Annotated in this window: 114 protein-coding genes, 3 tRNA genes and 2 riboswitches (2 of these 119 only partly in view); of the genes, 63 read left to right on the forward strand and 54 right to left on the reverse strand. The window is 70.8% G+C overall.

The window, feature by feature from the left end:
* From MWM45_RS01120 to MWM45_RS01130, 3 genes are all read left to right on the forward strand, one after another.
* A protein-coding gene (locus MWM45_RS01120) for a TerC family protein (protein ID WP_247827764.1) crosses the window boundary here: on the forward strand, window positions 1-742 show its 3' portion. The gene continues 341 nt to the left of window position 1, outside the view; the window shows 742 of its 1,083 coding nt (coding positions 342-1,083); its start codon lies off the left edge, out of view; the stop codon is at window positions 740-742.
* Between the two features lie 204 nt (window positions 743-946).
* Entirely contained in the window at window positions 947-1,777 is an 831-nt protein-coding gene (locus MWM45_RS01125) for an oxidoreductase (protein WP_247827765.1), read from the forward strand.
* A 68-nt stretch (window positions 1,778-1,845) separates the two neighbouring features.
* On the forward strand, window positions 1,846-2,730 hold the full coding sequence (locus MWM45_RS01130) for an NAD-dependent epimerase/dehydratase family protein (RefSeq protein WP_247827766.1): 885 nt from the start codon (window positions 1,846-1,848) through the stop codon (window positions 2,728-2,730).
* 20 nt (window positions 2,731-2,750) lie between these two features.
* Here MWM45_RS01130 and MWM45_RS01135 read toward each other — a convergent pair whose 3' ends face one another.
* From MWM45_RS01135 to MWM45_RS01145, 3 genes are all read right to left on the reverse strand, one after another.
* A complete protein-coding gene (locus MWM45_RS01135; protein ID WP_247827767.1) occupies window positions 2,751-3,962 on the reverse strand; it encodes a cation:proton antiporter domain-containing protein in 1,212 nt (403 codons plus the stop codon).
* Between the two features lie 63 nt (window positions 3,963-4,025).
* Window positions 4,026-5,183, reverse strand: coding sequence for a glutamate--cysteine ligase (locus MWM45_RS01140; RefSeq protein ID WP_247827768.1), 1,158 nt, complete (start codon window positions 5,181-5,183; stop codon window positions 4,026-4,028).
* Window positions 5,184-5,199: 16 nt separating this feature from the next.
* A complete protein-coding gene (locus tag MWM45_RS01145; RefSeq protein WP_247827769.1) occupies window positions 5,200-5,622 on the reverse strand; it encodes a hypothetical protein in 423 nt (140 codons plus the stop codon).
* Between the two features lie 133 nt (window positions 5,623-5,755).
* Between MWM45_RS01145 and MWM45_RS17630 the strand changes: the two genes are divergently transcribed.
* Complete coding sequence (locus MWM45_RS17630; protein ID WP_269076568.1) at window positions 5,756-5,887, forward strand: hypothetical protein; 132 nt, start codon at window positions 5,756-5,758, stop codon at window positions 5,885-5,887.
* Window positions 5,884-6,552: a GAP family protein gene (locus tag MWM45_RS01150; RefSeq protein ID WP_247827770.1), complete on the forward strand. Its 669-nt coding sequence runs from the start codon at window positions 5,884-5,886 to the stop codon at window positions 6,550-6,552. Before MWM45_RS17630 ends, MWM45_RS01150 begins: the two co-directional genes overlap by 4 nt.
* 22 nt (window positions 6,553-6,574) lie before the next feature.
* On the opposite strand, the gene MWM45_RS01155 is transcribed toward MWM45_RS01150, so the two are convergent.
* Complete coding sequence (locus MWM45_RS01155) at window positions 6,575-7,843, reverse strand: LssY C-terminal domain-containing protein (RefSeq protein ID WP_247827771.1); 1,269 nt, start codon at window positions 7,841-7,843, stop codon at window positions 6,575-6,577.
* Between the two features lie 168 nt (window positions 7,844-8,011).
* Between MWM45_RS01155 and MWM45_RS01160 the strand changes: the two genes are divergently transcribed.
* On the forward strand, window positions 8,012-8,812 hold the full coding sequence (locus tag MWM45_RS01160) for a CPBP family intramembrane glutamic endopeptidase (RefSeq protein ID WP_247827772.1): 801 nt from the start codon (window positions 8,012-8,014) through the stop codon (window positions 8,810-8,812).
* Between the two features lie 25 nt (window positions 8,813-8,837).
* On the opposite strand, the gene MWM45_RS01165 is transcribed toward MWM45_RS01160, so the two are convergent.
* The gene (locus MWM45_RS01165; RefSeq protein WP_247827773.1) at window positions 8,838-9,302 is read right to left on the reverse strand and encodes a GyrI-like domain-containing protein; all 465 of its coding nucleotides are present in this window, start codon (window positions 9,300-9,302) and stop codon (window positions 8,838-8,840) included.
* Between the two features lie 56 nt (window positions 9,303-9,358).
* Window positions 9,359-10,921, reverse strand: coding sequence for a chitinase (locus MWM45_RS01170; RefSeq protein ID WP_247827774.1), 1,563 nt, complete (start codon window positions 10,919-10,921; stop codon window positions 9,359-9,361).
* A 197-nt stretch (window positions 10,922-11,118) separates the two neighbouring features.
* Between MWM45_RS01170 and MWM45_RS01175 the strand changes: the two genes are divergently transcribed.
* Window positions 11,119-13,554: a glycosyltransferase family 2 protein gene (locus MWM45_RS01175; RefSeq protein WP_247827775.1), complete on the forward strand. Its 2,436-nt coding sequence runs from the start codon at window positions 11,119-11,121 to the stop codon at window positions 13,552-13,554.
* 34 nt (window positions 13,555-13,588) lie between these two features.
* Here the strand turns inward: MWM45_RS01175 and MWM45_RS01180 are convergent, their stop codons facing one another.
* From MWM45_RS01180 to MWM45_RS01190, 3 genes are all read right to left on the reverse strand, one after another.
* Window positions 13,589-13,840: a hypothetical protein gene (locus MWM45_RS01180; protein ID WP_247827776.1), complete on the reverse strand. Its 252-nt coding sequence runs from the start codon at window positions 13,838-13,840 to the stop codon at window positions 13,589-13,591.
* Between the two features lie 162 nt (window positions 13,841-14,002).
* Window positions 14,003-14,305, reverse strand: coding sequence for a hypothetical protein (locus tag MWM45_RS01185; protein WP_043443015.1), 303 nt, complete (start codon window positions 14,303-14,305; stop codon window positions 14,003-14,005).
* A 105-nt stretch (window positions 14,306-14,410) separates the two neighbouring features.
* On the reverse strand, window positions 14,411-15,874 hold the full coding sequence (locus MWM45_RS01190) for a protein adenylyltransferase SelO (RefSeq protein WP_247827777.1): 1,464 nt from the start codon (window positions 15,872-15,874) through the stop codon (window positions 14,411-14,413).
* Between the two features lie 185 nt (window positions 15,875-16,059).
* Here MWM45_RS01190 and MWM45_RS01195 point away from each other — a divergent pair, with 185 nt between their 5' ends.
* Window positions 16,060-16,224 (forward strand): hypothetical protein, encoded by a 165-nt coding sequence (locus MWM45_RS01195; RefSeq protein WP_247827778.1) that lies wholly within the window; start codon window positions 16,060-16,062, stop codon window positions 16,222-16,224.
* 52 nt (window positions 16,225-16,276) lie between these two features.
* Here MWM45_RS01195 and MWM45_RS01200 read toward each other — a convergent pair whose 3' ends face one another.
* The gene (locus MWM45_RS01200; protein WP_247827779.1) at window positions 16,277-16,441 is read right to left on the reverse strand and encodes a hypothetical protein; all 165 of its coding nucleotides are present in this window, start codon (window positions 16,439-16,441) and stop codon (window positions 16,277-16,279) included.
* A 71-nt stretch (window positions 16,442-16,512) separates the two neighbouring features.
* Window positions 16,513-17,358 carry a metal-dependent hydrolase gene (locus MWM45_RS01205; RefSeq protein ID WP_247827780.1) on the reverse strand — a complete coding sequence of 282 codons (846 nt, stop codon included), beginning with the start codon at window positions 17,356-17,358 and terminating at the stop codon, window positions 16,513-16,515.
* 143 nt (window positions 17,359-17,501) lie between these two features.
* On the opposite strand from MWM45_RS01205, the gene MWM45_RS01210 reads away from it, so the two are divergent.
* The 5 genes from MWM45_RS01210 to MWM45_RS01230 all read left to right on the forward strand — a co-directional run bounded on the left by MWM45_RS01210 (window position 17,502) and on the right by MWM45_RS01230 (window position 23,458).
* Window positions 17,502-18,506 carry an MsnO8 family LLM class oxidoreductase gene (locus MWM45_RS01210; protein ID WP_247827781.1) on the forward strand — a complete coding sequence of 335 codons (1,005 nt, stop codon included), beginning with the start codon at window positions 17,502-17,504 and terminating at the stop codon, window positions 18,504-18,506.
* A 110-nt stretch (window positions 18,507-18,616) separates the two neighbouring features.
* Window positions 18,617-19,573: a PRC and DUF2382 domain-containing protein gene (locus MWM45_RS01215; protein WP_247827782.1), complete on the forward strand. Its 957-nt coding sequence runs from the start codon at window positions 18,617-18,619 to the stop codon at window positions 19,571-19,573.
* 87 nt (window positions 19,574-19,660) lie between these two features.
* Complete coding sequence (locus MWM45_RS01220; protein WP_247827783.1) at window positions 19,661-20,098, forward strand: hypothetical protein; 438 nt, start codon at window positions 19,661-19,663, stop codon at window positions 20,096-20,098.
* 74 nt (window positions 20,099-20,172) lie between these two features.
* A complete protein-coding gene (locus tag MWM45_RS01225) occupies window positions 20,173-21,309 on the forward strand; it encodes an aminotransferase class V-fold PLP-dependent enzyme (RefSeq protein WP_247827784.1) in 1,137 nt (378 codons plus the stop codon).
* Window positions 21,310-21,628: 319 nt separating this feature from the next.
* The gene (locus MWM45_RS01230) at window positions 21,629-23,458 is read left to right on the forward strand and encodes an immune inhibitor A domain-containing protein (protein WP_247827785.1); all 1,830 of its coding nucleotides are present in this window, start codon (window positions 21,629-21,631) and stop codon (window positions 23,456-23,458) included.
* A 143-nt stretch (window positions 23,459-23,601) separates the two neighbouring features.
* On the opposite strand, the gene MWM45_RS01235 is transcribed toward MWM45_RS01230, so the two are convergent.
* Together MWM45_RS01235 and MWM45_RS01240 are read right to left on the reverse strand one after the other, a co-directional pair.
* Window positions 23,602-24,351, reverse strand: a complete 750-nt coding sequence (locus MWM45_RS01235) for a hypothetical protein (protein WP_247827786.1) — start codon at window positions 24,349-24,351, stop codon at window positions 23,602-23,604.
* Window positions 24,352-24,491: 140 nt separating this feature from the next.
* Window positions 24,492-24,956, reverse strand: a complete 465-nt coding sequence (locus MWM45_RS01240; RefSeq protein ID WP_247827787.1) for a GtrA family protein — start codon at window positions 24,954-24,956, stop codon at window positions 24,492-24,494.
* A gap of 167 nt (window positions 24,957-25,123) precedes the next feature.
* On the opposite strand from MWM45_RS01240, the gene MWM45_RS01245 reads away from it, so the two are divergent.
* A complete protein-coding gene (locus tag MWM45_RS01245; RefSeq protein ID WP_247827788.1) occupies window positions 25,124-26,137 on the forward strand; it encodes a zinc-binding dehydrogenase in 1,014 nt (337 codons plus the stop codon).
* A gap of 24 nt (window positions 26,138-26,161) precedes the next feature.
* On the opposite strand, the gene MWM45_RS01250 is transcribed toward MWM45_RS01245, so the two are convergent.
* The 4 genes from MWM45_RS01250 to MWM45_RS01265 all read right to left on the reverse strand — a co-directional run bounded on the left by MWM45_RS01250 (window position 26,162) and on the right by MWM45_RS01265 (window position 29,009).
* Window positions 26,162-26,686: a flavin reductase family protein gene (locus tag MWM45_RS01250; protein ID WP_247827789.1), complete on the reverse strand. Its 525-nt coding sequence runs from the start codon at window positions 26,684-26,686 to the stop codon at window positions 26,162-26,164.
* Between the two features lie 34 nt (window positions 26,687-26,720).
* Entirely contained in the window at window positions 26,721-27,173 is a 453-nt protein-coding gene (soxR, locus tag MWM45_RS01255; RefSeq protein WP_247827790.1) for a redox-sensitive transcriptional activator SoxR, read from the reverse strand.
* Complete coding sequence (locus MWM45_RS01260) at window positions 27,170-28,024, reverse strand: alpha/beta fold hydrolase (RefSeq protein WP_247827791.1); 855 nt, start codon at window positions 28,022-28,024, stop codon at window positions 27,170-27,172. Before MWM45_RS01260 ends, soxR begins: the two co-directional genes overlap by 4 nt.
* Before the next feature lie 127 nt (window positions 28,025-28,151).
* Window positions 28,152-29,009, reverse strand: coding sequence for an SDR family oxidoreductase (locus MWM45_RS01265; RefSeq protein WP_247827792.1), 858 nt, complete (start codon window positions 29,007-29,009; stop codon window positions 28,152-28,154).
* A gap of 163 nt (window positions 29,010-29,172) precedes the next feature.
* Between MWM45_RS01265 and MWM45_RS01270 the strand changes: the two genes are divergently transcribed.
* Together MWM45_RS01270 and MWM45_RS01275 are read left to right on the forward strand one after the other, a co-directional pair.
* Window positions 29,173-30,261, forward strand: a complete 1,089-nt coding sequence (locus MWM45_RS01270; protein ID WP_247827793.1) for a Gfo/Idh/MocA family protein — start codon at window positions 29,173-29,175, stop codon at window positions 30,259-30,261.
* Window positions 30,261-31,013 (forward strand): ThuA domain-containing protein, encoded by a 753-nt coding sequence (locus tag MWM45_RS01275; RefSeq protein WP_247827794.1) that lies wholly within the window; start codon window positions 30,261-30,263, stop codon window positions 31,011-31,013. The genes MWM45_RS01270 and MWM45_RS01275 overlap by 1 nt, the downstream gene beginning before the upstream one ends.
* 10 nt (window positions 31,014-31,023) lie before the next feature.
* On the opposite strand, the gene MWM45_RS01280 is transcribed toward MWM45_RS01275, so the two are convergent.
* Together MWM45_RS01280 and MWM45_RS01285 are read right to left on the reverse strand one after the other, a co-directional pair.
* Window positions 31,024-31,719 carry a nucleoside/nucleotide kinase family protein gene (locus MWM45_RS01280; RefSeq protein ID WP_247827795.1) on the reverse strand — a complete coding sequence of 232 codons (696 nt, stop codon included), beginning with the start codon at window positions 31,717-31,719 and terminating at the stop codon, window positions 31,024-31,026.
* A 31-nt stretch (window positions 31,720-31,750) separates the two neighbouring features.
* Window positions 31,751-32,497 (reverse strand): hypothetical protein, encoded by a 747-nt coding sequence (locus MWM45_RS01285; protein ID WP_247827796.1) that lies wholly within the window; start codon window positions 32,495-32,497, stop codon window positions 31,751-31,753.
* Between the two features lie 200 nt (window positions 32,498-32,697).
* Here MWM45_RS01285 and MWM45_RS01290 point away from each other — a divergent pair, with 200 nt between their 5' ends.
* Window positions 32,698-33,012, forward strand: a complete 315-nt coding sequence (locus MWM45_RS01290) for an MmcQ/YjbR family DNA-binding protein (RefSeq protein WP_247827797.1) — start codon at window positions 32,698-32,700, stop codon at window positions 33,010-33,012.
* Between the two features lie 31 nt (window positions 33,013-33,043).
* Here MWM45_RS01290 and MWM45_RS01295 read toward each other — a convergent pair whose 3' ends face one another.
* The 4 genes from MWM45_RS01295 to MWM45_RS01310 form a co-directional block, all read right to left on the reverse strand.
* Window positions 33,044-34,033, reverse strand: coding sequence for an acyl-CoA thioesterase (locus tag MWM45_RS01295; RefSeq protein ID WP_247827798.1), 990 nt, complete (start codon window positions 34,031-34,033; stop codon window positions 33,044-33,046).
* 54 nt (window positions 34,034-34,087) lie between these two features.
* On the reverse strand, window positions 34,088-35,131 hold the full coding sequence (locus MWM45_RS01300) for an alcohol dehydrogenase catalytic domain-containing protein (RefSeq protein WP_247827799.1): 1,044 nt from the start codon (window positions 35,129-35,131) through the stop codon (window positions 34,088-34,090).
* 101 nt (window positions 35,132-35,232) lie between these two features.
* A complete protein-coding gene (locus tag MWM45_RS01305) occupies window positions 35,233-36,456 on the reverse strand; it encodes an MFS transporter (protein ID WP_197060607.1) in 1,224 nt (407 codons plus the stop codon).
* Window positions 36,457-36,623: 167 nt separating this feature from the next.
* Complete coding sequence (locus MWM45_RS01310; protein ID WP_247827800.1) at window positions 36,624-36,899, reverse strand: hypothetical protein; 276 nt, start codon at window positions 36,897-36,899, stop codon at window positions 36,624-36,626.
* Between the two features lie 329 nt (window positions 36,900-37,228).
* Here MWM45_RS01310 and MWM45_RS01315 point away from each other — a divergent pair, with 329 nt between their 5' ends.
* From MWM45_RS01315 to MWM45_RS01325, 3 genes are read left to right on the forward strand one after another with little or no spacing between them, the layout of a single operon-like run.
* Window positions 37,229-37,570 (forward strand): thiamine-binding protein, encoded by a 342-nt coding sequence (locus tag MWM45_RS01315; RefSeq protein WP_247827801.1) that lies wholly within the window; start codon window positions 37,229-37,231, stop codon window positions 37,568-37,570.
* 52 nt (window positions 37,571-37,622) lie between these two features.
* Complete coding sequence (locus MWM45_RS01320; RefSeq protein ID WP_247827802.1) at window positions 37,623-38,159, forward strand: GNAT family N-acetyltransferase; 537 nt, start codon at window positions 37,623-37,625, stop codon at window positions 38,157-38,159.
* Between the two features lie 14 nt (window positions 38,160-38,173).
* On the forward strand, window positions 38,174-38,986 hold the full coding sequence (locus MWM45_RS01325) for a spermidine synthase (protein WP_247827803.1): 813 nt from the start codon (window positions 38,174-38,176) through the stop codon (window positions 38,984-38,986).
* A gap of 32 nt (window positions 38,987-39,018) precedes the next feature.
* On the opposite strand, the gene MWM45_RS01330 is transcribed toward MWM45_RS01325, so the two are convergent.
* On the reverse strand, window positions 39,019-39,909 hold the full coding sequence (locus MWM45_RS01330) for a LysR family transcriptional regulator (protein WP_247827804.1): 891 nt from the start codon (window positions 39,907-39,909) through the stop codon (window positions 39,019-39,021).
* A 132-nt stretch (window positions 39,910-40,041) separates the two neighbouring features.
* Here MWM45_RS01330 and MWM45_RS01335 point away from each other — a divergent pair, with 132 nt between their 5' ends.
* Window positions 40,042-41,448, forward strand: coding sequence for an MFS transporter (locus tag MWM45_RS01335; RefSeq protein WP_272496056.1), 1,407 nt, complete (start codon window positions 40,042-40,044; stop codon window positions 41,446-41,448).
* Window positions 41,445-42,230 (forward strand): 3-hydroxybutyrate dehydrogenase, encoded by a 786-nt coding sequence (locus tag MWM45_RS01340; RefSeq protein WP_247827805.1) that lies wholly within the window; start codon window positions 41,445-41,447, stop codon window positions 42,228-42,230. Before MWM45_RS01335 ends, MWM45_RS01340 begins: the two co-directional genes overlap by 4 nt.
* A 184-nt stretch (window positions 42,231-42,414) precedes the next feature.
* Here MWM45_RS01340 and MWM45_RS01345 read toward each other — a convergent pair whose 3' ends face one another.
* Window positions 42,415-43,866 carry an NCS2 family permease gene (locus MWM45_RS01345; protein WP_247827806.1) on the reverse strand — a complete coding sequence of 484 codons (1,452 nt, stop codon included), beginning with the start codon at window positions 43,864-43,866 and terminating at the stop codon, window positions 42,415-42,417.
* Between the two features lie 134 nt (window positions 43,867-44,000).
* Here MWM45_RS01345 and MWM45_RS01350 point away from each other — a divergent pair, with 134 nt between their 5' ends.
* Window positions 44,001-44,618 carry a copper resistance CopC family protein gene (locus tag MWM45_RS01350; RefSeq protein WP_247827807.1) on the forward strand — a complete coding sequence of 206 codons (618 nt, stop codon included), beginning with the start codon at window positions 44,001-44,003 and terminating at the stop codon, window positions 44,616-44,618.
* Window positions 44,619-44,672: 54 nt separating this feature from the next.
* On the opposite strand, the gene MWM45_RS01355 is transcribed toward MWM45_RS01350, so the two are convergent.
* Window positions 44,673-45,317, reverse strand: coding sequence for an FAD-dependent monooxygenase (locus tag MWM45_RS01355; RefSeq protein ID WP_247827808.1), 645 nt, complete (start codon window positions 45,315-45,317; stop codon window positions 44,673-44,675).
* 255 nt (window positions 45,318-45,572) lie between these two features.
* Here MWM45_RS01355 and MWM45_RS01360 point away from each other — a divergent pair, with 255 nt between their 5' ends.
* Window positions 45,573-46,592, forward strand: a complete 1,020-nt coding sequence (locus MWM45_RS01360) for a universal stress protein (RefSeq protein ID WP_247827809.1) — start codon at window positions 45,573-45,575, stop codon at window positions 46,590-46,592.
* Window positions 46,593-46,625: 33 nt separating this feature from the next.
* On the opposite strand, the gene MWM45_RS01365 is transcribed toward MWM45_RS01360, so the two are convergent.
* Window positions 46,626-46,997, reverse strand: a complete 372-nt coding sequence (locus MWM45_RS01365) for a metallopeptidase family protein (RefSeq protein ID WP_331375167.1) — start codon at window positions 46,995-46,997, stop codon at window positions 46,626-46,628.
* Window positions 46,998-47,143: 146 nt separating this feature from the next.
* Here MWM45_RS01365 and MWM45_RS01370 point away from each other — a divergent pair.
* From MWM45_RS01370 to MWM45_RS01430, 13 genes are all read left to right on the forward strand, one after another.
* Window positions 47,144-47,216 (forward strand) — tRNA-Glu (locus tag MWM45_RS01370).
* Window positions 47,217-47,316: 100 nt separating this feature from the next.
* Window positions 47,317-47,390, forward strand: a tRNA-Asp gene (locus MWM45_RS01375).
* A 71-nt stretch (window positions 47,391-47,461) separates the two neighbouring features.
* Window positions 47,462-47,534 (forward strand) — tRNA-Phe (locus tag MWM45_RS01380).
* 235 nt (window positions 47,535-47,769) lie between these two features.
* The gene (locus MWM45_RS01385) at window positions 47,770-48,237 is read left to right on the forward strand and encodes a hypothetical protein (RefSeq protein WP_247827810.1); all 468 of its coding nucleotides are present in this window, start codon (window positions 47,770-47,772) and stop codon (window positions 48,235-48,237) included.
* A 61-nt stretch (window positions 48,238-48,298) separates the two neighbouring features.
* A complete protein-coding gene (locus MWM45_RS01390) occupies window positions 48,299-48,757 on the forward strand; it encodes an Asp23/Gls24 family envelope stress response protein (RefSeq protein WP_247827811.1) in 459 nt (152 codons plus the stop codon).
* A gap of 7 nt (window positions 48,758-48,764) precedes the next feature.
* The gene (locus tag MWM45_RS01395) at window positions 48,765-48,956 is read left to right on the forward strand and encodes a DUF2273 domain-containing protein (protein ID WP_043443064.1); all 192 of its coding nucleotides are present in this window, start codon (window positions 48,765-48,767) and stop codon (window positions 48,954-48,956) included.
* A gap of 35 nt (window positions 48,957-48,991) precedes the next feature.
* A complete protein-coding gene (locus tag MWM45_RS01400; protein ID WP_418909780.1) occupies window positions 48,992-49,381 on the forward strand; it encodes a hypothetical protein in 390 nt (129 codons plus the stop codon).
* Window positions 49,378-49,980, forward strand: a complete 603-nt coding sequence (locus MWM45_RS01405) for a DUF6286 domain-containing protein (protein WP_247827812.1) — start codon at window positions 49,378-49,380, stop codon at window positions 49,978-49,980. Before MWM45_RS01400 ends, MWM45_RS01405 begins: the two co-directional genes overlap by 4 nt.
* A complete protein-coding gene (locus MWM45_RS01410; protein WP_247827813.1) occupies window positions 49,977-50,612 on the forward strand; it encodes a hypothetical protein in 636 nt (211 codons plus the stop codon). Before MWM45_RS01405 ends, MWM45_RS01410 begins: the two co-directional genes overlap by 4 nt.
* 180 nt (window positions 50,613-50,792) lie before the next feature.
* Entirely contained in the window at window positions 50,793-52,145 is a 1,353-nt protein-coding gene (locus tag MWM45_RS01415; RefSeq protein WP_247827814.1) for an ABC transporter substrate-binding protein, read from the forward strand.
* 201 nt (window positions 52,146-52,346) lie between these two features.
* Window positions 52,347-53,237 carry a carbohydrate ABC transporter permease gene (locus tag MWM45_RS01420; RefSeq protein ID WP_418909781.1) on the forward strand — a complete coding sequence of 297 codons (891 nt, stop codon included), beginning with the start codon at window positions 52,347-52,349 and terminating at the stop codon, window positions 53,235-53,237.
* Complete coding sequence (locus MWM45_RS01425) at window positions 53,234-54,196, forward strand: carbohydrate ABC transporter permease (RefSeq protein ID WP_247827816.1); 963 nt, start codon at window positions 53,234-53,236, stop codon at window positions 54,194-54,196. The genes MWM45_RS01420 and MWM45_RS01425 overlap by 4 nt, the downstream gene beginning before the upstream one ends.
* Window positions 54,197-54,199: 3 nt before the next feature.
* Window positions 54,200-55,210: a LacI family DNA-binding transcriptional regulator gene (locus MWM45_RS01430; RefSeq protein ID WP_247827817.1), complete on the forward strand. Its 1,011-nt coding sequence runs from the start codon at window positions 54,200-54,202 to the stop codon at window positions 55,208-55,210.
* Window positions 55,211-55,300: 90 nt separating this feature from the next.
* Here MWM45_RS01430 and MWM45_RS01435 read toward each other — a convergent pair whose 3' ends face one another.
* From MWM45_RS01435 to MWM45_RS01480, 10 genes are all read right to left on the reverse strand, one after another.
* On the reverse strand, window positions 55,301-56,140 hold the full coding sequence (locus tag MWM45_RS01435) for a DUF8083 family protein (RefSeq protein WP_247829295.1): 840 nt from the start codon (window positions 56,138-56,140) through the stop codon (window positions 55,301-55,303).
* A 5-nt stretch (window positions 56,141-56,145) separates the two neighbouring features.
* Window positions 56,146-56,955 (reverse strand): exodeoxyribonuclease III, encoded by an 810-nt coding sequence (locus MWM45_RS01440; RefSeq protein WP_247827818.1) that lies wholly within the window; start codon window positions 56,953-56,955, stop codon window positions 56,146-56,148.
* A 26-nt stretch (window positions 56,956-56,981) separates the two neighbouring features.
* Window positions 56,982-57,806: an ammonia-dependent NAD(+) synthetase gene (nadE, locus tag MWM45_RS01445; protein WP_247827819.1), complete on the reverse strand. Its 825-nt coding sequence runs from the start codon at window positions 57,804-57,806 to the stop codon at window positions 56,982-56,984.
* Window positions 57,807-57,920: 114 nt separating this feature from the next.
* A complete protein-coding gene (locus tag MWM45_RS01450) occupies window positions 57,921-58,919 on the reverse strand; it encodes a sugar phosphate isomerase/epimerase family protein (protein ID WP_043443081.1) in 999 nt (332 codons plus the stop codon).
* 25 nt (window positions 58,920-58,944) lie between these two features.
* Window positions 58,945-60,123 carry a Gfo/Idh/MocA family protein gene (locus MWM45_RS01455; RefSeq protein WP_247827820.1) on the reverse strand — a complete coding sequence of 393 codons (1,179 nt, stop codon included), beginning with the start codon at window positions 60,121-60,123 and terminating at the stop codon, window positions 58,945-58,947.
* On the reverse strand, window positions 60,120-61,028 hold the full coding sequence (locus MWM45_RS01460; protein WP_247827821.1) for a sugar phosphate isomerase/epimerase family protein: 909 nt from the start codon (window positions 61,026-61,028) through the stop codon (window positions 60,120-60,122). The genes MWM45_RS01455 and MWM45_RS01460 overlap by 4 nt, the downstream gene beginning before the upstream one ends.
* Window positions 61,029-61,066: 38 nt before the next feature.
* Window positions 61,067-62,302 carry a substrate-binding domain-containing protein gene (locus tag MWM45_RS01465; RefSeq protein ID WP_247829296.1) on the reverse strand — a complete coding sequence of 412 codons (1,236 nt, stop codon included), beginning with the start codon at window positions 62,300-62,302 and terminating at the stop codon, window positions 61,067-61,069.
* Window positions 62,302-63,396, reverse strand: coding sequence for an ABC transporter permease (locus tag MWM45_RS01470; RefSeq protein WP_247827822.1), 1,095 nt, complete (start codon window positions 63,394-63,396; stop codon window positions 62,302-62,304). Before MWM45_RS01470 ends, MWM45_RS01465 begins: the two co-directional genes overlap by 1 nt.
* A complete protein-coding gene (locus MWM45_RS01475; protein ID WP_247827823.1) occupies window positions 63,393-64,463 on the reverse strand; it encodes an ABC transporter permease in 1,071 nt (356 codons plus the stop codon). Before MWM45_RS01475 ends, MWM45_RS01470 begins: the two co-directional genes overlap by 4 nt.
* Window positions 64,460-65,977, reverse strand: coding sequence for a sugar ABC transporter ATP-binding protein (locus tag MWM45_RS01480; RefSeq protein WP_247827824.1), 1,518 nt, complete (start codon window positions 65,975-65,977; stop codon window positions 64,460-64,462). Before MWM45_RS01480 ends, MWM45_RS01475 begins: the two co-directional genes overlap by 4 nt.
* Window positions 65,978-66,098: 121 nt before the next feature.
* On the opposite strand from MWM45_RS01480, the gene MWM45_RS01485 reads away from it, so the two are divergent.
* A complete protein-coding gene (locus MWM45_RS01485; RefSeq protein ID WP_418909782.1) occupies window positions 66,099-67,301 on the forward strand; it encodes an ROK family transcriptional regulator in 1,203 nt (400 codons plus the stop codon).
* 205 nt (window positions 67,302-67,506) lie between these two features.
* Here MWM45_RS01485 and MWM45_RS01490 read toward each other — a convergent pair whose 3' ends face one another.
* Complete coding sequence (locus tag MWM45_RS01490; RefSeq protein ID WP_247827825.1) at window positions 67,507-68,334, reverse strand: DUF559 domain-containing protein; 828 nt, start codon at window positions 68,332-68,334, stop codon at window positions 67,507-67,509.
* A 303-nt stretch (window positions 68,335-68,637) separates the two neighbouring features.
* On the opposite strand from MWM45_RS01490, the gene pyrE reads away from it, so the two are divergent.
* Together pyrE and MWM45_RS01500 are read left to right on the forward strand one after the other, a co-directional pair.
* On the forward strand, window positions 68,638-69,210 hold the full coding sequence (gene pyrE, locus MWM45_RS01495) for an orotate phosphoribosyltransferase (protein WP_247827826.1): 573 nt from the start codon (window positions 68,638-68,640) through the stop codon (window positions 69,208-69,210).
* 32 nt (window positions 69,211-69,242) lie between these two features.
* On the forward strand, window positions 69,243-70,244 hold the full coding sequence (locus tag MWM45_RS01500; RefSeq protein WP_247827827.1) for a thioesterase domain-containing protein: 1,002 nt from the start codon (window positions 69,243-69,245) through the stop codon (window positions 70,242-70,244).
* Between the two features lie 7 nt (window positions 70,245-70,251).
* On the opposite strand, the gene MWM45_RS01505 is transcribed toward MWM45_RS01500, so the two are convergent.
* Complete coding sequence (locus MWM45_RS01505) at window positions 70,252-71,031, reverse strand: HAD-IIA family hydrolase (protein ID WP_043443097.1); 780 nt, start codon at window positions 71,029-71,031, stop codon at window positions 70,252-70,254.
* An 88-nt stretch (window positions 71,032-71,119) separates the two neighbouring features.
* Here MWM45_RS01505 and MWM45_RS01510 point away from each other — a divergent pair, with 88 nt between their 5' ends.
* The 5 genes from MWM45_RS01510 to MWM45_RS01530 all read left to right on the forward strand — a co-directional run bounded on the left by MWM45_RS01510 (window position 71,120) and on the right by MWM45_RS01530 (window position 74,778).
* Window positions 71,120-71,788 (forward strand): TrmH family RNA methyltransferase, encoded by a 669-nt coding sequence (locus tag MWM45_RS01510; protein ID WP_418909783.1) that lies wholly within the window; start codon window positions 71,120-71,122, stop codon window positions 71,786-71,788.
* 105 nt (window positions 71,789-71,893) lie between these two features.
* Window positions 71,894-72,913 carry a class II fructose-bisphosphate aldolase gene (fbaA, locus tag MWM45_RS01515; RefSeq protein WP_247827828.1) on the forward strand — a complete coding sequence of 340 codons (1,020 nt, stop codon included), beginning with the start codon at window positions 71,894-71,896 and terminating at the stop codon, window positions 72,911-72,913.
* Window positions 72,914-72,917: 4 nt separating this feature from the next.
* Window positions 72,918-73,337: a DUF3151 domain-containing protein gene (locus tag MWM45_RS01520; RefSeq protein WP_247827829.1), complete on the forward strand. Its 420-nt coding sequence runs from the start codon at window positions 72,918-72,920 to the stop codon at window positions 73,335-73,337.
* Window positions 73,338-73,531: 194 nt separating this feature from the next.
* Window positions 73,532-73,741: a helix-turn-helix domain-containing protein gene (locus tag MWM45_RS01525; RefSeq protein ID WP_418909715.1), complete on the forward strand. Its 210-nt coding sequence runs from the start codon at window positions 73,532-73,534 to the stop codon at window positions 73,739-73,741.
* A 167-nt stretch (window positions 73,742-73,908) separates the two neighbouring features.
* Entirely contained in the window at window positions 73,909-74,778 is an 870-nt protein-coding gene (locus MWM45_RS01530; RefSeq protein ID WP_247827830.1) for an oxygenase MpaB family protein, read from the forward strand.
* A 146-nt stretch (window positions 74,779-74,924) separates the two neighbouring features.
* Here MWM45_RS01530 and MWM45_RS01535 read toward each other — a convergent pair whose 3' ends face one another.
* Window positions 74,925-75,527: a hypothetical protein gene (locus MWM45_RS01535; protein ID WP_247827831.1), complete on the reverse strand. Its 603-nt coding sequence runs from the start codon at window positions 75,525-75,527 to the stop codon at window positions 74,925-74,927.
* 241 nt (window positions 75,528-75,768) lie between these two features.
* Here MWM45_RS01535 and MWM45_RS01540 point away from each other — a divergent pair, with 241 nt between their 5' ends.
* Window positions 75,769-77,055: an adenylosuccinate synthase gene (locus MWM45_RS01540; protein ID WP_247827832.1), complete on the forward strand. Its 1,287-nt coding sequence runs from the start codon at window positions 75,769-75,771 to the stop codon at window positions 77,053-77,055.
* A 73-nt stretch (window positions 77,056-77,128) separates the two neighbouring features.
* On the opposite strand, the gene MWM45_RS01545 is transcribed toward MWM45_RS01540, so the two are convergent.
* Both MWM45_RS01545 and MWM45_RS01550 read right to left on the reverse strand, forming a co-directional pair.
* Window positions 77,129-77,902: a SurA N-terminal domain-containing protein gene (locus MWM45_RS01545; RefSeq protein WP_247827833.1), complete on the reverse strand. Its 774-nt coding sequence runs from the start codon at window positions 77,900-77,902 to the stop codon at window positions 77,129-77,131.
* Window positions 77,903-78,005: 103 nt separating this feature from the next.
* Entirely contained in the window at window positions 78,006-78,500 is a 495-nt protein-coding gene (locus tag MWM45_RS01550) for a DUF427 domain-containing protein (RefSeq protein ID WP_247827834.1), read from the reverse strand.
* A 91-nt stretch (window positions 78,501-78,591) separates the two neighbouring features.
* On the opposite strand from MWM45_RS01550, the gene MWM45_RS01555 reads away from it, so the two are divergent.
* From MWM45_RS01555 to MWM45_RS01600, 10 genes are all read left to right on the forward strand, one after another.
* Window positions 78,592-79,398, forward strand: a complete 807-nt coding sequence (locus tag MWM45_RS01555; protein ID WP_247827835.1) for a carbon-nitrogen hydrolase family protein — start codon at window positions 78,592-78,594, stop codon at window positions 79,396-79,398.
* Between the two features lie 76 nt (window positions 79,399-79,474).
* Window positions 79,475-80,479 carry a LacI family DNA-binding transcriptional regulator gene (locus MWM45_RS01560; protein ID WP_418909784.1) on the forward strand — a complete coding sequence of 335 codons (1,005 nt, stop codon included), beginning with the start codon at window positions 79,475-79,477 and terminating at the stop codon, window positions 80,477-80,479.
* A 162-nt stretch (window positions 80,480-80,641) separates the two neighbouring features.
* On the forward strand, window positions 80,642-82,363 hold the full coding sequence (araB, locus tag MWM45_RS01565; RefSeq protein ID WP_247827837.1) for a ribulokinase: 1,722 nt from the start codon (window positions 80,642-80,644) through the stop codon (window positions 82,361-82,363).
* Entirely contained in the window at window positions 82,360-83,073 is a 714-nt protein-coding gene (locus MWM45_RS01570; protein ID WP_247827838.1) for an L-ribulose-5-phosphate 4-epimerase, read from the forward strand. The genes araB and MWM45_RS01570 overlap by 4 nt, the downstream gene beginning before the upstream one ends.
* Window positions 83,070-84,584, forward strand: a complete 1,515-nt coding sequence (gene araA / locus MWM45_RS01575) for an L-arabinose isomerase (RefSeq protein WP_247827839.1) — start codon at window positions 83,070-83,072, stop codon at window positions 84,582-84,584. The genes MWM45_RS01570 and araA overlap by 4 nt, the downstream gene beginning before the upstream one ends.
* Window positions 84,585-84,642: 58 nt before the next feature.
* Window positions 84,643-85,761, forward strand: coding sequence for a multiple monosaccharide ABC transporter substrate-binding protein (gene chvE / locus MWM45_RS01580; protein ID WP_247827840.1), 1,119 nt, complete (start codon window positions 84,643-84,645; stop codon window positions 85,759-85,761).
* A 111-nt stretch (window positions 85,762-85,872) separates the two neighbouring features.
* Complete coding sequence (gene mmsA, locus MWM45_RS01585; RefSeq protein ID WP_247827841.1) at window positions 85,873-87,402, forward strand: multiple monosaccharide ABC transporter ATP-binding protein; 1,530 nt, start codon at window positions 85,873-85,875, stop codon at window positions 87,400-87,402.
* 4 nt (window positions 87,403-87,406) lie between these two features.
* The gene (gene mmsB / locus MWM45_RS01590; RefSeq protein WP_247827842.1) at window positions 87,407-88,642 is read left to right on the forward strand and encodes a multiple monosaccharide ABC transporter permease; all 1,236 of its coding nucleotides are present in this window, start codon (window positions 87,407-87,409) and stop codon (window positions 88,640-88,642) included.
* A gap of 213 nt (window positions 88,643-88,855) precedes the next feature.
* Window positions 88,856-89,404 carry an RNA polymerase sigma factor gene (locus MWM45_RS01595; RefSeq protein WP_247827843.1) on the forward strand — a complete coding sequence of 183 codons (549 nt, stop codon included), beginning with the start codon at window positions 88,856-88,858 and terminating at the stop codon, window positions 89,402-89,404.
* On the forward strand, window positions 89,401-90,702 hold the full coding sequence (locus MWM45_RS01600; protein ID WP_247827844.1) for a hypothetical protein: 1,302 nt from the start codon (window positions 89,401-89,403) through the stop codon (window positions 90,700-90,702). Before MWM45_RS01595 ends, MWM45_RS01600 begins: the two co-directional genes overlap by 4 nt.
* Here the strand turns inward: MWM45_RS01600 and MWM45_RS01605 are convergent.
* Complete coding sequence (locus MWM45_RS01605) at window positions 90,699-91,211, reverse strand: CoA-binding protein (RefSeq protein ID WP_247827845.1); 513 nt, start codon at window positions 91,209-91,211, stop codon at window positions 90,699-90,701. The two genes, MWM45_RS01600 and MWM45_RS01605, sit on opposite strands and share 4 nt — an antisense overlap.
* A complete protein-coding gene (locus MWM45_RS01610; RefSeq protein ID WP_247827846.1) occupies window positions 91,208-92,587 on the reverse strand; it encodes an O-acetylhomoserine aminocarboxypropyltransferase/cysteine synthase family protein in 1,380 nt (459 codons plus the stop codon). Before MWM45_RS01610 ends, MWM45_RS01605 begins: the two co-directional genes overlap by 4 nt.
* Before the next feature lie 91 nt (window positions 92,588-92,678).
* Window positions 92,679-92,783, reverse strand: a riboswitch (SAM riboswitch).
* A gap of 84 nt (window positions 92,784-92,867) precedes the next feature.
* Here MWM45_RS01610 and MWM45_RS01615 point away from each other — a divergent pair.
* Together MWM45_RS01615 and MWM45_RS01620 are read left to right on the forward strand one after the other, a co-directional pair.
* Window positions 92,868-93,098: a hypothetical protein gene (locus MWM45_RS01615; protein WP_247827847.1), complete on the forward strand. Its 231-nt coding sequence runs from the start codon at window positions 92,868-92,870 to the stop codon at window positions 93,096-93,098.
* A 120-nt stretch (window positions 93,099-93,218) separates the two neighbouring features.
* Window positions 93,219-93,399: riboswitch (cyclic di-AMP (ydaO/yuaA leader) on the forward strand.
* 5 nt (window positions 93,400-93,404) lie between these two features.
* Entirely contained in the window at window positions 93,405-94,298 is an 894-nt protein-coding gene (locus tag MWM45_RS01620; protein WP_247827848.1) for a C40 family peptidase, read from the forward strand.
* Between the two features lie 91 nt (window positions 94,299-94,389).
* Here MWM45_RS01620 and acs read toward each other — a convergent pair whose 3' ends face one another.
* From acs to MWM45_RS01640, 4 genes are all read right to left on the reverse strand, one after another.
* Window positions 94,390-96,336 carry an acetate--CoA ligase gene (gene acs / locus MWM45_RS01625; protein ID WP_247827849.1) on the reverse strand — a complete coding sequence of 649 codons (1,947 nt, stop codon included), beginning with the start codon at window positions 96,334-96,336 and terminating at the stop codon, window positions 94,390-94,392.
* On the reverse strand, window positions 96,327-97,187 hold the full coding sequence (locus MWM45_RS01630) for an ABC transporter permease (RefSeq protein WP_247827850.1): 861 nt from the start codon (window positions 97,185-97,187) through the stop codon (window positions 96,327-96,329). The genes acs and MWM45_RS01630 overlap by 10 nt, the downstream gene beginning before the upstream one ends.
* Window positions 97,184-98,221, reverse strand: coding sequence for an aliphatic sulfonate ABC transporter substrate-binding protein (locus MWM45_RS01635; RefSeq protein WP_247827851.1), 1,038 nt, complete (start codon window positions 98,219-98,221; stop codon window positions 97,184-97,186). Before MWM45_RS01635 ends, MWM45_RS01630 begins: the two co-directional genes overlap by 4 nt.
* 90 nt (window positions 98,222-98,311) lie before the next feature.
* A complete protein-coding gene (locus MWM45_RS01640) occupies window positions 98,312-99,127 on the reverse strand; it encodes an ABC transporter ATP-binding protein (RefSeq protein ID WP_247827852.1) in 816 nt (271 codons plus the stop codon).
* Between the two features lie 256 nt (window positions 99,128-99,383).
* On the opposite strand from MWM45_RS01640, the gene MWM45_RS01645 reads away from it, so the two are divergent.
* On the forward strand, window positions 99,384-99,800 hold the full coding sequence (locus tag MWM45_RS01645; protein WP_247827853.1) for a CoA-binding protein: 417 nt from the start codon (window positions 99,384-99,386) through the stop codon (window positions 99,798-99,800).
* 3 nt (window positions 99,801-99,803) lie between these two features.
* Here MWM45_RS01645 and MWM45_RS01650 read toward each other — a convergent pair whose 3' ends face one another.
* Window positions 99,804-100,646, reverse strand: coding sequence for a DUF1206 domain-containing protein (locus tag MWM45_RS01650; protein ID WP_247827854.1), 843 nt, complete (start codon window positions 100,644-100,646; stop codon window positions 99,804-99,806).
* A 210-nt stretch (window positions 100,647-100,856) separates the two neighbouring features.
* Between MWM45_RS01650 and MWM45_RS01655 the strand changes: the two genes are divergently transcribed.
* Window positions 100,857-101,420 carry a DUF1990 family protein gene (locus tag MWM45_RS01655; protein ID WP_247827855.1) on the forward strand — a complete coding sequence of 188 codons (564 nt, stop codon included), beginning with the start codon at window positions 100,857-100,859 and terminating at the stop codon, window positions 101,418-101,420.
* A 128-nt stretch (window positions 101,421-101,548) separates the two neighbouring features.
* The gene (locus MWM45_RS01660; protein WP_247827856.1) at window positions 101,549-102,955 is read left to right on the forward strand and encodes an acetamidase/formamidase family protein; all 1,407 of its coding nucleotides are present in this window, start codon (window positions 101,549-101,551) and stop codon (window positions 102,953-102,955) included.
* Window positions 102,956-103,044: 89 nt separating this feature from the next.
* Here MWM45_RS01660 and purL read toward each other — a convergent pair whose 3' ends face one another.
* From purL to purS, 3 genes are read right to left on the reverse strand one after another with little or no spacing between them, the layout of a single operon-like run.
* Entirely contained in the window at window positions 103,045-105,333 is a 2,289-nt protein-coding gene (gene purL / locus MWM45_RS01665) for a phosphoribosylformylglycinamidine synthase subunit PurL (protein ID WP_247827857.1), read from the reverse strand.
* Window positions 105,334-106,101 (reverse strand): phosphoribosylformylglycinamidine synthase subunit PurQ, encoded by a 768-nt coding sequence (purQ, locus tag MWM45_RS01670; RefSeq protein WP_247829101.1) that lies wholly within the window; start codon window positions 106,099-106,101, stop codon window positions 105,334-105,336.
* Between the two features lie 26 nt (window positions 106,102-106,127).
* On the reverse strand, window positions 106,128-106,388 hold the full coding sequence (gene purS, locus MWM45_RS01675) for a phosphoribosylformylglycinamidine synthase subunit PurS (protein ID WP_104122380.1): 261 nt from the start codon (window positions 106,386-106,388) through the stop codon (window positions 106,128-106,130).
* A 182-nt stretch (window positions 106,389-106,570) separates the two neighbouring features.
* Here purS and MWM45_RS01680 point away from each other — a divergent pair, with 182 nt between their 5' ends.
* Window positions 106,571-107,065: a hypothetical protein gene (locus MWM45_RS01680; protein ID WP_247827858.1), complete on the forward strand. Its 495-nt coding sequence runs from the start codon at window positions 106,571-106,573 to the stop codon at window positions 107,063-107,065.
* Between the two features lie 43 nt (window positions 107,066-107,108).
* Here the strand turns inward: MWM45_RS01680 and MWM45_RS01685 are convergent, their stop codons facing one another.
* Together MWM45_RS01685 and MWM45_RS01690 are read right to left on the reverse strand one after the other, a co-directional pair.
* A complete protein-coding gene (locus tag MWM45_RS01685) occupies window positions 107,109-107,750 on the reverse strand; it encodes an SSI family serine proteinase inhibitor (protein ID WP_247827859.1) in 642 nt (213 codons plus the stop codon).
* Between the two features lie 84 nt (window positions 107,751-107,834).
* Window positions 107,835-108,719: a 3-methyladenine DNA glycosylase gene (locus tag MWM45_RS01690; RefSeq protein WP_247827860.1), complete on the reverse strand. Its 885-nt coding sequence runs from the start codon at window positions 108,717-108,719 to the stop codon at window positions 107,835-107,837.
* 219 nt (window positions 108,720-108,938) lie between these two features.
* Here MWM45_RS01690 and MWM45_RS01695 point away from each other — a divergent pair, with 219 nt between their 5' ends.
* On the forward strand, window positions 108,939-111,043 hold the 5' portion of the coding sequence (locus MWM45_RS01695) for a S8 family peptidase (RefSeq protein WP_247827861.1). It continues 1,033 nt past the right edge of the window; 2,105 of the gene's 3,138 nt are visible here — the first part of the coding sequence; it begins with the start codon at window positions 108,939-108,941; the stop codon falls past the right edge of the window.

Consider the following 111,043-nt stretch of genomic DNA (forward strand, 5'->3'; position numbering starts at 1 on the left):
CCGCGGCGGGTTCATCGCCATCGGCGCGAGCCTGATCGAGAACTTCTCCTGGATCTTCTACATCTTCGGTGCCCTGCTGCTCTTCCTGGCCTACAAGCAGGCGTTCGGCAGCCACGACTCCAACCCGGCCGACGGCAAGTTCATGCAGCTGGTCCGCCGCGTCCTGCCGGTCACCGACGAGTACCACGGGGACAAGCTCACCGTGAAGAAGGGCGGCAAGCGCTTCGTCACCCCCATGCTGCTCACCATCATCGCGATCGGCTTCGTGGACCTCATCTTCGCCGTCGACTCCATCCCCGCGATCTACGGCCTGACCAACGAGGCGTACATCGTCTTCACGGCCAACGCCTTCGCCCTGATGGGCCTGCGCCAGCTGTTCTTCCTCATCGGCGGACTGCTCGAACGCCTGGTCTACCTCGCCCAGGGGCTCGCCGTCATCCTCGCGTTCATCGGCGTGAAGCTCGTCTTCCACGCCCTGCACGTCAACGAGCTGTCCTTCATCAACGGCGGGCAGCCGCTCCTCTGGGTCCCCGAGATCCCCATCTGGTTCTCGCTGCTGTTCATCGGCGCCACCATCACCGTCGCCACCATCGCGAGCCTGCTCAAGACCCGGGGCGACGACGCCAGGAACGACCGCGAGACGGTGCGGGACGAGCCGGTGATCGCCGCCGACCCGGAGGATCGCACCGACGGTCCGCCGGTGGACGAGACCACGGGCTCGACGCGCGGCGCCGCCAAGTAGCAACAGTTCGACGGCCACCGGTACCCCATCTGCGGGGGTGCCGGTGGCCGTCGGCGTATCCGGCCCGGACGGTACCGCAGTTCGGCACGGCGCGGTCCTCCCCGCCCCTCCGGCGCGTATTCCGTCATGGTTTGGACGGAACCACGGACTCTGGCGTTGACTGGTACGTACCCGGTGGAGCGCCGGCGCCCTCAAGGAGACACCATGACCACCTGGCTGATCACCGGCTGCTCGACCGGACTCGGTCGCGCCCTCGCAGAGGCCACGCTGCAGCGCGGCGACAACGTGGTGGCCACCGCCCGCGATGCCTCGACGGTCGAGGATCTCGCAGCGAAGTACCCCGACGCGGCGCTCGCCCTCTCCCTCGATGTGACGGACCCCGGCCAGGTGCAGACGGCGGTACAGCGTGCCACCGAGACGTTCGGCGGGATCGACGTGCTGGTCAACAACGCCGGCTACGGATACCGCGCCGCCGTGGAGGAGGGGGATGACGGCGACGTGCGCACCCTGTTCGACACGCACTTCTTCGGCACGGTGGACATGACCAAGGCCGTCCTTCCCCAGATGCGTTCCCGCCGCTCGGGCACCATCGTGAACCTGTCCTCGATCGGCGCGAGGATCACCCCGGCCGGGTCCGGCTACTACGCGGCCGTTAAAGCCGCGATCGAAGGACTCACCGGGTCACTGCGCAAGGAGCTGCAACCCCTGGGTATCACGGCGATGGTCGTGGAACCCGGTGGATTCAGGACGGACTTCTCCGGCCGATCCCTCCGGCAGTCCGCGGAAGCCATCGACGACTACGCCGACACCGCGGGCAGGCGCCGCAAGGAGAACGACACCAGCCACGGGACGCAGCCCGGGGACCCTGCCAAGGCCGCAGCGGCCATCATCACCGCGGTGGATTCCACCGACGCACCCGAAGTGCTCATCCTCGGGGCCGACGCGACCACCGCCCACGCCGACGTCCTCCGGGCGCAGCTCGCCTCGCTCGAGACCTGGCGGCACGTCAGTGAGAGCACCGGGGTGGACGACTAGCTGCACCAGTCCGCCCCCTGCCTTCCGGCCGACACACCGATCGACCCGCATCAACCCGAGGAGACACCATGAAGGTCCTGATCACCGGCGCCCATGGAAAGGTCGGTCGCGCCACGACGCAGGCGATGATCGACGCCGGACACGAGGTGCACGCCACCGACCTCACGCGGCCCGGCTTCGAACGCAAGGCCGACGACGCCCCCAGGTACACGATGGCGGATCTCACCGACGCGGGGCAGGCCTACGCCGTCGTCCACGGCGCGGATGCCGTGGTGCACATCGCCGCGATCCCCGAGCCGACCGGCAACCCGCCCCACATCGTGTTCCAGACCAACCTGATGGCCACGTTCAACGTGCTCGAAGCGGCCATCCGCTTCGGCGTCAAGCGCTTCGTCTACATCTCGAGCGAGACCGTCCCCGGGTTCTTCTTCCCCGAGCGTGACTTCCTGCCCGACTACGCCCCCGTGGACGAGGAGCACCCGATCCACCCGCAGGACCCCTACGCCCTGTCGAAGCATTTCGGCGAGCAGCTCATGGACGCCGCGGTGGCCCGGGCGGACATCCGGTGCATCTCCATCCGGCCCAGCTGGGTCCAGTTCGAGGGCAACTACGAGCACAACCTCGGGCCGCAGATCCGCGACGCCTCGGTCCTCAGCCCCAACCTCTGGAGCTACATCGACGTCTACGACCTGGCCGACGCGATCGTCCTCGCCACCGGGTCGGACCTGCCGGGGCACGAGGTCTTCTACATCGCATCCCCCGACAACGTGGGCGGCTACGACTTCGCCGAGATCCTCACGAAGTACTACGGCGACCAGATCGAACTGCGCGGACTGGACCGGACGGACGCCTCGGGCATCTCCAGCCGGAAGGCCCGGGAGCTGCTCGGGTGGGAACCCCGGCGGTCATGGCGTGACTACCTCGATGCGGACGGGAAGGCCCTCCCGAAGTAGTCCGCGATCGGCGGCGCATCCTACGGCCGGGCGGCGGGAGGGTTCGACGTCGACGCCGCCCGCCCGTACCGCGCGGCCAGCGGCGCGGCGCTGAGCCCGTGGGCCAGGACGCTGAGGAGGATGGTGACGGCGATGACCGCCACGGCGTCGTCGGCCTCGGGCCCGAGCGCCTCCAGCGCGAGCAGGGCGAACACGATGGACGCCAGGCCGCGCGGGCCGAACCAGCCCACGAACAGCACGGTGTTGCGGTCCAGGCCGGAGCCGATCAGCGACAGGGCCACGGGGACCATGCGCACCACCGTGAGGCTGAGCGCCGCGTAGACGACGGTCAGCACGGTGATGCGGTCCAGCACGATGGCGACGGTGACGGCGCCGAAGACCGACCACACGAGAATCGACACCAGGCTGCTCGTCTGCTCGAGGAACACGAGCTCGCCCTCGGCGCGGGGGCCGGCGAACCTGCCGAACGCCAGCCCTGCGCAGAAGGCCGCGACGAAGCCGTTGCCGCCCACCTCCACGGCGCCGGCGTAGGCCAGCAGGGCCAGGGCCAGGACGCCGATGCCCAGGAACTCCTCGGCGGCGCTCCCGCGCCGACGGGCGCGCCGCAGCAGCCACCCCCCTGCGCCGCCGACCGCCGCACCCGCCGCCACACCGATGAGCAGCGTGATCACCGCAGACCCGGCACCCTCGGCACCCTCCACGCCGGCGGCAGCGGCCGCTCCTGCGATGGCCAGCAGGACCACGGGGGTGGTGATGCCGTCATTCAGGCCGCTCTCCACGGTGAGCAGCCTGCGGATCCGCGACGGCACGGCCGGGTTCGTCACCACGGGAAGCCCCAGGGCGGCGTCCGTCGGGGCCAGCGCCGCAGCCACCACGAAGGCCAGCCACAGTCCCTGCTGCGGGAACAACCAGGCGGCCAGCGCCCATCCGGTCACGATCGTCAGGGGCAGCCCGACGCCCAGGAGCCGCACGAGCCGACCCACGTCCTCGCGGAGCTGCTGCACCCGCAATCGGGCAGCGTCGGAGAAGAGCACCCACACCAGGGTGACCTCTACCAGGGGAGCGAACGTCTCGGGAGTCGTGGAGCCGTCCACCAGGCCGAGCCCCGCGAGGGCCCCTCCGAGGACGAGGAACACGATCGACGGCGTCAGATCGGCCCGTTGCAGGCGCGCCGAGACCAGCGCCCACCCGAAGAGGGCCGCGGAGATGAGGACGAGGGTCACCTCGTTCATGGGGGACCTCCTGGCGCGTCGGTGCACTGCGCCCGGGACCGGGGAGGACCGCCGTCCATCAGGTCAACCGACCCCGGGGTCCACGGCGCCGGCCGTGGCGCCACCCCGGTCGAAGGAGTGGGTGACCTCCACGGCATCGGCGACCACATCCGCCAGCCGGCCGGTGCGGTGAAGGACGGCGCGTTGCCGGTCGGCGCCGGTGCCCCGCTCGAGCAGCCGGACGAGCCCGTCCATCACGGCTTCGGTGTCCCCGGCCTCGTCCAGGGCGGGCAGCACATGATTCAGCAGGGCCCCCACCACATCCCACGCCGGGGCGGGGTGCCCCGTCAGCGGATGCACCAGATCCGCCCCCAGCCCGGACAGCCTCGCCTGCCACCCGGCGAGGCGCAGGGCCGGAGCGGAGATCTTCGCCGGAGGCAGGCCGGCGCGCCAGTCCCGGGCCGCGGTCTCCACGAGGCCACGCGCCAGGGCGGCGATCAGCCCGGCGTCCTCGGCGAACAGGCACACGTCGGCAACCCGGATCTCCACCGTCGGATAGGTGTGGGACAGCCGGGCATCGAAGTAGAGCATCTTGCGGTCGAGGAGGACGCCGGTGGCCATCAGCTCCTCCTCCCGGGCACGGTAGGCGGCCACCGACCCGTACACCGGTGAGGGCCCGGCCGAGGGCCACCCCTGCCAGACCTGCGAGCGGTAGCTGGTGAAGCCGGTGTCCTGCCCGTTGATGAAGGGGGAGTTCGCGCTCAGGGCCACCAGCACCGGCAACCAGTTGCGGATGCGGTCCAGCACTCCCACGCCTTCCCGCGGGGACGTCACGAAGACGTGGATGTGCATGCCGCACGTCAGGTTCTCCCGGGCGAGGACGCCGTAGCGGTCGATGATCGTGCCGAACCGCGCCGTCGGGTGGACGTGCGGGCGCCCGGGCACCGGGGACGTGGCCAGGGCGGCGGCACGCGCCCCGACCGCGCGGGCAGCCCGGTCCGCGACGGCACGCCCGACGACGACGTCCGATACCAGCCGCACCAGCGCGCGGGGTGCGGAGGAGACCACTTCGATCATCTCCTGCTGCAGTTCGGCCTCGAGCTTCGGTCCCGCGGTATCCTCCCCGGCCTCCGCGTATTCCTCGAGCAGGGCCCAGGAGGCAGCGAGCGGCTGACCGGTGGCACCGTCGACGAGGAGGAGTTCCTCCTCCACGCCGAACGTCCGCACTCCCTCGGCGTTCACGGGGCGTCCTCCACGGTCAGCCGCAACCGAGTTCGGCGACGTACTCGTCGCGCGTGACGTCGACCTTGGCGACTTCCGCCCGCAGGACGGCGGCGCGCTCGAGCAGCGTGGCGTCGTCGGGGACCGCGTCGACCGCCGTCTGGAACTCCCCGACGGACTTGTTCAGGGCCTCCCTCTTGTCCTCGGCCACGTCCCCGCCCTCCTCCATCAGATCCTCGAAGGTCCGCTGGACGTCCTCGCGTGCCGCCTGGACCTCGTCGACGGTCGTATCCGGACTGAGGGTGGCCGTGAAATCCTTCACCGCGGTTCGGAAGGCCCCGGCGGAGGCACAGGCCTGGTCGGTGTTCTCGCTCGGCGTGGGTGAACTGCAGCCGGCCAGCAGGGCGGCGACCGCCCCACAGGTGATCAGTCCGGCCAGAACGGGTTTCGTCGTCGACATGGAGCGTTCCTTCCTTGGAGCGCGGTGGTGGTGCGGCCGTGCCGGTCGCCGGTGGTCTGGCCATTCTTGGTCGCTGCCGCCGCCCTGTCCTCACCCGGAATGGATGTTGCTCGCCCCCGGGGAGGTGTCCAGAGTGGGGAGGCAGAGTCCACCCGCGCAGGAGCGAGGCCACGCCGTGCAGCAGGAACGCGCAACACCGCCCCTCGCCGCGCTGTCGGGGGTACTGGACCTGGGCGGCCCGGGTTTCCAGATCGTCACGCCGTGATCGCCGCGCTCGGGGCTGTCCTGCCCATCGCCGTCGGCGGGATGCTCGCGTCACTGCCCGTCGTGGCGATGGCCGCGGTGCTCGGCACCATCGCCGGTCGGGACGTGCTGCGCCGTTTCACCCTCGGCTGGCTGGTCGGCATGCTCGCCGTCGGTACCCTCGGGTTGCTGCTCGTGGACGTCGTCACCTTCGCCTCGGACTCGGCGGCCTGGCTGGCAGGGCTGCGGATAGCCCTCGGCGTCGCACTCATCGTGCTCGCGGCGCGCGCCTTCCTCCGCCGGCCACGGGGCGACGCCGCCCGGGCGAGCCCGAAATGGATGACGGCGCTGGAGGGCATGGAGGCGGGCCGGGCCTTCCGGATGGCCTTCCTCCTGGGCTCGGTGAACCCGAAGAACGTCGTGATCGTCCTGTCCGGCGTCGCGACGATCGTCGCGCAGACCGGGGACGTAGGCACCCAGTTCGTGGTGCTCCTGGTGTTCGTGCTGGTGACGAGTCTCGGCGTCCTGGCGCCCCTGGCCGCCCTCACCCTCCTCGGGGACCGCGCCGCGCGTCCGCTGGAGCGCTTCGTGGGCTGGTTCGCGCACAACAGCCAGGTGGTGCTCGCGAGCGTGATCCTCCTGCTCGGCGTCGTCGTGCTCTCCGGCGGTCTCGCCGCCCTCGGCTGACGTACCCGGTGCGCCGCCGGGATCACACCCGGCGGCGCCGGTGCGCGAACTCGCGTGAGCGCTGACTCGACAGGGCGAGGATGAGGAGGATGTCGAGCGAGAGCCCCAGGAGCGTCGTCTCGAACGTCACCGGCGCGCCCGTCCCGAAATCGACCACGGCCTGGCTCGTGATGGCGGCCGCACTGAGCATCATCGCGGTGATGCGGGCCCTGTTCCCGCCGCGCAGCACGAAGCGGGCGAGGACCAGGTCGAAGAGCCCGAACGCGACGAGGACGGCGGCCACGGCGGGGATCACGCGGGCATTCGATCCCGCAGTGGCGACGGCGTCCGTTGCCCCGCCCAGGAGGGCCAGGCCGAGCGCCAGGGCGGCCAGCGCGCGCAGCCCGACGAGGACCGCGCCCACGATGGTGGGGGCCGGCGTCGTCCGCCGCTGGTCCACCGGCGGAAGGGGTGCTTCGGGATCCGGGTCCACGCCCCTGAGGTCCACGACGGGCAGGTCGCCGTCCGTCGAGATGCTGTCCCCGCCTCCGTTGCGGGAGTGGTAACCGGCGGAGAAGTCCTCGATGACCCTCACGCCGATGCCGGGGTCCGAGGCTTGAAGCGATGCCAGGACGAAATCCCGCTCCCGGTCCGTGTCCGCCTCGATCTTGTGCGTGATCTGCAGGGTGAACAGCGACAGCCCCACGGAGCGGTCGTACGTGCCCGCGGCCAGCCAGTCGACGGCGATCCCGCCCGGCAGCACCCAGCCGGGCGGGCACGGCCAGAACCGGATGTGGTGCCGTTTGCCGGGGTTGCCGTCCACCTCCTGCTGGTAGGCGAGGTCCTGCTGGCGCCCGAAGAGGAACAGCGGGCTGACGGGAGCCTGGTCGTAGCTGCGCCGCCGGAGCGTGGCGGTCACGATCCGCCGGCTGCTGCGGAGGTCGACGGCGTCGGCGAGGATCCATCCGGCGCGGTGCATCGCCGTGTGGAGCTGCTGGGCGCTACCGAGCAGGGCGACGTTGATCGGGTCGCCGAGCAGGCCGTCGCTCGTCCGCGCCCGGCCGATGAAGTAGTCGGGAAGGTAGATGCGCGTCAGGATGCGGTGCACCCGGGGGAGGACCAGATAGGCGAGGACCACCCAGAAGACGAGGCCGAACCACAGCTGCCCCCACTGCAGGGTCTCCTCGAGGAGGATGGCGGCGAACCAGACGGCGGCGAGACCGCTGAACGCGAACAGGGCACGATCGAGGATGGTGTCCCGGGCGGCGGCACCATCCTGAGCCGGCAGAACAACACCAGGCTGGGCGGTCATGCGGAGAACAGTACAGCCCTGTCCGGGACTGCAGAAGGGTGCAGGATGCGGCCGGCGCGGTCGTGCTTCCGGCCGGTCACCCGGGACGGAGGATGCCGGTCGGTTCCCGGCGGCATACGGTCCCGTTGACCGCCAGTGCACCGGCGGACCTGCTCGAAGGGGTCGATCATGCCGCAGTCCAACACATCCGCCGCCCTCGAGCGTGCTCCCCGGATCAGGCCGTCCACGGGGCCGGCCCTGCTGGTCGTGGTGGTCTACGCCGCGGTCTTCACGGTCACGGCGGCGACGTCGGGCATCCCCTACACGGAGTGGTTCGACTCCCCGGCGAACGTCTGGCGCACCGCCGTCCTGCCCCTGGCGGCCGGGACGATCGTCCTCATCGCCTTCCTGTGGTGGTCCCGCTGGGACGGCATCTTCCGGGACAGGGAACGCCTGCGGGTGCCGGTCGTGCTCTGGGTCGCCGTGGCCGCCTTCGTGATCGGCATCATCCTCCACCTCGTCTTCGTGGACTGGTCCGGGCTGGCCATCGACCTCCTGATCCCGATCCTCATCGCAGGAGCACTGGTGGGGTTCGCCGAGGAGACCCTGTTCCGCGGCATCCTCCTCCGGGGCCTGCGGGCCGACGGCCGCACCGAGGCAACGGTCGCGGTCGGTACGTCGGTGGTCTTCGGTGTGTTCCACCTGACCAACCTGGTCACCGGCTCGCCCGTGCCCGCGGTCCTGAACCAGGTGCTGCTCGCGACGATGACCGGGGCCATCCTCTACTCGTTCCGGAGGATCAGCGGGCTCCTGCTTCCGGCGATGGCCGCCCACGCACTGTGGGACATCTCCCTCTTCCTGCCCGCGGCGGACCCGACCACGGCGTCGTCGCTGATCGGTCTCGCCCTCCTGGTCGTCATCCCCGTGCTCGGCCTCATCGCCCTCGTCACGGTCGCCGGCAGGGACCGGCAGACGCCGTCCATGGCGTGAGGCAGGGCGATCGCTGCGCCGCGCGTCAGCCCTGGTGCACGGGCCAGCAGATCTCGGTCCGCCAGTTCGCGGGATCCGGCTCCACCTCCGGGTCGCTGAGATAGGTCTCCCACATCACCGGTCCCGGCGTCAGCGACGCGTCCGCGAAGTAGCGCTCCAGCTCGGAATAGGTGTCCGTCATCGTGTCGTAGGGCCCGGTGTGGGTCGCTGCGGCCACCTGCCCGGCGGGCAGCGTCCCGGGCACCACGTTCCCGGCCGGTGCGATGGCCGCAGCCACCGGGAAGCCCGCTTCGACGTCGACGACGTCGCCGGGCGGGCCGTAGTACTTCCCGAACGGCGCTCCGGTGGGGTGCACGCCCTGGGCCTGCAGCGCCGCCATCGTGTCCGCGAACGCGCGGGAGAAGAACTCGGTGAGTTCCGTCATCGGCACCTGCTCCCGGACGCCCGCCGTGAGTTGCTCGCCGTGCTCCATGATGTGGATCGTCGCCATGGAGCAACCCTTGTTCTGCCGGCGCGCACCGCCCAGTGCCGAAGGTCCCCGACCGGTCAGGACGCCGGGGGTTCCTCCAGGATCCTCAGGAGGGTTGCGTCGTCGAGCTTCTGCCAGGGTGAGGCGTCCGAGCCCTGCACGGCGGCCTCGGGGCTGTCGCTCTGGCTCCACCACTTCGCCTCGTACACGCGCCCGTCGACGAGGATCCGGTCGCCGCGCTCGTACACCTGCTTCGGGTCCCACTCCGGGTAGAGATCGGCCGGGGCGGTGACCGCAGGGACGGGCCGCTCGTCCGGCAGCACCGGACCCAGCAGCGTCCACGGGGTCTCCTCCGCCTGCAGCACCGGATCGTTCGGGAGGTCGCCCTGCGTCCAGTACTTCGCCACGTACACGTTGCCCTGCCACACCACGCGGTCATCCTCGCGGTACGTGCCGACGTCGGACCAGATGGGGTACGGGCTGGTCTCGGGGTCGTCCTCGACGAGGGCCTCCGGGGTCTCCTCGGCCACGGGCTCGTCGGCGAGCGTCGCCGCGCGGCCCTCGAAGTCCGCCCCGAGGATCGGCGCGAAGAGCAGGCCCTGCTGGTCGATCCCGCTGCAGGAATCCGAGACCACCGTGGTGTCCGCGTAGTTCTCGCTGCACGTGGCGTCGCGGTTGAGCGACCACATCGACATGCGGCCCGCGCCGCGTTCGGCGGCGAACGCGTTGAAGGCCTTGGCGTCGTCGAGCGTGAACACCTCGCCCTTGACGTCGTTCTGCCCGATCATCGGGGTCAGCCCGATCTTCCGCCACGCTGCCTGCGGGCCGATCTCGATGCCCGCCCGCTCGTAGAGGACCTGTATCTGGCGGTGCGTGGCATCCGCGGCGTTCTGCGAGGCGGTGAGCATGCTCGTGCCCTCGGGCCGGCTGCCGCCGTAGTCCATCGTCATGACGTTCACGCCGGCGAGGTCGACGCCGGCCTCCAGGAACTGCGCGACGGCGGCGGTACCGTCCGCGGTCAGGCCGGTCGGGGCGACCGGCAGGGTCAGCCACACGTTGAGCGGCGTGTCCGTGCCGGCCCGCTCGGCCTGGAGCGTGGCCATGGCCTCGGCACGGCGCTCGCCGGCGGCGACGTCCTTGAGGTTCTCCCCCTCGATGTCGAGGTCCACGGTGGTCAGCATGTAGCGGTCGATGACGGCGGAGTAGGCGTCCACCAGGTCCCCGGGATCGGTACAGGCGGTCGCGAGCTCGCTGTTCAGGAGTCCGCCGAAGGACACGATGACCTCACCGCCGTCCTGCACGAGCCGTGCCACGCGGCGGTCGAGGTCGAGGGCCGCCTCGGCTTCGTCCAGGCCGTAGTAGGTGCCCCAGGACGGGGTGCACGGATCCTCCTTCGACGCCACGATGAAGGACAGCACCGCGCTGCCGCCGGCGCCCTTCGCGGGGTCCTCGAACGCGTAGGAGGGCGTCGCCGTGACGTCGACGTAGCCGGCGAAGAAGGCGCCGGTGCCCTCGGCTGCCCTCGCGTCCTCCCACCGGTTCCAGCCCGTGAGGCCACCCGCGGACACGGCGACGACGACGGCGGACAGCAGGAGCAGGCGGAGGACGGACAGCCTCCGGCCAGGAAAGCGTGAAGACACAGGAACCCCAGATCATGGCCTCCACAGGAGGCGGGAGTGCGCACCCGGGGATGCGCGAGACGCTTGAAGCGTATGGGAAATTCCGGCCTCCGTCATTGTTTCGCCTAACGCTTACGGCGGGCGGGCCGACGGTGGAGAGTGACGCTGCATGTCGCGGGGGGACGTCATCCACCCGCCCGCCAACTGCCGAGGTAGCCATGTCCAGATCCAGCGATGCCACCGAGTCACCGGCACCTCGAGCAGGCGCCGATGCCGCGCCCGCCGGGACCGCGGGCATGACCGCCGACCCGTTCCCGGGCGCAGCCCCCGCCCCGCCTCTCGAGAAGGCATCGCCGGCCGCCGTCGCGGCCCGACGCCGGCAGTGGGGCGCGGAGCGTCGCTCGGAGCCGCTGTCCATCGTGCATCCGACGCCGTCCTCGCGGAAGATCGCCCTGGGCCGGCTCGGCATCGTGGTCACCGTGCTGGCATGGCTGACCTACATCGTCACGACGATCCTGCGACAGTTCGCCAACAATCCCGATGCCGGCTTCCGGTTCCAGGTCGAGGCGGTGTCGTACCTGATCGTCGTCACCTTCCTGACCTTCTCCGCGCTCATGTACCTGCTGGCCCGCCAGGGTGCGCTGTACCGGTTCCGCGACCACCGGCGCGTGCCGCGCGGGGAACTGGACCGCCACTTCGCCGATCACCGGGAGGGCATCACCGTCCTCGTGCCCTCCTACGCGGAGGAGCCCGCCGTCGTCCGGGCCACCCTGTGGTCCGCCGCCCTGCAGGAATTCCCCAACATCCGCGTGGTCCTGCTCCTCGACGACCCGCCGCATCCCGCCGACCCGGTGATCCGGCAGCGCCTCGAGGCCACCCGGGCGCTCACGTTCGAGATCGAGTCCGCACTCCTCGAGCCGTCCACGCGGGCGAGTGCCGCGCTGGCCGGCTTCGAGGCCTCCCTGGTGGCGCGCGGGCCGGACGCGCCGTCGTCGTACGATGACCTGCCCCCGCTCATCAGGGCGTACGAGGACGCCGCCGTATGGCTCGAGACCATGGCCGACACCGAGGCGGTGGAGGACCACGTGGACGAGTTCTTCGTGGACCTGGTGGTCATGGGCCTCGCCCGCGAGCTGCGGCTGACCGTGTACGCCCTCCGGGCCGCACTGGCGCAGGAGCAGTGCCCGGAGCCGGGCCGCCTCCGCGAGCTGTACGTGCGCCTCGTGCGGATCTTCAACACGCGGCTGGAGACCTTCGAGCGCAAGGCCTACGCCTCGCTGTCCCACGAGGCGAACAAGGCCATGAACCTCAACGCCTACATCTCCCTGATGGGTCATCGCTGGCGCAAGGAGCACGTCGCCACCGGCACGGTGCTGCGCCCGATGGCGGAGGGCGAGGACGCGGAGGACGACGACGTCCTGGACGTCCCCGATTCCACCTACCTGCTGACGCTCGACGCCGACTCCCTGCTGCTGCGCGACTACTGTGTGCGGCTCGTCCACCTGCTCGAGTCCCCGGGGAACGAGCGCATCGCCGTCACCCAGACGCCGTACTCCTCCTTCCGCGGCGCGCCGACGCGGATCGAGCGGGTGGCCGGTGCGTCGACGGACATCCAGCACATCCTGCACCAGGGCATGACCTACTACGGGGCCACGTTCTGGGTGGGCGCGAACGCCGTGATCCGGAAGCGCGCGGTCGAGGACATCGTCGAGGTCGAGAACGTGAGCGGCTTCGAGATCAAGACCTACATCCAGGACCGCACCGTCATCGAGGACACCGAGTCCAGTGTGGACCTCGGCAGCCACGGGTGGACGCTCATGAACTACCCCGAGCGCCTCAGCTACAGCGCCACGCCCCCGGATTTCGGTTCGCTCGTGGTGCAGCGGCGCCGGTGGGCCAACGGCGGGCTGCTGATCCTGCCCAAGCTGTGGAACCAGCTGCGACGGCGCCGCCACCTCCGCGAGCAGGTGCTCTTCCGGGAGGTGCTGCTGCGGGTCAACTACATGGCGTCGATCGCGTGGGCGAGCTTCGGGCTGCTGTTCCTCCTCGCCTACCCGTACGACAGCCGGCTCCTGAGCCCCGTCGTGTTCCTCGCCGCCGCGCCGTACTTCCTGGCGATGGGCAGCGACCTCCGCGACTGCGGGCACCGCTTCTCGGACATCTTCCGGATCTACGGATTCAACCTGGTGCTGCTGCCGGTCAATCTCGCCGGCGTGCTGAAGTCCATCCAGCAGGCGTTCACGGGCGAGAAGATCCCGTTCGTCCGCACCCCGAAGGTCAAGGACCGCACCGCGGCGCCCGGCCTCTACGTGGTCATCCCGTATGCGATCGTGGCCTTCTCCCTGCTGACCCTCACCCGGGACGTCCTGGAGCAGAACTGGGGCAATGCGCTGTTCGCCGGGCTGAACGCCGTCCTGGCTGCCGGCGCGATCCGCGCGTACATCGGCATCAAGAACTCGGCCGTGGACATGGGGCTCGGCGTCCTGAACTGGCTGTACGTGGCACCCCGGGTGAGGAAGGTCGAGGAGTCGAAGGTCATCGACAAGGCACCGGAGGAGGCGGACTGGGGGTCCATCCTGTATTACGGCGACCGCCGGCTCAACCGGGACCTGCGCTCGGGCAACGACCGCCGTCGTCGTGCCGGGGTGCGGTAGCGCGCTGCGGGCGCCCGGTGCGTGGACCGGGCCGTCAGGCGCCCGGCAGTGCCTGCGCGGAGCCGGCGCGTGAGAGCGTGCGCTGCTCCAGTGCGTCGAGGGCGGCCAGCGGGGACAGGTCGGCGAGGATCGCCACCGTCATCAGGGGTTCTCCGCTGATCAGGGCGTCGGCCACGGCGTCCTGGAGGTCCGTCCTCGTGTCGAGGCCGTCCTGGAACACGACGCCGGAAGAACCGGCTCCCTGGTGTCCTGCGGCCTGGACCCGGTCGAGATGTCGAGAGCTCATGCGAACCTCCTGTGCGATGGGTGGTAGGTCCAAGAGTGGTCCGCCGCCGTCGTCTACGAAAGTCCGCCCCGGTCGGACGAAAAGACGTGCGCTGCGGAGCGGGATGTGGTGTCGCCGGCCGGCGGCGTTCGCCGGGTGCCCGATCCGCGGGGCCCGCGGACCCTACGCGTCGGGATCCGGTGATCCTTCGGCGAGGAGGCGCTGGATCTGCTCGGGGGCGTCGTCGTACGTCGCCAGGATGTCCTCGAGGTCGATCATGGGCGGGAAGTCGATGACCGACTGGTGGCGGGCCAGGAAGCGCGCCGTTGCCTCGACGACCGTCACCTCGTCCGCATCCGCGGTCCCGAGGCGGCCCTGCAGGTCGGGATTCATGCGGAACAGCGATTCCACGGGCTGTCCCTCCGCCTCGGTCCGCACTCGATATTCGTTGTCGCTGACCCGGGTGATGTCGAAGGATGCACTCATGGCTGCAACGCTACGCGGTTCGGCCGGAGGCGCCCGGAGACCACTTTCCGGTGGACAAGCCGCTCCGCGTCGAGGTGCCGGGCGGCCACCGGACTCCCGTGACCGTCACGTGCCGCAGTACGTCGTGTACGCCCCGAAGTCGTCCGGCGCCCCGGCGGCGTAGCGCTCCAGGCCGGGCCGCTCCTCGAAGGGGTCGGTGAGGGCCTCGAGCAGCCGGCCCAGCGGGTCGAGGTCGCCGGCCGTCGCGGCGTCCAGCGCCTCCTCGACGAGGTGGTTCCGGGGGATGTACACGGGGTTCACGCGGTCCATCGCGTCGGCGTCGGGCGCGTGCGCGAGCCAGCGGGCGGTCCAGGCGTCGAAGGCGGCGACGTCGAGCACCCTGTCCCGCGCCGGGCGCGCGTCGCCACGGACCACGGAGCCGAGGCCACGGAAGAAGGACGTGTAGTCCACGTGGTTGTCCTGCAGGAGGGTGAGGACGTCGTTGGCCAGTGCCGACGCGACCTCGCCGTCGACGTCGTCGGGCAGTCCCAGCTTGGCCTTCATCCCGGCCAGCCAGGCGGCGCCGTACCGGGGGCGGAACGTCTCGAGTGCGGCGACGGCGAGCGGGACCGCCTGCTCGTGGTCGTCGTCGATGAGCGGGAGCAGGGTCTCGGCGAGTCGCGCGAGGTTCCACTCGGCGATGAGCGGCTGGTTGGCGTAGGCGTAGCGGCCGTCGCGGTCGATGGAGCTGTAGACCGCGGCGTAGTCGAAGACGTCCATGAAGGCGCACGGCCCGTAATCGATGCTCTCGCCGGAGATGGTCATGTTGTCCGTGTTCATGACGCCGTGGACGAATCCGGCGAGCATCCACTGCGCCACGAGCGAGGCCTGCGCGGACACGACCCCCTCGAACAGGGCCAGGTAGGGGCGCTCCGCCGCCGCGGCAGCGGGGTAGTGCCGGCTGATCGCGTGGTCGGCGAGGCGCTTCAGCAGGTCCGGGTTGCCCGTGGCTGCGGCGTACTGGAAGCTGCCCACGCGCAGGTGGCTGCTCGCCACGCGCGCCAGGACGGCGCCGGGCAGCATCGTCTCGCGGCGTACGTCGCTGCCGGTGGCGACGACGGCGAGGGAGCGCGTCGTCGGGATGCCGAGCGCCTGCATGGCCTCGCTCACGATGAACTCGCGCAGCATGGGCCCGACGGCGGCGAGACCGTCACCGCCGCGCGCGAAGGGCGTGCGCCCGGACCCCTTGAGGTGGACGTCGCGGAGCCGGCCGTCGACATCGGTGACCTCCCCCAGCAGCAGCGCGCGGCCGTCACCGAGCCCCGGGTTGAAGCTGCCGAACTGGTGGCCCGCGTAGGCCTGGGCCACCGGCGTCGCACCCTCGGGCGCCGTCGTGCCGACCAGCAGCGACAGCCCCTCGGGGGAGCGGAGGAACGCCGGGTCGAGCCCGAGCTCGGCGGCGAGCGGCTCGTTGAGGACGAGGAGGGCGGGGTGTGGGGCAGGCGCCGCCTGCCAGGCGACCGCCATCTCGGGCAGGTCCCGCGCGAAGCGCCCGTCGAAGGCCACCCTGGAATCTGTAGGCACGCTCATCCCTCCACCGTACGCCCGAGTGCCGCCGGGCTGATCGCAGGCGAGGGGGTTGCGTGAGAAGGCTTCTTCAGCCAGCCCGCCGAACCTCCCGGACGTTCTGCGATCGGGAAGGGCGAGCAGCATGGAGTAAACTAGTAAGCCACCTGATGTTCTTGGGTGCAGATGCGCAACCAAAGGAGACCATCATGGGAATCAGCAACACGCTCAAAAACGCTGCAGGCCGTTACCTCGGCAACAAGGGTACCGGCACTGCCGGCAAGCCTGCCGGTGGAGTCACCGGCAAGCGCGGCACGCCCGTGCCTGCAGGCAAGGCCGGCGGAATCCTCCGCAGCCTGCTGAACCGCCGCTAGCAGCGAGATCCGGGCCCTGGTCCTTCGGGACCAGGGCCCGGGCGTTCGGCCGTCAGGGACGCCCCTGCGACATCCTCCTCAGTTCGTCCTGCACGCGTGCCAGTTCACGTCGGCGCTGGACCTGGGGATCGTCCGGACCGGGACCCCGCTCGGGCTCCGGTGCGTGGACGTCCGCCTCCGTATCGAGGGGGTCGAAGAACAAGCCGTCGCGGTGCATGCGATCCTTTCGGGGTCAGGTCTGCCTCGACCCTAATCCGCCCATGTTTCGGGCATTTTTCGCGCCGCCGATCATCCGCCACCGGCGAGGCGTGCGGCCACCATCCCGCCGTCGTCGATCTTCAGGACCGCCCACCAGATCCCGCCGAGAGCGTAGAGCGAGACGGGCACGAGCAGGCACCACTCGCGCAGGGATCCGGCGTTGCCGAGGACGGGCACCGCGATGTTGCCGTTGGGGCGCCAGACCTGCGCGACGACGGGCATCTTCGCCAGGCTGCGCGGCCTCCTGAGCCGCAGCGGGTACACGGGGTTGCAGCCTCCGGTGGTCAGCATGTCGCCCAGGATGTGCACCACGACGCCGATGCCCACGGCGAGCGGGAACCAGAACTGCTCCTCGGGCGCGAACGCGGTGATGAACGCCCCGGCGGTGATGCCCACGGCCCACGGCGATTTCCGCATGCGGTCCGGGATGATCTTCAGGGCCTTCGCCGCGAAGGAGACCAGCAGCACCGTGAGCAGCCCCGCACCGGGATAGATGGTGCCGAAATCGACGGTCTCGACGGTCCACAGCCCGGCGACGAAAGCGACGGCGACGAACGCGGCCACCCCGAGCAGCGAGTGCGTACCGCGCCGGTGGCCGCCGGAGATCGCGCCGACGCCGGCGCAGAACAGATTGGACAGCGGCGGCAGGGAATGCGCGATCGTGGCGCTGTGATGATCGGCGTCGGGCAGGAGCGCCGCACCCGCTGTCACGAGGGCGCCCGTGACGACGCCGACGGGGCTGACGTCGAGGAGCCCCAGGCCGAGGGTGACCGATTCGGGCAGGACGGGCAGCCATCGGCCCACGTGCACCTCGATCTGGGTGGTGGCGGCGACCCAGGCGGCAGCGCCGCAGGCAGCATGGTGGGCGCCCATCATGGCGGGGAGTCCTTCCGGTCGAGACCACGCCGCGCTGCAGGGGCGGCCGGCGATGAGAACCCATCCTGACGCGTGCCACCCCCATTATCGGAAAACCGGTCCCGCACGCGGAATGACGCCGGCGGGCCGCGGGTTCCCTCCATATGCCCCTTCCCTTCGCCGGTGTCTCGATCCTCGACCGCGCCCAGTCCCGGACCGGTTCCTCCGAGGCCGAGGCCCTGCGGCACGTGATCGCGCGGGCGCAACGTGCGGAACGGCTCGGCTACCGGAGGTTCTGGGTCGCGGAGCACCACGGTGTGCCCGGCATCGCGGGGTCCGTACCCGCCGTCCTCGCGGCCGCGGTGGCATCCGCCACGACGTCGATCCGGCTCGGGACCGGCGGCATCATGCTGCCCAACCACCAGCCCCTCGTGGTCGCCGAGCAGGCGGCGACCCTGAACGCGCTGAGCGGCGGCCGGTTCGACCTGGGTATCGGCCGGTCCCTCGGCTTCACCTCCGCGGTCCGGGCCGCGCTCAGGGCGGACGGGGAGGACGCCGGCCGCTTCGAGCAGGACGTCACCGATCTCCTCGCCTTCCTCGGTGGCACCGCGCCGATCACCGCCCGCCCCACCGATGGCGGCCGGACCCCCGTCTTCGTCCTGGCCACGGGCCGGGGCGTGGACATCGCGGCACGAGCAGGCCTTGCCGTCGTGCTCGGGGGGCCGGCCCTGTTCCGGGACGCCGATCCCGCGCTCGAGCGCTACCGGGAGTCCTTCCGCCCGTCCCGGTGGTGGGACGAGCCGCACGTCACGGTGTCGCTGAACGTGGCCGTGGCAGGCACGACGGCGGCGGCCCGGCAGCTGCTCCTGCCCGAGGCCCGCGCGCTCGCCGCCTCCCGGACCACGGGGTCCTTCCCGCCCCTGGACCTCGCGGCGGCCCCGCTCACGGAGCGGCAGGAGGGGCTCGTGCGGGAGTCGCTGGCCGCGGCCGTGTACGGGACGGCGGACGAGGTGGAGCGGCAGCTCGCCGCGCTGCACGCACGCACGGGTGCCGACGAGCTGCTGGTCAGCGGTGGGGCCCACGACCTCGAGGCGCAGGCCGTCTCGGACGAGCTGCTGGCCGCTCTCGCGCGGCCCCGACTCCTGCCCGGATCGGCCGCCCTCCGCTGACTGTCCACGGCGAGCCGAGATAGTAAGCATACTTGTTATATCGGGTCGAACCACTCTATCCTGTCGTCAATGCGCCGCTCCCTGCGGGCGACACCGACGACAGGAACACCATGCTCACGATGCGCGATCTCGATCCCCTTCTCGGCCACCGCACCGCGGTCGTCACGGACCAGGGGGACAGGGTGGGGTCGATCGGCGAGGTGTACCTGAACGATGCCACCGAGACGCCGACCTGGGTGACCGTCCACACGGGCCTGTTCGGCACGAAGGAGTCCTTCGTGCCGCTCGACGGCGCCACGGTGCAGGACGACCGGCTCGTCGTCGCGTATCCGCGGGACCTCATCCGGCACGCGCCGTCGATCGAGCGTGACGGCCATCTGAGCCCTGAGGACAAGGGTGTGCTGTACGCGCACTACGGCCTGGACGGGACGACGGCGGATGACGACGCGGCGGGCGACGGAGCCGACGGTGATCCCGCCGCGGGTCAGGGCGCCGCCACCCGTGAGAGGACCGACGACGGCGGACCCTGGATGATCCGCTCGGAGGAGCGGCTCCGTGTCCGGACAGAGATGCACGAGGCTGCCCGCGTCCGGCTGCGGAAGTATGTGGTCACCGAGGAGGCACGCCAGACGGTGCCCCTGCTGAAGGAGGAACTGCTGATCGAGCGGGAGCCGATCACCGCGCGCACCGCACCCGTGGGCGAGTCGCTCTTCCAGGAGGAGGTCGTGGAACTCGTGGGCCACGAGGAGCATGCCGTGATCCTGGGCAGGGAGACCGTGCCCGTCGAGCGTGTCCGGCTGGCCAGGACCACCGTCGCGGGCAGGGCCACGGTGAGGGACGAGGTGCGGAAGGAACGCATCGTCACGAGCGTCGACGGCAAGACGACAGCCGACCCCGATGCTGATGCCGCCTTCGATGCCCGCTCCCGCCGGTCGGGCGGCCGCGCGCGCGGCAGGGCCGCCGACGCCGCAGGCCGTCGCCGGGCCGCACCGGTCGACGACGAGTCGGGCAGAATCGTCACGAACAGCCCCAACCCGTTGCTCAAGGGCAGGAACAAACGGCGCTGAGGGCAGGGGCGCAGCGGAGGTCCGGTTCCCCGTCCGACCCGTCTCCGCATGCAAGGATGAAGGAACTGGGACCACACTGGGGGAATCGTGAAGAAACTACTGACACTCGCCGCGCTGCTGCTCGCGCTCACCGCCTGCGGCTCGCAGGAGCCGTCGTCCGAGGCGGCCCAGCAGCCGTCCTCCGAGGCATCCGAAGCGGCGCAGGAACCGTCGTCCGGACCATCGCAGCCGCCGACGACCGAAGCGCCGCAGCAGCTGTCCAAGGAGGACACGTGCGCCGAACTCGAGCAGGCCATCATGATCTTCGACTCCGAGCCGTCGGACGAACAGGTCGCGGAACTCGCGCTCCAGCTCGATGACCTGGCAACGAGGGCCTCAGATCCGCTGCAGGAACCGATCGACACCCTCGCCGGCCTCATCGTCAAGGGGCAGGCAGCGGCCCAGGCGGGGGCGACCGCGGATCCGGCACTCAGGGAGCAGTTCCTGGCCAGCGGCGAGACGGTCGAGAAGGAGTGCGGCCTCTAGGCCGCCAGGACCGCCGTGCTGAGGGCCGGCGGGGTGGCGGAGCGCGTCGTGGGCCGATAGCGGAGGAAAAGAGTATGACCAGTCCTGCGCAGCACGACGACGATGCGTTCGCGTCCTACCGGGCGTCCTTCACGGAAGCGCGAGGGTTCCTGAACTTCGCGAGCTACGGGCCGCCGTCGCGCGCGGTCCGAGAGCGGGTGGCGCACCTCATGGAGCTCGCCGGCGACGGCGGTCCCCGGATCGGGGGCACCCTGTACGGGGAGGACCTCCGCGCCCGGGAATCCTTCGCGCGGCTCAGCGGCTACCCCGTCGAGAACGTCGGGCTGACCGGTAGCACCTCACTCGGCCTGTTCCAGGTGGCGTTCGGCCTGACCGGAGGCTCGGTGCTCGTGAGCGCGGGCGAATTCCCCGCCAACACCTACCCCTGGCTCCGCACCAGCGCTGCGGGCCGGGCGCGCGTCGAGCTGACCGGCGGGCCCGGCACCCGCATGACGCCCGACGTCGTCGCCCGCGCCCTGACGGCCGACACCGTCGCGGTGAGCGTCAGCGCCGTGGACTTCCGCACCGGGTACCGCGCCGACCTCGCGGGCATCCGCGCGGTGATCGGTCCGGATCGGCTGCTGGTGGTCGACGGCATCCAGGCGTTCGGTGTCGCGGACCTCGACTGGACGCCGGCCGATGTCCTGGTCGCCGGCGCGCAGAAGTGGGTCCGCGCCGGCTGGGGTGTGGCCGCGCTCGCGCTGTCGCCGCAGGGCATGGAGCGGATCGAGCCGCTGCTCACCGGCTGGACGGGCGTCACCGAGTCCGGCAGGTACGACGGCGCGGAGCATCCGCCGCTGCCAGGAGCGCGGCGCTTCTCCGTCTCGAACCTCTCGCCCTACGCGACCGGCGCGTTCGCCGAGGCCCTCGCCCTGATCGAGACGGTGGGTGTGCGGGCGATCGAGGGCGCCGTGGCCGCCCACGCCCAGGCGCTCATGGGGCAGCTCGACGCCGTCGGTGTGCCGGTCCTCTCGCCGCAGGATCCATCGGACGCCGCGGGCATCGTGGTGGCCGGCATCCCCGGGCGCGCGGCCGAGGCCCACGCGGCCCTGGCGGCCGCCGATGTCACGGCGACGCTCCACGGGGAGGACCGCATCCGCTTCTCCGTGCACGCGACCACCCGCTCCGAGGTGTCCGGCGAGGCCGCGGCGGTGCTGGCACCGTTCGTCTGAGGTCACCCGCCGCCGTTCCCGTGTTCCGGACGCCGAGAGCCTGAAATGCGGCGTGTCCCGATGCGACACGCAGACGGTGGCGTCGAAGCCGGGCGCGACGGCGCGGCCCGGGCAACAGCGCGGCACTATACGACCGCGTACCCCTTCGCACCAGAGTGCAGGACGAAGATGGTTCACAGAGTGCAACTGATCGCCGAAGTGTCCGACCCCGGTGCTACGGTCCCACCAGAACATGTGACTCAGGCAACATGTTCGTCGCTGTAGGCACCGGGTCCGTGGGTGTCCTACGGCGGCCGGGACATTTCATCTAGGAGAACCCTTGAATTCCATTACTCGTACCCGGGGGCTGCGGTGCGCGGTAGCGCTGGCCGTGACCGGCGCCGTCGTGCTTGCTCCCGTGAGCGCTCAGGCAACCACGGGCCCCTCGGCGGACGCGTCGGCCGCGCCGTCGTCCTTCACCTCCTCGCCCAGCGCCGACGGCACCGCCGAACGGCTCGACGACCGCTCGGACCCCGCAGACGCAGCGCGCCGCGATCTCAACCAGCAGGCCGTCGGCAAGGTCCTCACCGGAGAGGCGAAGGTCGAGGACCGTAACGGCTCGAAGGCCGTCAAGGTGGCCCCCGGCCAGTGGGCGCAGTACGGCCTGCAGGACAGCGACCAGATCCTGTCCTTCCTCGTCGACTTCGGCGACAAGGTCGATCCGCGGTTCCCGGCGTCCACCGCCGGTCCCGCGCACGGCGCCATCAAGGAACCGGACCGCACGGTGGACAACTCCACCTACTGGACCGACTCCTTCGACCGCCAGCACTACCTCGACATGTTCTTCAGCGAGGAGGGTGAGTCCCTCAAGAGCGTCTACGGGGAGCTGTCCAGCGGCCGGTACACGGTCGACGGCGACGTCAGCGACTGGGTGACCGTCCCCTACAACTCGGCCAGCTACGGCGAGACCGAGAGCCAGGCGGACATGACCCGCTTCGTGCAGGACACCGCGAACGCCTGGTACGACTCGCAGGTCGCGGCAGGGAAGACCCCCGCCGAGATCGACGCCTACCTCGCGACGTTCGACCAGTGGGACCGCTACGACTTCGACAAGGACGGCGACTTCAACGAGGCCGACGGCTACATCGACCACTTCCAGGCCATCCACGCCGGTGAGGGCGAGGAGGCCGGCGCGGCGTCGTCGGCCATCTGGTCCCACCGCTGGGCCGTGGGCCAGGCGGGCCGCGGGACCGCGGGCCCGTCCGCGAACCCCTTCGGCGGCATCAAGATCGGCGAATCCGACGTCTGGATCCGCGACTACACCACGGAGCCCGAGAACGGCGGCCTGGGTGTCTTCGCCCACGAGTACGCCCACGACCTCGGCCTGCCGGACCTGTATGATACCAGCGGCGGCGAGAACGGCACCGGCTTCTGGAGCCTCATGAGCTCCGGCTCGTGGCTCGGACACGGCGACGGTTCGATCGGCACCACCCCGAACCACATGGGCGCGTGGGAGAAGCTGCAGCTCGGCTGGCTCGACTACGACGTCGCCACGGCCGGCGAGAAGTCCACCCACAAGATCGGTCCCTCGTTCCACGCCACGAAGGCCCCGCAGGCCGTGGTCGTGTCCCTGCCGAAGGACGCCGCCGGCAAGAACCGCTTCTACATCGCGGAGAACCGCGTGTACGCGGGCTACGACGCCACGCTCGCCACCGGCCCGTACAACTTCGGCTGGGGCGTCACCGCGCCGGACACCGTGGAGCACTACGCCTACCAGGACGGTCTGAGCATCACCTACTGGAACACCGCCCAGAGCAACAACAACACGCGCCAGCACCCGGGCGCAGGCCTGGCCCTGCCGGTGGATGCCCACCCGAAGGCACTGACGTGGTCCGACGGCACGATCGTCCGCAACCGCATCCAGAGCTTCGACGCCACATTCGGCAAGCAGGCCACCGATGCGCTCAGCCTGCACCGCGAGACGGCGGCAGGCGTCACCACGCTCACCGCCCCGTCGCGGCCCGGTGTCGCCGTCTTCGACGACACCAACCCGAACGCCTACTACGACGCCACGAACCCGCAGGGTTCCGTCGTCGTCGCCGGCACGGGGACGAAGATCGAGGTGGTCCAGTCCAACTCGACGGGCATGCTGACCCTCCAGGTCCGCTAGCTTCGAGGGTTGACCGACAGCAGGAGCCGGGAGGTCACTCCCGGCTCCTGCTGTCCCTATGCAGGGTGCCCGCAGGCATCCACCTGAATGCGAGGCCGTACTTCAGCGGCGCCGTCGGTCCGGTGCTGGTCGGGTGATGCCGGTCAGTGCGTGCCGCGTCGCCGCCGTGGCTGGGCCACGAAGGCGATCGCGAGGGCGAGGAGCAGGGCGACGATGCTCAGGATCCCGGCGACCGTGTACCGGAGCGATGTGCCCTCGGCGGGCTGCTGGAGGGCTTCGGCCTGCTCCGCCTGATCCACCTTGTCGATCCGCACCTCGTCGACCGGGGTCGGCACCCGCGAGGGTGCCGCGCCGTTCTCGGCGGGCGCCGGTACAGGCTGCGGCGCACGTGGCACCGACCGGTCGACGACGACGGATTCGCCGACGCCGGGCTGCTGCCCCCCGTCCGGAAGGGCGGGGGCCTCGGCCGGGTCCGTCTCCTTGGGTGTCGCGCCGTCGGCGGGGGAGGCGGGCGTCGTCGGAGCGTCCGCTGCGGGAGGGGCCGGTGACATGTCCGGTGCCGGCTCGGGACTGGTCGTCGGAGTCGCGGTGGGCTCGGGAGCCGTGGTGCCGGGGGCCGTGTCGATCACGTCCTCGACGGGAGGTGTCACGTCCGCCGGAGGGTCGGTCGGGACCGCAGGTTCGCTCGGGGACTGCTCGACCGGCGGCGTGGTGGGCGGCGCGGCGGGCGTCGTGCCGGTCATGGCCGGAAGGGGCGACGCGGACGGTGCGGGGGGTGACACCTGATCGGACAGCGTAGGGGCCGGAGCAGGGGACGCGTCGGCGGCCGCAGGCCCGGACAGCAGCAGTCCGATGCTGATGGCCAGGGTGGGGAGGGTTGAGGGGGCGCGCATGGCGGGGACTTCCGAAAACGGTGGTGCATGGTGGCGGGACGGCCCGTCAGCTTTGCAAGCAGGCTGACTACATCATCAACATTACGCGGCGGGCATCGGCCATCCCACCGGAATCTTCCGCTGGACAGGTGGCATCGGACTCATTCCGGGCTCTTCCCGGGAGCCGCGGCCTCCACGCCCGACCGGCCGTCGGAGGCACGGTGCGGAGACTGGAACACCACGAAGCGGTACGCGAGGTAGCGGAACACGTTGCCGAGGAGGACGCCGATGACGTTCCCGGAGATGTTGTCCGCCAAAGGGCTCCTGAAGCCCAGGACGTAGTGCGAGACGAAGAGGCAGGCCGTCGCGATGCCGAGACCCACCAGGTTGGTCAGCCCGAAGAGGATCGCTTCCTGGCGCTTCGCCCGGCCCCCGAACCCGCGGAACGTGAAGTGCCTGCTGCCCCACCAGGAGACGCCGGTCGCCAGGGCCACGGAGGACACCTTCGACGAGATGGGGCCCATGCCCAGCCCCGAGGAGAGGATGTTGAACACCGCGATGTCCACGATGAAGGCCACGGTCCCGACGGCGGTGAATGAGCCCAGCCGCTTCCAGGCGTCGCGCACGAGCCGGTCCCCTCTGTCGATGACGGTTCATTCTAGGCTTTATGTCGCAGAGGCAACCAATGGCTCGCCGAGCCCACGGCCGGCCCGTGAGGTCAAGGTTGCCGCGGGGCCACTGGTGCGGCGCGGGGCGCTGGCTAGCATGGGGGTTCACCGTCTGGGAGGACACCATGAACGAGACCATGCTTGCCGGAAGACTCGACGTCGGCACCGGGACCTTCGAGGTCAAGGAAGTTCCCGTGCCCGTGCCGGGGCCGGGCTTCGTGCGCGTGAAGGTCCAGGCCGCCGGCGTCTGCCTGTCGGACGTCCACCTGATTCAGGGGCTGCTGAAGCCGATGCACCTCCAGGGTGACGAAGTGACCCTGGGGCACGAGGTGTCGGGCAGCGTCGACCTGACGGGCGACGGCGTCGAGGGGTGGACCACGGGCGACCGCGTCGTGCTGCAGGCCGGCTACGAGTACCGGGGAGTCACCCTCACGATGGGCGTCGATTACGACGGCGGCTGGGCCGAATACGTGGTGGTGCCGGCCGGCGTGCTGGTGCCCTTGAGCGCGGGGTTCTCCTACGAGCAGGCCGCCATCATTCCCGATGCCGTCTCCACGCCCTGGGCCTCGATCGTCTCGACGGGACGCGTCCGCCCCGCCGAAGCCGTGGGTGTGTGGGGTGTCGGCGGGCTCGGCGCCCACGGCGTCCAGCTGCTCCGCATGATCGGGGCCGCCCCCATCGTCGCGGTCGACCCGCTGCCGGAGGCCCGCGAGCGCGCGCTCGCCTTCGGCGCGGATGTTGCCCTCGATCCTCTCGCCGACGATTTCGCGGCGTCGATGGCGGCAGCGACGGCAGGGCGGGGGCTGGACGTCGCCTTCGATTTCGCGGGGGTGGACGCCGTCCGGGCACAGGCTGTCGCGTGCCTGGGACGGCAGGGCCGGCTCGTGCTGGTGGGACTGAGCGGCACCCCCATCACCATCTCCGACAGCACCGCGTTCTCCTACACCCGCAAGCAGGTCCGCGGCCACTACGGGTCGGAGGCGCACCACGTGCCCGAGCTCGTGGCGCTCACGGAGCTCGGGCGTCTGGACTTCTCGCGCTCGATCAGCGACACGCTGCCGCTGCGCGACGCCGCGACCGCCGTCGAACGCCTGGAGCGCAAGGAAGGCAACCCGATCCGGCTGGTCCTGGTGCCCTGAGGCCGAGACCCCGGGCGGGGCCCGTCAGTACAGCAGCGAGTGGTCGCCCAGCCGGTGGTAGGAGCGGTTGTGGTAGACCAGCGGTGCCCCGACCGCGCCGTCGTCGCCCTGTTCGATCGCCACGACCTCCGCCGCGAGGATCATCGACCCGCCGACGGGCAGGCGGTGCAGGATGCGACACCGCAGGGCCCACGGCGCTTCCAGCAGGAGAGGCTCGCCCGTGGGCAGCGGGCGCCAGTCCACCGCCCCGCCGAAGCGATCGGCGCCGCGTGTCGCGAAGAGCTGCGCGATACCGACCTGATCGGCGCCGAGCAGATGGACCACCAGGGTGTCCGCCGCGATGAGGGCAGCCGCCGAGGACGACGCCGTCGAGACCGAGAAGGCGAGGACGGGCGGCTCGGCGGAGACGGAGGACACGGAGGACGCCGTCAGGCCGACCGGTCCGTCCACTCCCCGGGCGGTGATGACGGCGATGCCGGCCGGGTGCGTGCGGAACGCGTCCTTGAAGAGCTCGGCCGTGGCCATCGGGTGGCCGGTGGGAATCGTCATGCCGTCAACGCTAGAACCTCAACAGAGGTTGAGGTCAAATCGGCGGGTCGGGGTCCAGGAGGGTGGACCGGATGCCCCTGGAACCGGCGGCGTCGTCGGGGTTGACGAAGCCGCAGGCGGCCAGGGACAGGCAGCCGCAGCCGATGCAGCCGTCCAGCCGGTCCCGCAGGTGCTCGAGCTGCGCGATCCGCTTGTCGATCTCCTGCTGCCACGCGGCGGAGAGCCGCTGCCAGTCCGCCTGGTCCGGGACGCCGTCGGTCGGTAGCTCGGCGAACGCGCGGGCGACGGTGGCGAGCGGGATGCCCGCACGCTGGGCGGCGCCGATGACGGCGACCCGGCGGAGGATCGAGCGATCGTACCGGCGCTGGTTGCCGGTGGTGCGGCGGCTGGTGATCAGGCCCCGGCGTTCGTAGAAGTGCAGCGCGGACACGCTCATGCCGCTGCGCGCAGCCAGCTGGCCGACGGAGAGGTCCTGGTCAGTGGTCACGGCGCCTTCCGTCGGGCGTCTGCCTCGTCGAGGTCCGCCCAGAAACCGAGAATCTGCTCGGCGACGAGTCCGGGCTGCTCGAGCGGTATGAGCGTCCGCGCACCGGGAATCGTCGCCGCCGTCGCGCGGGGTGTGCGGTCGGCGGCGCTGCGGGCATCGGCCGGGGTCCAGTCGCCGCGGTCGTCGGAGGCGAGGTAGAGGCAGGGGACGCCGATCGCGGCGAGCTCCCCGGACACGTCCCGGCGGTTGAGGATGAAGGAGCGCACTGCCAGGGCGAGGCTGCGGCGCGTCGGGCGTTCCAGGCTGTCCACCACGGTCCGGCGGATCGCGGCATCACGGGCGGATGCCTCCGTGAGGATCGCCGTGATCACGCCACTGCGCACCGGCCCCGTCGGGCCGATGATCGGCAGCAAGGGAAGCAGGAGCATGGTCTTCGCCCGGAGGGCGCCCGGGATCGGCTGTGCCGGTGCGCTGATGGCCACGAGGGAGCGGAGGAGGCGGGGGCGGGCAGCCAGCTTGTAGCCGACGTGGCCACCGAAGGCGTTACCCACCCAGTCCACGGGTTCGGTGACTCCCAGTCCGGTGAGGAGGTCCTCCGCTGCATCCGCAGCCCCGTCGATGTCGGTCGTCTGCCTGAGCGGGTCGCTGAGCCCGAGTCCCGGGCCGTCGACGAGGACGAAGCGTCGGCCCGTTCCCAGGAGGGGGACGAGGGCATCCCAGGAAGTGCCGTCGACGAACATCGACGGCCACAGCACCGCGGTGGGTCCCTGGCCGTGGATGCGCACGTGAAGAGCGCCGAGGCGCGTCGGGATCCGGGTGACCTGCTGGGGTGTCGGGATCTCTTCCATCATGTGTCCGTTCCGAGGAGGGTGCACTTCGCGGTTGCTGTCTACCACAGGAGCACGTCCCCGTACAGGAGGGCGCACTCGTTCCTCCCCGCCGCCGATCGGCAGGCGTCTTCCGGTCGGCGCTGCGCCGCTACCCGCCCAGTACCTCGCCGACGTACTCCCTCAGCGGTGTGGTCGGGCGGCCGATGATCCGCGCGAGGGTGCCATCGCTCTCCGCGAGGAGCCCGTCGGCGATGTTGGCGTCGAGCGCGGCGGCGAATCCGGCGGCATCCTCGTCGAGCCCGAAACCCTTGAGCGCCGCCACGTGCTCATCGGTGCCGACCTGATGGACGGTCACCGGGCGTCCTGCGACGGCGGACACCGTTGCGGCCAGTTCGTCCATGTCCCACGGCTCGTCACCGCCGAGTTCGAGGATCTCCCCGGCGTGCTCCCCGGACAGGAGGACGACGGCGGCGGACTCGGCGTAGTCCCGGCGCGTGGCGCTCGCGACCCTCCCGCTCCCCGTGCCCGTCAGGATCTCTCCCGTGGCCGCCGCCCGGCGGATGGTGTCGGCGTAGTTCTCGGTGTACCAGTTGTTGCGCAGCACCGTGTAGGTGAGGCCTGATCCCTCGAGGAGCCCCTCGGTCGCCTTGTGCTCCGGGGCGAGCACGAGTGCCGAGGTCGAGGCCCGGGGTGCACTCGTGTAGACGAGCTCCGCCCCCACCCTGCGCGCTGCATCGATCACGGCCTTGTGCTGCACGGAGCGCTTTCCCACCTCGTTGCCGGAGATCAGGAGCACCTTCCCGGCACCCGCGAAGGCGTCCTCGAGCGTGGCCGGGTCCGCGTAGTCGATCCTGGCGGTGCGGACGCCGTGCGCGGCGAGCCCGGCGAGGGCCTCCTCGTTGCGGCCGCCGGCGACAATGGTCGAGGGGTCGACGCCGCGTGCCAGTAACTGCTCGACGACGAGCCGGCCGAGATGGCCGGTGGCGCCGGTGATGACGATGCTCATGGAGGTCCTCCTGGTCGGGCACCGGGGCGGTGCGTCTGCAGTCGACAACCCGACGCGGGCGGAAAGACTTCCCGCCCCATGGACAGCGCCCGCAGCGAGACGGTAGGACTGCTGGAGGGGCTCGCCACGCAGCCGCCGCACCCGACAGAGAAGGACAGCTTCCTTGGACGAGCACGCAACGCACGGACGACGACGCCTGAAGGTGGGTGTGGTGGGCATCGGCTGGGCCGGCCGCCAGCACCTCGAGGCCTACGCGAACAGCGAGGACGTGGAGATCATCGGCCTGGCGGGCATGGAACCGGAGCTGCTCGCCGAACTCCGGGCCGAGTACCGGATCCCCCACGCGGTCGAGCGGTGGGAGGACCTCATCGACCTCGAAGGGCTCGACGCCGTCAGTGTCGCCGTCCCCACGTTCCTCCACGCCCCCATCGCCGTCGCGGCCCTGGAGCGCGGCCTCCACGTGCTCAGCGAGAAGCCGATCGCCCGCGACGGCGACGAGGGCCGGCTCATGGTCGACGCCGCGCGCCGGGCAGGGCGCGTGCTCGACGTCGCCTTCAACCACCGGCGCCGCGGCGACATCGCGGCCCTGAAGCGCGTGATCGACGACGGCGGGATCGGGCGCCCCTACTACGCCAAGGCCTCCTGGCTGCGCCGTTCGGGCATCCCGTCGCTGGGCAGCTGGTTCACCAACCGGGAGATGGCCGGGGGCGGCCCGCTCGCGGACATCGGCGTCCACGTGATCGACTACGCGCTGCACCTGCTCGGTGAGCCGAAGGTGCTCTCGGTCTCGGCGTCCACCTATGCGGAACTCGGCCCGCAGGGCCGCGGCGGCGGAGCGTACGGCGCGCAGACCGCCGGCTCCGCCTTCGAGGTGGAGGACCTCGCGACCGCGTTCCTCCGGCTCGAGGGCGGGGTGACGCTCCTGGTCGAGGCGGGATGGGCGGCGTACCGCCCGGCGGCGGACCTCATGGACTTCCGGATCTACGGGACCGACGGCGGCGCCGAGCTGAGCCGCGTCGGGTCGCCCGCCGACGCCGTCGAGAGCCTCCACGTGTTCAGCGAGGACGGGGACTACGAGCCGGAGGTCGGCCCCTCGGCCGGACACCAGGGTGTCATCGACGACTTCCTCGCGGCCATCCGCGCGGGCGAGACGGAATGGGGGCGGCACGACGGGTCCCTGGCGCTCACGCGGGCACGCATCATCGACGCCTGCTACGCCTCCGCGGCCCAGCACCGCGAGGTGGAGCTCTGATGGTCTTCGACAGCAAACCCACCATCGTCGTCTGGAACGAGGGCGTCCACGAGGCCCGCAACCAGCCCGCGACCATCGGCGAGATGTACCCGCGGGGCATCCACGGCGCCATCGCGGAGTCCCTTGCCGACTACTTCCCGGGCTCGGACGTCACGACGGCGACCCTTGCCGACCCCGAGCACGGCCTCACCGAGGAGATCCTCGCCGGCACCGACGTCCTGCTGTGGTGGGGGCACATCGCACACGGCGACGTCGCGGACGATGTCGTGGACCGCGTGCACCGCCATGTCCTCGCCGGGATGGGCCTGGTGGTGCTGCATTCCGGCCACTTCTCGAAGATCCTCACGCGGCTCCTCGGGACCACCTGCTCGCTGAAGTGGCGCAACGACGGCGAACGCGAGCTGGTCTGGACGGTCAAGCCCTCGCACCCGATCGCCGCGGGCATCGAGAGCCCGATCGTGATCCCCGAGCAGGAGATGTACGGCGAGCTGTTCGACATCCCCGAACCGGACGACCTCATCTTCATCAGCTCCTTCGAGGGCGGCGAGGTGTTCCGCTCCGGCGTGACCTTCTCGCGCGGCAAGGGGCGGATCTTCTACTTCAGCCCGGGCGACCAGGAGTACCCGGTCTACCACCACCCGCAGATCCAGCGCGTGCTCGCCAACGGCGTCGACTGGGTCGCGCAGCCAGGCGTCGATCGAACCCCTCCGGAGGTGGCGAATCCGGCGCGGGACTGGTTCCTCACCGACTGAGGTACGTCGGTCAGCCGACGCGCCACCCGGACAGGTCGAGGATGCGGTCGGCCCTGTCCCGGGTGGCTGCCACGCGTGCGGCGTTGGGTTCGTCCACCCGGCGCACCCAGTCCTCGGCCGCCGCGGGTGTCTTCCCGAACCGGATGTGTCGCGCGACGAGGCGCTGCCGACGCAGCCCGGGCTCGACGTCGACGAACCAGACCTGGTCGAGGTGGCTCCTGGCATCCCGCCAACCCGGCGCGTCGAGCAGCAGGTAGTTGCCCTCGGTGATGAGCAGGCAGGACGCCGGCGCCACCGGCAGGGCATTGGCGAGCGGCTGTTCGAGTCCGCGCTCGAACGCCGGCGCGTAGACGGTGTGGTCGGGATCGCCCGCCAGACGAGCCAGCAGGGCGGCATAGCCGTGGGCGTCGAAGGTCTCGGGAGCGCCCTTGCGGTCCAGCAGGCCGAGGCCGATCAGGGCCTGGTCCGCCAGATGGAACCCGTCCAGGGGGACCAGGGCATGGTGCTCGGGGTCGAGCCCGGCGAGGGCCTCGGCGATGGTGGACTTCCCCGCACCGGGGGCCCCGCGATCCCGAGCAGGGTCCTCCGGCCGGGGACGGGGCCGGGCAGAAGTGCCTCCAGCTCGCCGATCGTGCTGACACTCGTCATCGCCGCGGATCCTCCTCCTGCGCCGGCCGCTCGGCCGGCGCGTCCCCGCGTCCATCATGCCGCCCCTGTGCCCCGCCCGGGCAGTACCGCTAGCCGGCGGGGCGCAGGGACGTGAGCATCGTCCTGATCTGCTGGTACTCCTCCGTCTCCATGTAGGCCTGCGGCGTGTCGATGTGCATCGGTTTGCCGGGGTAGATCTCGTACGGGTCGTAGACGCCGCCGAACGCAGCCCCGGAGGGCGGCCACGTGAAGAAATGGGCGATGGGGCAGGCTGTCGTCCCCTCCGGGAGGGGCCCGGACGTGATGCCGTAGGCCAGGGTCGACGCCGCCACGGGGTCGGTCACCGCGGGGTCCGTACGGCCTTCGAAGACGAACATCGGGATCCCCGAGGCCTGGGTCAGGGCCGGCAGCGGCTCGGAATCCAGGAGCGAGTACGGAACCTTCGCCGGACACACGGCCCCGGTGACCAGGTCCGTCCGCAGGGACGCGAGCCGCCGGCCGGCGTCATCCTCGACGGCGACGGCCACGCCCTCCGGCGGGGCCGGGGTGGAGACGACGACGGTCCAGTCCCCGGGGTGGTCGAAGGACAGGCCTCCGTCCGGGGTCGTGTAGGTGGCCCATCCAGGGTCGGCGTCGGGCGGGGCGGTGGACGGGGATCCGGACGGCGGGTCCGTGGACGCTGGAGTGGCGGCGGATGGGGTTCCGGGCGCCGAGGGGGCGTCCTGGGTCCCCGCGGTGTCGGCATCGGCGCCGGCCTCGGGAGGGGCACAGGAGGAGAGGAGGAGAGCGAGGCACACTGCCCCGGAGGACAGCAGCGCGGCGGCTGGACGACCCATGGTTACTCCTTCGTAGCGCGGGTGGATCGCTCCATGATGGTGCTGTCCGGGCGCCCGGTCAGCACCCTGCCCGGATCGTTATCAAGGCTGCGGGATCGTTGCCGATCCGTGTGCGTTTCGTGATGCGGCGCCGGCAGGATCCACGAGACCGTGCCGCAGAAGCACTGGACCGGCCGCGCGGCCGGTGCCATGGTTGGTCCATGGTCAGCGAAGACGATGTGCGTTCTGCCTGCCTTGCCCTGCCCGGGACCTCGGAGCGGCTGAGCTGGAGCCGGCCCGCCTGGTTCGCCCGGACCCTTTTCGCGCGCATGTGGGACGACACGGTCCTGACGGTCAAGACCGAGGAACGGGACGCGCTGCTGGCCTCCCAGCCGGGCGCCTTCTTCGTCCATCCGCACCATGAGCAGTACGAGTCGCTCGTGCTCGTGCGGCTCGGCCGCATCGACCTCGAGGAACTGACCGAGCTCGTCGACGAGTCCTACCGGATCGCCAACAGCACCGCCTCCAGGCGCTAGGGCGGGTGTCCTCCCGGACGGAGGGGCGCCGTCAGCCGGCCTGCTGCCGCAGGTGCGTCGGCAGGACACTGCCCGGGGCGCGGCTGCGGATCAGCAACAGGTTCCGGGCGTGGTCGTGGAGCCGCCGGTCCTCCTCGGACCTCGGCACCCAGGGCGGCACCGGCAGCGCGGTGCCCTCGTCGTCGCGCGCCACCATGACCGTGAGGCACGTGGTGGTGAGCTCCATGTCGCGGGACCTCGGGCTTCCGGAGCGGACGTGTACCGCGATGTGCATGCCCTTGGTGCCCGTGTAGACGAGCCGCGCCTCCACCTCGACGACGTCGCCGATGTGCAGGGGCTTCAGGAACCGGACACCGCCGGAGAACACGGCCACGGTGTCCCGCCCGCAGTACCGCGTGGAGCAGACGTAGGCGGCCTCGTCGATCCAGTCCATCACCGTGCCGCCGTGCACCTTCCCGCCCCAGTTGACGTCGGTGGGCGCCGCGAGGAACCGGAGGACCGTCCGCTCCGCCGTGCTGCCGTCGGTATATTCCTGGCGGCGCATCTCTTCGACGATCTCCTTGCGGACCTCGATGCGCGCGATCGCGTGGTCGCTCTCCAGACGCTCGGCCTCCGTCCGCGGTTCGAAGGGCGGCACCGGGACGGGCCTGCCCTCCGGCCCGACCGCCACGAAGATGACGAGGCACTCACTGCGCTTCCCGCCGCCGTCCCCGGTCACGGATCCGGAGGAGACCCGCGTGCGGATGTGCATGGAGGACGTACCGGTGTGGACGATCGTGGCCTCCACCTCCACGAGGTCGCCGACCAGCACGGGGTCGGCGAAGTGGATGTTCCCCACATAGGCGGTCACGCAGTAGGTCTTCGCCCACCCGACGGCGGCGGCGTAGGCGGCCTTGTCCACCCACTCCAGTACGGTGCCGGCGTCCACCGAGCCGCTGTGCCCGAGGTCGGTGGGGGAGGCGAGAAAGCGGAGGGTGACCGAATTCGACGGCGGGTCGGCGGGATGGGGCGTGGGTTCCATGCCCCAGTATCCCCATGCGCGGAGCGCCGCGGGTAGAGCGGGCACTCCGGCGCGTCACACCCCGAGGTCGACGACGGTCACCCCGCCCGTGGAGGTGTCGTCGGCCATCGCGACCAGGGCGTCGGGGACGTCGTCGAGGGCGATCCTGCGTTCGATGAGATCCTGTGGGCGCAGCCGGTCGGCGGCCACGAGGTCCAGCAGGCCCGGGTAGTCGTGGGCCGGCATGCCATGGCTGCCGAGGACGGCGAGCTCCTTCCCGATCACGGCACCCATCGGGATCACGGGGTCCGCGGGGAACAGTCCGACCTGCACGTGGCGGCCCCTCGGGCGCAGCGACAGGATGCCCACCGCGGCGGTCTCCTCGCGGCCGAGGGCGTCGACGGACACGTCCACGCCCGAGGGCGCGGCGTCCCGGACGGCGTCGAGGACGGCGGCCCGGGAGAGCCCTGCCGAATGGACGGCGCCCACGGCGCCGAAGCGGGTGGCGCGCGCCAGGGCGTTCCCGTCGATGTCCACGCCGATCACGCGCGCACCCAGCGCCACGCCGATCATGACGGCGCTCAGACCCACGCCGCCGCAACCGACCACGAGGAGGGTCTCGCCGGCGGCCAGGCGCGCCTGGTGCACGAGGCCGCGGTACGACGTCGCGAAGCGGCAGCCGAGGAGGGCGGCGGCGCCGGCGTCGAGGGAATCGCGGACGGCGACGAGGTTCGTGTCGGCGTCGTGCAGGGCCACGAGGTCCGCGAAGGAGCCCCAGTGCGTGAAGCCCGGCTGCGTCTGGTCGCGGCACACCTGGCCGTTGCCGGAGACGCATTCGGGGCAGCGCCCGCAGGCGCACACGAACGGCGTCGTGACGCGCTCGCCGACCGAGAAGCGCCGGACGTCCCCGCCCACCGCCGCGATGGTGCCCACGAGTTCGTGGCCCGGCACGTGCGGGAGGCTGATGCCGTCGTCGTGCCCCAGCCAGCCGTGCACGTCGCTGCGGCACAGGCCGGTGGCCTCGACGCGGACGACGACGCCGCGCGGCGACGGAAGGGGTTCGGGGACGTCCCGGAGGACGGGACGGGCGGAGAACTCATCGAAGCAGACGGCACGCATCGCACCATTCTGCCCCGCACCGGTGCTGCCCGCGCAGCCGGCGCGGGCCCGGTGCGCCATGCCGGCCCCGACGGGCGTGGCGGCGCGACGGACCCGCGGGGTCAGTCCGCGCGCAGCCGGTGCCGTTCCCGGCGGTCCTTGACGGTGTCCGTCGCAAGGCTCAGGGCCAGGCCCACCGCGACGATCACGATCATCGTGAAGGGGAGGACGTCGAGGCCGACGCCGTCCAGCAGGAGCCCGCCGAGAAGGGCGCCACCGCCGATGCCGATGTTGAACGCCGTCGTCTGCAGGGCGGCCGAGAGGTCGCGCGTGCGGAAGGACGCGGTGCGCAGCATGCGGGTCTGCAGCAGCGCGGGGATCCCACCGAACGCGGCACCCCACACGATGACGCCGATGAGCACCACCACGGTGTTGGAGGTCGCGAGGGCGAGGGTGAGGACGGCGGCCATGACCATCAGGACGACCCCGACGAACGCCTTCCGGGGGAAGCGGTCCGCGGCGTAGCCGGCGCCGATGAGGCCGATGATGCCCGCGCCGCCGTAGAGGAACAGGACGAGGGCCACCGATCCGGGCTCGAAGGCCGAGACGTCGGTCAGCCAGGCCGCGATGTAGGTGTAGAAGGTGTTCTGGCCGGTCAGCAGGATCAGGATGACCGTGCACAGCAGGATGACGGCGCGGAAACTCGGGTCGCGGCGCAGCGGGACGCGCTCCTCGCCCGCCTTCCGCTCCACGTGGTGGTTGACGGGCGGCAGGAACTTCACGATCACCAGGGCGAGCAGGGCCACGACCACGCCGATGATGGCGAAGGCCGCCCGCCAGCCGAGCGCGTTCCCGATCGCGGTGCCCACCGGGACGCCGAGGACGAACGCGGCCGTGCCGCCGCCCGCGGTGATGGCAACCGCCTTGCCGAGCTGGTGCGCCGGGACGAGGTGCGCGGAGTAGGCGGCGACCACGGCCCAGAACAGGCCGTGCGCCAGACCGCCGAGGATGCGCGCGGCCACGAGCACGCCGTAGGTGGGGGCGATCGCCGCGAGCACGTTCGCGACCGCGATCACCAGCAGGACGACGACGATCAGGGACTTGCGGGAGAACCGCTGCGTCACGGCGGCCAGGGGCGTGGTGGCGACGACGACCGTCCCGGCGAAGATGGTCACGAGATAGCCCGCGGTCGAGATCCCGACGTCGAGGTCCCGGGCCATGGCCGGCAGGAGGCCGGTGGGCAGGAACTCGCTCGTGACGGAGACGAAGATCGCCCCGGCGAGGGACAGCAGCCCGATGTAGGGGAACGGCGCGGTGGTGGACACCTTCGCGGAGGAAACAGACAAGGGGTACCAATCGTGTGATTTCCGGCGGTCATTGCCCGGGTGCACCGTTGAAGACCGGGAGGCATGCAGAGATCGGGCCCCATGCGTGGCGCGACTCCTGCGGCAACGCCGGCGCCACGCGGAGCATTCCCGGAACGGCCCTCCGTGCCGTCAGGCCGACGTGCGGCCTAGTGACCGCCGTTGGCGCTGACGGCGCCGCCGCCGTCCTCGTCGTCCTCGTCGTGCTGGGGGACCAGGCTGAGTGCGGGGCCGGCGTCGCGACCGTCGAGCTCGTCCGCGATCTCGTCCTTGCGAGCCGCCGTCTCGGGGTCGACCTCGCCCTCCGTCGCGAACTCGTGGTCGACCTCCCGGTGGACCTTGCTGTTGAGGACTTCGACATCCTCGTTCTTCAGCCCGCCGAGGTCCTCGGGGAACGGCTCGTCGGGGGAGATCCTGCTCTTCATGGCCATCCAATCTGCCCGCCGTGGACTGGACGGCGACCGTCCGAATCTTAAGGTCTGGCAGGGGGTGGCAACAAGCAGGCGGCTTAGCGACCGCCCGGGCGAGCCAGTACGGACAACGCCCTGCGCCGGGCCGCCGTGATCGGCTGTGCCCCCACGATCCGCCTCGTCGAGGGCGTGAACCGCTGGTACCTCGCCACGGGCAGGACCATCTTCCAGGGCCGGCGCACGCCGGCGCTGTTTCGATGCTCACGGGCCTCGGCATGAACGAGTTGCTCCGCGCGATCAGCGGGGCCTGACCCCCGGGGACCGCGGCGTGCCAGACTGGGACCATGCTCGTAGCCTTCAGCGTCGCCCCGTCCGGAACCTCCGAGTTCTCCCGCGAGAACCCCGACGGGTCGGTGCACGATGCCGTCGCCGCCGCGGTCGCCGTCGTGCGTGAATCGGGCCTGCCGAACTCCACCGACTCGATGTTCACCACCATCGAGGGCGAGTGGGACGAGGTCATGGCCGTGATCAAGCACGCCGCCGAGGCGGCGGGGCGCTACGGGAGCCGCGTGTCCCTCGTGCTCAAGGCGGACATCCGCCCCGGCCGGACGGGAGAGCTGACCGGCAAGGTGGAGCGGCTCGAGGCGGCGCTCGCCGAACAGGAACAGTTCGAGGGCCACTCCTAGCTCGGCCGCACCGGGGCGCCGTCCGGTAGCCCCGGGCCACTAAGCTGACACGGTGACACAGCCCCTGCTGACGCTGCCCTACGTGATCCGGCAAGCCGGCCCCGACGACGCCGAGGCGTACGTCAGCACCCACGTCGCCGGCCTGCACGAGACGTACGAGCACATCATGCCCCCGGAGTACCACGCGTACTACGACGCCGAACTGCCCGCCCTGATCGGACGACGCCGGGAGGCCTTCGAGGAGGCGGCGCGGACGCCCGGCGGTGCGCGGAGCTGGCTGGCGTTCGACGACGACGGCGACCCGGTGGCCATCGCGACCTCCGGCCCGGGGCGCGACGAGGACCGCCCCGACTTCGAGCTGCACCATATCTACACGCTGCGGTCCACGCACGGCTCGGGCCTCGGGCAGCGACTCCTCGACACGGCCATCGGCACCCGGGCCGCGTATCTCTGGATCCTGGACGGCAACCCGCGGGCCGAGCGCTTCTACGTCCGCAACGGCTTCGCACCCGACGGCACGTCCATGCTCTGCGGACCCACCTGGCACCACCGGCCCATGTTCCGCATGCACCGCCCCGACCACGAGTGAGAAGGCCTTCGACCATGGCGAAACCGGCAGGGCCGCGCCCCGAGATCGGCGAGTTCCCGATCGACACCGGGACGTGCGAGCTCGAGCCCGATCCGTACAGCCCGAACGGCTGGGTGCTGCGCGTCAACGGCGTCCCGAGCTCGCACATCGACCTGGACGATCCGCTGCACCTGGACTTCGAGTACATGCACTGGATCGCCTCGCTCGTCGACTCCCGGTGGGCGGCGCAGGACCGTCTGCGGGTGCTGCATCTCGGGGGAGGGGCGTGCTCGATGGCGCGCCGCTTCGCCGCGAGCCATCCCCAGGCCCGGCAGGTCGTCGTCGAGCTCGACGGGCGGCTCGCGGAGCTCGTCCGGACGTGGTTCGACCTGCCGCGCGCACCCCTGGTGCGGATCCGGGTCGGGGAGGCCCGCGCCGTGACGGAATCCCTCAGCGAGGACAGCCGGGATCTCGTCATCCGGGACGTCTTCGCGGGGGCTGTCACGCCGGCGCCACTGACGACGTCGGAGTTCACCCGCGCGGCCAAGCGCGTGCTCGCGGCCGACGGCGTGTACCTCGTCAACTGCGGCGACAGCCCCAACCTGGCGATGGCCCGGCGCGAGGCCGCGACGATCGCCGCAGAATTCAGGCACACCGCCATCATCGCCGACCCGGCGATGCTCAAGGGCAGGCGCTACGGCAACGTGATCATCGCCGGCAGCGACGCCCCCCTGGCCGAGGACCCCGGACTGGCCCGTGAACTGCTCGGCGGGGGAGTGCCCGCGCACCTCTGGCAGGACGCCCGCGTGAGGACCTTCGCCGCGAACGCGCAGCTCCTCACGGACTGAGCGCGGGCACGACGACGACCGCGCCCGCGCCGTCAGCCGCGGCCCAGGAGCTGCGGCTCCATGGCCGCGGTCGCGTGCCTCAGGGCGTCGACGACGGCGGCGATCGCCGGCTGGCGCAGCGCGTCCGCCCGCACCACGAGCCAGTAGTCGAGCTCCTCCGCGACGTCGTCGGGGAGCAGCCGCACGAGGTCGGAGTGACGGTCGGCCATGAAGCAGGGCAGCAGGCCGAGCCCCGCGCCGGCCCGGGTGGCCTCCACGTGGACGAAGACGTTGGTCGAACTCAGGGCGTCGCGCATGGTGGGCAGGAGCCGCCGGGGTGCGTCGAGGCTGTCCACCTGCAGCATCGCGTCGATGAAATACACGAGCTGATGGTCCGCGGCCTCCTCGAGCGTGGCCGGCGCGCCGTGCGCTCCGAGGTACTCCCTGGACGCATACAGCCCGAGGACGTAGGTGCCCAGCCGTTCCGCCTCCGCGCGGTGTACCTGCGGTTCGCCGACCACCACCTCGAAGTCGAGGCCCGTCCGGGTCTGCGAGGCGCGGCGCGTCGCGGTGACGATCTCGATGCGCAGCAGGGGGTTGGCGGCCCGGAGCCGGGCGAAGGCGGGAGCGGCGATGAACGCGCTGAACCCGTCCGTGGCACTCATCCGCACCACGCCCGAGAGCGCACCGTCGTCATCGCCCAGCCGGGCGACGGCCTCGGCCACGGCGGCTGCCGCGTCCGCCGCGCGACGGCCCAGGTCGGTCAGTTCCCATCCGCCGCTGCCGCGCGAGAGCACCCGCCCGCCGAGCGCCTTCTCCAGGGCCGCGATCCGCCGGGACACCGTGGTGTGGTTCAGTCCCAGCGACTCACCGGCCGTGGTGAAGCGCCCGCTCTGGGCGACGGCCAGCAACACCACGAGATCCTGGGCATTGGGGTCGGACATATCTGCAGTATTGCAGAGCTGCGGTGCCGATCTGGTCATTGGCTGCCCGGAAAGCCGCAGGGATACTCGAGATGAACCAGCCAGGGCCCGATGCGGGCCCGCACCCGTGTCAGCGTCGACAAAGGAGATCCCATGAGCGTCAATCAGCGCTCCAGTACCCCGAACAACCAGCAAGACGACGGAACATCCGGCGAGACATCAGGCCTCAAGCGGATCGTCGGAGCCGCCATGGTGGGGACGGTGGTCGAGTGGTATGAGTTCTTCCTCTACGCCACGGCGGCGAGCCTGGTCTTCGGGACCTTCTTCTTCCCCAACGCCGGCTCCGAGCTCGACGGCATCATCGCGGCCTTCCTCACGTACGCCGTCGGCTTCGTGGCGCGGCCGCTCGGAGGGATCGTCTTCGGCCAGATCGGCGACAAGCTCGGACGCAAGCACACGCTCCAGGTCACCATCATCCTCGTCGGTGTCGCCACCTTCCTCATGGGGTGCCTCCCCGGGTTCAACACGATCGGCTACTGGGCTCCGGCGCTGCTGGTGATCCTGCGCTTCATCCAGGGCTTCGCCGTCGGCGGGGAGTGGGGCGGCGCCGTGCTCCTCGTCGCCGAGCACAGCCCCAACCGGTCCCGCGGGTTCTGGTCCAGCTGGCCGCAGGCAGCCGTCCCGGTGGGCAACCTCCTCGCGACGCTCGTCCTGCTGGGCATGAGCTGGATCCTGCCGCAGGACGAGTTCCTCAGCTGGGGCTGGCGCGTGGCCTTCTGGGCCTCCGCGATCATCGTGGTGATCGGCTACTACATCCGCACGCACGTCAGCGAGGCGCCGATCTTCCTCGAGGCTCGCGAGAAGATCGAATCCGAGAAGGCGGTCAGCTACGGCGTCCTCGAAGTGGTCAAGCGGTACCCCAAGGGGGTCCTCGGGGCCATGGGGCTGCGGTTCGCCGAGAACATCCTCTACTACATCATCGTCAGCTTCACGATCGTCTACCTCAAGACCGTGCACCAGTACGACACCTCGCAGCTCCTCCTGGCCCTCCTGATCGCACACGTCGTCCACTTCCTCGTCATCCCGCAGGTGGGCAGGCTCTCGGACGCCTTCGGCCGCAAGCCGGTCTACCTCGTCGGGGTGGTCCTCGGTGCCACGTGGGCGTTCTTCGCCTTCCCGATGTTCGACACCCTGAACCCCTTCCTGATCATCCTGGCGGTCACGATCGGCCTCGTCTTCCACGCCTTCATGTACGCCGGCCAGCCGGCCATCATGTCGGAGATGTTCCCCACGCGCATGCGCTACTCCGGCGTCTCCCTGGGCTACCAGGTGACCTCGATCCTCGCGGGGTCCCTCGCGCCGATCATCGCGACGGCCCTCCTGCAGGAATACGGCAGCTGGGTTCCCGTGGCCATCTATCTCGTGATCGCCTGCGGGATCACCCTCGTCGCGGTCCTGACCCTGAAGGAGACCCGCGGCGCCTCCCTGCGCGAGGTCGACGCCGAGGATGCGCGCCGCCACGGACTGGACGAGCAGCCCACAGGACAGGCCAAGCCATGAGCACGACGGCGGCCCAGCCGGCTCCGGCCCTGACGGCGGGTCCCCTGTCCGGCCGACGGGCACTGGTCACGGGCGGTGCGAGCGGCATCGGCGCGGCCTGCGCGCGGGTGCTCGCCGGACGCGGGGCGCACGTCGTGGTCGCGGACCGGGACGAGGCCGGTGCCGAAGACCTGGCCGCGGACCTCGGCGGCGATGCGTGGGCGGTGGACCTCCTCGACACAGGCGTCCTCGAGACGCTGACGCTCGAGACGGACATCCTCGTGAACAACGCCGGGATCCAGACCGTGAGCCCCCTCGAGGAGTTCGATCCCGAGGACTTCCGCCGCATCCAGCGGCTGATGGTCGAGGTGCCGTTCCTCCTCATCCGCGCCGCGCTCCCGGGGATGTACGCGCGCGGCTTCGGCCGGATCATCAACGTCTCCTCGGTCCACGGACTGCGGGCCTCGCCGTTCAAGGCCGCCTACGTTACGGCCAAGCACGGCCTCGAGGGGCTCTCCAAGGTCACCGCCCTCGAGGGCGGCGCCCACGGCGTCACGAGCAACTGCGTCAACCCGGGCTACGTCCGCACGCCGCTGGTCGAGCACCAGCTGGTGGACCAGGCCCGCGTGCACGGCATCAGCGAGGAGGAGGTCCTCGAGAAGATCATGCTCACCGAGGCCGCGATCAAGCGGCTCGTGGAACCGGAGGAGGTCGCCTCGCTCGTCGCGTGGCTGGCGGGCGACGACGCCGGGATGGTCACCGGGTCCTCCTACGTCATGGACGGTGGCTGGTCCGCCCGCTGACGCCCGACGCCGGGAGGCGACGACGGCGGTCCCCCGACCGCCGTCGTCCCCTCCGCCCGGTGGTAGCGCCCGCGCCCGGTGGTAGCGCCCGCCCGGTGGGGACTGTCCGGTGGGACTGCCCGGTCATGCCCATCGAGCGGGTGTGTTCAGTGGGGGTCCCCGACCACGTCACGGACCCGATCGGTCAGACGCCGAGGAGCTCCTCGATCGGCCCGATGCCGAAGAACACCACGAACGCCGCAGCCACGGCCCACATCAGCGGGTGCACCTCGCGGCCCCGGCCCTGGATGGCGCGGATCAGCACGAAGGCGATGAACCCCGCGCCGAGGCCGTTCGCGATCGAGTAGGTGAACGGCATCAGGGTGAAGGTGAGGAACGCCGGGATGGCGATGCCCCAGTCGTCGAAGTCGATGCGCCCCACCTGTGCCACCATCATGAAGCCCACCACCACGAGGGCCGGAGCCACGGCCTCGAACGGCACCAGGCTGATGAGCGGGGTGAAGAACATGGCCAGGAGGAACAGCACGCCGGTCACGACGTTGGCGAGGCCCGTCCGGGCTCCCTCTCCGATGCCGGCCCCGGATTCCACGTAGATCTGGTTGGAGGAGACGGACCCGGCGCCGCCGGCCACGGCCCCGAGGGCGTCGATCACGAGGACGCGGTTCACGCCGGGGATGTTCCCCTTGGCGTCGACGAGCTTCGCCTCGTTCGCGAGGCCCACCATGGTGCCCATGGCGTCGAAGAAGATGCTCAGGAGGATGGTGAAGGTCAGCAGCGCCGCGGCGGTCCCGCCGAGGTGCCCGAAGGCGCCGAAGAGGCTCACGTTGCCGATGAGGCTGAGGTCGGGAATGCCGATCCACGAGCCGGACGGGATCTCGGGGACCACGAGCGACCAGCCGGCGGGGTTCGGCTCCTCGCCCGGGGTGAAGCTCGCGCCGACGTCGAAGACGGCTTCGAGGACGACGGCGAGCACCGTCGCCGCGAGGACGCCGATGAGGATCGCCCCGCGCACCCTGCGGACCACCAGGGCGATCGTCAGGATCAGGCCGAAGACGAACACCAGGGTGGGCCACCCGATGAGGACGCCGCCGAAGCCGAGGCCCACGGGCACGGTGGTGTTGGCGACGTCGGGGATGCGGCGCACGAAGCCCGCGTTGACCAGGCCGATCAGCGCGATGAACAGGCCGATGCCCACCACGATCGCGGTCTTCAGGCTCTCGGGGACGGCGTTGAACACCGCCGTGCGGAACCCGGTCAGGACCAGCACGAGCATGGTGAGGCCCGCGAGCATGACGAGTCCCATGATGTCCGGCCAGGTCAGGCCGGGGTTCGTCGCGACGGTGATGGCCACGAACGCGTTGACGCCGAGTCCGGTGGCGAGGGCGAAGGGGTACTTGGCCCAGGCGCCCATGACGATGGTCAGGATGCCGGCCACGAGCGCGGTCACCGCGGCGACGCGCTCGAACCCGAGTTCGGCGCCCGTGGAATCGGCGCCAGCGAGGATGAGCGGGTTGAGCACCACGATGTAGCTCATGGCGAAGAAGGTGGCGAGTCCGCCCCGGATCTCACGGGAGACGGACGACCCCCGCTGGGTGATGTGGAAGTAGCGATCCAGCACGGAACCGGTTTTGAGCATGGGAGGTCCTAGGGGGAAGGGGCGGGTCGGGGAAATTCTATCCCGGTGGCACGTCCGGGCCCCCTTCGTGACGGACGCCGACGGGGAGGCCGGTGTCCCAGCGCCCCGTCAGGGACGGCACGTAGGGTGGAGCCATGGCTGCCATCCTCCTCCCGTCCTCCCGGTCCTCGGCGCCCGTCCGCCGTCGGGCCGGTCCGGCCCTCGCGGCGTTCGTCCCTGCCGTCCTGCTCGCGCTCGTCGTGCTCCTGGGCGCCGGCGGGGCCGCGGGTGCGCATGACGAACTGACCGGCAGCAGCCCCGCCGAGGGTGCCACGGTGGACGTGCTGCCGCCGAGCCTCGAACTCAGCTTCTCCAGCGTCCCGTCCGGGATCGGAGCGCAGATCCAGGTGCTGGACGGATCCGGGACCGACTGGGCGGACGGCCCCACCGAGATCGTCGACCGCTCGGCCACCCAGCCGCTGCGCCCGGGTGCTCCCGCGGGCGAGTACACCGTCAACTGGCGCGTGGTCAGCTCGGACTCCCATCCCATCGAGGGGTCCTTCGCCTTCACCACGCAGGAGGGCGGGACCACGGTGCCGGACGCCGCGACGACGGCCGGTCCCCTGGACACGCAGGACGATCCGACGGACGAGGCCCAGCAGGCCGGCGCGAGCGACGTCCCCTGGAGCATCATCCTGATGATCGCGGCGCTCGTGGCCGTCGCCGTCGTGCTCGCGGTCACGGCGCGGAAGCGGCTCGGCTCCGACACGTAGGTGCCGACAGGCACGCGCCCCACCGTCGTCGGGCCTGCAGCGGGAAGGTCGGGCCTACAGCGGGGAGATCGCCGCACGCGGCGGCGCGATGCGGTTCAGCGCGGACGGGCCCTGCTCCACGATGGCGTCGCTGACCAGCTTCGCCTGGCGGATGATCTCCCGCGTGGAGGGCGTCAGCAGCTCGCCGACTCCCACGAGGTACAGGCCGATCGCGCGCAGGGTGTCCTTGAAGTCGCGGCCGATCGCGATGTCCATCGAGCGCAGGAACCTGCGCAGCTCGTTCTGGGGGAACTTCGTGAGGACCACGTGGTCGGCGAGGAGGACCCCGTCCGCCGTCTGGACCGCCCACTTCTTGCGGCCCACCGGGGTCTTGATGAGTTGGGGGTGGCCGATGATGCAGAGCTGCTCGGCCACGGTGGTCTGGCGGACGTCGATGTGGTGGGCGGTCGCGTAGCCGCGCAGGAGCCGCATCAGTTCGGTGCGCTCCGAGAGCGAGACGGAGTCCGTCATGACGGTACGCAGGGGGCCGGAGTCGAAGCACTCGAGACTCTCGACGACGATCGCGTCGATGCCCCGACGGCTGAGTTCGCTGGCGACGGCGAGGCCTGACAGCCCGGAACCGATGACCACGGTGCTCGTCTGCTCCGCCGTGGCAGGCGCAGATGCGGAGCGGACCGGGTCAAGCGGCAAGGAATCCACCGGGCTACCTCCACACGAAGTTTGAATTCCGCACGGCCCGGCGCCTCTTCCGGACCGTGCGGACCCCTGGGCGCGAACGGTCCGACCAGGAGCACTGCGTGCGGGGTATCCGACCTGCAAGGCAGGGCCCCGCGACGGGTCATTGCAGCCTATATAACATTTGGGACCGTGGATAGACCGATCCTCCCGGGGTGCGCTACAAATGGTGGACCGGCCGCTTTCGGCGGTCAGAGGTGCGACCGAGGGAGGCCTGCCGTGAGCAGCGAGAACACAGAGGGCCTGTCGGAGGGGCTGGTGCAGCACGGGATCGTGGTCGGTGTGGATGGTTCCGACCAGAGCACCTGCGCGCTGCTGTGGGCGGCGCGCGAGGCCGGGCGGCGCAGCGCACCGCTCTACGTGGTGACCGCCTACACCGTGCCGGTCTTCGCGGCGTCGAGCATGGACGCCGGCTACGCCACCGTGGACGACGAGGTCATCCGGGAGGGCGCGCGGGCCGTCCTGGACGAGGCCATGTCCCGGCTGGAGGGCATGGCGCTGGAGGTGCATCCGCGGATCGAGACGGGCGACGCCGCCGGCGTGCTCCTCGATCTCTCGGAGGAGGCCGAGCTGATGGTGGTGGGATCGCGCGGCCGGGGCGGGTTCGTCGGCCGGCTGCTCGGCTCCGTGAGCAGCGCCCTGCCTGCCCATGCCAAGTGCCCGACGGTGGTCATCCCCGTCTGCACCGGCGCCCGTCTCGGCCACCCGGAGCTCGGCAGGAGGCAGGGAAAGGACAGGGACGTCCCCGCCGCCACCGTGGAGCCCGTGGTGGTGGTCGGCGTCGACGGGTCGGAGCAGGCCCGCACGGCCTCGCTCGCCGCCGCCGAGGAAGCCCGGTCCAGGGGATTGCCCCTGCGCGTCATCTGCTCCGTGGCCCCGTTCAACGGCTCACTGGCCTGGGTTCCTGCGCCGGTGGACCGGAAGGCGTTGCACGCCGACCTCGCCGTCCAGCTGGCCGCCGGCCGCGACTGGCTCCAGAGCCACTACCCCGACGTCGAGATCACGGTGGACCTCGTGGACGGGCCGCCCGCCGAGGTGCTCATCGAGGCGTCGGCCACGTCGGAACTGCTCGTGGTGGGCACGCGCGGGCGCGGGGGCTTCGCCGGCATGCTCCTCGGATCCACGAGCCAGGGCGTCCTGCACCACGCCCGCGGACCGGTGCTGGTCGTCCCCGACCGGGCGGACCCGCGGCTCGAGGACCGCAGCTCGTTCGGTCCCATGGTGCCCCGGGCCGGCTGACGGACCTTCCCGGCCCGCCCGCTGCCCGGCGCGTCAGCCCCACCCGAGCTGGTGGAGCCGGTCGTCGTCGATCCCGAAATGATGAGCGATCTCGTGGACCACGGTCACCACGATCTCCTCGACGAGCTCCTCCCGGGAGTCGCACAGGCGCATGAGGGGTCCGCGGAAGATGCTGATGCGGTCGGGCAGGGACCCGGCGTCCCACCAGGAGTCCCGTTCGGTCAGGGGCGTGCCCTCGTACAGGCCCAGCAGTTCGGTGTCCGCGGGCTCGCCGGGGTGCGGCTCGTACTCCTCCATCACGAAGATCGCCACGTTGTCCATGGCGCGCGCGAGGTCGTCGGGGATGCGGTCGATCGCGTCGTCGACGGCGTCCTCGAATTCCTCACGCGAGATCTCGAACGGCACGTCCCGATCGTATCGACTCCGCCCGCGGACGGTGATTTTGTGTAAACGGCGATGTGCATCTATAGTTCTATAGGTCCACGACAGGGAATGATCCGCCGGAAATGCTCGTCCTCCGGAAGGTCGCAGGAGCCCGAACTGTGGTTCTGGCCCCCATCGTCTAGTGGCCTAGGACACCGCCCTTTCACGGCGGCGACACGGGTTCGAATCCCGTTGGGGGTACGCACGAGGCGCCCTCACGGGCGGTCAACCGGAGCGAAAAGTGCTGGTAGGCTGGAACTCTTGCAAAAACAGCAAGTGAAGTCAGTAGTGGAAATTGCAAGGCCCTGTAGCGCAGTTGGTTAGCGCGCCGCCCTGTCACGGCGGAGGTCGCGGGTTCAAGTCCCGTCAGGGTCGCTCAGGCGGCCGGATCCCTTCGGGGAAGCCGGCCGGGCTGGATACGGTGATCATCCGCAAGATGGTTGCAAGGCTCTGTAGCTCAGTTGGTAGAGCGTTCGACTGAAAATCGAAAGGTCACCGGATCGACGCCGGTCGGAGCCACCGCTGAAACCCCGCAGTTCCCCACGGAACGCGGGGTTTTCTCGTATGTCCTCTTCCTCCCAGCCAACGCCGGGGTTCCGCCCGTAGCATGGCGGCGGGGTCACGCCGGTCGTGTCAGCGCCTGTGGTGCGTGGACGTCCTCCCCCGGCCAGATTGCCTGGGGGAACCACGTGGGATAGTTCCGGGGTCACCGCGCGTTGGACCTCCGGCATCGCATCGAGACGAAAGGGCACCAGTGAGACTCCTGCCTTCCGCTGCCGTGCTGTGCCTCCTCGTGCTGGGCCTGACCGGATGCGGTCAGGGTGATCCGGTGCCCACCGAGACCATGCTGACGATGCCGGCCAGCCCGTCCCCGCAGCCCAGCGCCGCCGCACCGCCCGGCGGCGTGGCCGATGCGCAGAGGGCGACGACGGCCCCCGAGGCCTCCGCCCACTGCGTCATCGTCGCCGGCGGCATGACCACCGCCATGCTCGCGCCGCTGACCCTGCTCTCCGGCTCGGACCCCGACGAGCTGCGGGCCCTCGAGCAGCAGATCCTCGACCTGCGTGACAAGGTGCCCGAAGACCTGCACGATGACTTCACCACGCTCGCGCTCTCCGTCGAAGCACCGCCCGAGGGGTCGGGCACCTTCGACGAGGAGGCGTTCCGGCACGCCATGGTCCCGGTCCAGGACTGGCTCGGGCGGCACTGTACGGAGTCCTGATCCGGCGGTCGGGGCGGGCCGTGGCTTAGGCTGGGGCTCAAGCGAAAGGGGCGTTCCTGCGATGATCGACCAACCCACGGGCCGGCAGCTGCCCGTACCCCGGAATGCGGCGACCGGGAGGACCGTGATCGGCGACGCCGCGGCGGTGAAGATCGCCGCCATCGCGGCCCGGACGGTCCCGGGCGTCCACGCGCTGGGCCCCGGCAGCGGACGCGCCCTGGGTGCCATCCGCGACGCCGTCGGAGCCAACGACCTCTCCCACGGCGTCAAGGTGGAGGTCGGCCAGACGCAGCTCGCCGTCGACATCAGCCTCGTCGCCTCCTACGGGTTCGCACTGAACGCGCTGGCCGACGCCGTGCGCGCAGCCGTGTACGAGGCCCTGACCGAGCTCGTCGGCCTCGAGGTCATCGAGGTGAATGTCGAGATCCTCGACGTGCACCTGCCGCCTCCGGCCGAACCGAGGACCATGGAGCGCGTCCACACCACGGGTTCCACCCAGATCCAGCCGCCGGTCGAGTGAGGCATCCATGAAACCCACCCTCGTCGGCATGGCCACCGGAGCCGTGCTCGCCTTCGCGGCGCTCGTCTTCGGCTTCTGGGGCTTCCTCCTCACGTTCGTCCTCGTGCTCTGCGGAGCCGTCGTCGGGCGCATCATCGAGGGCAAGCTCGATCTGCGCGGGGTCGTCGACGCCCTGTCCGGCCGCCGCTCGTCGTCGTGACCGCCGAGTCCGTCCCGGCGCGCCTCCCGAAGCACATCCACCCGGCGACGGCGGTTCCCGGGCGCCCGCCCGGAGTGTTCCTCGCCGGCCACAACCGCATCACCACGCAGGCACTCACCAGTACCGCGCGGGCGGTCGCCGGCGACGTGCTCGGAGTTCCGCCCGCCCAGGTCCGTGCGTCCTTCTCGGATGACCGGGGCCTCCTCGCGCTCCTGCTCGCCCTGCCCCTGCCCGTCCCGCCGCTGGCCCGCGTGGTGCGGGAGCCCGACGTCGTCGGGACGTTCGGTGGCCCGCTGTGGGCGCGCGCGGACGCTGCACGCTCCCCGATCCTCGAGCGGGTCCAGGAGCTCACGGGGACGCGGCTGAGCCGCGTCGACATCCGCATCATCGGCAGCACCGTCACCAGGGGGGCGAGGGTGCTGTGAGTGTCGACCCACCCGACCGGTCGACGCCGTCGAGCACCGCGCGCCTCGTGCGCCGGGAGCTGCACTCCTCCCGCGCCGTGGCGTCGGTGGTGACCGCGGCACTGCTGATCGTCGGCTGCCTCGTCCTGCTGTTCGAGGCCGTCCTGCAGGCCGTGGGGGACGAGCCGTTCCTGGTCGACCTGCACGCTGCGGCGGCGTGGCTGGGTGCCCTGCCCGACGGCGTGCCCGCGTCCCTGCTCGGAGCGGGCTCCGTCCTGCTGCTCGTCGTCGGCTCGCTGCTGGTCCTGCTCGCCGTGTTGCCGGGCAGGCGCGCCCGCTACGCCATCCCCGACGGGCGCGCGGCCGTCGTCGTCGACGCCGAGGTCGTGGCGTCGTCACTCGCCCGCAGGGCGCGGATCGCCGCGGGGGTGGGGCCGGAGCAGGTCCTCGTCACGGTGGGCCGCACGGCGGTCAGGGTGCAGGTCCGGCCGACGTCCGGGATCCCGGTCGACGCGGACGCCGTCCGTGCGGCGGTCGCGGACGACCTCCGGCTCTCGAGTGTCGACCCCGAACCGCGGATCGCCGTCGTCGTCGCGGATTCGGGGGTGATCGGGCAGTGAACACGACACCGCGGGGACTCAACCGCATGGTGCTCGCCGTCGTCGGGCTCCTCGCGTTCGCGGCCGGGGCCGCCGGCCTCGCGCTCCTGACCGTGCCCGCCGTCGCTTCCTGGTGGCGCTCCTCGGCGCCGCGCGTCGGCGAGGCCGTCGACGGCGCCCGGACGCGCACCACGCTCGACGGCCAGGAGGACACCTGGCTGTGGCTGGCACTGGCGGCGGTCCTGCTGCTGCTGATCGTGCTGCTCGTCCTCTGGATCGCCGCGCAGGGGAGGGGACGCACCGGCACCTTCGCGTCCACGGAGGACGCCCGCGGACCCGAGGTCGGCCGGGGCGCCGGGACCCCGGGGACGGTGACGATCACGGCGGCCGCCGCCGAACAGGCGCTCAAGGCCGCGCTCCTGGAACGGCCCGATCTCGCCGCCACCTCCGTCAGCACCTGGGTGGTCCGGGGCGTCCCGGGACTGCACGTCCGGGTGTTCCCCCGCAAGGGCGTCCCCGCCTACGCGGTGGCCGCTGACATCTCCCGCCTCGTCGAGGCCCTGGACCGGGTCACCGGCTACCGCACCCCGGTCCTGATCAGCATCAGATCCGGTGCGCGGGTCCGATTCTCACGGGCCGACCGCGTCGCCTGAGGCGTGAGGCCGGTCACATTTCGGTATCGAAAGCGCTCCGGTGCCGATCATGCTTGTGACGCATCATGTAAGCGCTTACTGTTGCGATACCAATCAGTGAGGCGGAACTTCCTCGGGGTCCTGGCGTGTCCAGCCGCAGCCCGTACGTAGACGTACCGCCAGACAAAGGAGTCTGTTTCAATGGCGAATATTCGCTCACGGAAATTCGTGCTGCCCGTTGCAGCACTCAGTGTTTCCCTCCTCGCACTCGCCGGCTGTGGTTCGGAAGGTTCGGACAGCGCGGGAGGATCGGGTGACGCGGACTGCGCCGCCTACGAGTCCTACGGGACCTTCGAGGACGCCGAGGTCAGCGTCTACTCGACCATCGTCGACATCGAGGCCGAGCGGCTCGAGGAGTCCTGGGCGGACTTCTCCGAGTGCACCGGCGTCGAGGTGGCCTACGAGGGCTCCAAGGAGTTCGAGACGCAGATCGGTGTGCGGGCCCAGGGCGGCACGGCGCCGGACCTCGCGATCTTCCCGCAGCCCGGACTGCTCGCAGCCCAGGCACAGGCCGGGTACCTCAAGCCGGCACCCCAGGAGGTCTCCGATCTCGTCGACGAGGGGTGGTCGGAGGACTGGAAGAACTACGGCACCGTCGACGGCACCTTCTATGCGGCCCCGATGCTCGCCAACGTGAAGGGTTACGTCTGGTACGTTCCCGCCACCTTCGAGGAGAAGGGCTGGGAGGTCCCCACCACCTGGGACGAGATGACCGAACTGACCGAGACGATCGCCGGCGAGGGCGAGATGAAGCCCTGGTGCGCCGGCTTCGAGTCCGGTGAGGCCACGGGGTGGCCGGGTACCGACTGGGTGGAGGACGCCGTCCTGCGCGAGCACGGCCCCGAGGTGTACGACCAGTGGGTCACGCACGAGATCCCGTTCAACGATCCCAGGATCGTCGACTCCTTCGATCGCGTGGGCGACATCCTGAAGAACGACGAGTACGTCAACGGCGGTTTCGGTGACGTCCGTTCGATCCTCTCCACGCCGTTCGCCGAGGCCGGCCAGCCCGTCCTGGACAGCCAGTGCGCGATGCACCACCAGGCGTCCTTCCAGGCCGTGAACTGGCCCGAGGGCACCAACGTCGCCGAGGACGGCGACGTCTGGGCCTTCATGACCCCGCCGATCGACGCGGCCCAGGGTACGGCCATCACGGGCGGTGGCGAACTGATCGGTGCCTACGCGGACCGTCCCGAGGTCCAGGCGCTGCAGGCGTACCTGGCGAGCGCCGAGTTCGCGAACGCCCGCGTCGCCCAGGGTGGTGCGATCAGCGCGAACAAGGGACTGGATCCCGAGCTCGCGCAGTCGGACCTGGACCGCCAGTCCATCGAGTTGCTGCAGGACCCCAACACGGTCTTCCGCTTCGACGGATCCGACCTGATGCCGGGTGCCGTCGGCGCCAACTCCTTCTGGAGCGGCATCGTCAACTGGATCAACGGCTCCTCGACCGAGGAAGTCACCCAGACCGTCGAGGACAGCTGGCCCGCCTCCTAGACAGGTAGCAGCGGGCATCCCCCGGGATGCCCGCCGACCACCGGTGGAACGGGGAGGGCCGCGTCCTGCGGTCCTCCCCGCCCGCCTCCCCATTCACGTTCCGAAAGCACGCCAGGAGGCTGGGCTGTGGAAGAAGTTGCAGACAAAGGTTTACAGGTGGTGGTGGGCCTCGCCGTCTTCGCCGCCATCATCGGGCTCATCATGCTGGTGGTGGACCGGGCCCCCAAGAGCGGGCGTGAGAAGGTCCAGATCGCGGGCTTCCTCGCGCCGGCCCTGATCCTGCTCGCCGTCGGGCTCGTGTTCCCCGCGCTGCAGACCTCGTACCTGTCCCTGACCGGCCGCAACGGCGAATTCGTGGGGCTCGACAACTTCGTCTGGATGTTCACGCAGCCCGAAGCCCTGGTCACCCTGCGCAACACCGTCATCTGGGTTGTCCTGGTCCCCCTGCTGGCATCCTCGATCGGCCTGGCCTACGCGGTGTTCATCGACCGGGCGCGCGGGGAGAAGGCGCTGAAGGCGCTCGTCTTCATGCCCATGGCGATCTCCTTCGTCGGCGCCGGCATCATCTGGCGGTTCGTCTACGCCTACAAGGGCCCCGAGCAGGACCAGATCGGCCTCTTCAACCAGATCCTGGTCTGGTTCGGCCAGGAACCGAAGCAGTTCCTGCTCGATGCACCCGAGAACACCCTGTTCCTGATCGCGGTCATGATCTGGATCCAGACCGGCTTCGCCATGGTGGTCCTGTCCGCGGCCATCAAGGGCATCCCGACCGAGATCGTGGAAGCCGCGCGCCTCGACGGCGCCAGCGCATGGCAGCAGTTCCGCAACATCACCATCCCCACCATCCGCGGTTCGCTGATCGTCGTCGTCACCACCATCACCATCGGCACGTTGAAGGTCTTCGACATCGTGCGGACCATGACCGCAGGACAGTACGAGACGTCCGTGGTCGCCAACGAGATGTACACCCAGGCCTTCCGGGCGGGTGAGCCGGGCCGCGGAGCCGCACTTGCCCTGATCCTCTTCCTGATGGTGCTGCCGGTGGTCGTGTACAACGCCCGGCTCCTCCGCAAGCAGAAGGAAATCCGATGAGCACCCTCCCCCTCGAGAACAAGGACCTCCTGCCGGACGTCAAGGACGACTCCACCGGGGGCCGCCCGACCATGCAGAAGCGGGTCAGGCAACGCCTGACCTCACGCACCGCGACGGCGGCCGCCGTCGTCATCGCCGTCATCTGGACCATCCCGACCTTCGGCCTGTTCATCTCGTCCTTCCGGCCCGAGGACAACATCAAGGGCAACGGCTGGTGGAACGTCTTCACGGACCGCGAGTTCACGCTGGAGAACTACGCGGACGTCCTCAGCCCCGGTGGCAGCCAGTCCCCGAACCTGCTGTCCTACTTCGTCAACTCGCTGGCGATCGTGATCCCCGGGACCATCTTCACGCTGGTCCTCGGGTCCATGGCCGCGTACATGTTCGCCTGGGGGCGCTTCCGCGGCAAGGACGGGCTCTTCATCTTCGTCTTCGCCCTGCAGATCGTGCCCCTGCAGATGGCGCTGATCCCGCTCCTGCAGCTCTTCACCCGGGTCCTGGCGATCGGCGACTTCCAGCTGCTGCCCAGCGGCACCTACGCGCAGCTCTGGGTGGCCCACACCATCTTCGGGCTGCCGCTGGCGATCTTCCTCCTCCACAACTTCATCGCGGAGATCCCGGGAGAGGTGATCGAGGCCGCCCGGGTGGACGGCGCAGGGCACAGCACCATCTTCTGGCGCATCATCGTCCCGCTCGCCACGCCCGCCCTGGCCTCCTTCGGCATCTTCCAGTTCCTGTGGCTGTGGAACGACCTGCTGGTGGCCCTCGTCTTCTCGGGCGGCGGAGCCGACGTAGCCCCCATCACCCAGCGTCTGGCCGAGCTCCAGGGGTCACGCGGCGGTGAGTGGCAGCGACTGACCGCCGGGGCCTTCGTCTCGATGATCATCCCGCTCGCCGTGTTCTTCGGGCTGCAGCGGTACTTCGTGCGGGGCCTGCTGGCCGGTGGCCTGAAGGGCTGACCGGTGACGAGCATCGACGACGTCGCGGCTTCCCTCGGGGTCTCGACGGCCACGGTGTCCCGCGCGCTGCGCGGGCTGCCGGGCGTGGCCGAGGAGACGCGGGAGCGGGTCACCGCTGCGGCGAACAGGCTCGGCTATGTCCCGTCGTCGGCCGCCTCCGGCCTCGCCTCGGGCCGCACCATGGCCATGGGCGTACTCGTCCCGGTGATCGACCGCTGGTACTTCTCGGCCGTGCTGGAGGGCGTGGACCGTCAGCTGCGCGCGGCCGGGTACGACCTCATCCTCTTCAGCCTCGGCGGCGCGGGCGTGAACCGGGACCGGGTGTTCCACCGCTCCATCCTGCGCAAGCGCATCGACGCGCTGCTGGTCATGTGCATGCATCTCACCGAGGACGAGCGGACGGCCGTCCAGCAGCTGGACTACCCCAACATCGTGGTGGGCGGCGCGGTCGAGGGTGTCCGGCACGTCGGGATCGACGACGCCCGCGCGGTACGTGACGCGGTGGAGTACCTGATCGGGCTCGGCCACACGCGGATCGCCCACATGCGGGGCGGCGGGTCCTTCGACATCGACTTCGAAGTGCCGCGCCTCCGCGAGCAGGCCTTCCAGCAGACCATGACGGACCACGGGCTGACGGTGCGCGAGGACTGGTCGGCCTTCGGCGACTTCCGCTTCGCCACCTCCCGCGTATCGGCGCTGGAGCTGCTCGCCGATCCCGCGGACCGGCCGACGGCGGTGTTCTGCTCCTCCGACGAGATGGCGTTCGGCGTGCTGAAGGCCGCGGCGGAGCTCGGCGTCGCCGTCCCGGGCGAGCTGTCCGTGATCGGCATCGACGACCACGAGTTCTCCGAACCCATGGGCCTGACGACCATCCGGCAGGACCCCGAGGACCAGGGCGCCTACGCGGCGGACCTCCTGCTCGGGGAGCTGCTGCGCAACGAGCCGGCGGACTACCCGCCGCCGCGGCCCCACACGCTCGTGGAACGGGAGACCACCGGACCGGTCAGGGCCTGAGGGGGCCCGCCGTCGTCGCGCGGGTCCGCTGCCGCGTGTTCGCGCGGGGTCGGGTGCCGCGGGGTCGGGCGCCGCGCGGTCGCGCGGGGGTCAGGAGGCGCGGGCGAGCTGGCGGATCGGGATCCACCGGGAGGCCAGGCGCCGGTAGGAGGCGGCGGCTCCCATCATGTCGGCCTCGGCCAGGCTCTCGATCCCGAGGCGAACGTCCATCGGGGAGTCGTCCGGGAACACCCGATCGGCGACCGGCCCGTAGTCGACCTCGACGACGGCGTCCCGCCGGAAGATCTCGAGCCACTCGACGATCTCCGTGAGTTCATCGAGCAGGTCCATCTCCGGGGCGCCGACCGCCAGCTGGGCGATCGAGCGGCGCCCGCGGTCGATGCAGTCGCCGATCCGCGCCGTGATCCGGACGGTGCTGACCCGCCCGTCGTCCTCGACGACCTCCGTGAGGTCGTCCTCGTGGATCAGGGCGAACCAGGCGAACGGCACCCCCCAGGTCGCCGAGCGCGTGTAGAGCTTCGCGACCGAGTCGGCGAAGGTGTCCGGGTCCAGGCGGGCCTGGTGCGCCTCACGGGCGATCTCCGGCACGAGGACGTCGATCAGGGGTCCGCGCAGGCTCTGGTCCAGGGATTCGGCGGCGAGCGTGGTGCGGACGGCGAGCTGGTTGGGGCAGTAGTAGGGCGTCGTCGTGCCGTTCAGGCTGGGGAAGTGGGTGACCCGCACGAGGTCGGACTCGTGGTGCGGGAAGGGGTCGGAGACGGTGCGCAGGATGCGCCGCAGCGACTGCTCCTGCTCCATCTCCTCGGTCAGTTCCCGTTCGCGTGCCCGCTGCTCGAGGATCGCGAGCTGCTGTGCGTCGGAGAAGGCGTCCAGGGGCTCGTAGACGCGGAGGTAGGAGACGTACGGGAACGGCCGGAGGATGCGGCCCATGCGGCTCACGGCCCGCTGAGTTCCACGACGACGGGGGCGTGGTCCGAGGCACCCTTGCCCTTGCGCTCTTCCCGGTCCACGAAGGCGTCGGTCGTGCGGGCGGCCAGGGCGGGGGAGCCGAGGACGAAGTCGATGCGCATGCCCTCCTTCTTCGGGAAGCGGAGCTGCTTGTAGTCCCAGTAGGTGTACAGGCCGGGCCCGGGGGTGAAGGGGCGCGCGAGGTCGGCGAAGCCGGAGTCGAGGAAGGCCTGGAACGCGGCGCGCTCGGCCGGGCTGACGTGGGTGTAGCCGCCGTCGACGAACAGGTCGATGTCCCAGACGTCGTCGTCCTGCGGTGCGATGTTCCAGTCGCCCATGAGGGCGATCTGCGCGTCGGGGTCCTCGGCGATCCACTGCTGCGCATGCCCGCGGAGGGTGTTCAGCCAGTCGATCTTGTACGGCATGTGCGGGTCGTCGAGCGCCCGCCCGTTCGGGACGTACAGGCTCCAGACCCGCACCCCGCCACACGTCGCGGCGATGGCCCGGGCCTCCTGCACCTCGTCCGCTCCCGGCTTGCCGAAGGCGGGCTGGCCGGGGAAGGTCCGCTCGACGTCGTCGAGGCCCACACGGGAGGCGATGGCGACGCCGTTCCACTGGCTCAGGCCGAAATGCGCCACCTCGAAGCCGCTGTTCTCGAACAGTTCCCAGGGGAAGTTCTCGTCCTTGCACTTCGTCTCCTGGATGGCCAGGACGTCGACGTCGGACCTGTTCAGCCAGGCTTCGACGCGGTCGGCGCGGGCACGGAGGGAGTTGACGTTCCAAGTGGCGATCTTCACGCCCCCTACGTTACCAACGGCGCTGTTTACTCCCGCCACCACGAGTCGAAGATGGTGACCGGTACCGCGCGCTTGTGGCGTGTGGTCCAGTAGCGGTGTTCGATCGCCTTCGCGGCATCGTCGTCGACCTCGCGGCCCTCGAGGTAGTCGTCGATCTGCTCGTACGTGAGGCCGAGTTCGTGCTCGTCGGCGCGGCCGGGCAGCTCGTCCAGCAGGTCCGCCGTCGGGATCTTGTCGTAGAGCGCAGCCGGTGCCCCGAGTTCCTTCAGGAGGGCTCGGTTCTGGCGCTTGTCGAGCCCGAACAGGGGCAGGACGTCGGCCCCGCCGTCCCCGAACTTGGTGAAGAAGCCCGTGACCGACTCGGCGCCGTGATCCGTGCCGACGACCAGCAGGTTGTGCTGCCCGGCGATGGCGTACTGCGCCATCATGCGCGCGCGGGCCTTCGTGTTGCCCTTGGTGAAGTCCGAGATGCGCTCACCGGTGGTCTCCGAGTACTCCTGCTGGATGCCGTCCACGGCGGGAGCCACGTTGAACACCTTCGAGGTGCGCGGCTGGATGAAGGCGAGGGCCGCCTGCGCGTCCTCCTCGTCCTTCTGGACGTTGTAGGGCAGGCGCATGGCGATGAAATCGGCATCCGCCCCCTCGGACCGCAGTTCGTCGACGGCGAGCTGGGCGAGCCTGCCCGCCAGGGTGGAGTCGAGCCCGCCGCTGATGCCGAGGACGAACCCGCGTGTGCCTGTGGACCTGACGTAGTCCTTCAGGAAGCCGACCCTGCTGCGGACTTCCGCCGCCGGGTCGATGACGGGCTTGACGCCCATTTCCTCGATGATCCGTGCCTGGAGTTCATGCATGGCTCCAAGGCTACTCCGCCCGCATTTCTACAAGGTTACGAAATGATCGGAATCACACCGGCGGATCGGCCGCGCCGGAGGCACCGTCCGGCGCGGCCGATCCGAGGCCGACCCCTACTGGCTGAAGGCGGCGTCGAAGGATGTCTCCGACGGAGCGAAATCGAAGCGCTTCAGGAAGGCGAGGGCCTCGGGCGCTCCCTGCAGCCGGTCCATGCCGGCGTCCTCCCATTCCACGGAGATGGGACCGGTGTAGCCGATGGCCGTCAGTGCCCGGAAGCTGTCCTCCCAGGGCACGTCGCCGCGACCGGTCGAGACGAAGTCCCAGCCACGCCGCGGGTCCCCCCAGGGCAGGTGGGAGGAGAGGATGCCGTTGCGCCCCCCGCCCATGCGCATCTTCGTGTCCTTGCAGTCCACGTGGTAGATGCGGTCCTTGAAGTCCGAGATGAAGGCCACCGGGTCGATCTGCTGCCACATGAAGTGGCTCGGGTCCCAGTTGAGGCCGAAGGCGGGGCGGTGGCCGATGGCCTCGAGGGTGCGCTGGGTGGACCAGTAGTCGTAGGCGATCTCCGAGGGGTGGACCTCGTGCGCGAAGCGGACCCCGCACTCGTCGAAGACGTCCAGGATGGGGTTCCAGCGGTCTGCGAAGTCCTGGTACCCGGCCTCGATCATGGTCGCGGGCACGGGCGGGAACATGGCCACGTACTGCCAGACGGAGGAGCCGGTGAAGCCGACGACGGTGTCCACGCCGAGCTTCTTCGCGAGGCGCGCGGTCAGCTTCATCTCCTCCGCGGCACGCCGGCGCACACCCTCGGGGTCGCCGTCGCCCCAGACCCTCGGCCCGACGATCGCCTCGTGGCGGAAGTCGATGGGGTCGTCGCAGACGGCCTGGCCCTTGAGGTGGTTCGAGATGGCCCAGACCTTCAGCCCGTTGCGCTCGAGGATGTCGAGCCGGTCCTGGATGTAGGCGTCGTCGTCCCACCGCCAGGCGTCGAGGTGGTCCCCGGAGACGGCGATCTCCAGGCCGTCGTAGCCCCACCGGCCGGCGAGCTCGGCGACCTTCTCGAAGGGGAGATCGGCCCACTGGCCGGTGAACAGGGTGAAATTGCGGGTCATGCGGTCTCCTCGGGAACGGGGTGGTCTACGGCTGGGCGGGGGTGGCTGAACCGACCTGGACGACGGCGCTCTTGGCCGCCGCGCTCTCCTCGACGGCGGCGAGGACGCGCTGGATCTGCAGCCCGGCCTCGAACGAGGGCTGCGGGGGCTCGCCCGTCCGGATCGAGGTGAGGAAGTCGCGGAGCTGGTGCGTGAACGTGTGCTCCCACCCGATGACGTGGCCCGGGGGCCACCATCCCTCGAGGTAGGGGTGGCCGGGCTCGCCGACCAGGATGCGGCGGAAGCCCTGCTCCGTGACCGGCCCGGAGGCCTCCATGAACCACAGCTCGTTGAGGTTCTCGAGGTCGAAGCGGAGGGACCCGCGCTCGCCGAACACCTCGATGCGCAGCCCGTTCTTCACCCCGGTCGCCATGCGGGAGACCTCGACGGTCGCGACGGCGCCCCCGGAGAGTTCTGCGGTGACCCAGGCGGCGTCGTCGACCGTCACCGGCTCCGGTCCGTCCGGACCCGGGCGCTGCCCCACGAAGGTCCGCAGCCGGCCGGAGACCTCGGTGACCTCCTGGCCCGTGAGGAACTGCACCTGGTCGAGGGCGTGGGACGCGATGTCGCCGAGGGCGCCGGACCCGGCGGTCTCCCTGCGCAGTCGCCAGGTCATGGGGGATCCGGGGTCCGAGAGCCAGTCCTGCAGGTAGGCGACCCGCAACTGGCGGATGGCGCCCAGGCGTCCGTCCGCGATGAGGTTCCGCGCGTGGGCGAGGGCGGGTACGCGCCGGTAGTTGAAGCCGACCATGGACTGGATGCCCCGCGCCCTCGCGGCTGCCGCGGCGGCCACCATCTCGGCGCCCTCCGCGATCGTGTTGGCCAGTGGCTTCTCCACGAGGACGTGCTTGCCCGCCTTCAGGGCCTCGATAGCGATCTCGGCGTGCAGGTAGCCCGGCGTGCAGATGTCGACGATGTGGACGTCGTCGCGGTGGATCACGTCGCGCCAGTCGGTGGCCGATCCGTCCCAGCCGTAGCGTGCCGCGGCGTCCGCGGCCTTCTCGGCGTCACGCCCGACGACGACGCGCCGCGCGATGTCGGGGACGTCGAAGTGGCTGCCGACCGTCCGCCAGGCCGCCGAGTGCGCCTTGCCCATGAAGGCGTAGCCGATCATGGCGACGCCGAGGGGGCCGGGCCGGGCGGGTTCGGGCACGGTGGTGGTCATGGGGTTTCTCCTTGTAGGGGTGGTGCGTCCCGGGGCCGGGAGGGTTCCGCGTGGCGGAGGAAGGTCAGCCCATTCTCCGCCAACCGGTCCTGGGATTCGGCCAGAGGACGCCAGATGGCTGCGGCCGTGGCGATGCTGGCGTTGTGCGCGGTGAAGCTCTCGATGTTCAGCGCTCCCTGGTACCGGATGTCGTCCAGGGCCCGGAACAGCCCGGGCCAGTCGGTCTGGTCGCCGCCGGGCGCGCCGCGGTCGCTGCCGCACACCTGCAGGTGGACGAGGTTGTCGCCGGCCCTCCGGACGGCGTCGGGTGTGGACCGTTCCTCGATGTTGAGGTGGTAGGTGTCCAGCGCCAGCCCGACGCCGTGGCCGAGGAGCGGGCCGATCGCGTCGATCGCCTGGTCCACCGTGTTGATGAGGGAGGTCTCGTACCGGTTGAGCGGTTCGATCCCCAGGACGACGCCGGCGTGGACGGCCGCCTCCGCCACGGGGGCGAGGTTCCTGCGCAGTTCCGCGTAGGCCCGGGCGCGTTCGGCGTCGTCCATGCGCCAGAGCCGGCCGGTCTGCGCGTAGAAGGGCCCGCACACCGCGGGTGCGCCGATGCCGGCCGCGAACCCGACGCACCCGACGAGGTACTGCTGGGTGCTCCTGATGGTGGCGTCGGGGGCGCCGACGAGGTCACGTCCTGGCGCCATGGCCCCCACCACGTAGGGGCGCAGTCCCGTCTCCGCCAGGACGTCGCGGACCGCGTCCACGGTGAGGTCGCCGACGTTCTCGAGGGGCAACTCGACGGCGTCGAAGCCCATGGCGGCGATCCGCCGCAGGAGGGGAGGCAGGTCCGCGTCCGTCAGCGGGGACGTCCAGACCCAGGTGTTGACGCCGAGCGGGCGGACGTGGGCGGTGTCCACGGTCCTGCCTCCTTCCTGCTGTCGGGTGCCTCGTGCGGTCAGGGGATCTGGCGTTCCTGCCAGACCTCCGGATACCCCTGCAGGTCCTCCCCGCCGAACTTGGCGTAGTGGCCGTCCGGCATGCCCTCGTTGGCCGTCAGGAATGCTGCGCGCTCGTTCTCGGTGATGGGCGACTGCGGAAGGACCCACTCCGCCGGGATCTCCTCGCCCTTGAAGATCTTCTCGAGCGCCAACAGCGGTGTCCGCCACTGGAAGTTCGAGTAGACGGGCGCGAGGGCGTCGATGCCGGTCTCGTCCCATTTGCGCAGGAAGCTCATCTCGTCCTCGCCCGTCATGACAGGCAGGTCGGCCCCGGCGTCCTCGAACGCCTCGATGGCGGCGACGGCGCCGTCGCCCGCGTCCATCCAGACGCCCTGGACGTCGCCCGTGGCCAGTTCGTCGGCGATGATCGACTTGATCTCCACGGGGTCCGCCCCGGTGAAGTAGTCGACGGCCTCGATGCCGTTCTCCTCGAAGATGCGCTCGGCGGCGGCCCAGCGCTGCTCCAGGACGTCCACGCCGGGCAGGATCCGCAGGGCGACCACCTTGTCGCCCTCCCCGAGCCGCTCGCTGAGGAACTCCGCCGTGTCGATGCCCCAGGCGAAGCCGCCGATGGGATGGATGAAGGTCACGGCGCAGTCGGTCTGCACGCCGCGGTCGAACACGACGACCGGCTTCCCGGTCTCACAGGCGCGCTCGACGGCGGGCGTCATCGCCGCCGTCGAGTTGGGCGAGATGATGAAGGCGTCGCAGTCGCCGTCGGAGATGAAGTAGTCGATGTCGGCGATCTGCGTATTGTCGTCGTCCTGCGCGTCACGCGTCTCCATCTCGGAGATGACGCCGGACTCCTGGAGCGCCTCGAGCTGCTGGTTCATGGTGATCCAGCCCGTCTGACGCCACGGGTTCGAGATCGACGCGTTCGAGAAACACACCTTCTGGGGCCCCTCGGCGGCGAACGCCGAGGTGTCCGTCATCTCGCCGTCGATGTACTGCAGGTACGGCTGCGCTGGATCGCCCTCGAAGGTGGCCGAGCGCTGTTCGTCCTGTGTGTCGTACACGGCCTGGTCGAACCACTCCGTGCTGTCCTCGGTGGGCTCGGCGGCCGCGGATTCGCCGGCCCCGGCGCCTTCGGAGGCCGGCGGGTTCTCGATGGATGAATCGGTGGTGCAGGCCGTCAGGGCGAGCAGCGTCGTCGCTGCGATCACCGTGACCTTGCCCAGGATGCTTCCACGCATCATGTTCCTCCCTCAGTGGTGCCCGGTACGGGCTGTGGTGCTGCTATCGGACGGTGCTGGTCATGGGCCTGCGTGGTGGAGCCGCGTCGCTTGCGCTGCCAGGTCTGGGCGGCCGCGGCGACGGCGACGATGATGATCACGCCCTGCACGGTGTCACGCCACGTGGACTGGACGCCGAGGAAGTTCAGGAGGGTGAAGAGCAGTTCGAGGGCGAAGGCCCCCGCGGCGGCGGACAGGACCCAGCCCCGGCCCCCGCCGAGGACCACCCCGCCGAGGACGACGGCGGTGATGGCGGTGAACTCGTAGCCCTGGCCCACGGAGGGGTGCACTCCCGCGTAGCCGACCAGGATCACGCCGGCCACGGTGGCCGCGAGCGAAGACAGCATGAAGGCGCGGGTGCGGACCCACCAGACCGGCGCGCCGGTCAGGGCGGCGGCCTGCGCGTTGTCGCCGACGGCGATCAGGGTGCGCCCGTAGGGCCTGCGCATGAGCCAGAAGGCGCCTACCGCGAGGACCGCGAGGATGATCACGGGATAGGGGATCACGCCCAGGACGGGGACGTCCTGGATGCCGCCGCGGCCGATCTGGCGGAAGCTGTCGGCGGGATTCCCCGTGGCCGCGCCGCCCGTCCAGTACAGGACGAGGCCGAGCAGGGCGAGCATCATCCCGAGGGTCACGATGAAGCTCGGGACCTTCAGGAGGGTGGTCACGAGGCCGTTGACGAGTCCCACGAACGCACCGAACGCAACCATGAGGACCAGGACCGGTAGTGTGCGGGACTCGTCCTGGCCGACGAGGTTGCCGGCGATGATGACCTGCGCCGTGACCACCGACCCCATGGACAGGTCGAACTCGCCGGACACGATGACGAAGTACTGGCCGATGGCGGCGATCGCGATGGGGGCCGTCCGGCCGATGAAGCGGATCAGAGATCCCGGCTCGCCGAACGAGGGGTTCGCCGCCAGGACGGCGGCCAGGAGGACGGCGACGAGGACGAAGATCGCCCCGCTCGGCGAGCGGAGCGCCCGGACCAGGCGCTCTCCCCGCGGGGACCGGTTCTGCTCGAGGACGGCGCGTCCCGTGACCGCGCTCATGCGGACACCCCGTCCCGTGCCCCGCGGCCCGTGCCGTCGGCCGGTCCGTCGTCGTTCCGTGACACCGCGCCCGGGGGAGGACCCTCACCGTGCGGTACGCCGCCACGCCCGAAGCGGGCCTGGCGGGGCACGACCGTCCGCCGCGCATAGACGGCGACCGCCACCACGATCACGACGCCGCGGACGACGTCCTTGAGGAACGGGTTGACCTGCAGCACGCTCATGATGTTGTCCAGCATGGCGAAGATCAGGACGCCGCCGAGGGTCCCCACGACGGACCCCTTGCCGCCGGCGAGGAGGGTGCCGCCGAGCACGACGGCGGCGATCGACAGCAGGTCGTAGCCGCCCTGCGAGCCGATGGTCGGGCTGCCGACGCCGAGCCGGGCGGCCAGGAGCAGGCCCGCCAGCCCGGCCAGCATGGAACAGATCACGTGGGCGGCGACGACCGGCGTCGCGGTCCTGATGCCGGACATCCTCGCGACGGAGGCGTCGCCGCCCACGGCGTATATCGCGTGCCCGAGGCGCGTGGTGTTCAGCATGAGTACGACGACGGCGGCGCACGCGAGCATGATGAGGGTCGAGACCGGGACCGGCCCGATTCCCGTGGCGCCGACGAGGCGGAAGGCCAGCGGCGCCTGGCCCGAACTGCCCTGGTAGTTGGACCCGAGGTAGCCGCTGATGATCAGGCCCATGCCGAGGGTGGCGATGAAGCCGTGGACCTTCAGCCCGGCCACCACCGCACCGTTGGCGAGGCCGATGAGCCCGGAGACGAGCAGCGCGGCGAGCACCGCGGGGAGGATGTTCCCCGGCTGGTTCGCCATGATGCCGGCCCCGATCAGGCTCGAGAGGCTGATGACGTACGGCACGGAGAGGTCCAGGCTGCCGACGAGGATCACGAGGGTCTGCCCGATGGCGATGAAGCCGAGGATGCTCGTCCCGGTGAGGATGTCGGAGATGTTGCCGGGACTGAAGAAGCTGCGGCCCGTCGAGCCGACGAGGATGGTGCCCGCGATGACCGTCAGCAGGGCCACGAGGTAGACGATGTGCGTGGAGGTCAGGCGGTTCACGGGTCGACCCCCCGGGCTCCCGTCGCGAGGTGGAGGACCTGCTCCTCGGAGGCGCCCGCCGGCACCTCTCCGGCGACGCGGCCGTCCCGCATGACGATCACCCGGTCCGACATCCCGAGCACCTCGGGCAGCTCACTCGAGACCATGAGGATGGCCTTGCCTTCCCGCGCCAGGCGGCGCATCAGGGTGTAGACGGCGACCTTCGCGCCGACGTCGATGCCGCGGGTCGGCTCGTCGAGCAGCACGACCTGCGGGTCGATCGCGAGCCACTTGGCGAGGACCACCTTCTGCTGGTTCCCGCCCGAGAGGTACTGCACCTCCTGGTCGAGGTCCCGTGCGATGACCTCCAGGGACGAGAAGACGCCGGGCGCTTCGCGACGTGCCGCCGCCGTGCGGCGCGGATAGACGGACCGCACGACGCTCAGCGCGTTGTCGATGATCGACTGGTTCAGGCTGAGGCCCTCGGCCTTGCGGTCCTCGGTGATCAGGGCGACGCGGTGCCGGATGGCCTCCCGGGGCGAGGCCGGCCGGTGGTCGCGACCCCCGAGTCCCACGGTCCCGCGGGTGAAGGGCGCCGCGCCGAAGACCGCGTGGACGAGCTCGGAGCGCCCCGACCCCTGGAGGCCGGCGACCCCGACGATCTCGCCGGCCCGCAGCGTGAGGTGGACGTCGTCGAGCTGGTCGTTGCCGGCGCCCTGGACCTCCAGCAGGGGGTCGCCGACGGCGGTGCCCGGCAGGGGATCGGGGAAGAACGCGGAGATGGGCCTGCCGACCATGGCCCGCACGAGCGCGGCGTCGTCCAGGTCCGCGGCGGGCGACGACGTCACGACGCGTCCGTCCTTGAGCACGGTGATGGTGTCGCAGAGGTCGAAGACCTCCTTCAGGCGGTGGGAGACGTAGAGGATCGCCGTCCCGCGCTTCCGGAGCCGGTCGATGATCCCGTAGAGCAGGTCGACCTCGGGGCCGGCGAGCGCGGCCGTCGGCTCGTCCATGGAGATGATCCGGGCGTCGTAGCTGACGGCCTTGGCGATCTCGACGATCTGCTGCTGCGCCACCGAGAGCGAACTGATCACGTCGCTGGGCCGGATGCTGGTGATGCCGAGTTGTCCGAGCAGTTCCGCGGTGTCCCTGGTCATGGCCCGGCGGTCCACGAGGAGCCCTTTCCTCGGCTCCCGCCCCAGGTAGATGTTCTGCGCCACAGTGCGCTCGGGCAGCAGGTTGAACTCCTGGAAGACGGTGGAGAGCCCCGCGCGGCGGGCCTGCAGCGGATGGGTGAACGTGACGGGCCGCCCGTCGATCTCCACGGTCCCTGCGTCGCGGACGTGCACGCCGGCGAGGAGTTTCATCAGGGTGGACTTGCCGGCCCCGTTCTCGCCGACGAGTCCGTGGACCTCGCCGGGGAAGAGCGTCAGTGACGCGTCCTGCAGGACCGGCACTCCGAAGAAGCTCTTCGAGAGTCCCGTGACGTGCAGGATCGGAGCCGGTTCCCTGCTGGTGCTGACGTCGTCGTCCACGCGCCTACTGTGACATGGCTCACCCACTTCTGTCGAGGGTCAGGCAAAAGCCGAAGGCAGTTACAGGCAAAGACGCTCGTGCTTTACTGGAAGTGTGTCCTTCCCGCAGCCGGCACCGGCACTGACGAGCCACGGCGGTCCGCGCCCGCGGACGCCCATCCCGCCGTCGGGCGCCAGTGAGATCTTCCAGGTCCTGCGCGACGGTCGGCCCCGCACGCGCGCCGAGCTCGCCCAGATCACGGGCCTCGCCCGCTCCACGGTCGCCGCCCGGGTGGACATCCTCATGGGACTCGGCCTCGTGTCACCCCTCGGCGGTGCCGCCTCCACCGGGGGCAGGCCGCCGTCCCTGTTCGCGCTCAACCCCTCGGCACGCGTGGTGATCGGCGCGGACCTCGGGGCCACCCACGCCGTCGTCATCCTGACGGACCTGGCCGGCGAGGAGCTCGCGCGGGAACGGCAGGACATCAGCATCGCGGACGGGCCCGACGCCGTCCTCGGCTGGCTCGTCTCGGCGATCGACCGGCTCCTGCGGTCGGCGGACCGCGGCGCGGGGGACCTCGCCGCCATCGGCATCGGCCTGCCCGGTCCGGTGGAGCACGACTCCGGGCGCCCGATCAACCCGCCGATCATGCCGGGCTGGGACAGGTTCGACGTGCCGGGGCTCGTCCGGGCGAGCTTCGACGTCCCCGTCCTCGTGGACAACGACGTCAACATCATGGCGCTGGGCGATCAGAGCAGCAACTGGCCGGACGTGGGTGACCTCATGTTCATCAAGGTGGCGACCGGCATCGGCGCCGGCATCATCTCGGGCGGCGTGCTGCAGCGCGGGGCGCAGGGCACGGCGGGCGATCTGGGGCATGTCCGGGTCGCTGCCGGGGGAGACACCCCGTGCCGGTGCGGGAACACCGGGTGCCTCGAGGCCGTGGCCAGCGGTCCGGCGCTCGCGGCCGCGCTCGGCGGACCCGCCCGGACGGGCCTCACCGGCAGCCAGGACGTGATCGACCTGGTGCGTTCCGGGGATGCCACGGCACTCCAGGCCATCCGGCAGGCGGGTCGGGACATCGGTGATGTGGTGGCGATGTGCGTGAATCTCATCAACCCCTCGGTCGTCGTGATCGGCGGTTCCCTCGCCCAGGCCGGCGAACACCTGCTCGCCGGGATCCGCGAGGTCGTGTACACGCGGTCGCTGCCACTGGCCACGGAGCACCTGCGGATCGTGCCGTCGGTATCCGGCCAGAGCGCGGGTGTGGCGGGCGCGGCGGTCCTGGCCATCTCCCATGTCCTCTCCCCGGAGGCGATCGACGCGGCGAGTGCCGGCGGGTGACCGGCGGCGGGGCGTACTGAGCGCGGGGGCTTTGCCGTACTGAGGGGCGTGTCGGGTCGCGACACGCCGCCTGAGAGGACTCGACGCGGGCCGAAGACCCCGGAGGGGGAGCATGGTCGGGCGCGACACGCCCCTGGGAGGGCCTGACGCGGGCCGAAGACCCCGGAGGGGGAGCATGGCCGGGCGCGGTCGGCGCCGGAACATGTCACCGGATCGGACGCCCGCCCAGCACCGCGAGGACCTGGGCGAGCACGTCCTGGCGGTGGAACATGATGTCCTCGTAGCCGTACCGGAGCACCAGGTAGCCTCCGACGACGGTCATGTTGTTGCGGCCCCTGTCCCGTCGGCGGGCCGCCCGGTCCGAGTGGTACGCATCGCCGTCGACCTCCACCACGAGGAAGCCCTCCAGGAGGAAATCCACGCGGCCCACGCCGTCGAGCTGGACCTGCGTCTCGACGCCGAGACCCGCCGCCAGGAAGAGGACGCGCGCCACCACCTCGAGAGCCGACTCGCCCGTCCCTGTGACGAGGTCCAGTGCGGCGCGCGCCGGTCCGTTGCGGTTGCCGCGGAGGCGCTCGAGCAGGAAGGCCCGCGTGGTGTCTCCGCGCCGCAGGGAGCTCTCGACCATCACGGCCGCGTCGATCGCCGGAAGGCAGTGCAGGGCATGGAGCAGGGCGTCGACCCTGCCCACCAGCGGCAGGTGCGGGTGCACCGGCACCGACAGCGGCCGGTGGTGATGCGTGTGGCGCTCGTCCTCGCGGGCGTGCGAGGCCAGATGAAGGGCGCCGGGTGGATGCAGGAGCCAGAGCCCGTAGTGCCGTGCCGCCGAGGCGCAGGTGAGCCTGGCGCCGTGGAGCACTGCGGTGACGGTATCCTCCGGTGCGTCGGGCAGGGCGACGACTCCACGGCACGGCCTGATGACGACCCCTGACCGGATCAGAGCCGCGACCTGCCGGCGGGTGACCCCTTGCTGGAGCAGCCGGCCGGTCCTGGCGACCGACCCCGCGCGACGCAGGGCGACGATGGCATCCATGGGGCGAGTCCACACGAGGAGCGGCCGCGGCGGGCTGCCGGGTTCCGGTACGTGGACAACCTCCTCCGGGAGCGGCCGGGCACAGGGCCGTACCGGTTCCGGGGAGATCGGGCGTCGGAAGGGCGTGTCCTGTCGCGACACGCCGTCTGTCGCAGCCCGGATCGGTTCGAAGACCCCGGAGGGGGACCGTGGCCGGTCACCGCAGCGCCGCCGACCGCGGCCCATGGCCCCGCGGCCGGCTCGACGTACGGAGGGGGCGGGGCGCGACGCGTGAGGGGGCCCTGCCCTCGATAGACTTGGCCCATGACCGCCGAGACCGCGCCGACCGCCGACCGCTCCCGCCTCCTGGAGCTCATCAGGGAACTCGCCGTGGTCCACGAGCGCGTCACGCTCTCGAGCGGGGTCGAGGCCGACTACTACATCGATCTCCGCCGTATCACGCTGCACCACGAGGCCTCCGTGCTCGTGGGCCGCGTCATGCTGCAACTGCTCGACGACGCCGGCATCGCGTTCGAGGCCTCCGGCGGACTGACGATGGGCGCCGATCCGGTGGGCACCGCCGTGATGCACGCCGCCGCCCGGGCAGGCCGTCCGATCGACGCCTTCGTGGTCCGCAAGACCCAGAAGACCCACGGCATGGCGCGCCAGGTGGAGGGGCCGGACGTGTCCGGACGCCCCGTCGTCGTGCTCGAGGACACCTCGACCACCGGCGGATCCGCGCTCACCGCCGTCGAGGGTGTGCGCCGCGCAGGCGGTGACGTGCGCGCCGTCGCCGTGATCGTGGACCGCGACACCGGGTCGAAGGAGCGCATCGAGTCCGAGGCCGGGGTGCCCTACCTCTTCGCCTTCGGCAAGGACGAGCTGGGCCTCGCCTGACCGGGACGCCCGCGCCCGATCCGGAGATCCACGTGCAGGACGACGACGGCAGCGCGCTGCGGCAGGCGCGTGACTTCCGCGAGTCCTCGCGCCGTTCCTTCCTGATCGGCTCCGCCGCGGCCGCCGTGGTGGCGGCCGACCTCGTCACCACGCGCGTCATCCAGTCCCAGCGGGACCAGACGCGCATCCTCCCGCTCGACGACGAGGACGCCCGCGCGCGGTTCCCCAACGACCGCTGGGTGCTGTTCCCGGGCTACAAGACGAGCTGGGAGGAGGGGCTCTGGATCCTCAACTCGCTGCGCCCTGCCCTGTCCCGGCGGGCGCAGATGGCGGTGATGGGCTACTCCAACCGCGGCCTGGACATCAACAACGTCGTGGCCACCATGAACCGCTACGTGGACAACTTCCGGCTCGAGAAGCTCTACTTCTACGGCCACAGCTTCGGCGGCATGGTGGCGGTGGAGGTCGCGGCACGCCTGCGTGACCGCGGCATCCCGGTGGAGCTCATCCTCCTCGACTCCTCGCCGTCCAGCCGCTACGACGTCCTGGACCAGCGCATGTTCGACGGCGTGGTGCTCCTCTACGAGGCCGGCGTGCGCGTGCCGATCAGCCTGCGCGGCACGTACGAGCTCGGGGAGCGGATCGTCCACAAGAACGAGCGGACCTGGAGCCAGATCGTGGACCAGACGCTCGAGCAGCTCTCGCCGCTCGCACCCAGCAGCGAGCTCATCCAGACCGAGTCCTCGTACATCTACCACTTCGACGTCTCGCGGTTCCGGCTCTCCCTCGGCGACACGAAGGTGGTCTTCGCGGGCAACCCGAACGACGGCGTCGTCGACTACGTGACGGCCCGCGCCGGCTGGGCGCGCTCCCTGCCGGACAACGTGGTCTCGGTGGACCACCGGACGGAGGGCGCCCTGCCCGCGCACGCCAGCCCGCAGTGGAACCCGGCGATCTACCAGGACGTCGTCTCGGCCGTGCAGCGCGAGTACGTGCCGGTGCTGCGGGGCGGCGGCTGGAAGCGCTTCTTCTGAGCCCGGATCAGACCTGGTCGATCAGTTCCGCCACCGAGCTGCAGATCTGCGCCGGCCGGAAGGGGTAGGCGTCGATGTCCTCCGGCTGGGTGATGCCGCTGAGCACCAGGACCGTGTGCAGTCCCGCCTCCATGCCGGCGATGATGTCGGTGTCCATGCGGTCGCCGATCATCGCCGTCGTCTCGGAGTGCGCGTCGATCCGGTTCATCGCGGAACGGAACATCATCGGGTTGGGCTTGCCCACGATGTACGGGTCGCGGCTCGTCGCGGCCGTGATCATGGCCGCGATGGCGCCCGTCGCGGGCAGCGGGCCCTCCTTCGAGGGGCCGGTGACATCCGGGTTGGTGGCGATGAACCGCGCGCCGTCGAGGATGAGGCGGACGGCCTTGGTGATCGCCTCGAACGAGTAGGTGCGGGTCTCGCCGAGCACCACGTAGTCGGGATTCGTGTCGGTGAGGACGAAGCCGGCCTCGTGCAGCGCCGTCGTCAGCCCCGCCTCGCCGATCACGTAGGCCCGCCCGCCCGGCAGCTGGTCCCGCAGGAACTGCGCCGTGGCCAGCGCCGACGTCCACAGGTTCTCCTCCGGGATCTCGAGCCCTGACGCCTTGAGGCGTGCGGCGAGATCGCGCGGCGTGTAGATCGAGTTGTTCGTCAGGACGAGGAAGCGCTTCGAGGTGGCCACCCACCGTTCGAGCAGCTCGGCCGCGCCGGGGATGGCCTGGTTCTCGTGCACCAGGACGCCGTCCATGTCCGTGAGCCAGCACTCGATGTGTTCGTTCTCGCGCATGGGGCTTCCTTTCCAAGGTGTACAGGGGAGCTGCCGCTGCCAGTCTCCCACCTTTGGTGCCGTCTACGCTTGAACGGTGAATGAACCCCTGCCGGAGATACCCGACCCCATCGATGCGATCGACGACCCCGCCCACGGGACACCCGCCCCGACCGTCGGCGTGGGCCCGTGGGCGGGTGAGGCGCCCGATGGCGAGCACTGGGACCGTGACCTGCTGGCCGCCGGCGACACCCGCAACGTCGTCGACGCCTACCGGTACTGGACGCACGAGGCGATCGTGGCGGACCTCGACGAGCGGCGGCACGGCTTCCACGTGGCCATCGAGAACTGGCAGCACGACCTCAACATCGGCTCCGTGGTGCGGACGGCCAACGCCTTCCTCGCCCGGGAGGTCCACATCATCGGACGACGCCGGTGGAACCGGCGCGGCGCGATGGTCACCGACCGCTACCAGCACATCCGCCACCACCCCACCGTGGCGGACTTCACCGCCTGGGCGGCGTCCGAGGGGCTGGCCGTGATCGGGATCGACAACTTCCCGGACTCCGTGCCCCTGGAGACCTACGACCTCCCGGAGAAGTGCGTGCTCGTGTTCGGGCAGGAGGGGCCCGGCCTCACCCCGGAGGTCCACGACGCGGCGGAGGCCACCCTCTCGATCGCGCAGTTCGGGTCCACGCGGTCCATCAACGCGTCCGCGGCCGCCGCGATCGCCATGCACGGCTGGGTGCGCCGGCACGTGTTCGGCCAGCCCGTCTGACCCTCCCCGTCATCACCCGCCGTCATCCCGCCCGCGCCCCTGCGCCCGGCGGGTCCGCTCGCTAGGATGAACCGAAGCACTCACCACCACGAAGGAGTCCTCAGCATGCCTATAGCAACCCCTGATGTTTACGCCGAGATGATCGACCGCGCGAAGTCGGGCGGCTTCGCGTTCCCGGCCGTGAACGTGACCTCCTCGCAGACCCTCAACGCAGCGATGCGCGGCTTCGCCGAGGCGGGCTCCGACGGCATCGTGCAGGTCTCCACGGGCGGTGCGGCGTACTGGTCCGGCGCGAGCGTCAAGGACATGGTCGCCGGTTCGCTCGGCTTCGCGGCCTTCGCCAAGGAGGTCGCGAAGAACTACGACGTCAACATCGCCCTCCACACCGACCACTGCCCGAAGGACAAGCTCGACGACTTCGTGCTGCCCCTGCTCGCCGCGTCCGAGGAGGCCGTGAAGAACGGCCGTGACCCCATCTTCAACTCGCACATGTGGGACGGTTCGGCGGAGACCCTCGAGGAGAACCTGCGGATCGCCCGCGAGATCCTTCCCCGCGCGGCAGCCGCGAAGATCATCCTCGAGGTCGAGATCGGCACCGTCGGCGGCGAGGAGGACGGCGTGGAGAACGCCATCAACGACAAGCTCTACACGACGGTCGAGGACGCCCTCGCGACCATCGACGCCCTCGGCGCCGGTGAGCACGGCCGCTACATCACCGCCCTGACCTTCGGGAACGTGCACGGCGTGTACAAGCCCGGCGGCGTGAAGCTGCGCCCGGAGATCCTCAAGGAGATCCAGGACAAGGTGGGCCAGAAGCTCGGCAAGGACAAGCCGTTCGACCTCGTCTTCCACGGCGGCTCCGGCTCCTCGGACCAGGAGATCGCCGACGCCGTCTCCTACGGCGTCATCAAGATGAACATCGACACCGACACCCAGTACGCGTTCACGCGCCCGGTCGCGGACCACATGCTCCGCAACTACGACGGCGTCCTGAAGGTCGACGGCGAGGTCGGCAACAAGAAGACCTACGACCCCCGCGTCTGGGGTGCCGCGGCCGAGGCGGGCCTCGCGGCACGCGTCGTCGAGGCCGCAACCGCCCTCGGCTCCGCCGGCAAGAAGCTCTAGCGCCGTGTCGGACGAATTCCGCAAGAACCTGCTGGGCCCCGAGCCCACCCTCCTGCCCGAGGAACCCGACGTCGTCGCGCGCCTCGCTGCGGGCGACGAGGCCGTGGACCTCGCCGCCGCGCACCCGACGTCGTCGCTCGTATGGGCCGTCCTCGCGGACGAGGCGTACGCGGAGGGCCGGACCATCGAGTCCTACGCCTACGCGCGCACCGGCTACCACCGCGGCCTCGACGCGCTGCGGCGCAGCGGTTGGCGCGGGACCGGGCCCATCCCGTACTCGCACGAGCCGAACCGGGGCTTCCTCCGGGCCCTCTTCGCCCTCGGCCGGGCCGCGGCCTCCATCGGCGAGATCGAGGAGGCCGAGCGGATCGCGGCGTTCCTCAGGGAATCGGACCCGGAAGCCAGCGCCCAGCTCGCCGGCTGACCTCCCCGACGAGACGGCAGAGAAGACGGGTTCCGCTGCGGCGGGCCCGTCTTTTCTGCCCTCCGGGGCCGTACGGCACAGTCCTACCCGGATGCGAAACCGATAAACGAGTAGTGCTGGTCCTTGTGCCGCTGTTGCCAACGCGACCACTGTTAAAAGCTCCACGCAACGTGGTGAGGCGGATGGGAGCAGTGGTGAGCATGGCTACGAACGTGAGTACCAGCGACCTGTACACGGTGGCGGAGGTCGCTGCCATGATGCGGGTATCGAAGATGACCGTCTACCGCCTGGTGCAGGCCGGGACGATCCACAGCATCCGGTTCGGGCGCTCCTACCGGGTGCCGCAGAGCGCGGTGCGCGAGTACATCGCCTCGACGAACTCGGGGTCCGACTACTCCATCTGATCCACCCGCGCCGCGCGGGTCCCGGCAGTGGTACGGTCCTCCGTGGAGGCCCGCACCAGGGCGCCCGATCGCCCACCCGGGACCTGCCGGACCGGGCGGACGCCGACAGCGACGAGAGCATCGGGGACGCCGGACAGGACGACGGCGCTCCGCGCGGACGGGACAGCATGAGGGGCCTTGCCCGGTTCTTCCCGCCCGCGCCCGCTCCCGGGGACGCCGGGGACGCCGGTCTCTTCGGACCGGGCTCGACGGCGTGGCGCATCGCACGTGAGCGCCTCGTCATGGCGGGCGGGCCGGCGGCGCTCCTGCTGCAGGTGGCGCACCCGCTCGTCGGCGAGGGCGTGCGTGCCCACAGTGACTTCACCACCGATCCCCTCCGGCGACTGCGGGGAACGCTCGACGCCGTCCTGACGGTGACGTTCGGGGACCGGGCGCAGGTACGCGCTGCCGCAGGACATGTGGCGCGGAAGCACCGCCCGGTCACGGGGACGCTGGTCCGTTCCAGCGCATCGGTGCCCGCCGGCACCCCGTACAGCGCCACCGATCCCGGGCTCGCGCTCTGGGTGTTCGCGACCCTCGTGTGGACGGCCCTCCAGGTGAGGGACCGCTTCCTGCGCCCCACGACGGCGGAGGAATGCGACGCCTACTACCGGGACATGACACAGCTGGCCCACCTCTTCGGCGTGACGGACGCCGTGCTGCCCGAGGACTACCGCGGCCTCGAACGCTACGTCGCCCGGCAGTTCCGGGAAACGCTCGACGCCGGTCCCGCGGCCCGCCTGATCGCCCGGCAGATCCTCGCACCGGAACCGCCGATCATCCCGGCGCCGCTCCGGCCGCTGCCCTCCATCCTGGCGGCGGGCCTCCTGCCCGCGCGGCTCCGGGAGGCGTACGGCCTCCCGTGGCGGCGTCGCGAGCGGGTGGTGTTCGCCGTCCTCCGCCGGACCACCCGGCTCGTGGTGCCCGTGCTCCCCGGGAACGTCCGCTACTGGCCGCACTACCGGGTGGCCCGGGACCGGGTGCAGACCGAACGCTGATGGTCGGCGTGTCGCCGTGCACGGCTTCGGACGGGACGGGCATCGGACCGCGGCGCGTCGCGCCCCGACACGCAGTCCGGCGGCTGGACCGCGTGCACGACGCCACACCCAGGGGTCGACCCGCGTGCACGACGCCGCGCGCCCGGTCACTCCCCGGGGCGGCGGATCGTCGTCGTCACCGTCACCAGCTGCGGGCGGGGCGGCGCCGAGCTGAAGCCGAACCGGACGGGCGGGCTCACGGGGGCCAGGGCGCCGAGGTCCGCATCGCGCCACGTCGCGGTCACGCCGCGGACGGCCCGGGCAGAGGTGACGCCGTAGTACTCGGTGCGGCCCTGCCCCGCGGAGCCGGCCGTCGCCACGCCCTTCACGAGCAGCGAGGCCACCGGGTTGATCAGCGCGAGCCACCGCGGGTGCGTGGCCAGGCGCCGCGGGACCAGGCCGAGGAGACGCCCGAGCAGCGTCACGCCGCCGAGCTCGGCGAGGACCTGCAGGTCCCCGGCGTCGACGACGAGCCGGCCGCCCGCGAGGGCCGAGGAGACGGGGGTGAGCAGCACGTCGTCGAACGCGTACGTGGCGCCGACGTAGTCCGCGATCCCGGCGCTGGGCGCGAGCAGCGTGCGCCGGCCCGCCGCGTCCTCCATCATGACGTCGGTGAAGGAGCCGAAGGGCGAGGTGTCCCACCGGCCGATCACCAGGCGGGTACCCGAGGCGGTGCCGATGCCGGCGATGTGTCCTTCGAAGCGGTCCATGCCCCCATTGTGCCCGCGGGCGTCCGGCGGCGTCCCGACGCCCGCGGGAGGGAGCAGTCGCAACGGAACCGCAACCGTCACGGTTGGAGCTTTTGCGGCACTCCCCGAGCCCCTCGGCTAAACTCGGACGGTAAGAGCCCCAGTGGCCGCACCCTGCGTGCGACCGGTTGGGGCGTTCTGATGCACGGCGTACTTTCCGCGGTAGCGCGGGAGGAACCCGTACCTGATGGGGGAGGATCCCATGCCAGCAATCGTCATTGTCGGAGCCCAATGGGGCGACGAGGGTAAGGGCAAGGCCACTGACCTGCTGGGCGGCCGGGTCGACTACGTCGTGAAGCCGAACGGCGGCAACAACGCCGGGCACACCGTGGTGGTCAACGGCGAGAAGTACGAGCTGAAGCTCCTTCCCGCCGGCATCCTCAGCCCGAACGCCGTGCCGATCATCGGCAACGGCTGCGTCATCAACCTCGAGGCGCTGTTCGAGGAGATCGACGGCCTCGAGGCCCGCGGCGCGGACACCTCGAAGCTGCGCGTCTCCGCCAACGCCCACCTCGTGGCGCCGTACCACCAGGTCCTCGACAAGGTCACCGAGCGTTTCCTCGGCAAGCGCGCGATCGGCACCACGGGCCGCGGCATCGGCCCGGCCTACATGGACAAGGTGGCCCGCCTGGGCCTCCGCGTCCAGGACGTCTTCGACGAGTCGATCCTCCGCCAGAAGGTCGAGGGTTCGCTCAAGCAGAAGAACGAACTGCTGGTCAAGGTCTACAACCGCCGCGACGTCGAGGTGGAGGAGGTCGTCTCCTACTTCCTCTCCTTCGCCGACCGCCTGCGCCCCCTCGTCATCGACTCCACGTTCGTGCTCAACGAGGCGCTCGACGCCGGCAAGGTGGTCCTCATGGAGGGCGGCCAGGCGACCTTCCTGGACGTCGACCACGGCACCTACCCGTTCGTGACGTCGTCGAACCCCACCGCCGGCGGCGCGTCCGTCGGCTCGGGCATCGGCCCCACGCGCATCTCCCGCTCGATCGGCATCATCAAGGCGTACACCACCCGCGTGGGTGCGGGGCCGTTCCCCACGGAGCTCTTCGACGAGATGGGCACGTACCTGCAGAAGACCGGCGGCGAGTTCGGCGTCAACACGGGCCGGCCCCGCCGGTGCGGCTGGTACGACGCCGTGCTGGCGCGCCACGCGTCGCGCGTCAACGGCTTCACGGACTACTTCGTGACGAAGCTCGACGTCCTCACGGGGATCGAGAGCATCCCGGTGTGCGTCGCGTACGACGTGGACGGCGTCCGGCACGACGAGATGCCCATGACGCAGACCGAGTTCCACCACGCCAAGCCGATCTTCGAGTACTTCGACGGCTGGACCGAGGACATCACGGGCGCCCGGGCCATCGAGGACCTGCCCGACAACGCGCAGACCTACGTGCGCGCCCTCGAGAAGCTGTCGGGGACCCGGTTCTCGGCCATCGGCGTCGGCCCGGACCGCGACCAGACCATCGTGGTCAACGACCTCATCAACTGACCGATCGACCACACGGCAGCGGCCCCCTTCGTCCTGCGAAGGGGGCCGCTGCCGTCCGGGGTGCCGGTCCGGGCTACAGGTTGACGGTGATGTCCGCGCCCTCACGCAGCTGCGCGATCAGGGCCTCGGCGGCCGCGGACGTCTTGCCGCCCTTGAGCTGCTCCTCGATCTCGTCGCGCACCTCGTCGAGCGGGGGCAGCGGCGACGCGGTGGCCCCACCGGCCTCCTGCTGGGCCGTCGCGGCGTCGTAGGCCTCCTGGATCTCCTCGTCGGTGGGTGTCGTGTCGCCGGCCTCCTCCTCGAGGAGCGCGTCGAGTTTCACCTGGTCGGAGAGCTGGGAGTCGAACTCGGCGTCGTCGAGCCCCTGCTCGGCGAAGGCGGCGCGCAACTCCTCCTCGGAACCCAGCTGGCTGGTCTCCAGCAGGTTCTCGATCGCCGCGGCCCGGGCTTCGGGCGTGGCCTCGATGCCGCGCTCGTCCGCCTCCTGCCGCAGCAGTTCGGTGCTCACGAGGTTGTCCGCGACGGTCGTCTTCAGGAGGTCCTGGTCCACCTCCTGGCCGCCGGCCTGCGCCTGGGCGGCCGCCTGCGGGAACTGGCCCTCGTAGGCCGTGGTGAACTCGTCCTTCTTGATCTCGGTGCCGTTGACGACGGCGACGACGTCGGGGAGGCCCTCGAGGTCCGGCTCCGGCTGGGCGGCGGCCGACTCGTCCGGTGCGGGCGCCGAGCTCGATGCGGCCGCGCCCTCCGGCTCGTCGCCCGCGGCACCACACCCGCCGAGGACCGCGATGGAGCCGACGAACGCGGCTGCGATGAGGCGCCGGCCCAGGATTGTTCCCTTGATGGTCATGCTGAGCCTGTCCTTGCGTTGCGTGCGATGGTCAGCCTGCGACGATAGCGGTGCCACCTGAACGTCCGCTGGACGCGCCCTCCGGACGGCGGTGCCCCCAGCGCTACCAGCCCCAGGTCCCCGCGCCGCCCTTGAACGGGCCGACGATCGCCGCGGTGATCCACCCGCCGTAGAAATCGCCCTCCTGGGACTGCACCCGCTCGCCGTCCACGGTGCATTCGTCCATCCGCGAGGGGTAGAGCGCCGCGCGCGTAACCAGGTCCTCGTACCCGCGCACCGGGGTGGGATAGGTCCAGGCGCCGCGCGGGCTGCGGGCGGTCCCGGCGACGACGTCGAAATAGCTCGCGGCACCCTTGAACTCGCACTGCGTGGTGCCGTCGACGGGCACCAGGACCCCGGGTGCGAACGCGTCGATCGGCAGGTAGTAGACCGGCGGGTGGCTCGTCTCCAGGACCCGGACGGCGTCGTCCGTGCCGATGATCAGCTTTCCGCCGAACCGCACCTCGATCCTCGCCGTCGTCCGCTCCACCCGCGGCGGCCTCGGGTAGTCCCACACGGACTCCTGGCCGGGGCCGGGCTGCACGCGCTGTCTCTTCACCGGGTTCCTCATGGGACGAAGGCTACTCCGGCGTGCTGGACGGGGTCTGTACGCTGGAGATCAGGTGTCATCCACACGTGAGGGCGGGAACATGTTGGTCAGTGTCGGTCAGTTCAGGCCCGGCGGGGACGCCGCGGCGAACCTCGCCGTGATGCGGGACCTCGCGGCGGAGGCCGCCGCCGGGGGCTCGGAACTCATCGTCTTCCCCGAGGAGTCGATGTTCACGGTCGGCCGGGTGGAGGGCTCCCTCCAGCAGGCCGTGGAGGCCACCTGGACCTCCTTCGTCCAGCAGCTGTCCTTCATCGCCGCCGAGCACTCCATCGCCGTCGTCGCCGGGGGCTATGAGCCCAGCGGCGAGGGGCGGCCCTTCAACACACTCGTCCTCGTGGACGGGACCGGCCGGATCGTGGACACGTACCGGAAGCTGCACCTGTACGACGCCTTCAGCTACCAGGAGTCCACGCGCATCAAGCCGGGCGACGGCGGCATCACGGTGGCCCGGATCGGCGGCCTCGGGGTGGGGCTCATGACCTGCTACGACCTCCGGTTCCCCGAGCAGGCCCGGGCGCTCGCCGACGCGGGGGCAGACCTCATCTGCGTGCCGGCCGCCTGGTTCAAGGGTGAGCACAAGATCGAGCACTGGGAGACGCTGCTCAAGGCGCGGGCCATCGAGAACACCGTCTGGGTGGCGGCCGCCGGGACCTCCAGCGGCCATACGATCGGCCACTCCGCCGTCATCGACCCCATGGGGGTCCCGCAGGCACACCTCGAGGACGAGGAGCGCGGCGTCGTCACTGTCGAGGTGACACGGCGCAGGGTCGACGACGTCCGCGAGTTCCTGCCCGTCCTGCGGAACAGGCGCTTCGCGCGGAACGAGACCATTGTCGACGCCCACTGACGCCGAGGCCTCCCGCCCCGCCGAGCCGTCCCGCCCTGCGGAGGGGGCCCGGCCCCCGGAGGTACGTGCCGCCAACATCCGGGACGTGGCACGGCGGGCCGGGGTCTCGCACCAGACCGTCTCCCGGGTGATCAACGGCCACCCGAGCCTCCGCCCCGAGACGCGTGACCGCGTCCTGGCCGCCATGGACGAGCTCAGCTTCCGCCCCAACCGTGCGGCCCGCGCGCTCGTGACCAGCCGTTCCACCACCATCGGCGTGCTCGTCGGCAAGGGCTTCGAGTACGGGCCCGCGGCGAGCCTGCAGGCCATCGACAGCGCAGCGCGCCAGGCGGGGTACGCCGTGGATGTGGCGCACCTCGACGAGGTCGACGGCGGGTCGATCCGGGCGGCCCTGGACCGGTTGCTGGCCCACGGCGTGGACGGCTTCATCATCCTGGCGCCGCAGGCGCTGACGGTCGAGGAGATCGAGCGGCTGTCCATCACGCTGCCCTTCGTGACGGTGCACTCCGCGCGGGCCCCTGACGACCACCGGCTGTCCGTGGACCAGTCCGGCGGGGCCGTCCTCGCCACCCGCCACCTGCTCGAGCTGGGCCACCGGCGCATCGCGCACGTGGCGGGGCCGGACGGCTGGTTCGAGACGGACGCCCGCATCCGCGGGTACCGTACCGAGATGGAGGCGTGGGGGCTGGTGCCGGAGCCCCTCCTCTCCGGCACCTGGACGGCGGAATCCGGCTACCGGGCCGGGCTCGCGCTGGTCCGGGACCCCGGGATCACCGCCGTCTTCTCCTCGAACGACCAGATGGCGCTCGGGCTGATGCACGCCTTCCGCGAGCACGGACTGCGGGTGCCCGAGGACATCAGCGTGGTGGGCTTCGACGATGTCCCCGAGGCCGCCCACTACTGGCCTCCGCTCACTACGGTGCGGCAGGACTTCCCCGAACTCGGCCGACGCTGCGTCGCGCGGCTGCTCGGGCTGATCGGCGCGCCGGGCTCGGCCGCAGCCCCCGGGCCGGTCGGGGCGGCCGCCGACGTGCGGCCCGAGTTCGTGCTCCGCTCCTCCACGGCCCGCCTCCAGGGCTGACGCCCTCGCACCCGACACCTCCTCCACGCACGTTGACACATCCGGCGGGCAGGGCACACACTGGTGACCGCAGATGTGAACGGTCACATTAACCGGTTGCACCGCACCACGATCCATCAGGGCACTGCCTGCAGTCCCGAGAAGAACAAAGAGGTCCTTCCCTTGAGTGACTCCACCCTGGGCGCATCCGCGCCGACCGAGGGCGCCGGCAGGCCCACCTACGTCATCGGCGTCGACTACGGCACCCTGTCCGGGCGCGCCGTCGTCGTCCGTGTCTCCGACGGCGCCGAGCTCGGCGCCTCGACGCTCGAGTACCCGCACGCCGTGATGGACTCGACGCTCGCCGCGACGGGGGAGCAGCTCCCGCCCGAGTGGGCCCTGCAGGTGCCCTCCGACTACGTGGACGTCCTCCGCGCGGCCGTCCCCGACGCCGTGCGGCAGGCGGGCATCGACCCGCAGGACGTCATCGGGATCGCCACGGACTTCACGGCCTGCACCATGGTGCCCACGCTCGCCGACGGCACACCCCTCAACGAGGTGCACGGCTACGAGGGCCGCCCCCATGCCTACGTGAAGCTGTGGAAGCACCACGCCGCCCAGGGCCAGGCCAACCGGATCAACGAGCTCGCAGCCCGACGCGGCGAGGCCTGGTTGCCGCGCTACGGCGGACTGATCTCGAGCGAATGGGAGTTCGCGAAGGGCCTGCAGCTGCTCGAGGAGGACCCCGAGCTGTACGAGCGCATGGACCACTGGGTGGAGGCCGCCGACTGGATCGTCTGGCAGCTCACCGGCCGGTACGTGCGCAACGCCTGCACCGCCGGGTACAAGGGCATCTACCAGGACGGCGCCTACCCCTCCGAGGAGTTCCTCGCGGCGCTCAACCCGGAGTTCGCCGGATTCGCCCGCGACAAGGTGGAGCACACCATCGGGGCCCTCGCCTCGAAGGCAGGGACGCTGTCCGAGGAGGCCGCGGGCTGGACCGGACTGCCGGCGGGCATCGCCGTCGCCGTCGGGAACGTCGACGCCCACGTCACCGCCCCCGCCGCCCAGGCCACGGACCCGGGCCAGATGGTGGCCATCATGGGCACCTCGACGTGCCACGTCATGAACTCGGACCGGCTCGCCGAGGTGCCCGGCATGTGCGGTGTCGTGGACGGCGGGATCGTCGAGGGCTCCTACGGCTACGAGGCCGGCCAGTCCGGCGTCGGCGACATCTTCGCCTGGTTCGTCGCGCACCAGGTCCCGGGGGAGGTCCGGGACGACGCCGAGGCGCAGGGACTCAGCGTCCACGAGTACCTGACCGCGCAGGCGCAGGCGGAGCCCGTCGGGGCGCACGGCCTCGTCGCGCTCGACTGGCACTCCGGCAACCGCTCCGTGCTCGTGGACCACGAACTGTCCGGGACCATCGTGGGCCTGACGCTCGCCACCCGGCCGCACGAGATCTACCGCGCACTCCTGGAATCGACGGCCTTCGGCACCCGGACGATCGTCGAGACGTTCAACGCCTCCGGCGTGCCCGTCACCGAGTTCGTGGCCGCCGGGGGCCTCATCCGCAACCCGTTCCTCATGCAGGTCTACGCCGACGTGCTCAACATGCCCATCTCGGTCATCGGCAGCGCCCAGGGCCCGGCCCTCGGGTCGGCGATCCACGCCGCCGTCGCCGCCGGTGCCTACGAGGACATCCACGCGGCCGCCGCCGCGATGGGCCGCCTGGACCGTGCCGCGTACACGCCCGACGCCGGGCGCGCCGCCGCGTACGACGCCCTGTACCGCGAGTACACCGCCCTCCACGACTACTTCGGGCGCGGCGCCAACGACGTCATGCACCGGCTCAAGGCCCTGCGCCGGTCCGCCCTCACCCGGCAGGAGGCGATCGCCGTATGAGCACCTTCAGCCCGGCCGTCGAAGCGGCCATCACCGCGGTCCGGAAGGACGTCGCCGGCCTGCACGCCGAGCTCGTGCGCTACGGACTCGTCGTCTGGACCGGCGGCAACGTCTCGGGCCGCGTGCCCGGAGCGGACCTCTTCGTCATCAAGCCCTCCGGCGTCGGCTACGACGAGCTGACGCCGGAGAACCAGATCCTCTGCGACCTCGACGGCACCGTCGTCCCGGGAAGTGCGGGCTCGGAGCGCGCCCCGTCGAGCGACACCGCGGCGCACGCCTACGTCTACCGGAACATGCCCGACGTCGGCGGCGTGGTGCACACGCACTCCACCTACGCCGTCGCCTGGGCTGCGCGCGGCGAGCCGATCCCCTGCGTCATCACGGCCATGGCGGACGAGTTCGGCGGGGAGATCCCCGTGGGCCCGTTCGCGGTCATCGGGGACGACTCCATCGGGCGCGGCATCGTCGAGACGCTCACCGATCACCGCTCCCGCGGCGTGCTGATGAAGAACCACGGCCCGTTCACCATCGGCCGGGACGCGAAGGACGCCGTCAAGGCCGCCGTGATGCTCGAGGACGCCGCCCGGACCGTCCACATCTCCCGCCAGCTCGGCACGCCGACCGGCATCCAGCCCGAGCACATCGACTCACTCTTCGACCGCTACCAGAACGTGTACGGCCAGCCCGCCATCCCAGGAGCCCCCGCATGAGCCCCCTCAGCACCACCCTCGACGCCTACGAAGTCTGGTTCCTCACGGGCAGCCAGGAGCTCTACGGCGAGGAGACACTGCAGCAGGTCGCCGAGCAGTCACAGGAGATCGTCCGCCTGCTCGGGGAGTCCGGCCTGCCCGTGAAGGTGGTCTGGAAGCCCACCCTGAAGGATTCCGCCTCGATCCGGCGCATGGCGCTGGAGGCCAACGCCGCGGACCACGCGATCGGGGTGATCGCCTGGATGCACACCTTCAGTCCCGCGAAGATGTGGATCGCGGGGCTCGACGCCCTCCGCAAGCCCCTGCTGCACCTGCATACGCAGATCAACGTGGCGCTGCCGTGGGGCGAGATCGACTTCGACTTCATGAACCTCAACCAGGCCGCCCACGGGGACCGCGAGTTCGGCTACATCCAGTCGCGCCTCGGGGTGCCGCGGAAGACCGTCGTGGGGCACGTGTCCAGTCCCGACGTCTGCGCGAGGATCGCGTCCTGGCAGCGGGCCGCCGCCGGCTGGGCCGCCGTCCACGACCTCAGGGTGGCCCGCTTCGGCGACAACATGCGCAACGTCGCCGTCACCGAGGGGGACAAGACCGAGGCCGAGCTGCGCTTCGGCGTCTCGATCAACACGTGGGGCGTCAACGACCTCGTCGCCGCCGTCGAGGCCCAGTCGGAGGCCGACGTCGATGCCCTCGTCGCCGAGTACGAGGAGACGTACGACGTGGTCCCGGAGCTCCGCCGCGGCGGGGACCGGCACGAGTCGCTGCGCTACGGCGCCCGGCAGGAACTCGGCCTGCTCTCCTTCCTCGAGGAGGGCGGCTTCGGGGCCTTCACGACCAGCTTCGAGGATCTCGGCGCGCTCCGGCAGCTGCCCGGCCTCGCCGTCCAGCGCCTCATGGCGCGCGGCTACGGCTTCGGTGCCGAGGGCGACTGGAAGACCGCCGTCCTCGTCCGGGCCGCGAAGGTCATGGGCGCCGGACTCCCGGGCGGCGCCTCCCTCATGGAGGACTACACGTACCACCTGGTGCCGGGGGAGGAGAAGATCCTCGGTGCGCACATGCTCGAGATCTGCCCCACCCTGACCACCGCGAAGCCTTCCCTCGAGGTGCACCCGCTGGGGATCGGCGGCAAGGAGGACCCCGTGCGCCTCGTGTTCGACACGGATGCCGGCGCGGGCGTCGTCGTCGCGATGTCGGACCTGCGCGACCGCTTCCGCCTCACCGCGAACGCCGTCGAGGTGGTGCCGCCCGACGCGCCGCTCCCCAACCTGCCGGTGGCCCGCGCGGTGTGGAAGCCGGAGCCGAGCCTGGAGACCTCCGCGGCCGCGTGGCTCAGCGCCGGGGCCGCGCACCACACCGTCCTCACCACCGCGGTGGGCCTCGAGGTCTTCGAGGACTTCGCGGACATCGCCGAGGTGGAACTGCTGCGGATCGACGCTGACACGACGCTGCGGGACTTCCAGCGTGAACTGCGCTGGAACGCCGCCTACTACCGGCTGGCCCAGAAACTGTAGGACCCTCTCCCTGAAAGCCGGCAATGCTGCCGGAAACCACTCACAAGAAAGATCCACCATGAATCGGAAATACCTGGCCGGCATCGCGGCCGCCAGCATCCTGACGCTCAGCCTGACCGCGTGCGGTGGAAGCCGTGGCGGCGGCGACGACGCCGCCGCAGGGGACGGATCCAACGAGGGCGCGAAGATCGGCGTCGCCATGCCCACGCAGCAGTCCGAGCGCTGGATCGCCGACGGCGAGAACGTCAAGAGCCAGCTCGAGGACCTCGGCTACGAGGTGGACCTGCAGTTCGCCAACGACGACATCCCCACGCAGGTCTCGCAGATCGAGAACATGATCAACGGCGGCGTGAAGGCCCTCGTCATCGCCTCGATCGACGGCACCACCCTCACGAGCGTCCTCGACCAGGCCGAGTCCCAGGACATCCCGGTCATCGCCTACGACCGTCTCATCAACGAATCCGAAACCGTGGACTATTACACGACCTTCGACAACGAGGAGGTCGGCGTCCAGCAGGCCACGTCACTGCTCACCGGCCTCGGCATCCTCGACGCCGAGGGCAACGAGACGGGCGAGGAGGGCCCCTTCGACGTCGAGCTCTTCGCCGGCAGCCCGGACGACAACAACGCCACGTTCTTCTGGGACGGCGCCATGAAGACCCTCCAGCCCTACCTGGACAGCGGTGTGCTGCGTGTGCCCAGCGGTCAGACCGACTTCGAGCAGGCAGCGATCCTCCGCTGGCTCCCCGACACCGCGCAGGACCGCATGGAGGACCTCCTCACGGTCGGCGGCGGCGAGCGCCTCGAGGGCGTCCTCTCGCCCTACGACGGCCTGTCGATCGGCATCATCTCGGCCCTGACCTCCGGCGGTTACTCCGCGGACGAGCTGCCCGTCGTCACCGGCCAGGACGCCGAGGTCGGCTCGATGAAGTCCATCATCGCCGGCGAGCAGTACTCGACGATCTTCAAGGACGTGCGCGAGCTCGGCAAGCAGGCCGTGACCATGGTGGACGCCCTCATGAAGGGCGAGGAGCCCGAGGTGAACGACACCGAGACGTACGACAACGGGGTCAAGGTAGTCCCCTCCTACCTGCTCGAGTCCGAGATCGTCACGGTGGACAACTACGAGGCCGCCCTCGTGGAGACCGGCTACTACACCGAGGACGAGCTCAAGTAGGCGTCCGGCAGCATTCCTGACCCCGTGGCTCCGGACCGTCCTGGTCCGGAGCCACGGGTCCCCTCGCCCGGCCGTAGCCGGGACTTCCACACGAGTAAGCGAGGCCTGACCATGGTGGAGAACATCCTCAGGATGCACCGCATCACCAAGACCTTCCCGGGCGTGAAGGCACTGCAGGACGTCGACCTGGACGTCGCGCGCGGAGAAGTCCACGCGATCTGCGGGGAGAACGGGGCCGGGAAATCGACCCTCATGAAAGTACTGTCCGGGGTCTACCCGCACGGCACGTACGAGGGTGACATCGAGTTCGAGGACGCCGTCGTGGAGTTCAGGGACATCCGCGACAGCGAACGCGCCGGCGTCGTCATCATCCACCAGGAACTCGCCCTCTCCCCCTTCCTGTCCGTCGCCGAGAACATCTTCCTCGGCAACGAACGCGAGAAGCGCGGCTTCATCGACTGGAACGAGACCAACGTGGAGGCGGGAAAGCTCCTGCGCCGTGTGGGCCTCGACCTGAACCCCGTGGTCAGGGCCGGCGACATCGGTGTGGGCAAGCAGCAGCTCGTCGAGATCGCCAAGGCGCTGTCGAAGAACGTCAAGCTGCTCATCCTCGACGAACCCACGGCGGCGCTCAACGACGAGGACTCCCGGCACCTCCTCGGGCTCGTCAAGGGGCTCCGGGCCGAGGGCATCACCTGCATCATCATCAGTCACAAGCTCAACGAGATCCGCGAGATCGCCGACTCCGTGACCATCCTCCGCGACGGGCGCACCATCGAGACGCTCAGCCTGCATGACGGCTCCGTTTCCGAGGAGCGGATCATCCGGGGCATGGTCGGGCGTGACATGGAGAGCCGCTACCCGGACCGCATGCCGGTCATCGGCGAGGAGGTCCTCCGCGTCGAGGACTGGACGGTGCGCCACCCCCAGGAGAGCAGCCGGGTGATCGTCGACGCAGCGAACCTCTCCGTCCGTGCCGGCGAGGTGGTCGGCATCGCGGGCCTCATGGGCGCGGGGCGCACAGAGCTGGCCATGAGCATCTTCGGCAGGAGCTACGGCTCCCACATCACGGGCACGCTCTACAAGAACGGTTCGCCGATCACCGCGCGCACGGTCGGGGAGGCGATCCGGCACGGCATCGCGTATGCAACGGAGGACCGGAAACGGTACGGCCTGAACCTGATCGACGACATCAAGCGCAACATCTCCGGCGCCGCCCTGGGAAAGCTCGCGAAGCGCGGCTGGGTGGACAGCGGCAGGGAGGCCGTCGTCGCCGGCGACTACCGGCGGTCCATGAACATCAAGGCGCCGTCCGTCACCTCCATCACCGGCAAGCTTTCCGGTGGCAACCAGCAGAAGGTGGTGCTCTCCAAGTGGATGTTCTCGGACCCCGACGTCCTCATCCTCGACGAGCCCACCCGCGGGATCGACGTCGGCGCGAAGTACGAGATCTACACGATCATCAACCGCCTGGCCGCCGAGGGGAAGGCGATCATCGTCATCTCCTCCGAACTCCCCGAGCTCCTCGGCATCTGCGACCGCATCTACACCCTCGCGGAGGGGCGCATCACCGCCGAGGTGCCCATCGACCAGGCGACACCGGAACTCCTCATGCAACACATGACCAAGGAAAAGGACTGACTCCATGGCTACCACCGTCAAGGACGCCGCCGTCGCGACGCCGCCGCCTCCCGTCAAGCACGGGATCTCCTTCCTGACGAGCAGGCTGCGGCAGATCGGCATCTTCGTCGCCCTGCTCGTGATCGTGACCCTCTTCCAGGTGCTGACCGGCGGCGCCCTCCTGCAGCCGGACAACGTCTCGAACATCATCGTGCAGAACAGCTACATCCTCCTGCTGGCCATCGGTATGGTCATGATCATCGTTGCCGGGCACATCGACCTGTCCGTCGGCTCCGTGGCGGCCTTCGTCGGCGCGATGTCCGGCATCATGGTGCAGGACTGGAGCTTCCCCTGGTGGGCCGCCTTCCTCGCATCGCTGGTCATCGGCGGTCTCGTGGGCGCCTGGCAGGGCTTCTGGGTGGCCTACGTCGGGATCCCGGCGTTCATCGTCACCCTCGCCGGCATGCTCATGTTCCGCGGGCTCACGCAGATCGTCCTCGGGAACCAGCGCATCACCGGCTTCCCCGAGGAGTACCGCCAGCTCGGCGGCGGCTTCCTGTTCCCGGGACTGTTCCCGCCGGAGACCAACCTCCTGGACTGGACGACCGTCGGCCTCGGCGTCATCGCCGTGATGCTCCTGGTCGTCACGCAGCTGCGCGGCCGGGCCACCCGCGCCCGGCTCGAGCTCGAGGACGAGCCGGCGGCGTGGTTCTTCACCAAGCTCGCGTTCATCGCGCTCATGATCCTCGGACTGACCTACCTGCTGGCCGGTTCGCGCAGCGGGACGCCGATCGTCCTCGTGGTGCTCGGCGTGCTGATCGTCGCGTACAGCGCCGTGATGAACAACAGTGTCTTCGGCCGCCACATCTATGCCCGGGGTGGCAACCTCCAGGCCGCGCAGCTGTCCGGTGTCAACACCAAGCGGATCGACTTCCTGCTCTTCGTCAATATGGGTGTCCTCGCGGCGCTGGCGGGCCTCATCTTCACGGGCCGCCTCAACTCGGCGGGTCCGGGTGCGGGCAACCTGTTCGAGCTCGACGCCATCGCGGCGGCGTTCATCGGCGGCGCGGCGGTGACCGGCGGCGTGGGAACAGTGATCGGGGCCATCACCGGCGGCCTGATCATGGGCGTGCTCAACAACGGAATGTCCCTGCTCGGGGTGGGGATCGACGTCCAGCAGTTCATCAAGGGCATGGTGCTCCTGCTCGCCGTCGGGTTCGACGTGTTCAACAAGCGGCGCGCCTCGAACGCGCTGAAGTAGGGCTCCGCAGAAGAAATCCTGGAAAAGACGGCCCGGGCGTAACTTTCCCCGCCTCCCGGTCGATTACCCCAGTGAAAGCGCCGCACCGAGGCCTATCCCCCAACGGGCCTCGGTGCGGCCTTTTTTGCACCCGCAGGAAGGGCTCTCCGCCCGGTCGGGAGGCCACGGCTACGATGGTCACGCCGTGCCGCTCGAACAAGGAACAGATGGAACGTGGTCTCAACGCTGCCTGCTGATGCGCTCGTCCGCGCGCAGACAGGCGAGCCGGCGGCCCTGTCCCTGATCTATCGGTCGCTGAGCCCGGCCGTGCTGGGATACTTCGCGGGGCGCGGGTCCGAGGACCCGGAGGCCCTCACCCAGGAAGTCTTCCTCGCGGTCTTCTCCAGGCTCGAGTCGGTGACCGGAGGGCTTCCCGGGCTGCGCACGTTCACCTTCTCGGTCGCGCACGCGCGCTACGTGGACGAGGTGCGCAGGAGGACGCGGGCGCCCGTGCTGGTGGGCTACGAGGTCGACGGCGATACCCGGACCACGGACTCCGCGGAGGCGGTGGCGCTCGGCAACCTCGACGTGGCAGGGGGGTTGCTCGAGCAGCTCAGCACCGAGCAGCGCGAGGTCATCCTCCTGCGCATCGTGGCGGAGCTGCCGATCGACCAGGTCGCCGAGATCCTCGGGAAGTCCGCAGGATCGGTGAAGCAGCTGCAGCGGCGGGGACTGCTCAGGCTGAAGGACCTCGTTCAACCCAATGAATCGGAAGCGCTATGACTGGACGTGAGACGCCGGACGCCGTACGGCTCCTCCTCGACGAGGCCGGCGTTGCCGACGACCCCGCCCTCGTGCGCGCCGTGGAGACCATCCGCACCCTCGGGGCGGGACCCGCGCCCGAGGTGACCGCCGAACTCGCCCAGCTGATGGCCGACGGCGGCAGGGCGCCGTCGGGCCGCCGCAACAAGCGGCGTATCACCTTCATCGGTGGAGCGCTGGCCGTGTCCATGGGCGTCGGGATGTCCGGCGTCGCGGCCGGCACCGCTCTCACCGACGGCCTCGCCGAGGCCGTCGAGTCGATGGCACGCTTCAGCATCCGGGACAGCGCCGACCGGGCGCACCCGCTTCCCGGCGCACCGGCGGGGCCCGACGACGGCGGAGGGCCCGTCGTCGCCCCGTCCGCGGAGGCCCCGGCCCGGTCGCTCGCGGAGCCGGTTCCGGCGCCGTCGGCCGCGGCGGAGGTGGGCCGCTCGGCCGATGCCGGTCCCTCCGTGGCGGACGCCGGTCCGTCCGCGGACCATGCGGTGCCGCGTGGTCCGGCAGGCCCCGGTCCGTCCGGTCCGGAGCACACCCCTCCGGGTGCCGCCCCGGATGCGCCGGCCGCTGCGGGTCCACCCGCTGCAGTCCCTCCCGCGCGCCAGGCGCCCCCCGCCGGGACTCCTGCTGCGGAGGCGCCCCCGGCCGCGGTCCCCCCGGCCGCGGCGTCGCCCGTGGGGCCGGCGGGATCCGCGCCGGCGCCCGGACGCGAGCGTCGCTCCCAGACTGCGCCGGGAAGCCCGGCGCCCGGGAGCACTGTGCCGGGAGGCCGGGCTCCGGGGACTGCGGTCCCCGGGAACGGACAGGCAGGCGGTCCGGCCGCAGGGAACGGAAAGCCGGTCGACCCGGCCACAGGCGAGGGGAAGGGGATCGGTCCGGCCCCCGGGCAGGGGAAGGCGGACGGCTCCGTCCCCGGCACGGGCACGGCAGGCGGTCCGGTGCCCGGGAACGGGACCGCGAAGGCGGGCGGCCGGGGTCCCGAGGTCCGGCAGCTGAAGCAGGCCGCGCCGGGGGCTCCGGCCGGTCCTGCTGCCGCCCCGCGGGGGAGCGGCCCGTCCGCTGACGGGCGGGCTGTTCCCGCGCCGCAGGGCTGGGCGTGGCTCCTCGCGCCCGCGGCCGGTCCCGGGCAGGTCCCGTCCGCGCCCGTCACCGGGGACCCCGACCGGCTGTACCCCTGGGAGCCCGGCGCGGAGGAGGCGACGTTCGTGCCCGGCCCCGTCCCGGCGTCGGATGATCCCGCCGGGCTGCCGGGCCTCCGCTAGGAGGTGAGCTGCCGCTTGGAGGAGATGACGCCGGTGTTGAACCCGGCGAGGTTGAGCCCGCCGTGGAAGCGTGCGTGCTCGATCTTGATGCAGCGGTCCATCACCACGTCCAGGCCTGCGGCTTCGGCGTCGCGCGCCACGTCCTCGTGCCAGGACCCCAGCTGCAGCCAGAGCGTTCTCGCGCCGACGTCGAGCGCGTCCTGCAGCACCGAGGGCAGGTCGTCGTGCTTGCGGAACACGTCGACGACGTCGGGCACCTCGGGCAGGTCCTTCAGCGACGCGTAGGCCGGCTGGCCGAGGATCTCCTTCGCCACCGGGTTCACGAAGTACAGGCGGTAGGGGGAGGAGGACTGCAGGTAGGTCGCGACGAAGTAGGACGCGCGCGAGGGCTTGTCCGACGCGCCGACGATCGCCACCGACCGCGCGCTCCTCAGTAGGTTCAGCCGTGCGGGCGCCGACGGCCCCTCCCAGGTCCGTTCGGGTGTCGTGTTGCCGGTGCTGCCGCTCATGCTCCCACTCCCACTGCCCGTGTCGCCGACGCGTCGTCGTCGTTCTCCCCGGCCGCTTCCTGCGGCAGGTCCTCGAACCCGGCGTCGGAGGCGTTCACCGCGATGTCCAGGGCCTGGTCCAGGTCCCAGAGGATGTCCTCGAGGTCCTCCAGCCCCACGGAGATGCGCACGAGGTCCTCGGGGACGCCCGCCGCGGCGAGCTGCTCGGCCGAGAGCTGCTGGTGCGTCGTCGAGCCCGGATGGATCACGAGGGTGCGGGAGTCGCCCACGTTCGCGAGGTGCGAGGCGAGCTGCAGCGACTCGATGAACTTCTGGCCCGCCCTGCGGCCGCCCCTGATGCCGAAGCTGAACACGGAGCCGGGGCCCTGCGGCAGGTAGGTCTTCGCCCGCTCATGATGCGCATGGGTGGGGAGCCCGGCGTAGTTGACGTATTCCACCCGCGGATCTGCCTGCAGCCACTCGGCGACGGCCAGGGCGTTCTCGAGGTGTTCGTCCAGGCGCTGCGCGAGGGTCTCGACCCCCTGCAGGAGCTGGAAGGCGGACATCGGCGAGAGGGAGGGCCCGATGTCGCGGAGCTGCTCGGTGCGCAGCTTGGTCAGGAACCCGTACTCCCCGAAGTTCGCCCACCACTGGATGTTGCCGTAGGACGGCACGGGTTCGGTCATCATGGGGAACTTGCCGTTGCCCCAGTCGAACCGGCCGCTCTCCACGATCACGCCACCGAGCGTGGTGCCGTGCCCGCCGATGAACTTGGTGGCCGAGTGGATGACGATGTCCGCGCCGTGCTCGATGGGGCGCACCAGGTAGGGCGTGCTCAGCGTGGAGTCGACGATGAACGGGACGCCGGCGTCGTGGGCGACCTTCGCAAGGCCCGCGAGGTCGGCGATCTCGCCGGAAGGGTTCGCGATCACCTCGGCGTAGACCGCCTTGGTGTTGTCCCGGATGGCGGCCGCGTAGTCCGCGGGGTCCGTCCCGGGGACGAAGGTGGTCTCGATCCCGAACCGGCGCAGCGTGACGTCGAGCTGGGTGACGGTGCCGCCGTACAGCTGGGAGGCCGCGACGATGTGGTCCCCGGCCTGGCAGAGCGCCGCGAAGGTGATGAACTCCGCGCTCATGCCCGACGCCGTCGCCACCGCCCCGATCCCGCCCTCGAGGGAGGCGATGCGCTCCTCGAACGCGGCGACCGTGGGGTTGCCGATCCGCGAGTAGATGTTGCCGTACTTCTGCAGCGCGAAGAGGTTGGCGGCGTCGTTGGTGTCCTTGAACACGAAGGACGTCGTCTGGTAGATCGGGACCGCCCGGGCCCCGTGGGTGGCGTCGGGCGTGCCGCCCGCGTGCAGTGCGCGCGTGCGGAAACCGAAGGAACGTTCTGCCATCAGGCACCTGCCTTGCTGGATTCGGACACTGCGACGGTGGGTCGGAGGTCGGGGTGGGTGCCGCAGGCGGCTGGGACGATGCTCATGGTTCCCTCCATCGTTCTGGCAGTAGCACCCTCATGCCGGCGCGGGGACGCGGAGGCCAGGGTTGCTGCGGCGTCAGTGAGCCAGATCTCTCGGCCGCTCGGGATGGTCGGATCGAGTCTGACACCGGGCGGGTGCAGAACCAAACCATGTGTCCCCGTGTGAGGCAGGGGTTGCGGCGACCTAGGCTGGAGGGATGGAGGAATGGAGATCGGCAAGCCGGGCGCAGGACCGCAAGCTGTGGCAGACGCTCTGGTACGTCGGCGCCGCGCTGACGCTCACGCTGGCCAGCAGCATCCTCGTGGCCCTGGGCGGCCTCGGAACGGCGGCCACGGACTGGTTCTACGTCCAGCAGGCGGTGCTGCTCTCGCTCAGTGCAGCCGGGACGGTCTTCGCCCTCCGTCGCTGGCGGGCGCTGCGCGGCTGAGGCGCACTTCACCTCCTGTTATTCAAATGTGACAGAAGTGACTGCTGTTAGGTATGGTCAGCACGTGCTTCCGCGACCGTGGGGCGCTCCTGGACGGATTGCCGAGCCCTGCCGTCGTCCCGGACTCGTTCGCAACCACGAAAGGCAGGGACGGGGGAACCACTAGTTCCACCGGGCGCGCAGGAGACCCTGCAGGCGCCCTCGGGGTTAAGCCGCACCACATCACCCACGGGTGATGTGCGCGGCCGGGTGACTCCCATCCGAACCCGACAGCTCACCCCGCAGGCATGGGAGAGGTATAGAACCATGTCACGAAACATTTCTTCAGCGCGCCACCGTGCCGACGTCGACGGCAGTCTCGCGCTGCAGGGCCTGTCCCGCGCCGCCAAGGCTCACGCCACCGCCGTAGGCCGCCCCGTCGCGATCGCCGCCGTCACCTCGGGCCTCGCGCTCGGCGCCGTGGGCACCGCCCACGCCGGTGAGTACACCGAGCAGGGCACGACGACGGCCCCCGCGGCCGTCGCAGCACCGGCCGCCGGTGCCGCAGCGACGACGCACACCGTCGTCGCGGGTGACACCCTGGGCGCCGTCTCGGCACGCTATGGCGTGGACCTGACCGCGGTCCTCACGGCGAACGGCCTGTCCGTCGCATCGATCATCTTCCCCGGCGACACCATCACCATCCCCACCGGCGGTGCCGCTGCGGCTCCGGCCCGGACGGTGTCGGTGCCCGTCGCCGCGCCCGCGGCGTTCGTGGCGGCTGCTCCCGCGGCGCCGGTCCAGCAGGCCGCTGCTGTCGCCCCCGCTCCGGCCGTGTCCACGGCTCCGGCCCCGGGCGTGCACCTGGCCTCCGCCGACATCACGCCGATCGCGACCTCCGGCAGCGCCGGCGGTACCCTCCTGGCTTCCGCCCAGTCACAGCTCGCCGCCGGTGCCGTCCAGGACTGCACCATCCTGGTCGAGAAGGCGCTGCGCGCCGCGGGCATCGCCGTAGGCGATCTCGGGCCCTCGCAGTTCTTCCGGTTCGGCTCCACCGTGGGCACCCCGGCTCCGGGTGACCTCGTCATCACCGGCGGTCACGTCGCGATCTACGCCGGCGGCGGCCAGGTCATCAGCAGCGGCATGAACGGCGCGAACCTCACCATGAAGCACTCCCTCTCGGACCTCCCGGGAGCCTCCTTCGTCCGGGTCGCTGGCTGACACCGGAACGAACCACACGCGGGAAGCGGCAGGCGCTTGGACGGGGCCCCTGCCGCTTCCTTCCTTTAACGCCGGGTCGCCCCAGGGCGCATCACCGGCGGGACAGTACGTCCTGGATCCCCGGGATGCACCCTTCGTTCTGCAGGGAGGTGGTGTCCCCGAGCGCTGAGCCCTCGTAGAGCTGCGTCAGCAGGCGGCGCATGATCTTCCCGGAGCGCGTCTTCGGCACGTCGGGTACGACGACGACGGCGGACGGCCGCGCGATCGGCCCGATGGCCGTCGCGACATGGGCGCGGAGCGTCGAGGCGACGTCCGTCTCCGGATCGGCGCCCGCGGCCAGCACCACGAACGCCGCGATGGCATGACCTGTCAGGGGATCGGGCACGGGGCAGGCGCCGGCCTCGGTGACGAGCGGGTGGGCGACGAGCGCCGATTCGATCTCGATCGTGGACAGCCGGTGGCCCGAGACGTTGATGACGTCGTCCACGCGGCCCAGGATCCAGGTGTCGCCGTCGTCGTCGTACCGTGCGCCGTCGCCGGCCAGGAACCAGCCCTGCGCCGCGAACGTGCGCCAGTAGGAGTCGAGGTAGCGCTGCGGGTCGCCCCAGACGGTGCGTGCCATGGCCGGGCCGTGACGGTCCACCACGATCAGGCCCTGCACGCCCGGCGGGACGGGACGGCCCTCCTCGTCGACGATGCGCGTGCTGACCCCGGGCAGCGCGCGGGCGGCGCACCCCGGCTTGAAGTCCGCATCGGTGGGGCTGGGGGAGAGCACGGTGGCGCCGGTCTCCGACTGCCACCAGGTGTCGACGACGGGCACCTCGTCGCGGCCGAGGTTCCGGCGGAACCAGCGCCACGCCTCGGGGTTGACCGCCTCGCCGACCGTGCCGAGCACGCGGATGCTCGAGAGGTCGTAGGAGCACGGGACGCCGTCCGGGAACCAGCCCATGAGCGAGCGCACCAGCGTGGGCGCGGTGTAGTAGCTCGTGACGCCGTAGCGTTCGATGACCTCGAGGTGGCGTCCCGGATGGGGCGTGTTGGGTGTGCCCTCGTAGAGGACCTGCGTGGCCCCGTTGGAGAGCGGACCGTACAGCTCGTAGGTGTGGGCGGTGACCCAGGCGAGGTCGGCGGTGCACCAGTGGACGTCCTGCCCGCGCAGCGCCGGATCGGGGTTGCTGAAGAGGTGCTCGAAACTCCAGGACGCCTGCGTGAGGTACCCGCCCGAGGTGTGCACGAGGCCCTTGGGCTTCCCCGTGGTCCCCGACGTGTACATGATGAACAGCGGCGTCTCGGCGTCGAACGCCTCCGGCTCGTGGTGCGGTGAGGCGGTGTCGACGACGTCGTGCCACCACACGTCGCGGCCGTCGGTCCAGCTGATGTCCGAGCCGGTGCGGCGGACCACGAGGACGTGCTCGATGCTGTTGTCCCCGGCCACCGCGGCGTCGGCGTTGTCCTTCACGGGCACGGCGACGCCCCGCCGGAACTGGCCGTCCGTGGTGACCAGCAGCTTGGCACCGGTGTCCTCGACGCGGAAGCGGAGCGCCTCCGCCGAGAACCCGCCGAAGACCAGCGAGTGCACGGCGCCGATCCGCGCGCAGGCGAGCGTGATGACCACCGTCTCGACGAGGACCGGCAGGTAGACGACCACGCGGTCGCCCGTCCCGATGCCCAGTGCCAGCAGCGCGTTCGCGGCCCGCGACACCTCGTCCTGCAGGTCCGCGTAGGTGACGGTGCGGCGGTCCCCGGGCTCGCCCTCGAAGTGGAGTGCCACGCGGTCGCCGCGCCCGGCCCGGACATGCCGGTCCACGCAGTTCGCGGCGACGTTCAGGGTACCGCCCGAGAACCACTCGATGGCCGGGATGCTGAGGGTCCCGTCCGCCTGCGGCTCCGCCTTCTCGAAGGAGTGCACGGTGTGCCACGGCGTGTCCCAGTCGAGCCGTGCGGCCTGTTCGGCCCAGAAGGCGAGGCGCCCGGCCTCCTCCTGGGCTGCGGTGGCCGCGTCCGTACCGGTGCCTGCCGTGCCGGTGCCTACGCCCACCGTCGCACCGCCCAGCGTTCCGCGATGCCGAGGAGCGCATCCGTCGTCTTGCCGATCACGGCCAGCAGGATGATCGCGAGGATGATGCGGTCCACGCGGCCCGTCTGCTGGGAGTCCGTGAGCAGGAAGCCCAGGCCCATGGACGAGGCGATGAGTTCGGCGGCCACGAGGAACAGCCAGGACTGCGCGAGCGCCAGACGGAGGCCCGAGAACAGCGCGGGCACGACGGCGGGCAGCTGCACCGTGGTCAGCAGGCGGAGGCCGTTGAGGCCGAATGCCCGGGCGGCCTCCACGAGGTTGCGGTCCACGTGCCGCAGGCCGAGGTAGAGCGTGGTGAAGACGGGGAAGAAGGCTCCGATGCTGATGAGCGTGACCTTCGAGTCCTCGTTGATGCCGATCCACAGGACCAGCAGCGGGACCCACGCGAGGGACGGGACGGCGCGCAGGGCCCCCACGGTGGGGGTGAGCAGCACGTCCGCGAGGCGGGACAGGCCCAGGAGGGCGCCGGCGAGCACTCCGAGCAGGGAACCGATGACGAAGCCGAGGACCACGCGCTGGGTGGAGATCAGGATGTGCGTGGCGAGCTGGCCGCGCTCCGCCAGGTCCACGGCTGCCGCCAGGACCGACGCCGGCGAGGGGAGCTGCGACGGGCGGAAGAAGCCCGACGCCGTGCTGACGTGCCAGGCCAGCAGGATCAGCGCCGGGACGATGAGCCCGAGCAGCACGACGCCGGCCCGGCGGGCCGTCCGGCCCCGGCCCGCGTCATTCCGCGGCGCCTCGGGTCCGGTCACCGACGCACCGATCGCCACCAGGCCCTGCGCGCTCACCGGCGCCGCGTGGTCGGCGCTCATGAATCGGAGCCGATGGACGCTGGATCGGCGCTCTCGACGAGCGAGGCGTCGAACAGGGAGTCGAGGGCTTCGTCGATCTCCTCCTGGGACTTCACGTCACCGGTCTCCACGAACACGGGGCCGATCTTCTCCAGGACGCTGCGCTGGGCGTCGCCCGGGGCGGGGTCGACGTCGAGGTTCGTGCGGTCGATGATGACCGACTCGGCGATCGCCGGGTCGATCGCGGCGACCTCGGCGAGGATCGCGGCGGTCTCCTCGGGGTTCTCCTTCGCCCATTCCCGGGCCTTCTCGTAGGCGTCCACCACGGTCTGGGCGACGTCCGGCTTCTCCTCGAGGAAGTCCTCCGTGGCGTTGAGGAAGCCGTAGGTGTTGAAGTCGATGTCACGGAAGAACAGCTCCGCGCCGTCCTGCTCCGCGGCGGCCATGATCGGGTCCAGGCCGGACCAGGCGTCCACGGCGCCGCTGGCGAGGGCGGCACGGCCGTCGGCGTGCTGCAGGTTCTCGATCGTGACCTCGGACTGGTCCACGCCCGCGGCCTCGAGCGCCTGCAGGAGGAAGAAGTAGGGGTCGGTCCCGCGGGTCGCTGCGATGGACTTGCCCCGCAGGTCCTCGACGCTCGCGATCCCGGAGTCGGGGAGCGTGACGAGCGCCGCCCACTCGGGCTGCGAGTAGATGTCGATCGCCTTGATCGGGGAGCCGTTGGAGCGGGCGAGCAGCGCCGCCGACCCGGCGGTGGACCCGACGTCGATCGCCCCGGCGCGCAGAGCCTCGTTGGCCTTGTTCGACCCCGCGGACTGCACCCAGTTGACGGTGATGTCCTGCTCGGCGAGTTCCTCCTCGAGCCAGCCCTGCTCCTTGATGATGAGGCTCAGCGGGTTGTAGGTGGCGAAGTCGATGGTGAGCTCCCCGCCCTCCGTGGCTCCGCCGTCGGCGGCCTGCGTGTCGGAGGCGTTCTCTCCGGCCAGGCAGCCGCTGAGGCTGAGCGAGAGGGCGGTGGCGAGGGCGAGGGTCGGCAGGAGGGCGCTGCGGTTCATGGTGGTCCTTCGGTGGAGGGTGGGGGCAGTGAGCAGGCACGGTGGCAGCGCGGTGCGACGGCGCTGCGGGGGAGGGGTGGGGCGGCGGGACTAGTGCCCGGTGACGCCGAGCATCGACAGCAGGGTGCTGCGGAGTGCTCCGAGGTCCGCGGAGTTGCGGTCGCGCGGGCGGTCGCCGGGCACGGCGACGAGTTCCGCGATGGTGGAGCCCTCCGGTCCGTCATCGTCCCCGCGGCCGAGCACGAGGATGCGGTCGGCGAGCTGGAGGGCCTCGTCGACGTCGTGCGTGACCAGCAGCACCGTGGTGGGCTGCGCGCGGTGGATGTCCAGGAGGAGGTCCTGCATCCTGATGCGGGTGAGGGCGTCGAGCGCGCCGAAGGGTTCGTCGAGCAGGAGGACCCCGGGGTTGCGGGCCAGGGCGCGTGCGAGCGACGTCCGCTGGGCCATGCCGCCGGAGACCTCGCGGGGGCGGTGCTTCGCGAAGGTATCCAGCCCCACGAGCTTCAGCAGCTCGAGGACCTTCGCCTTGCCCGCGCTGGCGCTGGAGGACTTCGGGAGTCCGATCGCCACGTTGGCCTGCAGGGTGTGCCACGGCAGCAGCCGGGGTTCCTGGAAGGCCACGGCGCACCGCTCGTCGATGCCCGTCACCGGCGTGCCGTCGATCAGGACCTGCCCGTTGTCGGGGATGTCGAGTCCGGCGGCGGCGCGCAGGAGGGTGGACTTGCCGCAGCCGCTCGTGCCGAGGATGGCGAGGATCTCGCCGGGGTCCACGTCCACGGTCACATCCCGGAGGACGGTGCGGCGGTTCGCGGACGAACCGAAACTGCGCCCGAGCCCGGCGAAGCGGACGCCGAGGGCCTGTTTGTGGTGGGACTGGGTGCTGCCGGGTGCCAGAACTGCGGTCATGGTATCTCCATCGGTCCTGGCGGTAGCACCCTACGGACCGAGCCTTCGCCACCGTGTCCGGTGGTTCCCGTGGCTCGGACCTCGATATCGCCCGGCATCAGGGGGATGCGGACGACCAGGGTTGCTGCGGCGTCACTGATCCAGGTCTCTCAGCCGCTCGGGATGGTCACTCCTATGAAACGCCCGGCGTCCCGCCGGAGCAAAATGGGACGTGTAACAAACGCTGTAACAATGGCAGGACACACCGGGAGGCTCCGTGGCGCACCAGAACGATCCGCAGGTCATCAGAAGGCTCCTGACCGAGCACGGCCGGTGGGCGGTGGTGGGCCTGTCCGACAACCCGCGCCGCGTCGCCGTCGGGGTGTCGCGGTTCCTGCAGGACGGACTGGGCATGGAGATCATCCCCGTGAGCCTGAAGGGCGACGACGTCCATGGCCGGCAGGGCTACACACGGCTGGCGGACATCCCCGGTCCGATCGACGTCGTCGACTGTTTCGTGAACTCGTCCCGGGTGGGCGCCGTCGTGGACCAGGCGATCGCCGTGGGCGCGAAGGCCGTGTGGCTGCAGCTCGGCGTGATCGACGAGGACGCCGCCCGCCGCGCAGCGGAGGCGGGACTCGACGTCGTCATGGACACGTGCCCCGCGATGGAGGCGCCGGCGCTCGGGCTCTGACGCCTACATGCGCTGGTACTTCGACCGCACCGCCATGAAGACGCCGTAGGCCATGAGGCCCAGGGCCACGGCGCCGAGGAGCCAGACGCCGAAGGGCTGGTCCCGCAGCGACTTCAGGGCGCCGTCGAGCCCGGTGGACTGCTCGGGGTTGTTCGTGACCGTGGCGACGATGATCAGGACGCCGAGGACCCCGAGGGCGAAGCCCTTCGCGATGTACCCCACCATCCCGAGCACGACGACGGCCGTGCCGGCCCGTCCCGAGGGGAGACCCGAGAGGTTCTTGAGGAAGTGGCGGGTGGCTCCGCTGTAGGCGAAGTATCCGCCGACCACGAGGATGCCGATGCCGACCGCGAGGAGGAGTGCCACCCCGGCCGGGTTGGTCATGAGGGAGCCGGTCAGCGAACTCGCGCTGCTGCTGCTGTCGCTGGAACCACCGAGTGCGTACCGGCCGAAGGTCACGCCGATCGCGGCGTACACCACGGCCTGCCCGCCGCTCTTGGCCTGTACCTTGAGCTTGTCCTTGCCATGGCGTCCCTTCGCACCGAAGAACACCTCGCTGAACTGGAACAGGGCGAGGGCGATGCAGCCGATGAAGCAGAACCACAGGAGTGCCGTGCCGCCGGGGTTGCCGGCCAGCTGCCCGATCGCGCCGCTCTGGTCGGCCTCGCCGGAGCTGCCGCGCGCCAGGCCGAGGGCTATCAGGCCGATCAGGAGGTGCAGGATGCCGGCGGCCACGTAGCCGGCGCGGGCCGCGACCTCGAGTCCCTTCGAGTTCGCGGCGTCCTCCGCGGCGTCGGACGCCTTGTCCGCCGCGTCCCTGCCCGGCATGCCGGTCCCTGGTGCCATGATGTTCCCGCCTCCCTTGTCGTTGTCCCGTGTCGATCCCGTTCGTCGATCGGCGGGGCGGACGTCACAGGTGGGTCCGGGCCGGTCTGGACCTCCATCCTGCCACTGCTCGTCCATCGGCGCGCGCCGGTCCGTTTCGGGTCCACTAGGTTGGGACCGGACCCGTTCCGCCGGGGTCCAGGCGGTGAGGCATCGAGGGAAGAGGCACGCATGGAACAGTTCACGTACGAGGAGCGCGGCGCGACGGACCGGCCCTTCCCCGAGTCCCTCGAGGGCGGCTGGCCCGCCGGCTTCACCGTCGTGGTGCAGTCCCACGAGATTGCTGTCGAGGATCCTTCGGCTGCCTTCATCGCCCTCACGGAGGGCATCCTGGCGTGGGAGCTGCACCGCGGGGCCGGGCTCACCATGGAGTCCGACGCCGGGCGGGCCGATCCCGGTGTCCGCGTGGTCTCCGGGTTCGGGGCGGGCCCCGCGCGGATCAAGGCTCCGTGCAGGGTCATCTGGTCGCGGCCCCCGCAGCTCGACGGCGCGGGCAGGGCGGTCCCGGGCCAGCGCGGCGGGTTCGGGTACGGCACGCTGCCCGGCCACCCGGTGCGGGGCGAGGAGGGATTCTACGCCGAGCTGACGGCCGACAACCGGCTGCTGTTCATCTGCTCCGCCTACAGCGTGCCGGCGAGCCTCGTCTACCGGCTCGCGGCTCCCGTGACCAGGCTGACCCAGCGGTACGTCCTGTGGCGGTACGTGAAGGCCGCGCGGGCGCTCGCGGGCTCCTAGCCTCCTGCCCCGTGCCGTCGTCGTCCCCGCGCCCGCTGCGGCGGACATCCTGCCGTCGCGGATCCGAAACGGGCGCGTAACGCCCCGCCGCTAGCTTGGGAAGCTCCACGACCCGGAGGGAATCCAGCATGGCTGACGTAGTGGGGCAGGAAGCTGCCGAGGTGTTGACGGACGGATTGGGCAGGAGGAATTTCATGGGAGTGGTCGCCGCTCTCGGCGCGCTCTCCGCCGCATCGGTCGCAGGAGCGACGCCCGCGATCGCCGGCGGGCCCGGAACGGAGCGCGAACCTGCAGCACCGGGCAAGGCTCCGGGCGCGCCCGGCCACGGACCCGGGGGCACGAAGGGACAGGCCGACATCCTGCAGCCGGGACGCGGCCGGATCCGCGGCGATCACTACCTCTCCTCCACCCCCGACGACGTCCTCTGGGGCTATGTGCCCACCGTGGACGCGGCGCCCGTCATGACGATCCGGTCCGGCCGGACGGTCACCATCGACGCCCTCTCGCACGAGGGGATCCTCGAGGACCAGGGACGCGACCCGGTGGAGTACTTCGGCGCGCTCGGGGTCGGCCGGTCGTCGGTCCTGGACGACGCCGTGGACATCGCCGCCGGCTACCGTCGGACGGAGCGGCGCTTCGACGTCGACGGCCCGCACATCGTCACCGGGCCCATCGCCGTCGAAGGCGCCGAACCCGGTGACGTGCTGAAGATCGAGACCCTCGAGGCGGTCCCCCGGGTTCCCTACGGCGTGGTCTCCAGCCGGCATGGGAAGGGCGGCCTCGCGGTGCAGCCCGGTCCCACGCCACCGGCCGGGATCACCCTCGAGGAGATCATGCCGCCGGTGGCCACCGACAACCGGGCGTCGGGCATCCCGTCGGACTACGGCAACGTCTCGGTGTTCACGCGGATCGAGAAGGGCAAGGGCGTGATGACCAGCGGGGACATGACCGTCCGGTTCCCGCTGCGGCCCTTCATGGGGATGATGGGCGTGGCCTTCGCGGACGCCGACGGCCTGACGGCACCCGAGGCCAACTCCGTCCCGCCGACGCTCGGTGGAGGCAACATCGACATCCGCCACCTCGGCGCGGGGTCCACCTTCTACCTGCCGGTCAAGGCGCCGGGCGCCCTCTTCTACGTCGGCGATCCGCACATGGGCATGGGCGACGGCGAGGTGGCGCTCACCGCGATGGAGGGCTCACTGCGCGGGACCTTCCGGCTGACGGTGTGCAAACCCGGCTCCGGCGATGCCCCCTCGGTCGCCTACTCCTACCCCTTCGGCGAGACGAAGGACGCCTGGATCCCGATCGGCCTGTCCGATCCGGACGGGCTCGCCGGCGGGGGCGTATCGGGCGACCTGAACGTCGCCATGCGCCGCGCCATCATCAACGCCCTCGACTTCCTGCAGCACGATCGCGGCATGGACCGCGCAGTGGCCTACGCCTACCTCTCGGCGGCGGCGGACTTCGCGGTATCGCAGGTCGTCGACCGGACGGTCGGGGTGCACGGGCTGATCGCGAAGGCGCATTTCGGCTGAGCTGGACGGCGCGGAGGTCGTCCTGCGTGGGCGGCGTGACGCCGCCCACGCGGTCGGGAACCCGCGGCGGGTGAGCAGACCGGGACTGCTCAGCCGAAGTGCTTCGGCAGCGTCCCCTCGTGGGCCTCGCGCAGCCGGTCCAGCGGCAGGGTGAAGTAGCCCTGCACGTCGAGCGCCTGGTTCTCCGTATCGACCACGCCGATCCGGATGGTGGGGAAGTTCCGCGCCGTGCACATGTCGTTGAAGCGGACCTCCTCGGAGCGGGGGACGCTGACGACGGCGCGGGCCTGGCTCTCGCTGAACAGTGCGGTGAACGCGTCGATGCCGTCGCGCTCGCACAACTCGTCGAGGCCGATCCGAGCGCCGACACCGAAGCGCAGCGCCATCTCGCTCAGCGCGGCCGCGAGGCCACCCTCGGAGAGGTCGTGGGCGCCGTCGATCATGCCGTCCCGCGAGCAGTTGACGAGGATCGCTGCGAGCGTCTTCTCGGCGGCGAGGTCCAGCGCCGGAGGCTGCCCGCCGAGGTGCCCGCGCAGGTTGGCCCACTCGGAGCCGTCCAGCTCGTCCGCCGTCGTGCCCAGCAGGTAGATGGCCTGGCCGTCCTCATGCCAGCCCGACGGCGTGCGGCGGGCGACGTCGTCGAACACGCCGAGGACGCCGACCACCGGGGTGGGGTGGATGGCGACGCCGCCGGTCTGGTTGTACAGCGAGACGTTGCCGCCGGTCACGGGCACGCCGAGCTCCTGGCAGGCGTCGGCGAGGCCGCGGACGGTCTCGGCGAACTGCCACATCACCTCGGGGTCCTCGGGGGAGCCGAAGTTCAGGCAGTCGGTGACGGCGAGCGGCTCGGCGCCCGACGTCGCCACGTTCCGGTACGCCTCGGCGAGCGCCAGACGCGCCCCCTCGTAGGGGTTCAGGTAGGAGTAGCGTCCGTTCGCGTCGGTGGAGATCGCGACGCCGAGGCCGGTCTCCTCGTCGACCCGGACCACGCCGGCGTCGTCGGGCATGGCGAGGGCCGTGTTGCCCTGGACGTAGCGGTCGAACTGGTCGGTCACCCAGGTCTTCGCGCACATGTTGGGGGAGGCCATGAGTTCGAGGACCGCTTCGCGCAGGTCGGCGGGCCGCTCGGGGCCGAAGGTGTCGGCCTGGACGCCGTCGAGCCACGCGGGCCGGTGGTAGGGCCGCTCGTAGACGGGTCCCTCGTGGGCGACGGTGCGGGGGTCGACGTCGACGATCTTCTCGCCGTCCCACTCGATGATGAGCCGACCGGTGTCGGTGACCTCGCCGAGCCAGGAGTACTCCACGGCCCACTTGTCCATGATCGCCTCGAACGCCTCCACGTTCTCGGGCGTCACGACCGCCATCATGCGTTCCTGCGACTCCGACATCAGGATCTCGCCGGGCGTGAGCGAGGGGTCCCGGAGCAGCACGTTGGTGAGTTCCACGTGCATGCCGCCGTCGCCGTTGGAGGCGAGCTCCGACGTCGCACAGGAGATGCCCGCCGCGCCGAGGTCCTGGATGCCCTCGACCACGGACGCCTTGAACAGCTCGAGGCAGCACTCGATGAGCACCTTCTCGGCGAACGGGTCGCCCACCTGGACGGCGGGGCGTTTGGACGGCTTCGAGGAGTCGAAGGATTCCGAGGCGAGCACGGAGGCGCCGCCGATGCCGTCGCCGCCGGTGCGGGCCCCGAAGAGGACCACCCTGTTGCCGGCGCCGGACGCATTGGCGAGGCGGATGTCCTCATGGCGCAGCACGCCGACCGCGAGGGCGTTGACGAGCGGGTTGCCCTGGTAGACGGCGTCGAAGACCACCTCGCCGCCGATGTTCGGCAGGCCGAGCGAGTTGCCGTAGCCGCCGATGCCCGCGACGATCCCGTGCACGAGGCGCGCGGTGTCCGGGTGGTCGATCGCGCCGAAGCGCAGCGGATCCATGACGGCGACCGGGCGGGCGCCCATGGAGATGATGTCGCGGACGATCCCGCCCACACCGGTGGCCGCGCCCTGGTAGGGCTCCACGAAGGACGGGTGGTTGTGGCTCTCCACCTTGAAGGTCACGGCCCAGCCGTCACCGATGTCCACCACGCCGGCGTTCTCGCCGATCCCCACGAGGAGGTGCTCCTTCATGGCGTCGGTGACCTTCTCGCCGAACTGCCGCAGGTGCACCTTGGAGGACTTGTAGGAGCAGTGCTCGCTCCACATCACCGAGTACATGGCGAGCTCGGCGCCGGTGGGCCTGCGCCCGAGGATCTCCTCGACGCGCCGGTACTCGTTCTCCTTGAGCCCGAGCTCCGCCCAGGGGAGCGCCTGGCCGGGGGTGGCCTCCGCGTTCGCGACGGTGTCGATGTTGAACGCCCGGGAAGTAGTTCCTGCAGTCACTTAGCCCACCAGTTTCTTGAGTACCGAGGTGAAGATGCCGAGCCCGTCGGTGCCGCCGCGGACCCCGACGTCGCCGCGGGCCGACGAGTCCGGGCCGAAACCGGCTTCGACCGCGTGCTCGGGGTGCGGCATGAGCCCGACGACGTTGCCGGCGATGTTCGAGATGCCGGCGATGTCGCGGCGCGAGCCGTTGGGGTTGCCGTCGACGTAGCGGAACACCACGCGGCCTTCACCCTCGAGCTCGTCGAGGGTGCGGTTGTCGGCGACGAACTGGCCGTCCTGGTTCTTGAGCGGGATGACGATCTCCTCGCCGTCCGCGTAGTCCGAGGTCCAGAAGGTGTCCGTGTTCTCGACGCGCAGTCGCTGGTCACGGCAGATGAAGTGCAGGGAGTTGTTCTTGATCATGGAGCCGGGCAGCAGGTGTGCCTCGGTGAGGACCTGGAACCCGTTGCAGATCCCGAGCACGGGGAGGGCCTGCGCCCCGCCGGAGGCCGCGGCCGTGATCTGCTCCATGAGCGGCGCGAAGCGGGAGATGGCGCCCGCGCGGAGGTAGTCGCCGTAGGAGAAACCGCCGGGGATGATGACGGCGTCGACCCCCTGCAGGTCGTGGTCACCGTGCCAGAGCTGGACGGCGCTGCCGCCGGCGAGGCGGACGGCGCGGACGGCGTCGCGGTCGTCGAGCGAGCCGGGGAACGTGACGACGCCGACCCTCACGCCGTCGAGCGCCCCGGCGTCGCCGCCGACGGCAACGGGCTGGGGGCCGCCGATGAGCGGGGTCTCGAGGTGGGAGGCGGTCACTGGCCGTCCTCCTCGATGACCTCCACGCGGGTGACGTCCTCGATGACCGGGTTGGACAGCAGCGTGGTGGCGGCGTGGCGGGCCTGCTCGAGGATCTCCTCCGTGACATCACCGTCCACGGTCAGTTCGAAGCGCTTGCCCTGGCGGACGCCGGCGAAGCCGGTGAGCCCTATCCGGGGGAGCGCTCCGGCGATCGCCTTACCCTGCGGGTCGAGGATCTCGGGCTTGGGCATGACGTCGACAACGATCCGGGGCATCCGGCAACTCCTGTGCGTGAGCGGCAAGTGCTGGGGGTTCCAGCATTAAATGCAGTCGCCCGGGAGTGCCGTCTCACGCCGTATCGGGTGGATACCGGCGCTCCGCGAGCTTGCCGTCCAAGTCTAGCGGGCCTTCGCACGCCTCCTGCGCGCCCGGTGCCCCGTCCCGTAGGATGCCGGTCATGGCGGAGTCCCTCGAGGCGTGGACCGACTTCAATGTCGCCATGGTCGGGGCGACGGCGGCACTCGCCGGCCTGCTGATCGTGGCGATGTCGGTCAACATTTCCGCGATCGTGGCGTCGCCGGCACTCCCGGCCCGTGCCGCCGCCTCGATCGGCACCCTCACCCTGGCGATCGTGGTCGGCGCGATCGGACTCGTTCCCGGTCAGCCCGGCTGGGTCCACGGACTCGAGGTCCTCGTGGCGCTGGTGGTCGTGCTCGCTCTCGAGGTGCACGCCGTCCGCCTCATCACCGCCGAGAGCGGCCGGAAGCCCTCGGAACGCGTCGGGAAGATCGTCGCGGGGGCGCTCCCCCTCGGACCGTTCGTGGTGGGAGCCGCACTCCTGCTCGTCGGCGCGCCCGCGGCAGGGCTCGCCTGGCTCGCTGGGGGTTGCGTCCTCGCGATCGTCGGAGGGATCCTCTTCTCCTGGGTCGCCCTCGTCGAGGTGCTGCGCTGAGACCGCCGGTCGGCCGATTCCGGGGTGCAGCGTCCACCGGGCACTACTGCCCGCCCGGCGCCCCCAGCAGGTCCTGCACGCTGGTCCATCGCGAGATCTGGCAGCCGTCCGTCAGTGCGAACGCTCCCGCCACCGACGTCCCGTCGATCTCACCGGTGATGCTCCCGGTCTGCGGTCCGCCGTACTGCTGGGTGCAGACCACGTCCTTGTTGGGGCGCGCCGTGAAGAAGGCGGTCCCGAGGCGCGCGACGGTGGCGCACGCGGCGTCGGCGTTGGGATGCGTGGACGCCGGGCCGGAGACGCCGTCGACGCATTCGAGCACGTACTGCACGGGATCCGAGGAGGCGTCCTGCTGGACGGAGACGGTCAGCAGGGCGTTCGTCGAGGCCGCCGGCGGGGCCGTGGAAGCCGGTGGAGCGGAGGGCGCCGGGCTGGAGGGAGCGGAAGGCGCCGGGCTGGAGGGAGCGGAAGGCGCCGGGCTGGAGGGCGCTGGACCGGGCGCCGCGCTGTCATCGGGCGTGGGGGTGGAGGACTGCACGGAGGTCTCCTGATCGGTCGGTTCGGGTGCCGGCCCGCCCTGATCGCAGGCCGCGAGGGCGAGGGTGAGCGCCGCGAGGGGGATCAGGGCGCGCCGTGCGGCGGTGCGCGCACGGCCGGCGGTCGGCGTCGGATCGGTGCTGGTCATGGCGTCCCCTTCGGCTGGCTCCCCAGCGTAACGGCTGGCAGTAGCACAACGAGGGACGACGGAGAGGCGTCCCGCCCGGCGCGGCTAGGGAGTGTCCAGCGCGGCGTCGAGAAGACCGAGGAGCCGCGTCCGGAGGGCCTGCGACTCCTCGGCGAAGCCGCGTTGCAGCTGGACGTACTCCGCCTTGCCCTCGGCCGTCTCGATCGCGATGGGCGTGTAGCCCCAGTCCGCGAGGTCGTACGGTGAGGCCCGCATGTCCATGGTCCGGATCCGCCAGGACAGTTCGAAGCAGTCCATGACGATCTCGCTGGGCAGCAGCGGCGTGAGCTTGTATGCCCACTTGTACAGGTCCATGTTGGCGTGGAGGCAGCCCGGTTGCTCGAGGTCCCGCTGCGTCCGGCGCGTGGGCGCGTATTCGTTGAGGGGCACCGCTTCCGGGGTGTAGAAGCGGAAGGCGTCGAAGTGCGTGCAGCGGATGCGCGCGGAGTCGACGACGCCGTCGGTGCCGTCCGCTCCGAGGCGCAGCTGCAGGTACTCGTGGCGTACGCCGTTGACCGCCGACCGGTACGCCATCGCCCACTCGTGCAGGCCGAAGCACCCGAACTGTGCGGGCCGGGCCGCGGTCCGCGCGAGGATCAGCCGGGCGAAGTCGATCGCCTCGCGCCGCTCCGCGGCGAAGCGCCGGGCGTCCACCCGGACCCCGTCGTCGTCGGTGGCGTAGTACTTCCAGCCGACCCGCTCGAGCGCGGCCGGACCCGTCAGGACGACGGCGGCGCCCGGGTGCCAGCGCATGAGCTGGCCGGGTTTCTGGGTGTAGTAGGTGAAGAGGAAGTCCTCCACCGGATGTCTGGCGCCGTGCGATCGCCGCTCCAGGTAAGGCTCCGCGAAGCGGGCCACCCGCTCGTGGTGCTGCCGTTCGCGGTCCTGCCACTCCGCCTGGGGGAGACGGGTCAGGAGGCCGGCGCGCATTGTTCCATTATCACCCGGTCGGCCGCTCGTAAACATCCTGTGTAAATTCTGGGAAACACGGCCGAATGTCTCTGTTCAGGGTGTGTTGCCTCGGGTAAGTTTGTGCTCGCCGTGGCGTCTGTGAGCGTTATCACAGGGGTGGGGTCCCATACGGGAGACCACGGCATCGGGGGAACGGCTTCGGCTGGCCCGCACTTTCACGAGAGGCACTACCTTCCTATGACACAACGGAGAAATGCCGGGCAGGGGCGCACCAGCCTGCGCGCCGCCGCGGCGATCGTTCTGGGTCTGCCGCTACTGGTCTCATCAACGGCCGTGGCGCCGGCTGCCTTCGCGGCGCCGGTCCCGGCGACCTCGGTGACGCCGCAGAAGGCGCCCGCCAAGAACCTCGACCCGGCGCAGTACCCGGCCGGCAAGTACATCGTGGTCCTCGCCGACAAGCCGGTCGCCACCTACGAGGGCGGCGTGCAGGGCATCGCCCCGACGAAGCCCCAGCCGGGCAGCAAGCTCGACGCCAAGGCGCCGAACGTCCAGCAGTACTCGGCGTTCCTCGAGACCAAGCAGCAGGAGGTCGCCACCGCGGAGAGCGTCGAGATCGACCGCACCTACACGGCGGCCATCAACGGCTTCGCCGCGGACCTCAGCGCCGACCAGGCCATCGAACTCGCGAAGAGCGACAAGGTCCTCATGGTGGCACCGGACGTGGAGAACGCGCCGGACTACTCCACCATCGACTTCCTCGGCCTCAACGGCAACAAGGGGGCCTGGAAGACGCAGTTCGGCGGCGAGAAGAACGCGGGCAAGGGAACGGTCGTCGGCGTCATCGACACCGGCTATGCCCCCGACAACCCCTTCTTCGCCGGTAAGCCCGTCAAGCCCCTGAAGGGCAACGCCCAGCCCAAGGTCGGCGAGCCCTACCGCACTGCCGACGGCAAGATCGCCATGCTGAAGGCCGACGGCAGCACGTTCACCGGTGACTGCGAGGTCGGCCAGGACTTCGACGGCAGCCTCTGCAACTCGAAGGTCGTCGCAGCGCAGTACTTCGCCGAGGCCTTCGTCTCGACCGTGCCCGCCGCGAACCGCGCGCCCGAGGAAGTCCTCTCCCCGGTGGACATCGACAACCACGGCACGCACACCGCGAGCACCGCCGCCGGCAACGCAGGCATCACCCAGACCGTGGACGGCCGGAACTTCGGTGTCTCCTCCGGTGTGGCTCCCGAGGCGAAGATCTCGGTCTACAAGACCTGCTGGGAGGACGCGGACCCCAACACGGGCGGCTGCTACTCCTCCGCCTCGGTCGACGCCATCAACCAGGCCATCCTCGACGGCGTGGACGTGCTGAACTACTCGATCTCGGGCAGCACGACCACGACGACGGACCCCGTGTCCCTCGCCTTCCTCTCCGCCACCTCGGCGGGCATCTTCGTGGCAGCCTCCGCCGGCAACTCCGGCCCCACGGCCAGCACCGTGAACCACGGCGCCCCGTGGATGACCACGGTCGCCGCGAGCACCTTCAACTACGAACTGCAGGGCACCGCCGAATTCTCGGACGGCACCAAGTACCGCGGCGCGTCCATCATGCGTGCAGGCGTCCCCGCCAGCCCGGTCGTCCTCGCCGCGAACGCGGCGGCGGCCGGTGCGGTCAGCCCGAACCTGTGCGGCCCCAACACCCTGGACCCGGCGAAGGTCGCCGGCAAGATCGTGGTCTGCGACCGCGGCGTCGTCGACCGGACCGCGAAGAGCATCGAGGTCAAGCGCGGCGGCGGCGTGGGCATGATCCTCGTCAACGTCGTCGACTCCTCCACGGACACCGATCAGCACGTGATCCCCACGGTCCACGTCAACGCTCCCGAAGCCCTCGAGCTCAAGGCGAAGGTCGCGGCGAACCCGTCGATCACCGTCGCCCTGCAGCCCACGGACACCACGGGCAAGCCCCTGCCTCCTACCCCGCAGATCGCGGGATTCTCCTCCCGCGGCCCGCTGCTGGCCACTGATTCCGACCTGCTGAAGCCGGACATCACGGCTCCCGGCGTCGCCGTCCTCGCGGGCGTCTCCACGGTCGGGTCCAAGGGTGCGCAGTTCGGGTTCCTCTCGGGGACCTCGATGGCCTCGCCCCACGTCGCGGGCTTCGCCGCGCTGGTCCTCGGCAAGAACCCCGCCTGGTCCCCGGCCGCCGTGAAGTCGGCCATGATGACCACCGCCTACCCGCTGAAGACCGCCACCGGCGGCGTCGAGACCGACGTCCTCGCGGTGGGCGCCGGCCACATCAACCCGGCCACGGTCCTCAGCCCCGGACTGGTCTACGACCAGAGCGTGAACGACTA

Origin of the sequence: Arthrobacter antioxidans (assembly GCF_023100725.1) — a bacterium.
GTDB classification, from domain to species: Bacteria; Actinomycetota; Actinomycetes; order Actinomycetales; family Micrococcaceae; genus Arthrobacter_D; species Arthrobacter_D antioxidans.

Excerpts from the sequence above, each read along its gene's own strand:
- nadE (WP_247827819.1), bottom strand. The coding sequence starts at position 57,806 with ATGCATGAACTCCAGGCACGGATCATCGAGGAAATGGGCGTCAAGCCC.
- MWM45_RS01180 (WP_247827776.1), bottom strand. The coding sequence starts at position 13,840 with ATGAGCTCTCGACATCTCGACCGGGTCCAGGCCGCAGGACACCAGGGA.
- MWM45_RS01195 (WP_247827778.1), top strand. The coding sequence starts at position 16,060 with ATGGGAATCAGCAACACGCTCAAAAACGCTGCAGGCCGTTACCTCGGC.
- MWM45_RS01290 (WP_247827797.1), top strand. The coding sequence starts at position 32,698 with ATGGTCAGCGAAGACGATGTGCGTTCTGCCTGCCTTGCCCTGCCCGGG.
- MWM45_RS01690 (WP_247827860.1), bottom strand. The coding sequence starts at position 108,719 with ATGCGCGCCGGCCTCCTGACCCGTCTCCCCCAGGCGGAGTGGCAGGAC.
- MWM45_RS01390 (WP_247827811.1), top strand. The coding sequence starts at position 48,299 with ATGATCGACCAACCCACGGGCCGGCAGCTGCCCGTACCCCGGAATGCG.
- MWM45_RS01130 (WP_247827766.1), top strand. The coding sequence starts at position 1,846 with ATGAAGGTCCTGATCACCGGCGCCCATGGAAAGGTCGGTCGCGCCACG.
- MWM45_RS01340 (WP_247827805.1), top strand. The coding sequence starts at position 41,445 with ATGAGCACGACGGCGGCCCAGCCGGCTCCGGCCCTGACGGCGGGTCCC.
- MWM45_RS01570 (WP_247827838.1), top strand. The coding sequence starts at position 82,360 with ATGAGCACCTTCAGCCCGGCCGTCGAAGCGGCCATCACCGCGGTCCGG.
- fbaA (WP_247827828.1), top strand. The coding sequence starts at position 71,894 with ATGCCTATAGCAACCCCTGATGTTTACGCCGAGATGATCGACCGCGCG.
- MWM45_RS01435 (WP_247829295.1), bottom strand. The coding sequence starts at position 56,140 with ATGGGCCGCATCCTCCGGCCGTTCCCGTACGTCTCCTACCTCCGCGTC.
- MWM45_RS01655 (WP_247827855.1), top strand. The coding sequence starts at position 100,857 with ATGGAACAGTTCACGTACGAGGAGCGCGGCGCGACGGACCGGCCCTTC.
- MWM45_RS01450 (WP_043443081.1), bottom strand. The coding sequence starts at position 58,919 with ATGACCCGCAATTTCACCCTGTTCACCGGCCAGTGGGCCGATCTCCCC.
- pyrE (WP_247827826.1), top strand. The coding sequence starts at position 68,638 with ATGACCGCCGAGACCGCGCCGACCGCCGACCGCTCCCGCCTCCTGGAG.
- araA (WP_247827839.1), top strand. The coding sequence starts at position 83,070 with ATGAGCCCCCTCAGCACCACCCTCGACGCCTACGAAGTCTGGTTCCTC.
- MWM45_RS01555 (WP_247827835.1), top strand. The coding sequence starts at position 78,592 with ATGTTGGTCAGTGTCGGTCAGTTCAGGCCCGGCGGGGACGCCGCGGCG.
- MWM45_RS01215 (WP_247827782.1), top strand. The coding sequence starts at position 18,617 with ATGCTCACGATGCGCGATCTCGATCCCCTTCTCGGCCACCGCACCGCG.
- MWM45_RS01490 (WP_247827825.1), bottom strand. The coding sequence starts at position 68,334 with ATGGATGCCATCGTCGCCCTGCGTCGCGCGGGGTCGGTCGCCAGGACC.
- MWM45_RS01630 (WP_247827850.1), bottom strand. The coding sequence starts at position 97,187 with ATGAGCGCCGACCACGCGGCGCCGGTGAGCGCGCAGGGCCTGGTGGCG.
- MWM45_RS01540 (WP_247827832.1), top strand. The coding sequence starts at position 75,769 with ATGCCAGCAATCGTCATTGTCGGAGCCCAATGGGGCGACGAGGGTAAG.
- MWM45_RS01635 (WP_247827851.1), bottom strand. The coding sequence starts at position 98,221 with ATGAACCGCAGCGCCCTCCTGCCGACCCTCGCCCTCGCCACCGCCCTC.
- MWM45_RS01165 (WP_247827773.1), bottom strand. The coding sequence starts at position 9,302 with ATGGCGACGATCCACATCATGGAGCACGGCGAGCAACTCACGGCGGGC.
- MWM45_RS01425 (WP_247827816.1), top strand. The coding sequence starts at position 53,234 with ATGAGCACCCTCCCCCTCGAGAACAAGGACCTCCTGCCGGACGTCAAG.
- MWM45_RS01280 (WP_247827795.1), bottom strand. The coding sequence starts at position 31,719 with ATGATGGACGCGGGGACGCGCCGGCCGAGCGGCCGGCGCAGGAGGAGG.
- MWM45_RS01455 (WP_247827820.1), bottom strand. The coding sequence starts at position 60,123 with ATGACCACCACCGTGCCCGAACCCGCCCGGCCCGGCCCCCTCGGCGTC.
- MWM45_RS01245 (WP_247827788.1), top strand. The coding sequence starts at position 25,124 with ATGAACGAGACCATGCTTGCCGGAAGACTCGACGTCGGCACCGGGACC.
- MWM45_RS01680 (WP_247827858.1), top strand. The coding sequence starts at position 106,571 with ATGGCGGAGTCCCTCGAGGCGTGGACCGACTTCAATGTCGCCATGGTC.
- MWM45_RS01600 (WP_247827844.1), top strand. The coding sequence starts at position 89,401 with ATGACTGGACGTGAGACGCCGGACGCCGTACGGCTCCTCCTCGACGAG.
- mmsB (WP_247827842.1), top strand. The coding sequence starts at position 87,407 with ATGGCTACCACCGTCAAGGACGCCGCCGTCGCGACGCCGCCGCCTCCC.
- chvE (WP_247827840.1), top strand. The coding sequence starts at position 84,643 with ATGAATCGGAAATACCTGGCCGGCATCGCGGCCGCCAGCATCCTGACG.
- MWM45_RS01225 (WP_247827784.1), top strand. The coding sequence starts at position 20,173 with ATGACCAGTCCTGCGCAGCACGACGACGATGCGTTCGCGTCCTACCGG.
- MWM45_RS01250 (WP_247827789.1), bottom strand. The coding sequence starts at position 26,686 with ATGACGATTCCCACCGGCCACCCGATGGCCACGGCCGAGCTCTTCAAG.
- MWM45_RS01420 (WP_418909781.1), top strand. The coding sequence starts at position 52,347 with ATGCTGGTGGTGGACCGGGCCCCCAAGAGCGGGCGTGAGAAGGTCCAG.
- MWM45_RS01345 (WP_247827806.1), bottom strand. The coding sequence starts at position 43,866 with ATGCTCAAAACCGGTTCCGTGCTGGATCGCTACTTCCACATCACCCAG.
- purS (WP_104122380.1), bottom strand. The coding sequence starts at position 106,388 with ATGCCCCGGATCGTTGTCGACGTCATGCCCAAGCCCGAGATCCTCGAC.
- MWM45_RS01125 (WP_247827765.1), top strand. The coding sequence starts at position 947 with ATGACCACCTGGCTGATCACCGGCTGCTCGACCGGACTCGGTCGCGCC.
- MWM45_RS01505 (WP_043443097.1), bottom strand. The coding sequence starts at position 71,031 with ATGCGCGAGAACGAACACATCGAGTGCTGGCTCACGGACATGGACGGC.
- MWM45_RS01610 (WP_247827846.1), bottom strand. The coding sequence starts at position 92,587 with ATGGCAGAACGTTCCTTCGGTTTCCGCACGCGCGCACTGCACGCGGGC.
- MWM45_RS01330 (WP_247827804.1), bottom strand. The coding sequence starts at position 39,909 with ATGTCCGACCCCAATGCCCAGGATCTCGTGGTGTTGCTGGCCGTCGCC.
- MWM45_RS01210 (WP_247827781.1), top strand. The coding sequence starts at position 17,502 with ATGCCCCTTCCCTTCGCCGGTGTCTCGATCCTCGACCGCGCCCAGTCC.
- MWM45_RS01145 (WP_247827769.1), bottom strand. The coding sequence starts at position 5,622 with ATGTCGACGACGAAACCCGTTCTGGCCGGACTGATCACCTGTGGGGCG.
- MWM45_RS01395 (WP_043443064.1), top strand. The coding sequence starts at position 48,765 with ATGAAACCCACCCTCGTCGGCATGGCCACCGGAGCCGTGCTCGCCTTC.
- MWM45_RS01295 (WP_247827798.1), bottom strand. The coding sequence starts at position 34,033 with ATGGAACCCACGCCCCATCCCGCCGACCCGCCGTCGAATTCGGTCACC.
- MWM45_RS01350 (WP_247827807.1), top strand. The coding sequence starts at position 44,001 with ATGGCTGCCATCCTCCTCCCGTCCTCCCGGTCCTCGGCGCCCGTCCGC.
- MWM45_RS01175 (WP_247827775.1), top strand. The coding sequence starts at position 11,119 with ATGTCCAGATCCAGCGATGCCACCGAGTCACCGGCACCTCGAGCAGGC.
- MWM45_RS01535 (WP_247827831.1), bottom strand. The coding sequence starts at position 75,527 with ATGGACCGCTTCGAAGGACACATCGCCGGCATCGGCACCGCCTCGGGT.
- MWM45_RS01190 (WP_247827777.1), bottom strand. The coding sequence starts at position 15,874 with ATGAGCGTGCCTACAGATTCCAGGGTGGCCTTCGACGGGCGCTTCGCG.
- MWM45_RS01530 (WP_247827830.1), top strand. The coding sequence starts at position 73,909 with ATGAGGGGCCTTGCCCGGTTCTTCCCGCCCGCGCCCGCTCCCGGGGAC.
- MWM45_RS01235 (WP_247827786.1), bottom strand. The coding sequence starts at position 24,351 with ATGCGCGCCCCCTCAACCCTCCCCACCCTGGCCATCAGCATCGGACTG.
- MWM45_RS01265 (WP_247827792.1), bottom strand. The coding sequence starts at position 29,009 with ATGAGCATCGTCATCACCGGCGCCACCGGCCATCTCGGCCGGCTCGTC.
- MWM45_RS01160 (WP_247827772.1), top strand. The coding sequence starts at position 8,012 with ATGCCGCAGTCCAACACATCCGCCGCCCTCGAGCGTGCTCCCCGGATC.
- MWM45_RS01285 (WP_247827796.1), bottom strand. The coding sequence starts at position 32,497 with ATGGGTCGTCCAGCCGCCGCGCTGCTGTCCTCCGGGGCAGTGTGCCTC.
- MWM45_RS01205 (WP_247827780.1), bottom strand. The coding sequence starts at position 17,358 with ATGATGGGCGCCCACCATGCTGCCTGCGGCGCTGCCGCCTGGGTCGCC.
- MWM45_RS01260 (WP_247827791.1), bottom strand. The coding sequence starts at position 28,024 with ATGATGGAAGAGATCCCGACACCCCAGCAGGTCACCCGGATCCCGACG.
- MWM45_RS01310 (WP_247827800.1), bottom strand. The coding sequence starts at position 36,899 with ATGAAGAGCAGGATCTCCCCCGACGAGCCGTTCCCCGAGGACCTCGGC.
- MWM45_RS01200 (WP_247827779.1), bottom strand. The coding sequence starts at position 16,441 with ATGCACCGCGACGGCTTGTTCTTCGACCCCCTCGATACGGAGGCGGAC.
- MWM45_RS01335 (WP_272496056.1), top strand. The coding sequence starts at position 40,042 with ATGAGCGTCAATCAGCGCTCCAGTACCCCGAACAACCAGCAAGACGAC.
- MWM45_RS01185 (WP_043443015.1), bottom strand. The coding sequence starts at position 14,305 with ATGAGTGCATCCTTCGACATCACCCGGGTCAGCGACAACGAATATCGA.
- MWM45_RS01275 (WP_247827794.1), top strand. The coding sequence starts at position 30,261 with ATGGTCTTCGACAGCAAACCCACCATCGTCGTCTGGAACGAGGGCGTC.
- MWM45_RS01325 (WP_247827803.1), top strand. The coding sequence starts at position 38,174 with ATGGCGAAACCGGCAGGGCCGCGCCCCGAGATCGGCGAGTTCCCGATC.
- MWM45_RS01685 (WP_247827859.1), bottom strand. The coding sequence starts at position 107,750 with ATGACCAGCACCGATCCGACGCCGACCGCCGGCCGTGCGCGCACCGCC.
- MWM45_RS01545 (WP_247827833.1), bottom strand. The coding sequence starts at position 77,902 with ATGACCATCAAGGGAACAATCCTGGGCCGGCGCCTCATCGCAGCCGCG.
- MWM45_RS01415 (WP_247827814.1), top strand. The coding sequence starts at position 50,793 with ATGGCGAATATTCGCTCACGGAAATTCGTGCTGCCCGTTGCAGCACTC.
- MWM45_RS01300 (WP_247827799.1), bottom strand. The coding sequence starts at position 35,131 with ATGCGTGCCGTCTGCTTCGATGAGTTCTCCGCCCGTCCCGTCCTCCGG.
- MWM45_RS01660 (WP_247827856.1), top strand. The coding sequence starts at position 101,549 with ATGGCTGACGTAGTGGGGCAGGAAGCTGCCGAGGTGTTGACGGACGGA.
- MWM45_RS01470 (WP_247827822.1), bottom strand. The coding sequence starts at position 63,396 with ATGAGCGCGGTCACGGGACGCGCCGTCCTCGAGCAGAACCGGTCCCCG.
- MWM45_RS01135 (WP_247827767.1), bottom strand. The coding sequence starts at position 3,962 with ATGAACGAGGTGACCCTCGTCCTCATCTCCGCGGCCCTCTTCGGGTGG.
- MWM45_RS01650 (WP_247827854.1), bottom strand. The coding sequence starts at position 100,646 with ATGGCACCAGGGACCGGCATGCCGGGCAGGGACGCGGCGGACAAGGCG.
- MWM45_RS01155 (WP_247827771.1), bottom strand. The coding sequence starts at position 7,843 with ATGACCGCCCAGCCTGGTGTTGTTCTGCCGGCTCAGGATGGTGCCGCC.
- MWM45_RS01615 (WP_247827847.1), top strand. The coding sequence starts at position 92,868 with ATGGAGGAATGGAGATCGGCAAGCCGGGCGCAGGACCGCAAGCTGTGG.
- MWM45_RS01640 (WP_247827852.1), bottom strand. The coding sequence starts at position 99,127 with ATGACCGCAGTTCTGGCACCCGGCAGCACCCAGTCCCACCACAAACAG.
- MWM45_RS01605 (WP_247827845.1), bottom strand. The coding sequence starts at position 91,211 with ATGAGCGGCAGCACCGGCAACACGACACCCGAACGGACCTGGGAGGGG.
- MWM45_RS01620 (WP_247827848.1), top strand. The coding sequence starts at position 93,405 with ATGTCACGAAACATTTCTTCAGCGCGCCACCGTGCCGACGTCGACGGC.
- MWM45_RS01465 (WP_247829296.1), bottom strand. The coding sequence starts at position 62,302 with ATGCGTGGAAGCATCCTGGGCAAGGTCACGGTGATCGCAGCGACGACG.
- MWM45_RS01315 (WP_247827801.1), top strand. The coding sequence starts at position 37,229 with ATGCTCGTAGCCTTCAGCGTCGCCCCGTCCGGAACCTCCGAGTTCTCC.
- mmsA (WP_247827841.1), top strand. The coding sequence starts at position 85,873 with ATGGTGGAGAACATCCTCAGGATGCACCGCATCACCAAGACCTTCCCG.